Origin of the sequence: Sulfurimonas sp. HSL3-1, assembly GCF_039645995.1 — a bacterium.
Classification (GTDB): Bacteria; Campylobacterota; Campylobacteria; order Campylobacterales; family Sulfurimonadaceae; genus Thiomicrolovo; species Thiomicrolovo diazotrophicus.
In genome coordinates, this window is record NZ_CP147920.1 from 391,912 (window position 1) to 507,254 (window position 115,343).

Below are 115,343 nucleotides of genomic sequence, written 5' to 3' on the forward strand. Positions count from 1 at the left end.
GCATCCTGATGGAGGCCAACACGAGCGTCCTGGGCGACCCCCGGCAGATGCTCCCGCAGCAGATGCGGTATTACGGACTGGAGCTCCGCTCCCCGTCACAGATCGCGGCGCTGCGGCCGTCGCTGCTCTACCGCCTCTACCGGGTCCAGGGCGAAGAAGCCTTTACCCGGGCATTGATCCATGTCGTGTTGGGGCCGCAGGGGCGTGCGGTCGTATTGTACGGCTTTTTTACCCCTGAGGGGTACGAGGGGATGCGCCAGACGATGATCACGCTCGGCGACAGCATCGGCTTCACGCCCCTGCGGGCCCTGCCCGCACACGCGGAGGGGCTGTACCAGCGCGTTAACGGGGGCCATTTCGTCTTCTACCTGAACAGCGGCGCTTTTACCGAAAAAAGGGAAGTGTGGCTCTGCCGCAACGGCGACACGCTGCTGAGGGGGGTCCATACCGTGGCGAACGAAACGTCGCGTCAGCGGGTGCTGCGCCGGGGGGAGTGGCATCTTGAAGGAGACGATCTGCTGCTGAACTTCGGCGACGGGAGCAAGGAGCGCTACCGCGTGCGCCTGGAGAATAATACGCTCTATTTCGGCGGCGCCCAGACGTTCCGGCTCCCCAACCACACCTGCGATTAGCGGCGGGTGCTGCCGCACGGAGCGTACCGGGGGCGAAGCGTGCAGAGGTGCCCATAAGCCTTCGGCGGCTAAAATACATCCAAAAAAAGCCGGAGTGCGCATGCCCGATAGAACCCTGTTCGTCACCGCCTCGACGCTGATCGCGATCAGCATCGTGATGATCTACTCCCTCTCGGAGTACACGGTGGTTCTCTTTGACTACGCCCCGATGCACTTTGCCCTGCGCCAGATGGCGTTCGGGCTCTTCTCCATTTTGCTCATGTGGGGCATCGCCCAGCTTGACCCCGACGTCTGGCTCGGCCGGCTCGGCTTCCTGCTCTTTCTGGGGGCACTCGTGCTGATGATGGGGATGCCCTTTATGCCTTCGTCGCTGGTGACGGAAATCGGCGGGGCGAAACGGTGGATCCGTTTCGCCGGGGTCTCCCTGGCCCCCGTCGAGCTCTTCAAGATCGGGTTCGTCTATTTTCTCGCCTGGAGTTTTTCGCGCAAGATCCGCCACCACAGCGAACTCGGAATCAAGGGGGAGTTCCGGCAGTTTATCCCCTATGCTGCCTTCTTTATCCTGGTGATGGTCCTGATCGCGGTGATGCAGAAGGATCTGGGGCAGGTGATGGTCCTGGCGATGTCGCTGCTCTTCATGCTGATGCTCGCGGGCAGCAGTTTCCGCTTCTTCCTGGTGCTGATGGCCTTTGCCGTGGGCGCCTTTGTCGTCTTCATCTTTACGGCCCAGCACCGGGTCGCGCGCATCATCTCCTGGTGGTCGCTGGCACAGGACTCCATCCTCTCATTGATGCCCGAGTTTATCGCCGCGCATCTGCGGGTGCAGTCCCACGACGAGCCCTACCAGATCAGCCACTCCCTCAACGCGATCCATAACGGCGGGATCATCGGTACGGGCCTCGGGAACGGGACCTTCAAGCTGGGGTTTCTGAGCGAAGTGCATACGGACTTTATCCTGGCGGGGATCGCCGAAGAGTTCGGTTTTATAGGCATTGCCGTCGTGACGGGCCTCTTTCTCTGGATGCTCAAACGCATCTTTACGATCGCCAACCGCATCGGGAACGCCCGCTACTCGCTCTTCTGTGTCGGGATCGGGCTGCTGCTGGCTTTCGCGTTCCTGCTCAACGCCTTCGGCATCAGCGGCATTACCCCCATCAAGGGGATCTCGGTACCCTTCCTCAGCTACGGCGGCTCGGCGATGATGGCGTCGGCTGTCGGGGTGGGGATGGTCCTGATGATCTCGAAAAAGGCACAGTATTGAAATTCGTATTGACAGGCGGCGGGACCGGCGGACACCTGGCTATCGCCAAGGCCCTTCTGGACGCGATCACCGCGGCGGGGGACGAAGCGATCTTTATCGGTTCGACCACCGGGCAGGACCGGATGTGGTTCGGGGAGGGCTCCGCGTTTGAACAGACCCACTTTCTGGAGACGACGGGGGTCGTCAACCGCCGCGGGATCGCGAAACTGGCGGCACTGTGGCGGGTGGCCCGGTCGGCACTGGAGGCGCGACGGATCATGAAGCGCTACCGGCCCGACGCCGTCATCAGCGTCGGGGGCTTCTCGGCGGCGCCGGCCTCTTTCGCGGCCCTCTCCCTGAAGATTCCCTATTTTATCCATGAACAAAACGCCGTGACCGGGCGGCTCAACCGCCTGCTGCGGCGTTACGCCCGCTGTTTCTTCAGCTCCTACGACCCCGAGAGCCCCGTCAAGAGCTACCCCGTGAACCGCGCGCTCTTCGAGACGGCGCGGGTGCGCGAGCGCGTAGAAACGGTCATCTTCCTCGGCGGTTCGCAGGGGGCGAAGGCGATCAATGATTTTGCCCTTGCCGTCGCCCCGGCATTGGCACGGCGCGGGATCGCTATTATCCATCAGTGCGGCGAACGCGATTATGAACGGGTCCGGGAGGCGTACGCGGCCATGGGAATAGGGGCGGAACTGTACGGGTTTACGAAGGAACTCCCCTCCCTGCTCGCGCGCAGCGACCTCGCCGTCAGCCGGGCCGGGGCGAGCACGCTCTGGGAGCTGGCGGCGAACGGACTGCCGGCGCTCTACATTCCCTACCCCTACGCAGCGGGGGATCACCAGTACTACAACGCGATGCACCTGGCCGAGCAGGGGCTCTCCCGGGTCGTCCGGGAAGCGGAGCTCCGCCCCGAACTGCTTGAACAGATGCTTGACGATGGGGTCGAAGCGGCGAGCCGGGGACTGCGGGCGCTGGAAGGCGACGACGCGGCTGCAGCGATCATTTCTGCCGTCCGGGAGGCGTGCTGATGCTGGCGGAACTGACGCAGTGGCTCGTCGAGGCGGTCCTGGGACTGGGCTATGTCGGGATCTTCGCCCTGATGGCGGTGGAGAGCTCCTTTGTCCCCTTCCCCAGCGAAGTGGTGCTTGTGCCGGCGGGCTATCTGATCGCCCAGGGGGAGATGCATCCCGTGATTGTCATGCTCATGGCGCTGCTGGGATCGCTGAGCGGGGCGCTCATCAACTACTACCTGGCGCTCTCGCTCGGCCTTCCCCTGCTGCGCCGCTACGGGCGCTACGTCTTTATCTCCGAAAGGAGCCTGGAACGGCTCGATGCCTTTTTCCGGGCGCACGGCCCCATTTCAACCTTTTCGGGGCGCCTGCTGCCGGGAATAAGGCAACTGATCTCCATCCCCGCCGGCCTGGCACGGATGCCCCTGGCGCCCTTTGTGGCATATACGGCGCTCGGAGCGGGGCTGTGGAGCCTGATCCTGGTGCTGGTGGGCTACCTGATCGGCGAGAACGAGGCCCTGCTGAAGAGCTACCTGCGCGAGATAACCCTGGCGGTTTTCGTCGGGGTGGTCGTGCTGGTCGCCTTCTATATCTACCGCAGGAGAGGACCGCGCGAAACCTCCGATGAGGTTTGAGTGACTCTTTAGGAAAACTTATGTATCATGGGGCACCGAATGCGGTGCCAGGAGACCCCATGAAAGAGACGATCGAGTCGATCAACAGGCAGTTTGATGCCCTCATCGCCAAAATCGATCCGCTGTCGGCCGAGATGCTGCGCGATCGCGACTATGCCGTGCAGCTTGCCGATTGCGTCACCCGTTCGTATGTGATGCTCAACGACGGCATGAACAGCGAGCACGAGGTCTGCTGCGCCTGTGCCCTCGAACGGGACTATCTGCGCGAGGCGATGGAGCGCCTGGAGCTGATCGGGCAGACGGGGGAGGTTGACACGGAGACGGAACGTTTCTATTTCGAGTTCGTCGCGAGCCTCTGGACCATCCGCCGCCATATCGCCGCCGCGCTTTCCCGCCTTTAGAGCTACCCTTAATCCCCGCTTCGCTATAATCGCGCATATTTTACGCGGTGAAATGCCGCATTAAAGTGATGAGAGTATGGATGTACGCGAAGCCTATCTGAAATTTTTTGAATCCAAGGGCCACACCCCGGTAGCGAGTGCACCGCTGGTGCCCGACGACGCCACGCTGCTGTTCAACAACGCGGGGATGGTCCCGTTCAAGACGATCTTCACCGGCGAGGTGCCGGTGCCGGAGAACCCCCGTGCCACGTCGTGCCAGACCTGTGTCCGCGCCGGCGGTAAGCACAACGACCTGGAAAATGTCGGCCACACGGCCCGCCACCACACCTTCTTCGAGATGCTGGGCAACTTCAGCTTCGGCGACTACTTCAAAGAGGAGGCGATCGCCTACGCGTGGGAGTTCGTGACCGAGGTGCTTGCCCTGCCCAAAGAGAAGCTCTGGGTAACGGTCCACGAGAGCGACGACGAAGCCGAGGCGATCTGGCAGAAGCACATTGCCGCAGACCGTATCATGCGCCTTGGGGACAAAGACAACTTCTGGCAGATGGGCGATACCGGCCCTTGCGGTCCCTGTTCAGAGATCTTCATCGACCAGGGTGCGGAGCACTTCAACGGCCCCGAGGATTACATGGGCGGCGACGGCGACCGATTCTTAGAGATCTGGAACCTCGTCTTTATGCAGTACGAACGCAATGCGAAGGGCGAGCTCAATCCGCTGCCCAAGCCCTCCATCGATACGGGGATGGGGCTCGAGCGCGTCGTCGCCGTCAAGGAAGGGAAGCTCAGCAACTACGACTCCTCTCTTTTTATGCCGATCATCAACAAGGTCGTCGACCTGATCGGCAAGCCCTACGAATACGCTACCGGCGCGAGTTACCGCGTTATTGCCGACCATATCCGCACCGTCCTTTTCCTGCTCGCCCAGGGGACGAACTTCTCCAACGAGGGGCGCGGTTACGTCCTGCGCCGCATTCTTCGTCGCGCGGTACGCCACGGCTACCTGCTGGGCTTCACCAAGCCGTTCATGCACGAGATCGTCGATACGGTCGTTGAGCTGATGGGGCACCAATACCCCTACCTGTCGGAAAAAGCGCCCGTTGTCAAAGAGCAGATCATGCTTGAAGAGGAGCGCTTCTTCAAAACGATCGAGGATGGGATCGCCCTGTTCAGCGAAGAGCTCAAGAACACGAAGGATGTCTTCAGCGGTGAGACTGCTTTCAAACTCTACGATACCTTCGGCTTCCCCCTCGACCTCACCGAGGATATGCTACGCGAGAAGGGGCTCGGCCTCGATACGGCGACCTTCGAGCGCCTGATGACCGAGCAGCGCGAACGCGCCAAAGCGGCCTGGAAAGGCAGCGGCGACGCCCACGTCGAAGGGGACTTCAAAACGCTGTTGGAGCAGTTCGGGGAGAACAGCTTTGTCGGCTACGGCCGCATGACCGGCGAGTCGAAGATCCTGGCCCTGCTCAGCGAGGGCTTCGGCCGGGAAGAGAGCCTCCACGCCCGCCACGAAGGGTGGGTGCTGCTGGATGAGACACCCTTTTACGCCGAAAGCGGCGGACAGACGGGTGATACCGGTCTGCTCGACGGGGTCGCCGAGGTCCTCGATACGAAGAAGTTCTTCGGCCTCAACCTCTCCAAGATCCGCGCGACGGCAACGCTCAATGTCGGCGACACCGTCACGGCGGTCGTCGATGAAGCGCGCCAGGAGATCGAGCGCCACCACTCGGCGACGCACCTGCTGCACGCGGCACTGTACGAAGAGCTGGGCGAGCATATCTCCCAGGCGGGTTCCCTTGTTGAAGCCGACCGTCTCCGTTTCGACTTCTCCCATCCCAAGGCGATGACGGCGGCAGAGATCGCCGCCGTCGAAGAGCGCGTGAACCTCGTGGTGCAGCGCGGCCTCTCCAACATGACGGAGGAGATGGATATCGAAGCCGCCAAGCAGAGCGGGGCGAAGGCCCAGTTCGGCGAGAAGTACGGCGACCGTGTCCGCGTCGTCCGCTTCGGTGACGCCTCCATCGAATTCTGCGGCGGAACCCATGTCGGCAGCACGAGCGAGATCGGGATGTTTGTCATTACGAAAGAGAGCGGTGTCAGCGCTGGCGTCCGCCGGATCGAAGCGGTCTGTTCCAAGGCGGCCTACGACTACTTCAAGCAGCAGCGCCACCTGATCGGCGAAGCGGAAGCCGCGGTCAAGAACCGCGACGTGCTTGCCGGGGTCGAACGCCTCAAAGAGCAGATCAATACGCTGAAAATGGAGCTCCAAGACGCCCAGAACGCCGCAAAGGAGTCTCTGGACGCCGAAACGATCAACGGCGTCAGCGTCTTCGTCGAAGAGATCAAGAGCGGCGACGTCAAGGGGCGCATCGATGAACTCAAGAACATGAATGAGCGCGTCGCGGCGATGCTCTTCCAGGTCAAAGGCGACAAAGTGATGATCGCCGCCGGCGTCAAGAACGCCGATGCCAAAGCCGGGGACTGGATCAAAGCCATCGCGCCGATGCTCGGCGGCGGCGGGGGCGGGCGTCCGGACTTCGCCCAGGCCGGCGGTAAAGACGCTTCCAAACTGCCCGAAGCGCTTGAGGCGTCCAAAGCCTATATTACGGAGGCGCTGTCATGAAAGAGGCCATGGTTACCTTTTTCTGGGAGTACAGTACCCTGATCGTTTTCCTGCATGTGCTCAGCGCCGTCGTCTGGGTCGGCGGGATGATCGCCATGCGTTTTGCCGCGCACAACGCCTTCCTGGAGCTGGAACCCCCGGTGCGCCTGGCGCGCACCGCCCATGCGCTCAAGCGCCTTTTTGCGATCGTCAGCCCCTTTGTCGTCATTCTGATCATTACGGCGGTGTTGATGGCGGTCGGCTGGGGCTTCCGCGCCGCGTCGGTGGACGCGAACGGCAACGTCATCGACGAAGCGGCGTTCGCGACCTATCAGCTCGTGCATGTCAAAGAAGCGATCTGGCTCATCATGGCCCTCAACCTCGGGGCCATGATCCTGCGCCGCAACAAGGCGCAGAAAAAGATCGACGCTGGCGATTTTGCCGCGGCCAAGGGGCTGCTGGGGCTGATCGGGAAGTACATGGTCCCGCTCAACATCATCCTCGGCGTTATCGCCATCTACCTGGGAGTCACGCTGCGCTACTCGCACGCGTAAGGTCATGGCCGCTCCCCTCCGCCTCGCCTCCGCCTCGCAAAGCCGGGCCCTGCTGTTAGAGCAGGCCGGGATCGACTTTATCCAGACCCCGATGGACTATGACGAGGAACAGATCGTCGCCTCTTCGCCGAAAAATTTCGTCTACCAGGCGACGGTAGGGAAGTACGGGGCGGGTGTGAGCACATTCGGCATCGAGGAACATCCGCTCCTCGTCGCCGATTCCGTCGTGACGTCTCAGGGACAGATCCTGCGCAAGGCGCGCTGTCTCGATGATGCTCGCAACATCCTGATGACGCAGAGCGGCAGCGTCACCTCCATCATCACCTGCATGATCTACCACTCCCCCCGTCTGAAGCTCATCGACATCTCTGCGACGGATTACCTCTTCGCCCCTTTCGACCCCGAGGACCTGGAGCGCTATCTTGCCTCCGGTGAGTGGCGCGGCAAGGCGGGGGGCTGCATGGTCGAAGGCTTTTGCAAACCCTATATCCGCAGCGTCCGCGGCAATGAAAGCACCGCGATGGGGCTCAACGTCGAGGCACTGAAACCATTCCTGGAGGGCTTATGAAACGACTTGCTACCGCAGTGATGCTCATGCTGATGATCGCCGGCTGTGCGAAGACCCCGGTGACGGGGCGTACCCAGCTTATCCTGATCTCCAACGAGCAGGAGGTCGCCCTGGGGCTCAGCGAATCCGAGAAGCTCAAAAAGAGCGCGAAACTCTCAACGAACAGTGCGCAGGTGGCACGGGTCCGCCGCATCGGGGAACGGATTGCCGCGGTCAGCGGCAGGGACGACTTTCAATGGGAATTCAACGTTATCGAGTCCGACACCCTTAACGCCTTCTGCCTGCCCGGGGGGAAAGTCTACTTCTATACGGGGCTGCTCAAGCTGACGGAGAACGACGACCAGATCGCCACGGTGATGGGGCACGAGATCGCCCACGCCCTCGCGCGCCACGGGGCGGAACGGATGTCGATGCAGATGGTCAGTAATGCCGGGGCGCAGCTGCTCGGCGCCGCCCTGGAGATCCCCGCGCAGTACCAGGGGCTGTACAACCAGGCCTATGGCCTCTCCACCCAGCTGGGCGTTCTGCTGCCTTACAGCCGCAAGCATGAATCGGAGGCCGACCAGATCGGCATCTACCTGATGTGGAAAGCGGGGTTCGATCCGCACCAGGCTGTACGGTTCTGGGAACGGATGCAGGCGGCCTCGGGCGGGAAAAAGCCGCCGGAGTTCCTCTCGACGCACCCCTCGGACCAGTCGCGCATCGACGCGATCAACGCCTTCATCAAAAAACTCCCCGCGCAGCGATGAAGTATTACGACAACGAGCTCGCCGCCCTGAAACGTTCGGGGCGCTACCGCGAACGCCGGGTGTTCGATCCGGCGATCACGGATCTCGCCTCCAACGACTACCTGGGGCTGGCGGAGAAACCGGAACTCTTTAACGCGGCCGTCGCGCGGCTAAGCGGCGAGAGGGTGCACGCTCCCAAGGCGTCAATGCTCGTCAACGGCTACCATGCCGTTCACCGCGAATTCGAAGCGGCGCTCTGCGAAGCGAACGGGTTTGAATCCGGCATCGTCATGGGGAGCGGATTCAACGCGAACCTGGCGATGATCGAGGCCCTCGTGCGCCGGGGCGACGAGCTCTTTATGGATGAGAAATACCATGCCAGCGGGGTGCTCGCTTCGAAACTGGTCGAGGGGAAGGTGACCCTTTTCGGTCACAACGACGCAGCAGAACTGGAGAAGAAACTTTCCGCTTCCGATGCCCGCCGGCGCATTATCGCCGTCGAAGGGATCTACTCCATGGACGGGGATCTGATGGCGCGGGAGATCTTTGAGCTCGCGGAGCGTTACGACGCCCTGCTGATCGTGGACGAGGCGCACAGCAGCGGGGTGGTCGGTTCGCGGCTGCTGGGCGTCTTCGACCTCTACGGGATCACGCCGAAACCCAACCACATCAAGATGGGGACCCTGGGCAAGGCGTACGGCAGTTTCGGGGCCTACGTGCTTTCGTCAAGCCATATCGCGGATTACCTCGTCAACCGCGCGAAGCCCGTCATTTACGCCACGGCGCCGTCGCTCTTTGACACGGCACTGGCGCAGGCGTCGCTGCACTATATTTTGGAGAATGGCGAGGAACTGAAGGCACAGATCGAGGCGCGCCGCGCGATGATGAACGGGCTCCTCGGTACCGAGGCGGACGGTCTTATCGCGGCCGTTCCCGTCGGCGACAACCGGAAGGTGATGGCGATCCAGGCGGCACTGCTGGAGGAGGGGATGCTTGTCGGCGCCATCCGGCAGCCGACGGTGGAGCGGGCGATCATCCGGCTAATCGGGCGGCTCGGAGTCGAAGAGGGGAGCCTGCGGCGCGGTTGCGAGATTATCGCCCGTTGGGTAAAATAGGCGCAATGATTCAGATTAAACGTTTGCGGATCGATTATGCCGGCGGTACGCTGGTGGATATCGCCTTTGGCATCGAGAGCGCGCTGGCCCTGGTGGGACAGAGCGGCAGCGGGAAGAGCCTGACGCTCAAGGCGCTGCTGGGAATGCTCCCGCCCGCGATGTCGTCGACGATCGAGATGGATGCCCCCTTTGAGCTCCGCCGCGGCGACACCGTCGCCTTTGTACCCCAAAACCCCTTTACCGCCCTCTCGCCGCTGACCAGGGTCGGCGGCCATTTCGAGGGGGTTCCGCCGGCGGAAGCGGCGGCGCTGATGACACGGGTCGGGCTGGATGCGGCGCTGCTCGAGCGCTTCCCGCCGGAGCTTTCGGGCGGGCAGTTGCAGCGGGCCGTGATCGCCATCGCCCTGTCGCACACGCCCAAACTGCTCCTGCTCGATGAGCCAACGACGGCCCTCGACCCCGAGACACGCCGCGTCATTATCGCGCTGCTGCGGGAGCTGCAGACACAGATGGGCTTCCAGATGCTCTTTGTGACCCACGATATCGTCTCGGCGCGTGCGCTGTGCGACGAGGTGTGCGTCATCCGCGAGGGCAGCGTGGTCGAGCAGGGGGCAATGGCACAGGTGATGGCGTCGCCCGAACATGCGTATACACGCACACTGATTGAATCTAGTTTCGCCGGGAGGGAGTATAGAACGTGAAAAAAATTCTGCTGTGGGGAGGCCTGGCCGGTGTGGTCGCCCTTATCCTTTTTATCGGTTACTTTGTGGCGCAGTACGGTCACGAGACCCGGAAGCTTGTCCAGTACAACCCGCCGATGACCACGTACATTTATGACCGGAACGGCGAGAAGATCGCCAATATTTTCGATAAGCAGAACCGCGCCTACGTCACCTTTGACGAGATCCCGCCGCTGGTGATCGAAGCCCTGCTGGCCATTGAAGATACGACCTTTTTCGAACACCGCGGCGTCAATGTCGACGCGATCTTCCGTGCGATCATCAAGGATATCAAGGCGGGGAAACTCGTCGAGGGGGCGAGTACGATTACCCAGCAGCTGGTCAAGAACACCCTCTTGACGCGGGAGAAAAAGTTTTCGCGCAAGCTCAAAGAGCTTATCTTCTCGCTGAAACTCGAAACGGAACTGAGCAAAGAGGAGATCCTGGAGCGCTACCTCAACGCCATCTACCTCGGCCACGGTTACTACGGGATCAAAACGGCGGCACAGGGGTATTTCCACAAGCCGCTGAACCGCCTGACACTCAAAGAGACCGCCATACTCGTCGGCCTGCCCAAGGCCCCCTCTTTTTACGCACCGACACGCAACTACGAACTCTCCCTGGGACGGGCGAACCGGGTGATCTCGCGGATGCATGCGCTGGGGTGGGTGGATGACGAGAGCTACAATACGGCGCTGCAGGAGCGCCCGGGGGTCTTTGACGAGACCCTGACGCAGAACCGCGCACCCTACGTCACGGACGAGGTCCTGCGGCGGGCGGCGGTGCTCTACCCCGATATCCGGACGGGCGGCTATACGATCAATACGACCGTGGACCTGCGCCTGCAGGAGGCGGGACGGGAGGCCCTGTCGTACGCCTATGACGGCATTCTCGAACGGGCGATGAAAAGGGATGAAGACGCCAACGCGAGCCAGTTCGGTGAGCTCAACGGCGCGCTGGTGAGCATCGAGCCCGCGACGGGAGAGATCCTCGCGCTCGTCGGCGGTGTGGATTACACAAAAAGCGCATTTAACCGGGCGACGCAGGCGCGCCGTCAGCCGGGGTCCGCGTTCAAACCTTTCATCTATCAGGTCGCGCTGGATCTGGGCTATTCGCCGGCGACGGAGCTGGTCGATATCGCCCGGACCTATGATTATGAAACGGAAGGGAGCGAGAAGAAGTGGCAGCCCAAGAACTATGAGCGCGATTACAAAGGGCTGATTACCCTGCGCGAAGCGCTGGTGCATTCGCGCAACCTTGCGACGATCAACCTGGTGACGGATATCGGGCTCTCGCGCATCTACCGCGAACTCTCCCGCTACCAGTTCGCCGGGCTGCCTTTGGACCTCTCCCTGGCCCTGGGCAGTATCACGCTTTCACCGGTCGAACTGGCCGGTGCGTACAGCTCTTTTGCCGCGGGCGGGGTGCAGAGCGACCCCTACCTCATTACGAGCATCGACAAACGGGGGACGCATTACGATGCCGAGCCGAAGCAGCGTGAGGTGACGAGCCCGGCCCAGGCCTACTTGATGACGACAATCCTGCGCGACGTCGTGCTGCGGGGTACCGGCCGCGCCTCTGCGGTCGGGGGCATTGAGACAGCGGGCAAGACCGGGACGACGAACAACTCCATCGATGCCTGGTTCGCCGGCTATTCGCCGAGCGTGGAAACGGTCGTCTGGTTCGGGAACGACGACAATACCCCGCTGCCCAAACGGGAGACGGGGGGCCGGGCGGCGGCTCCGGCGTTTCGGAAATTCTATACCCAGCTCTTGCATCTCTTCCCGCAGGTCCCGCGTAAATTCGTGATGCCCGAAGGGGTGACGAAGGTTGAGCGCAACGGGGCCGAGGAGTTCTTTACCAAGGCGTCGCCGCCGCCGGTGGAGAAGATGCCTTCCGAAGCGGAGGACGGTCTGCTCTTCTAGCTTCCTGTGCTACAATGGCCCAAAGGAGAGCGCATGACAAAGATCACCCTTGGCATCACGGCGACGGCACTTCTGCTTCAGGCGGGGGTCTTTGACGCCGGAACAAAGAGCGTGGCGCTGACAGTGGGCACCGGCAGCGGTTTTGACAGCACCTACACGATCGTAGGCGTCAGCGCGAACTACTTCGCCTTTAACGGCCTCTCCGTCGGTGTCGGCTACCGGGGGTGGTTCGGCGGCACGCCGACGATGAACGAGGTTGACCTGCCGGTGACCTACTATCTCCCTCTCTCGCCTACCTTTCGTCCCTATGCCGGTGTTTTTTACCGGCACACTTTCATCAGCGGCCATTATGACGATTACGAGACCGTCGGCGCACGGGCGGGGATCGCCTACGCCGAAGGACGTGCCTGCCTGTCGGTGGGGTGGGCCGAGGAGTGGTACAGCCGCAGCAACGGCGATACGATCCGCCGCGGTTACCCGGAGATCACCGCCGCCATCAGTTTCTAGGCTTTACGGTAACAAGCAACGTAGCGGTTAGAGTGAAAAAAATAGATTGTCGAGTGGGAAGAGTGGTATAGCAAGACGGGGCGTTGCATTTGATGCATGATGATGACGCTGCCGGGAGCAGCGTTGTACTTTTGTCCTCGCATTGCTGCGGAATTCCGCTGTGCTACATGCGCCACAGCGGCCGAGCGTAGCTATACGGGGCTTTGCTCCCTATCGCGTGTATTAAGAATGATACGCTCGGTTCAGCGCGCTGAACATTGCCATGACTCCGGCGATGGTGATGTCGTTGTCGCGGCCGACGCCGAAGAACGCACCGAAATCTTCCGTTTCGATCTCGATGTAGGCCACGGCCTTGGCCGACGACTGCTCCCCGCAGGAGTGCTCGGAGTACGAACGCAGCACGAAGGCGTGCGGGAACTTTTCGCCGAGGGCTTTGCGGCAGGCGTCGATAGGCCCGTTGCCCTGACCCGTGCTCGTGATCTCCTCGCCCTCAAACCGGTAGGTCAGTTTGACCGTCACGATGCCGCTTTTTGATGTCTCCGAGTTGACGGCCATATCCACGAACTCAATGTACTGCGGCACCTCGAAATAGGTCTTTTCGAAAATGCCCAGGATCTCTTCTGCCGTCAGTTCGCGCCCCTCGACGTCCGTGATACCCTGAACGATGCGCCCGATCTCGGGGTGCATTTTTTTGGGGAGCTGGTAGCCGAACTTGTCCTCGAGGATGTAGGCGACGCCCCCTTTGCCCGACTGCGAATTGATGCGGATGATACTCTCATAAGTCCGGCCGACGTCGGCGGGGTCGATCGGCAGGTAGGGCACCTCCCAGAACGGTTCGCTCTTCGCGCGCTGGTAGGCCAGCCCTTTGTTGATGGCATCCTGGTGGGAGCCGGAAAAGGCCGTATAGACCAGTTCGCCCACGTAGGGGTGGCGTACATGCGTCTCGATGTCGGTACAGCGCTCGACGACGTCGACGACGGTGTTGACGTCGCCGAAATCGAGTCCGGGGTCCACTCCCTGGGTGTACATGTTCAGCGCCAGGGTGATGATATCGACGTTCCCGGTCCGTTCGCCGTTGCTGAGCAGGGTCCCCTCGACGCGGTCCGCCCCCGCCAGCAGTGCCAGCTCGGTCGCCGCGACGGAGGTGCCGCGATCGTTGTGCGTATGCGTCGAGATGAGAATGTGCTCGCGGTTGTCCAGGTGGCGGCTCATCCACTCGATCTGGTCGGCATAGATATTCGGTGTCGCCATCTCTACCGTCGCCGGGAGGTTGATGATGACCGGGCGTTCCGCGCTGATGCCCCAGCGTGCCGTGACGGCGTTACAGATCTGGGCGGCGAACTCCATCTCGGTCCCGGTAAAGCTCTCCGGCGAATACTCCAGCGTGATCTCGCCGTCAAAAGAAGCCGCACGGCTCTTGACCATGTCGACGCCTTCGAGCGCGAGGGCGGTGATGTCGTCCTGCTCTTTTTTGAAGACGATCTTGCGCTGGGCCGTCGACGTCGAGTTGTACAGGTGCACGATCGCCTTTTTAACGCCCTGGAGCGCCTCGAAAGTTTTGTCGATCAGGTGCTCTCTGGCCTGGACGAGCACCTGGATGGTGACGTCGTCCGGGATCAGCCCTCGCTCGACCAGGGTCCGCAAAAAGTCGAATTCGACCTTGGATGCGGAGGGGAAGCCCACCTCGATATGTTTAAATCCGAGTTTGAGCAGGAGGTCGAATAGTTCAAGTTTTTGATCCAGATTCATCGGAGTCACCAGCGCCTGGTTGCCGTCGCGCAGGTCGACGCTGCACCACAGAGGCGCTTTGTCGATGGTGTTGTCCGGCCACTGGCGTTGTGGCAAATCAATCTTGGGGTATGGGCGGTATTTACCGCTTTGAGCATTTTTCATATGCTCCTCCTTGAACTAAAATAGTCGATCTCCTGCTAGAAATCGTGCGCAATTATAGCAAAACTGTCGGCGGGTTCGGGTTCACGGCAGCACAGGGGTGCACTTGCTCAGGCAGTCGTAAAGTTTTCGGGGGTCAGGGGAGGGGGAGCTCCAGGCGGAAGATGGCGCCGCGCTTCGCGTTTTCGACGGTCAGCGAGCCCTGCATCTTCTGGGCGATCTGGGTGCTCATATAGAGCCCGATACCCGTGCCCTTGTCGTCGCGCTTGGTCGTGAAGTTCGGTTTGAAGATCTCTTCGAGCAGTTCCGGGTCGATCCCGCCGGCGCTGTCCTCGACCTCGATGTAGATATGTCCGCCTTTTTTGTAGAAGCGGATCAGAATCTCCCGCACGCTGCTTTCGCGCTCGATGAAGGCGTCTTTGGCGTTGGCGAGCAGGTTGAGCAGCAGGTGCTTGAACTCGTTCTCGATCCCGCTGACGATGATCTCGCGCCCCTCTTCGACGGTAACGGCGATATTGTTGCGGAGCATCTCGTCATGCACCAGCAGCAGGACCGACTGGGTACAGCGCTTCAGCCCGAAGGGGCCGCTCTCCTTGTCGGGGCGGAAGAAGGTGCGGAACTCGCTCAGCGTCGAGACCATGTGGGTAATCTGCTCCTGGATGTCCTCGACGAACTTTTCGACGTATTCCAGGGTAACGTCCCCGGCTTCAAAATCCATCTTGAGCAGGTCACCGTACATGCTGAGCGCATTCAGCGGCTGTTTCCACTGGTGGGCGACGGCATCCATCATTTCGCCCATGGCCGCCATCTTCGCCTGGTTCTGCAGCACTTTTTCGCGCTCCAGGCGTTTATCGATCTCTTCAAGGACCCGCGACTCCAGCATCTGCTCGCGTGTGGTACCTTCGGTCGTATAGCTTGCGATCAGGAGTTCGATCTTCTCGCGCAACCCGTTGTCACACTGTGTTGAGAGGGCAAGGATGTCTTCGATAAGTGTCTGGGTCTTTGGCGCTTTCACTCGTTCCTGTCTTTGCATTAAATAATGTTTAGAATATATGATTTATTTATAGCGAAACTAGGATAAAGGGGGGCTGATTTTAGCGGAAAAAAACAAGAGGGGTTTACCCCCGTAACAGGGGGTATGTGATTAGCACATGTAAGTTGTTTTGAATTCGTAGGCAGTCGGGCGACCTTCGTCCGGCCAGACGTCACGTTCAAATTTGTAGTGCTGGTATGTCGTGATGAATTCATCCGTAAAGACCGGCTTGAGGAACTCGTTGTCGGCGATAAGGGCTTCCAGCGCTTCGCGGAGGGTATGCGGCATCTGCGGGATACCTTTTTCGCGGATCTCGTCCAGCGTCAGTTCGAAGAGGTCTTCGTCCATCGGACCGACCGGAACTTCTTTGCTCTTGATACCGTCGAGGCCGGCCATCATCATGACGGCGAAGGCAAGGTACGGACATGCAGTAGAGTCCGGGAAGCGCATTTCGATACGCGTCGCTTTTTCGCCCGCACCGTACGGGATACGGCAGGAAGCGGAGCGGTTCTGGCTGGAGAACGTCAGGATGCTCGGTGCTTCGAAGCCCGGGATCAGACGCTTGTAAGAGTTCGTAGAAGCGTTGGTGAACGCCGCAACGGCTTTCGCGTGTTTGAAGATACCGCCAACGTAGTTGAGTGCCGTATCGGAGAGGTTACCGTAGTTACCCTCTTTGTAGAAGAGGTTCTTGCCGTCTTTCCACAGGGACTGGTGCGTGTGCATACCGTTACCGTTGTCGCCGAAGAGCGGCTTCGGCATGAACGTCGCCGTTTTGCCGTTGAGGTGTGCGACCATTTTGACGACGTACTTGTATTTCTGGACGTTGTCGGCTGCACCGATGATGTCGGAGAAGACGACACCGATTTCGCCCTGGCCCTGGGCAACTTCGTGGTGGCCGAGGGTGACTTCGAGACCGATCTGCTCGAGGACCATCATCATTTCCGCACGCAGGTCGACCATGGAGTCAGTCGGCGCTACCGGGAAGTAACCGCCTTTTGTCCCCGGGCGGTGACCGGTGTTGTACGTCTCTTCGAAACGGGTGTTGGAGTTCCACTCACCCTCTTCGGAGTCGACACGGTATCCCGCTTCGTTGATGGAGTCGACAAAGTGAACTTCGTCGAAGATGAAGAATTCGTTCTCAGGACCGAAGTATGCTGCATCGGCGATACCGAGCTCTTCAGCGTGCTTGAGGGCTTTTTTCGCGATGGAACGCGGGCATTTTTCGTACATTTCACCTTTGTAGATGTCATAGACGTCACAGAAAAGGATGATGGTCGGATCTGCAGTAAACGGGTCGAGGAAGGCTGTCGGCACGTCTGCTTTGAGGAGCATGTCGGAGCGGTTGATCGGCTGCCATGCTTCGATGGAAGAACCGTCGAAAGGGAATCCGTTTGTAAGATTATCGGCGTTGACGGCGCTCATGCGGTAAGTGAGGTGGTGCCATGCACCTTTGATGTCCGTGAAACGAAGGTCGACAAACTGGACGTCGTTCTCTTCACAGTATTTAAAGAACTCGTCAATGCTGTTAACGAATTTTCCCATTGATTTCTCCTGTTGTGAAAGTTTGCGGTAAGTATAGCCGAATGTCCTTTACGCTAGCGAAAGAGGTGTGATTAAAAATTAGTCAATTTGTCGCTTTTTGTAGGGGGAAGGGGAGTAAATGCGCTGTTACAGCGCGACGCTGTAGGGCTTTCTGTTACGGAAGTATACACATTCCGTATACCCCGTTTCGCGGGCGAGGGCCTCTGCCTCATCTCTGAACAGGCCGATCTGCCCCGGCGTGTGGGCGTCGGAACCGAAGGTGACGGGGATGCCGCGCTCGAAGGCGGCTCGCAGCAGGTCCGGGGAGGGGTAGGCTTCGGCAACGGGCTTGCGGTAGCCCGCCACGTTGATCTCCATCGTCATCCCCGCCGCGGCGACGGCATCGAGGGCAGGAGACGCGATGGAGACGATGTCGCGTTTGGGCATGAACTTGAACACTTTGATAAGGTCGAGGTGGCCGACGATATCAAAGAGGCCGCTTTTGGCCATCGCCTCGACCTGTTCGAAATAGCGCTCCCAGATGACATCGATATCCTCGTGCTCGTACTGCCCGATGAATTCGGGATTGTCGAACCCCCACTCGTCCAGGAAGTGCACGGAGCCGATCAGGTAGTCGACATCGGCACTCAGAACGCGCGTGTCCATATGGCCCTCGAGGTAATCGACCTCGTAGCCGAAGAGAATGTCGATCTTCCCCTCATACTTTTCCCTCGCGTCCATGACCATCCCGTGGTACTGCTCCATCTCTTCGAACTTCATACGGTATTTGGGGTCGAAATCCATCGGCGCGTGGTCGGAAAAACCGAAAACGTCGATACCCGCGGCGACGGCCGCGGCGACGTATTCGTCCACCGAGCCTTCGGCGTGGTTGCAGAGTGAGGTGTGGTTGTGCAGGTCGATTTTCATAGCTTGATTCCCATATTAATTGTGTATTATAGGCTGAGAACCAAGAAGGTCGGGTAAAATACGCAAAAAGATTCAAAGAAAAAAGAATGCATAAAGTTGAACTACTCTCCCCGGCGGGCAACCTGGAGAAATTGAAGATCGCGATCGACTTCGGGGCCGATGCCGTCTACGGCGGCGTCAGCCACTTTTCCCTGCGGATCCGTTCGGGCAAAGAATTTACGATGGAGAGCTTCAAAGAGGGGATCGACTATGCCCATGCGCGGGGCAGAAAGGTCTATGCGACCATCAACGGATTCCCCTTCAACTCCCAGCTGAATCTGCTGGAGAAACACATCCTCGCGATGGCGGCGCTGGAACCGGACGCCTTTATCGTCGCGACACCGGGCGTGCTGCAGCTGGCGCACAAACTCGCCCCGCAGATCCCGCTGCACCTCTCCACTCAGGCCAACGTCATGAATGTGCTCGATGCGAAAGTCTACTACGAGATGGGGGCGCGCCGCATCATCGCCGCCCGGGAGATTTCGCTCAAAGACCTCAAGCAGATCAAAGCGGAGCTGCCGGACCTCGAACTCGAGGTGTTCGTCCACGGCTCGATGTGTTTCGCCTACAGCGGCCGCTGCCTTATCTCGACCGTGCAGAGCGGCCGGGTCCCCAACCGCGGCAGCTGCGCCAACGACTGCCGCTTCCCCTATGAGCTCTACGCAGCCAACCCGGAGACGGGAACGCTGTTCCGGCTGGAAGAGGACCCGGGCATCGGCACCTACATTATGAACTCGAAAGACCTCAACCTCGCTTCGCACATCAAGGAGATCCTCGATGCCGGGGCGGTCGACTCGCTGAAGATCGAGGGGCGCACGAAGGCGAGCTACTACGCCGCCATCACGGCCAAGGCGTACCGCATGGCCATCGACGATTACTATGCGGGCCTGGAGCCGAGCGAACGCTACCAGGAGGAGCTGAACACGATGCAGAACCGCGGCTTTACCGACGCCTACCTCGTCAACCGCCCCTTCGAGAAGCACGATACCCAGAGCCTCGATTTCACGATGCAGATGGGGACCCACCAGGTGAGCGGCATGGTAACCGAAGACGGCGGGCACTTTCTTTGCAAGTATACGACCCGCCCCGGCGACGAGGCGGAGATCGTCGCGCCTTGGGATGCGGTGCTCTCACCCTATGAAAACGAGTACGGGTCGATTTTTGAGCGCGACGGACGCTGGTATGTCCGTTTCAATAAGCTCGTGGCGGAAAATGGACGGGAGTGGGACGCGGTGCACAGCGGCAACGTCAACCCCATCGTATTGCCGGGCGCACTGCCCCAGTACAGCTTCCTCCGCATCCCTGCCGACGGGATCGACCAGTCGCCGCCCGTCTAACGCTTGCCGTGAATTCGCTATAATTCCGCATCAAAATACAGGGGCATGAAATGAAATTCGTTTCAATCATTATCGGATCCAAAAGTGACTATGACGTCATGAAATCGTGTGCGGATACGCTGGAAACCTTCGGGGTACAGTATGAGCTGATCATCTCCTCGGCGCACCGTTCGCCGGAACGTACCAAAGAGTACATCCTTGAAGCGGAAGCCAAAGGGGCCCAGGTCTTCATCGCCGCGGCGGGCATGGCGGCGCACCTCGCGGGCGTCCTGGCCTCCAAGACGGTCAAGCCGATCATCGGCGTGCCGATGAGCGCCTCGGCGCTGAGCGGGATCGACGCGCTCCTCTCCACCGTCCAGATGCCGGCGGGCATGCCGGTTGCGACCGTCGCCATCGGCAAGGCGGGCGCGATCAACTCGGCCTACCTCGCGATGCAGATCATGGCGCTGGAGAGCGAAGACCTGCGCATCAAGCTCCAGGAAGACCGCGTCGCCAAGGCGAAAAAAGTCGAGATGGACTCCCTCGAGATCGAGACCAAGTTATAATTGAACGCGCTCAGGAGCAAAACAAGGGTACCGCTCGGCAAAGCCGATGTTTCCCTGAACGCTGCTGTGTCCTCGTTCCTGCGGAATTCCGCTAGGCTACATCGGCAGCGTCGTAAACCAAGGAAAGTGATTTAGATGAAAATCGAAAATGCTTGTGTTGAGTGTATTATCGGGCAGACGCAGCGTGTTGCCGACGCGATCGGGGCTGATGACGCGCTGCGCGAGAAGATTCGGGAAGACGTTTTGGCAATGTCGAAAGCTTTCGATTTTGCCAAGTCGCCGCCGGAAGTCGCCCGGGAAGTCTACGAACACCTGGCCGTGCTTGCCGGGAAAAAGGACCTCTATGATGAGGTCAAGCGCCACTCCTCCGACAAAGCGAAAACCTTCATTCCTTTCCTGCGCGAACAGATTTCCAAGGCTGACGACCCCTTCCTGACGGCGGTCAAAGTCGCCGTCGCCGGGAACGTCATCGACCTGGCCGCCGAGGTGAGCTTCGACCTCGACACGGAAATCGACAGGCTCTTCCACACCCATTTCGCCCACGACGACGTCGATGCGTTGCGGCAGCGCCTTTCCGGGGCGAAGACGCTGCTCTATATCGGCGACAACGCCGGCGAGCACCTCTTTGACGCTCTGGCGATCGAAGCCGTCGCGGCGCTCTACCCGCAGCTCGCGATTACCTACATGACCCGGGGCAAACCGATTATCAACGACGTCACCTTCGACGAGGCGATGGCGGACGGTCTGGCGGAGGTCGCCGCCCTCGTCGACAGCGGCGTCGACACCCCGGGCTTCGTCTATGAACGCGCGTCCGAGGAGGCGCAGCGCCTCTTCGATGAGAGCGACGTGGTGCTCACCAAGGGGATGGGCAACTACGAATGCCTCTCCCCCGCGCCGCGCGGCGACCTCGTCTACCTGCTTAAGGTCAAATGCAACGTCGTCTCCCGCTCCATCGGCGCGGAGATCGGCAGCATTATCTGCAAACTCGTCTGACATACCAACCCGCTTTTCATCCTGCCCCGTCCGTTTATGGTATGGTTTCACAAAGGCATATCCAAATCCCACGCATGGGTTTTAGCTATGCCCTGAAAAAGGAACTGGAATGACGGGTGAAATGATGATTAAGTATATTGTACTCTGCGACGGTGATCTGGAAATTAGTGTTACGTTGGCGGATCTGCTCCAGAACGAAGCGGTGGCACGGGCAATCAAAAATGCTTATGCCAAAGGCAAAAGGGATATCGAGGCCGTGGTGACGGACCCCGGCGCGCTGACGATCAAGAACAAAAAGGCGATCCAGACGGTGACCATCCCCAAAGAGAGTTTTATGGATGCGCTGACCCTCGCAGAAGAGGACGCGAAAGCAAAAAAGCTTCTGAAGAAAGGGTGCGACCGTATCGAGATCGTCGATATCGAGACGCTCTGACGTGCGAGGCAAAAAGTACATTCTCTTCGATAACGACGGCGTACTCGTCGAGACCGAGGCGTGGTACTTCCGGGCCAACGTCGAAATTCTTAACACCATGGGCATCACCCTTGAAGAGACGCGTTACCGGGAGATCATGATCAACGGCCAGAGCGCGTTCCTGCTCGCGGAGGAGGCGGGGTACGACACGGAGACGGTCGAAGCGGCCCGCAGCAGACGCAACGATCTCTATCAGCACTACCTGCAGACGGAGGAGATCGCCATTCCCGGTGTGCATGAGGTGCTTGGAGCCCTCAAGGAACGCTACCGGATGGGAATAGTCACCTCGGCGCGACGGGAGGATTTTGAACTGATCCATACCGGCAGAGGGATAGCGGATGCGATGGAGTTCGTGCTCTGCAGCGGCGAATATGCCCGCGCGAAACCCCACCCTGACCCCTATCTGAAAGGGCTGGAACTGCTCGGTGGCACAAAGCATGAAGCTGTTGTCGTCGAGGATTCGCAGCGGGGGCTGCGTTCGGCGGTGAGCGCAGGGATTGAGTGCGTCATCGTCGATAACGCCTTTACGGCACAGCACGACTTCTCGGCCGCGACCCATCGCATCGGCACTATCGAAGCGTTGCTGGGGCTGCTGGATTAACCTGCCGCCTGCGGCCGAGGTTCGAAGAGCGTTCCCAGCGTCTGTTCACCGTGGATCAGGAACTGGACCGCCGTGGAGAGTTCGAAGCCGTTGCAGAGGAACATCCTTTTGCCGCGCCGCAGCAGGAAGTCCGCAGCCATCAGCTTGGTAACGATCCCGCCGGTGGCAAAGGGGTCGTTGGGCGTGGAGTCCGCCTGCAGCGCCTCCGGCGGGACGGCGTGGAGCACCCGGTGGCGTTTCGCATCCTCATGTTCGCGGGGGTTTTTGTCGTAGTAGCCGTGGATGTCGCTGAGGATCACGAGCAGATCGGCATCCGTCGCATAGGTGACGTGGGCGGAAAGCTGGTCGTTGTCCCCGAAGAGCTGCTCGGGGGTGGAGGTGATGTCGTTCTCGTTGATGATGGGGAGGATGTCGTTGGCCAGGTGCGCGTTGATGATCTCTTGGAACATCGCCGTGCGTTTGCGCGAATCGAAGTCGTCCTCCGTCAGAAGAATCTGCGCCGTATCGATATGGTAGGTGTCGAACTCTTTTTTGTAGCTGCTCATCAAAATGGGCTGGCCGGCGGCCGCCAGGGCTTTTTTGCCGACCCGTTCGCGTTTGTCGAGTTTCAGCGCGCAGTAACCGGCCGCCACTGCTCCCGAGGTAACGAGGATGACGTCGTACTGCCCGCGGATGTCGGCGATCATCTGTACGAGGGCGAGGATACGCTCCCTGGCGATCCGGTTGCCCTCGGTGAGGACGGCACTGCCGACTTTGATGACGATACGCTTGCTCACGCTTCCCCTTTCTTGCGTCTGAAATCGCCGCTAGTCTCTTCAACGCGGTGCAAGATCGATTCGGGGACCGGGGGCGTTACCGGTGAAACGAGCCTGATGGCCACCCAGCCTGCCACAAACCCCGGCAGCAGTTCATAGAGTTCAAAAAGGCCCCCTTCGAGCTGTTTCCAGACGATGACCGTGAGCGCTCCCGTTACCATACCGGCAATCGCCCCGCCTTTGGTAATGTCGCGCCGGTAAAGCGAGAGGATGATCAGCGGCCCGAAGGCCGCCCCGAAGCCGGCCCAGGCATAGGCGACGAGGGAGAGGACGCTGGAGTTTTTGTCCGTGGAGAGGTACCAGGCGATCAGGGCGATCGCGATGACCGTTGCCCGTCCGACCCAGACCAGCTCGCTGTCCGAGGCTTTTTTGCGCAAGGTGGCATGGTAAATGTCCCGCGTCAGGACCGACGAGGAGACCAGCAGCTGCGAATCGATCGTGCTCATGATGGCCGCGAGGATGGCGGCGAGGAGGAAGCCGGCGATCCAGGGGTCGAAGAGCAGCTGCGAGAGGGTGATAAAGATCTTTTCGGGATCGGCGAGGTCTGTACCCGACGAGACGACGTAGGCGAGGCCGAAGAAGCCGACGGCCAGCGAGCCAATAATAGAGAGGCCCATCCACCCCATGCCGATCGCCTTGGCGTGGTGCATCTCGTCCTCGCTGCGGATCGACATGAAGCGTACGAGGATGTGGGGCTGCCCGAAGTAGCCCAGCCCCCAGGCCATCAGGGAGAGGATGCCGATGACGCCGGTGCCGTGGACGATGTCGAGGTGGGTGGGGTCGATCGACTCCATCAGCTCCAGAGCGGCGGAGAGGCCGCCGAGGTGGGTGATGACGACCGCGGGCGTGACGATAAGGGCGAGCATCATCAAGATCCCCTGGATGAAGTCCGTCCAGCTGACGGCGTTGTAGCCGCCCAGGAAGGTGTAGGAGACGATGATGATGCTGCCGACGGCCAGGGCGACGGCGTAGTCGAGGTGGAAGGTCGCTTCGAAGAGCTTGGCCCCGCCGACGAGGCCCGAGGAGGTGTAAAGGGTATAGAAAAGCAAAATCACGAGGGCGGTGATGACGCGCAGATGGCCCTTGGCATCGCCGAAACGGTTGGCGAAGTAGTCGGGAATCGTGATGGCGTCGTCCAGGCGGTGGGTCATGATGCGCAGCGGCCGGGCGACGTAGTGCCAGTTCAGGTAAGCGCCGATCAGCAGACCGACGGCGATCCAGCTGCCAGCGATCCCGTCGCTGTACATCATACCGGGCAGCCCGAGCAGCAGCCAGCCGCTCATATCCGAGGCCCCCGCGCTCAGCGCCGTGACGCCGGGACCGAGACCCCGCCCGCCGAGCACATAGTCGCCGAGGTCCTCGGTTTTAAAGTAGAAATAGAGGCCGATGGCCACCATAACAAGCATGTAAAGGCCGAACGAGATCAGTACGGGTGTCTGCATTTATACCTCCTCTTCCGGGTGCAGGCCGGCAATGCCGAGGTTGCCGTAGCGGTGATAGCTGTTGGAGATGCTCTGTTCGATGAAGTAGTGCATCAGTTCGATCCGCCCGTGGGCGACGAAGGGTTCCCTGGCGATGTAGACGGCCCGGTCGGCAATGGCGTCGAAGAGGGCCGGGGAGACGTTCTCGGGGCGGAGAGAGCGGACCCGTTCGTAATGGGGGATCCGGTCGATGAAGACCGCCTCGCTGTCGCGGGTGATGGCGTCGTGCTCCCCGAGCAGGCTCGCTTGCTTCGATTCGAGCCAGAGGAACTCCGCCTGCTTAGAGTGTTCGGGCAGGGAGATGTGCAGGCGCGCACCGACCATCCTGACAGCCATGATCGTGGCAAGCGCCTCCTCCAGGCGGTCCCCCTCCACGAGGCGCATCAGGACGCTTTCGACCGGCAGGTAGCGGATGACGTTGGACTCCCCGCGGATATGGGCATAGTCATGGGGTTTCATAAACTCGGTCTCGTGCCAGTGTGCGAAGTGGCAGAGGTGGCGCAGGGCCTTCTCGCACTCGTCGTGAAAGACGGTGTCGCGCTGGAGCATCACCCGCATACGGTCGGTGAAGGGCGTGGAACAGGACTCGTAGAGGTTAGTTTCACGGTAGGTGATATCCATAAACTGGCTGACGTAGTTGAAGCCGCCCGCTTTCCTGCCGCTGCCGATGGCCGATTTGCGCATCCCGCCGAAGGGCTGACGCAGCACGATCGCCCCGGTTGTGCCGCGGTTGATATAGAGGTTCCCCGCGAGCAGCGTCGCTTTCCACTGCTCCTGTTCGCGGTGGTCGAGGGACTCCAACCCGGAGGTGAGGCCGTAGCCGGTGGCGTTGACGATCCCGATGGCGTCTTCGAGGTCCTCGGCGCGCATCACGCTGAGGACGGGGCCGAAAAGCTCGTTCATGTGGCAGAAATCCCCCGACGCGGTTCCCCAGCGGATCGAGGGGGTGAGCATATAGGGATTGCCTCTGTCGGCATAGTCGGGTGCCAGCAGCCACTCCTCTCCCTCGTCCAGGAGCTCGAGGGCTTGCGCCAGTTTGCCCGCGGGGCGGTCGACGAGGGTACCGACGCGGTTGCTGAAATCCCAGACGGAACCGGTCTGCATGGACTCCGCCGCCTCTTTGAGCTGCCGTTTGTACTCCTCGTCGTCGTAGAGCTCTTTTTCCAGTACAAGCAACGATGTCGCCGAGCACTTCTGCCCGGAGTTGTGAAAGGCCGAGGCCATGACGTGGCCGATCGCCTGGTCCCTGTCCGCCATCGCCGTGACGATGGTAGCGTCCTTGCCTCCCGTTTCCGCACTCAGGTGAATGTCGGGACGGGCTTTGATGATGCGGTAGGCCGTCTCTTCGCCGCCGGTGAAGATCGTAAAATCAATCCCCTTGCTGGGGATCATATGCTCCCCGACCGCTGACCCGCGTCCCGGGATGAACTGCAGGGTGTTCATGCTGACCCCCGCTTCCCAGAAGCATTGGCAGAGGCGGTAGGCGGTGAGGATGGAGGCTTCGGCGGGTTTCAGGATCACCGTGTTGCCTGCCGCGAGGGCCGCGGCGATCCCCCCGGTGGGAATGGCGACGGGAAAGTTCCAGGGGCTGATGATGAGGCCGACCCCTTTGCCTTTGGCCTCTACTCCCGTCAGCCCCGCCAGCTTGGTGACGCTGTAGGGGTAGAAGTTGACGAAATCGATCGCCTCGCTCACTTCGACATCGGTCTCGGTGAAGACCTTGCCCACCTCCGCCGCGGCAATGCCGATGAGGTCGCCCCGGGCAACCCGGATTGCGTGGGCGACCTCCATCATGATCTTCTGGCGCGCGTGGGGCGTCAGCTTTCGCCAGCCGTCGGGGTCGGCTTGGGCCGTGTCGATGGCAGCGGCCATATCTTCCGGAGTCGCTTCGACATAGGAGCCCGCGCGTTTGTTCTCGTGGTATTGGGACTTGTCAATCACCGTGACCGTTTCGTCGCGCTGCACGATCCTGCCGCCGATGACAGGGTAGGCACTGAAGCCTCCCTCGCGCTCACCGATATGCTGCCATTTGTCGCGGATCGCTTCCGCCCAGGCGCGGTTGGCGGGGAGGATAAAGTCCGTATCGGGCTCGTTCTCAAAATGATAGACGGCGGGATCGACGGCGATCTTTTCGACCGGCCGGGTGCGGTCCTGGGTGCGGTTGGGCGCTTCGGACACGGAGGGGAGGAGGGCGACGGCATCGTCGAAGGTCTTGACGAGCTGCTCCCACTCCGGTGTGTCCACCTTCAGGCCGAAACTGTGGCGCAGGAAGTTCTGCTCGGCGGTGTTCTCATCAAAGCGGCGCACCAGGTAGGCGATGGCATTGGTAAAGGTCTCCTTCGTCGCCGTCGGGGCGTAGAGGATGACATTGCGTCCTTCAGCTTTGAGGAGCCGGTAGGCCGCTTCGCTCATCCCCTCCAGCATCTCGGCGGTGACATACTGCTCAACCCCGCGCGCCTTCGCCAGCAGCATGGCCATGGCATGGTCGAAGAGGTTGTGCGAGGCGACACCGGTATGCACGTAGGGGGCGACGGCGGGGTCGAGCAGGTAGTCCATCGCTTTTTTGTAGTTGGCGTCCGATTCCGCTTTGTGCGCGTAGGTGACGTTGGGCCAGCCGCGCAAGGAGGCCTCTGTCAGCTCCATCTCCTGGTTGGCCCCCTTGACGATGCGGATTTTGATCGGCGCGCCTCCGGCGTCGACGCGGGCTTTGGCCCAGTCGGCCAGTTCCCGGATGTAGGTGAGGGCATCGGGGAGGTAGGCCTGGACGACGATGCCCGCATGCAGCTGCGTGAACTCCTCCCTGGAGAGGACCTTTTTGAAGGCGTCGATGGTGATGCGGACGTCGCGGTACTCCTCCATATCGAGGTTGACGAATTTGGGCTGTGTCTTTTCCTCCCTGTCACGGCAGGGGTTGGCGATGGCCGCCCGGTAGACCCGCTCGAGCCGGGAAGAGACATGCGCGACGTTGTTGTCGTGAGCCAGGGGAAGGATCTGGGAGAACATGTTGGAGATCTTGAGCGAAAGGTAGTCGATATCCGGGTTCTCGAGCATCGCGATATATTTTTCGACCCGCCGTGCGGCTTCGGCCTCGCTGTGGACGACCTCCCCGATGACGTTGATATTGACCCGGGTCCCCTCGGCCCGGCGCGCTTTCATGTGCTTGGAGAGGACGGGGTCTTCGCCCTGAATGACGATGGCGCTGATGTCGTTGCGCAGGTAGTTGATAAACATCGGCACGGAGAGGGAGCTGACGTAGATGCCGACGTCGCGGAAGAGCCAGATAAGGATCTGTTCGAAGTGGCTGAAGAAATCCGTACGTTTGTATTTTTCGAAGATGTATTCGAGCTGGTCGGCGACCCGGTCGGGGTTTTTGGAACGGAAGCTTTGGTCGAGCAGTTCGATGAGGAAGATCTTGTTAATAGGGTTTTTCAGCATGCGCTGCATCATCGCGTGAAGTTTCTGCTCCTCCTTCCCGATATGGTGCGAGATCTCCTCCTGCCACCGGCGGGCGACGGCTTTTGTCTCTTCGAATAGTTCGGGGGGAATGGGCATAGGCAGGTCCTTCATACTGGTGTGGATTGGCCCCGTACAGGTGACAATACGGGGGGCGGAGTGATACCCGGCTTCTTGGCGGCACCCTCCGACAGCTGATAGGCCCTACAATAACATATTAGGTTTAGTGCAAGCTAAAATCATTCCGGGGAGCGCGTGTGAGCAGGTATGATAGTGAGGCGATATACGTGTATGGAAGCAAACAAAATGAACAGGCAGTGGCTGTTTTTGAATCGTGGATAAAATGATTGGAAAAATAGTGTTTCGTGGTGGCCTGTCTCGGAATCGAACCAAGGACACAGGGATTTTCAATCCCTTGCTCTACCGACTGAGCTAACAGGCCTTTTGTAAGGAGGCCGAAATTATAGCAACGGCATATTGAAGCCTAGCTTAAATTGGAGACGGCTTCTTTAAACGTGTTACCGCGCACGGCATAGGAGGGAAACTGGTCCAGGCTGGCGCAGGCCGGGGAGAGCAGCGCGACGCTCTGCAGGGTGTGTACGTCGGCGATGCGCTTGACCGCTTCGGTCAGGACGCCGCAGCTCTCAAAGGGGATGCCGAAGCGCGCGCTGAGAGCGTCGAGTTTCGCCTGGTTGCTGCCGATGGTATAGAGGGTGACGTCAACGTCGGTGAGGGCCTCGAAGAGCGGCGTCATATCGACCCCCTTGTCGTCGCCGCCGACGATGAGGTGGATGGGGCGGTCGGCGTAGCGCCGGACGGCGGCCAGGGCCGCATCGATATTGGTCGCCTTGGTGTCGTTGACCCAGAGGCGGTTCTGAGCGTCGCTGAACTCCTCCTGGCGGTGCGGGTCGAGCACAAAGGCGTTCATCTTGGCATAGTCGATCCGGTCAAAAAGAATGCGGTCGACGGCCATCGCCAGCAGGGCGTCGAGGAGGAAGGGACCTTTGAAATGGATATGGTCGGTCTCGAAACCGAAAAAGGCGGCGAGATCGTCGGCATCGTCGTAGGGGATGACAAAGGCGTCCGTCGGGGTGTCGGCATAGGCGCGCGGCAGCAGGACGGTCTCGCCCTCGCGCATCTGTGCCAACGGCTTCAGTTTGTCGTCGATGTAGGCCTGTTCGCTGCCGTGCCAGCTCAGGTGGTCCGGGGTGATCGGCAGCACGACGTAGAGGTCCGGTTTCGCCTCATGGGTATAGTGCAGGGTAAACGAGCTCGTCTCCAGGACCCAGAGCGGCGACGCGGCATCCAGCGCGGCCAGGGGAGTGCCGATGTTGCCGCCGGAGAGCGCCCCTTTGTCGGCAAGGAGGTGGGTGAGCATCTGCGTCGTGGTCGTCTTGCCGTTAGTGCCGGTGATCCAGACGGTAAAAGGCTTTTGTTCCGGCGTATAGGGGGGACGCGCCAGCGGCGAGAGGAAGAGGTCGTACTCGCTGACAAGGTGTTCCGACTGCCGGATCAGGGGGTGTTCCGGGGGGATGCCCGGCGAAGGGATCTCCAGGTCGGAGTAGCGCGGATCAAACTCCGCCGTCGGACGGACCCGGTTCCCCTCCTCGTCGGTGAAGGGCTTGTGGACGTGGTCGTCATAGAAGGTGCAGGGGCCGAAGGTCTTGGCGATCGCCCGGGTTGTGACGCCGTAGCCGAAAAGGGAGGTGCGGTTATGCTGCATCAAGGGGCCTTAGCGGATTTTGAGGGTAATGAGCGCGGCGAGGTTCGAGAGCATGGCGATGATCCAGAAGCGGACGATGATCTTGTTCTCCGCCCAGTTCTTCATCTCGAAGTGGTGGTGGATGGGGGCCATCAGGAAGACCCGCTTTTTGCGCAGTTTGAAGCTGCCGACCTGGATAATGACGGAGACGGTCTCGATGACGAAGATGAAACCGATGAGCAGCAGCAGGAACTCGCTCTTGGCGACGATGCCGAGGTAGCCGATAAAGGCGCCGATGGCGAGCGAACCGCTGTCGCCCATAAAGACCTCGGCCGGATGGGAGTTGAACCAGAGAAAGCCGATGAGCGCACCGATGAGCGCCGCGGCGACGACGGAGGCTTCCCCGACGGGGAAGTTCGGCATCAGCAGGTAGGCGGAGAGACCGGCGTGTCCGATGATGTAAACGAAAATGCCCAGGGTCATCAGGGCAAAGACGGAGGGCACCGTAGCGAGGCCGTCGAGCCCATCGGTGAGGTTCACGGCGTTGGAGGCCGCGACCATAACGAGGCTCCAGAAAAAGAGGGCGAAAAGCTGCATGTCAAAGAGCGGGTACTTGTAAAAGGGGACATACAGTTCCGTATCCAGTCCCGCCGCGAAACGCAGGAAAAGGGCGCCTGCGAGGGCGGCGACGATCTGGAACAGCAGTTTGGCCCTGGCAGTGAGGCCGGCAAGGTTGTGCTGCTTGTCGATCTTGGCGTAGTCGTCTTTGAAGCCGATCAGCATAAAGAGCGCGAGCACGAGCATCCCGCCCAGGGCGAAAAAATTGTCGTACCGGACGGTGATCGCCGATGCGATGAGGGTTGAAACGATGAAGACGACGCCCCCCATCGTCGGGGTCTTCGCTTTCTCGCGGTGGCGGTCGGGCGCGTAGTCGTTAATGGGTTGGACGCTGGAGGTCTTCTGCGCCCAGCGGATGAAGCGGGGCATCAGGAAAAGGGTCATGCAGAGCGCCAGGAAAAAGGCGACGCCGGCACGGACGGTAATGTATTGCAGCAGGTTGATATCCAGAAGTTCGTAAAACCAGTAAAGCATTATCAGTCCATAAAGAGTTTTCACTTATACCGGGGATAAAGTGAGTAAAAAGTGCTATTTTAATATAATTGCCGTCATTATATGTTTAAGGGGATTTCCGGAGTTCCGACAGCTCCCGGAAAACCCTTCGTGAAGGATTTTTATGGGACAAAAGACTGTACTCGTAATTACGGACGGGGTCGGCTACAGCCAACGGACGGAAGCGAACGCTTTTTACCATGCCCAAAAGCCGACCTATGAGAAACTCTTTGCCGAAGTACCCCACGCGCTGATCGACACCTTCGGTCTCAGCGTCGGCCTGCCCGAGGGGCAGATGGGGAACTCTGAAGTGGGGCACATGACCATCGGCAGCGGCCGCGTACTCTACCAGGACCTGGTCAAGATCTCCCTCGCCGTCGCCGAGGGCACCCTGGCGGGCAACCCGGCCTTGACGGCGCTGCTGGAGAGCTCCGACACGCTGCACCTCGTGGGTCTCTTCAGCGACGGTGGGGTCCATTCGCACCTCGACCATACGATCGCGCTGGCAAAGATCGCCGAAGCGGCGGGCAAGAGGGTATGGCTCCACCTCATTACCGACGGGCGCGACGTTTCACCGACATCCGCGCCCCACTACCTGGAGAAACTGCAGGAGGCGCTGAGCGCGAAGGTGCGCATTGCGACCATCGGCGGACGTTTCTATACGATGGACCGGGACAACCGCTGGGAGCGTGTCCAGAGCGGCTACGACGCCATCGTGTCGGCGCAGCCCGCCTCCGACCTCGCACCCGCGGCCTATATCGAAGCCTCCTACGCCAGGAAAGAGACGGACGAGTTCATCGTGCCGGCGGCCTTCGACGGCTATGAGGGGATGAAAGCGGGCGACGCCGTCCTCGTCACCAACTTCCGCAGCGACCGCGTGCGCGAGATCACGACGGCGCTGGCCTCGCCGGATTTTGCCGAGTTTGATCGCCCCTTCGCCGTGGCGAATCTGGCAACGATGACGGAGTATGACAAAAGCTTCACCTACCCGGTCCTCTTCCGCAAAGAGACGCCGAAAAACACCCTGGCGGAAGTGATCAGCAACCAGGGGCTTCGCCAGTTCCATACGGCGGAGACGGAGAAGTACGCCCACGTCACCTTCTTCCTCAACGGCGGGATCGACGAGCCCTATACGAACGAAGCGCGGGTGCTCGTGCCGAGCCCGAAGGTCAAGACCTATGACCTGCAGCCGGAGATGAGCGCCTCCGCAGTCGGCGATGCCGTCTTGACCGCGATGGATGAAGGGTACGATTTCATCGTCGTCAACTTCGCCAACGGTGACATGGTCGGGCACACGGGTGTTTATGACGCCGCCATCAAGGCCGTCGAAGCCGTCGACCATGAACTCGGCCGTATCGTGGAGAAAGCGAAAGCAGATGATTATGCGATGGTCCTCACCTCCGACCACGGTAACTGCGAGGAGATGTGGGACGAGAACGGCAACGTCCTCACGAACCACACCGTCGGCAAGGTTTGGGCTTTTGTCATGGCGAATGGTGTCGAAAAAGTACACCCCGGCGGCCTCAACAACATCGCCCCGACGGTCCTCGAACTGATGGGCGTGGCAAAACCGGCCGAGATGGACGACAGCCTGTTGTAATCCGGGCAAACTAAACAATCAAAGGAGTGAGATGAAATTCAGTGGTAAAAACGTATTGGTAACAGGGTCGAGCCGGGGAATCGGCGCGGAGATCGCGAAGGTGCTGGCCGGGTACGGTCTGAAAGTCTGGGTCAACTACCGCAGCGGCGCGGATGCCGCCGAAGCGGTCAAGGCGGCGATTATCGCCGCGGGCGGCGAAGCGGAAACGATCGGCTTTGATGTCGCGGACGAAGCGGCCTACGTAGCCGCGATCAAGACGATCGTCGACACCGACGGCGAACTGGGCTACCTGGTTAACAACGCGGGGATCACGAATGACAAACTGGCACTGCGCATGAAAACGGAGGAGTTTCTTTCCGTGATCAACGCCAACCTCACCTCCGCCTTTATCGGCTGCCGCGAAGCGATGAAAGTGATGCGCAAGAAGAAGCAGGGCGCCATCGTCAACATCGCTTCCATCGTCGGCGAGACGGGTAATGCCGGGCAGACGAACTACGCGGCTTCCAAGGGCGGCCTGATCGCGATGACGAAGAGTTTTGCCATCGAAGCGGCCTCGAGCGGGCTGCGTTACAACACGGTCACACCGGGCTTTATCGCCACCGATATGACCGACGAACTCAGCGACGATATCAAGTCGAACTTTACCTCCAAAATCCCCATGGGACGCTTCGGCGAAGCGCGGGAAGTCGCGGAAGCGACGGCCTTCCTGCTCTCCGACTCGGCCTCTTATATTACGGGTGAAACCCTCAAAGTCAACGGCGGGATGAACATGGCCTAAGGCCGGAGGGGGGACCCCCCTTCAGCGCTTTTTTTTATATTCCGTATGCTATACTTCCGGAATTTCAAATTGGAAAGAGGAGCTATAATGGCACTTTTGGATGACATCAAAGAAGTCGTAGTTGAACAACTGAGCGTAAACCCGGATGAAGTAAAACCGGATGCGAAATTCGTTGAAGATCTCGGAGCGGACAGCCTCGACGTCGTTGAACTGGTCATGGCACTTGAAGAAAAATTCGATATTGAAATCCCGGATGATGAAGCTGAAAAAATTCAGACTGTCCAGGATGTCGTAAACTACGTCGAAAACAAGGCGTAAGTTTCTTTGCGGGTAGCCCCGCAAATGGTTTTGTATTGCCGTCCTCGGACGGGTATATAAAGCTATACACATATTTTTCAGGAGTTGCTGTGAGAAGAGTTGTCGTAACGGGTATGGGCATGATCAATGCTGTCGGACACAATAAAGAAGAGTCGTTTAAAGCGATGTGTGACGGCGTGAGCGGCATTGACAGAATTACCCTTTTCGATGCCGAAGCCGAAGGGCAGGGTGTTCTGATTGCCGGCGAGGTTAAAGATTTCGACCCCACAACGGTCATGGCGGCCAAAGAGGTCAAAAAAGCGGACCGTTTCATCCAGCTCGGCCTTAAAGCGGCCCAGGAAGCGATGGAAGATGCGGCTTTCAACGAGATTGAGATCGAATATGAGCGTTTCGGCGTCGCCGCGGCATCCGGTATCGGCGGTCTGCCGGCGATTGAGAAAAACTCCATCGTCCTTGAGACCCGGGGTCCGCGCCGTATCTCTCCGTTCTTCATTCCGAGCGCCCTGGTCAACATGCTCGGCGGTTTTGTTTCCATCGAACACGGTCTGAAAGGCCCGAACGTCGCGGCGGTCACGGCCTGTGCGGCGGGGACCCACTCCATCAGCGAAGCGGCGAAGACGATCATCTGCAACGGTGCGGACCGTATGCTCGTCGTGGCGGCGGAATCCGCGGTCACCGGCGTCGGTATCGGCGGGTTTGCCTCCATGAAAGCGCTCTCTACGCGCAACGACGACCCGAAAACAGCTTCCCGTCCCTTCGATGCGGAGCGTGACGGCTTCGTCATGGGCGAAGGGGCGGCAGCCCTGGTCCTCGAAGAGTACGATGCGGCCGTTGCCCGCGGCGCGAAGATCTACGGCGAGCTGATCGGTTTCGGCGAGAGCGGCGACGCCAGCCACATCACAAGCCCGAGCATGGACGGCCCGCTGCGTGCGATGAAAGCGGCGATGACAATGGCCGGCACCCCGAAAATTGACTACGTCAATGCCCACGGTACGAGTACGCCGACGAACGACAAGAACGAGACGGCGGCCCTTAAAGAGCTCTTCGGCGGCAAAGAGAACTGTCCGCCGGTAACGTCTACCAAGGGCCAGACGGGTCACTGTCTCGGCGCGGCCGGCGGTATCGAAGCGGTCGTCTGTCTGATGGCGATGCAAGAAGGCATCATCCCGCCGACGATCAACTACATCAACCCGGATGAGAACTGCGATCTGGATATCGTTCCGAACGCGGCGCGCAAGGCGGAACTGAACATTGTCATGAGCAACTCCTTCGGGTTCGGCGGCACCAACGGCGTCGTTATCTTTAAGAAGCTCTAAGGTCCGGCATTGGCTACCTACCTCGATTTTGAGCAGAAGATCCAGCAGATCCAGGAAGAGATCGTCAGCGCCGAGGTGCGCCATGACGTCCACGCCGTCGAGATCCTGAAAAAGGATCTGGAGAAAGAGGTCAGTAAAACCTACAAGAACCTCTCTCCCTACCAGGAGCTGCAGCTGGCGCGTCACCCCGACCGTCCCTACGCCCTGGATTACATCAATCTGCTGCTCGAAGACAAATACGAGCTGCACGGCGACCGCCATTTCCGTGACGATGCGGCGATCCTCTGCTATATGGGTTACATCGACGGCCAGCGGGTGATGGTCATTGGCGAACAGAAGGGGCGCGGCACGAAGAACAAGCTCAAGCGCAACTTCGGTATGCCGCACCCCGAAGGGTACCGCAAGGCGCTGCGCTGCGCGCAACTGGCGGACAAGTTCAACATCCCCGTCGTCATGCTCATCGACACCCCGGGTGCCTATCCGGGACTGGGCGCCGAAGAGCGCAACCAGAGCGAGGCGATCTCCCGCAACCTGCTGGAGCTCTCCAAGCTGGAGACGATCACCATCTCCATCGTCATCGGCGAGGGGGGTAGCGGCGGCGCCCTGGCCATTGGCGTTGCCGACCGGCTGGCGATGATGCGCTACTCCGTTTTCAGCGTTATCTCCCCGGAAGGGTGTTCTGCGATTCTCTGGAACGATCCTGCCAAGGCGGAAGCGGCGACGAAGGCGCTCAAGATCACGAGCAGCGACCTCAAAGCGCTCGACTTGATTGACGATGTCATCGACGAGCCGCTCATCGGGGCGCACCGCGACAAGTCCGGTGCGGCCGACGCGATGAAAGGCTACATTCTCGAGCGCATCAACGAGCTCTCTAATTTCAGCGGCTCCGAACGCCGCCACAAGCGCTATGACCGTTTGACGGGTATGGGCGCTTACTCCGAAAACTAATACTCCAAAGCTTTTTTCTTGGGGTGGCTGAGCTGCTCCATGCTCTCTATTTTCTTTAACTGTTTTGTTCCCCTTCTTTTTTACGACGAGGCATTTAGTGCCTCGCATGTATTGCGCTTTAGCGCTTATGCTTATCCAAAAAAGAAGCCGAACCGGGAAGAAAAAAGGATAACAAGCTGCCGCTTTCGGGACATGCCAATCCCCGGTGATCCTACTGACACGCTAATGTCCGTTACGGCCCCTATAATTTAAATATATTGGAAAGTGCTTAGGCTTCGGGAGTTGTCTGCTCCGGGGGCTGGGGCGGGAATTTTGGGCGTTTGAGGCGTTTGGCCTTCTTGGAGAAGGTGATGAGCTCCTCGACGGTCTGGATCTCTGTTGGGATGCATTTGAGGGTGCGTTTGAAGAGCTTTGCCGTCGTCATCGCGTCGGAGAGGGCGCGGTGGTGGGTCGCCTCTTTGTAGAGCTCGAGCTGTTCGTTCAGGAAGGCGAGGCCGTAGCGGTAGGAGCTGATGGTGCGCTCGGCGAGGTCGATGGTGCAGAGGGTGCGGTTGAGCAGGGGCGCCATCCCGACACGCTCCATCATCTTCGAGGTGAACTGGAAGTCGAATTTGACGTCGTGACCGACGAAGATGTCGTTGCCCAGGAACTGTTTGAAATCCGACAGTACTTCTCGCAGACCAGGAGCATCCTGGGTGTCTTCCTCCGCGATGCCGGTGATCTCGGTGATGTGCCCCGAGATATGGTCGCATCGTACCAGGCTCTCGAAGCGGTCGATGATGTGGAGGTTCTGCACCTTAACGGCGCCGATTTCGATGATCTGGTGTTTGTCGGGTTTGGAGCCGTTGGTTTCGATGTCGACGATGCAGAAGGTCGCCGCCGAGAGGAGCTGGTCGCAGCTATGGGGATAGTAGCGTGTGCCGTCCCGGCTGACGAGTTCGAGCCCCTGGGCGCGCATCAGCTCGACGGCCAGTTCGGCGTTTTCGCCGGTCAGCTGCTCGATCTGGTAGGCGGTGAGCCCTTCGCAGAGCTTCTGGGGGAGTTGGGAGGCTTCGATCATGCTTTGGCCTTTGCAATAAACAGGCCAACCTTCTGCGGGTCTTTTTTCCCCTTGGACGCTTCGACACCGCTGCTGACATCGAGGGCGTAGAAGCCGTAGGGGAGGCACTCCTCGACGTTATCGGGGGAGAGTCCGCCGGCGAGGATGATTTTCGAACAGTCGACCCCCTCGAACCACTCGAGGTTGAGCCGCTTGCCCATCCCGCCGTAGGCGTCGCAGTAGGCGTCGACGAGTCGGTATTCGTCGGCGTGCGCGTTGACGTCTTCGGGGCTTTGTGCCCGGATCACACGGACATAGGGGCACTCCAGGGCGTCAAAGAGGGCATCGGGCGCATCGAAATGGATCTGGGCGAGGGTGATGCCGCTCGTTCGGGCCGCCGCGTTGATGGCCGGGGCCTCCTCGTTGACGAAGAGACCGACCTTTTCGACGAAGGGCGGAAGTCTGCGGATGATCGCCGCGGCCGCCTCGGGGGTGATATGGCGCGGCGAGGGGGGATAGAACACAAAACCGAGCGCGTCGGCCCCGGCATCGATCGCACTCATGGCGTCTTCGTAGGAGGTGATGCCGCAGATCTTGACGCGCACGGAAGGCTCAGACTTTCAGGCTGCCGATGGCCGCTTCGAGGCCGTCTGCATGTTTGAAGACGTAGCTGCCGGCGACACAGACGTCGACGCCCGCGTCTTTGAGCGCGCCGATATTCGCGTCGTTGACCCCGCCGTCGACTTCGATGAGGCAGTCGGGGTTGATGCGGTCGCGCAGGTCGCGCAGGCGGCGGAGCTTCTCATAGACATCGATGAACTTCTGCCCGCCGAACCCGGGGTTCACGCTCATGACGAGGACCATGTCGATGTAGGGCAGCAGGTACTCGAGGCTTTCGGCCGGCGTATGCGGGTTGAGGACGATGGCGGGCTTGATGCCGAGGCTGCGGATGTACTGGGCCAGGCGGTGGGGGTGCTTCTCCTCTTCGATGTGGAAGGAGATGTACTCCGGATTCAGCGGCGCGAAGAGGTCGACGAAGAAGGTGTTGTTTTCGACCATCAGATGGATGTCGAGGGGTTTCGTGGCGGCTTCGGCGACGGCGGAGACGACGACGGGTCCGATGGTGAGGTTCGGCACGAAGTGGCCGTCCATGACGTCGACGTGCACGAGGTCGCAACCGGCGTCGCAGATCGCTTTGACGTCGCGCGCAAGGCTGCCGAAATCGGCGGAGAGAATACTGGGGGCTACAAGCATTGAGCTACCCTTTCTTTTTTTTGCCATTTTATCCAATTAGTGCGTGCTTTGCGCTAAAATGTAGGTACGCACCGTGCTACCGTGGTTATTTAAGGAACTCTTTTGATTTTAGAGGATATAATGCGCCACTAAATTTACGCAAGGAGCCTACAAATGGCAAGAAAATGTGCTATTAGCGGTAAGGGCCCAATGAGCGGGAACAACGTTTCTCACGCGAAAAATCGCACGAAAAGACGTTTCATGCCTAATCTTCGCACCGTCCGCGTCCAGATGGAAGACGGTACGACTAAGAAGATTAAGATCTCTGCTTCTGAGCTTCGTACTATGAAGAAAAAACAGGCGTAACTCCCTTACGCCGACAACTGAGCGCCGTTTGAATCTGATCCAAAAGATTCGCGCCTTTCTTCATTGGGAGACTCCTCCCAAACCCCAATACGATCTACTTCCCGATATTTACAGCCACCTCAAACCGTTTCGTCTGCCGCTGATTTTTACGGCAATCATCATGTTCCTCGGCACCATCGGCTACATGGTGATAGACGATTTTTCGCTGATAGACGCCATCTACCAGACGGGGATCACCTTTACGACGGTCGGCTTCGGGGAGATCGCCCCCATTTCCGATGCGGGGAGGCTCTTTACGATCACGCTGATCATTACCGGTTTCGCCGTCTTCTCGATGGCGGTCGGTATTCTCGTCAACGAGATCAACCGCGGGAACATCTATAAAACCATAAAGGAGCGGGACATGCTCTACAAGATTGCGCGCTTGAAAAAGCATTTTGTCATCTGCTACCACAACGATTACACCATCGAAGTGACGAAGGAGCTGCGCCGTTCGCACATCCCCTTCGTCGTGATCGATCCCCGCGAGGAGATCGAAGCGTGGGCGAAACAGCACAAGTACCCCTATTTCCTCCGCGAAGAGCCCCATACGGAGGTGGCGATGCTCAAGGCGCATCTGAGCTCGGCGAGCGGGATGATCACCCTGTCGCCGCTGATCGCGGACAACATCGCGATCATTGCGTCGGTGCGTCTGTTTGAGAAGGAGCACCACCTGCCGCGGCCCTACAACCTGATCAGCTCGGCCGAGACGATGAGCGACGTCGAAAAGCTGAAAAAGCTGGGGGCCGACACCGTCGTCTCGCCGACGAAGCTGACGGCGCAGCGCATCACCTCCATGGCGGCGCGCCCGGATATGGAGAACCTTCTCGAGGAGTTCCTCTACCGCAGCGACACCCCGCTGGACATGGAGGAGATCTTCGTGCCAAAATACAGCTGGATGGTCCTCAACCGCCTCAAGGAGACCCACCTCAGAGAGATCGCGAACGTCTCCGTCGTCGGGGTGACGCGCAAAGACGGCAAATTCGTTGCCATGCCCAAGGGGGACGACCTCGTCACCAGCGAGTCGAAACTGCTGGTCGTCGGGACCGAGAAGGGGATCAAAATGACCAAAGAGCTGGTACGCCAGCGTAAAAAACCGCAGGAGTTGCGTTATGTTTGAGATGAAAAAAGTCGGCGGCGGCGTCTGCGCGCCGGAGGGGTTCTTTGCAGGGTCGGCCAGTGCCGGCCTTCGCCCGAACGGGGCGGACGACGTCGCCTTTATCTATGCCGACACCCCCTGTGAAATGGCGGCGGTCTTTACGACGAACAAGATGACGGCGGCACCGATCCGCCACTACCGGGCCAAGGGGAGCTTCAAGAGCAACTTCGTGCTGATGAACGCCAAGAACGCCAACGCGATGACGGGCCCGGCGGGGATCGCCGACATCGACGAGGTCCTCGGGGAGCTGCAGGCGCATTACGGCAACCTGCACAACCCGGTGATGAGTTCGACGGGGGTCATCGGAGTGCGTCTGCCCAAAGCGAAGATCACGGCGGCGGCAAAGAGCTTCGACCTCGGCAGCCGGGACAGCCTGGCGGCCGCGAAAGCGATCATGACGACGGACACCTTTTACAAGATGGTGTCGACGGAGATCGTTTTGGAAGAGGGCAAACGTTTCCGCCTCGGGGCGATCGCCAAGGGTGCGGGAATGATCAACCCCGCGATGGCGACGATGCTCTGCTTCGTGACGACCGACGCGGATGCTGAAGCGGCCGAGCTGCAAGCCTGCCTCGAAGCGGTCATCCCGACGACATTTAACGCGGCCAGCGTCGACGGGGATACCTCCACGAACGATACGGTGATGCTCTTTTCCAACCGCAAAAGCGGCGCGTTTGATGCCGAAGCGTTCAAAACGGCCCTGCACGAGATGCTGCTGGAGCTGGCGCAGATGATGGTCAGCGACGGGGAGGGGGCGACGAAGATGGTCACTTTCCATGTGACGGGCGCGGCCAGCGACGACGAGGCGGAGACGGCGGCGAAGGCGCTTTCGAACTCCCTGCTGATGAAAACGGCCATTTACGGCGAAGATCCCAACTGGGGACGTGTCGCATCGACCATCGGCGCCAGCGGCGTTGCGTGCGACGAGGCGACACTGACGGTCAGTTTCGACGACGTCTGCGTTTATGACAAGGGGACGATCCTCTTTGATGCGGAGACGGAAAAGCTGGCGGCGGCGGTGATGAAGCGCGAACGCTTTACGATCAGCTGTGCACTGGGGATGGGCGAGGGGGCGTTTGACGCCTACGGCTGCGACCTCGGGCACGAATACGTCAAGATCAACGCCGACTACAGAACGTAGCGGCGTCTCCAAAGCCGAAATCGGCGGCCCTGCGGGCCGTCTAAAAGCGGTAGCCTGCCTTGAGAAGGGTCCGCCAGTTGTCCAGGCTGTATTTCTTCGTAGTACCGAAATCGTTTTCGGTGGTCCATGTGCGGCGGATATCCACCCCCGCCAGGAAACTCCCCATATAGTATTTCAGACCCGCACCGGCCTGCAGCGTAAAGAGCCAGTCATTCGCGTTGTCGGTGGATGTCGTCGGAAACAATCCGCCTGTGGTCGTGGTCACTGGGTACTCGGTGTACATCGCGCCGATGCCGGGCCCGACGCCGAGAACGAGGTTCCGGGTGAAATGGATGAAATAGTAGGGGTTCATTTCGATCGCGGTAATGGTCACATCATCTTTATCGTAACGGCTCAGGCTCAGCTGCTGCCGCAGCAGGTTGTCGCCGGGCAGGGTGAATACGGGACAGTCGAAAGAGAATTCGAGACCGTAGTTGTAGTCATCTTTGACGGAACCGTTGTCAAAGTCCATCGTCCCGCCGACGGCGGCGAGTTCAATGTTGGCTTTCCAGTCCGGATCGGTAAAGATGGGCAGCAAGACGAATTTGTCCGCGGCGGAGAGCGCCGATGCGGACAGAATCGCGGCGCCGGCAAGGACGCTGAGCAGTTGGGTCGTTTTCTTCATTTTTACTCCTCTCTTGAAGAAAGATGGTATGCACGATAGGCAAACTTTTTTCATTTATCATACAAACAATCACATTTTAGTGACATTTTTCTGAAAAATTAGAAAAAGTTATCTGAGTATCAGAGCAGAAGCGGGAGTGTCAGCGCGGGGGAAGATCGAGGTGGGGAAGGTGCCAGCCGCGGTAGTGGGCGACGAGGCGGAGCACGGTGGCAAAGAGGGCGACGGCAAGGACGGCGGTGTCGTTCAGCCACCCCAGGGCGTCGAGCACGATCAGCATGACGGCGACGATGACGGCGATGGTGCCGTAGAAGTCGCTGGTCAGGATGGCGGGAACGGTATTGACGAGCACGTCGCGGGTGACCCCGCCGCCGATGGCGGTGAGAAAGCTGACGATGATGACGCCGAAGAAGTTAAACTCCGCCGCGATGCCCAGCAGGGCGCCGGTGATGCTGAAGGCGACAAGGCCGACGGTATCGCTGATGATGAAGAGCCATTTGCGCTCAAGCGCGTCCCGGCGGTAGAGGCGCAGGGCCAGGGCGATCATGACGCTGGTGATGACGGTCACTGCCGGGTAGTAGTGGTTAAAAGCGAAGGGGGTGCGGTCGAGCATAAGGTCGCGGATCACCCCGCCGCCGAGCGCCGTCAGGGAGGCGACGATGATGAGCCCCAGCAGGTCGAGCCGGTGGCGTACCCCGGCGAGGAAGCCGCTCAGGGCGAAGGCGACGATGCCGATGATGTCGGCGAGGATAAAAAAGTCCATGGTTCCGGTATTTTAGGCGCCCGCCATGCGGAAATCCTCTTTGAAGGCGACGTAGCGCTCCGCCGAGGCGTAAAGCTCTTTGACCTCTTCATCAGAGAGCTCTCTGACGACTTTGGCCGGCGAGCCCATGATGAGCGAACGTGGCGGGAAGACCTTGTTCTTCGTCACCAGGGCCCCGGCACCGACGATGGACTCCTTGCCGATGACGGCGCCGTCGAGGATGGTCGCGCTCATCCCGATCAGGCAGGCGTCCTCGACCGTACAGCCGTGGAGCATGACGCGGTGGCCGATGGTGACGTCGCTGCCGATGATGGTCGGATGGCCGTCGCTCATGTCGGGTTTTTTGTAGTGGGTGACATGGATCATGGAGAGATCCTGGATATTTGTGCGGTCGCCGATGACGATGCGGTGCACGTCTCCGCGTACGACGCAGCCGAACCAGACGGCGCACTCCTCGCCCATGGTGACATTCCCGATGACGTCGGCGCTTTTTGCGATCCAGGTATTGTCACCGAGCTTGGGTTCCCACTGTTTAAAGGGGTAGGTCATTGTCGTTTCCTTGCTGTCGCGGCCTCAGCTCTCTTTGAAGAGACGGGAGGCCAGCTTGTTGATATAGGTCGTATCGCGTTTTTTGGATGATTTGTAGAGCTTGGTCGTATGCTGCTCGAGCAGGAGCTGGGAGTTGACCGCTGTCTCGCCGGTCTCGACCCGGTGGTAGCTGCCATCGCTCTGCAGTTCATGGGCAAGGACGTTGTCCGTGAGCTGGAGGGTAAGCAGCTGCAGGAGCTTCTCTTTGGACTCTTCATCCTCAATGCCCGTCATCAGCTCGATACGGCGCACGAGGTTGCGCGGCATCCAGTCGGCGCTGGAGATGTACATCTGCGGATGGCCGTGTTTGAAGTAGAAGACACGGGCGTGTTCGAGATATTTTCCGATCAGCGAGGTGACCCGGATGTTTTCGCTCACCCCTTCAATGCCCGGGACGAGGCAGCAGATCCCGCGGACGATCAGGTCGACTTTGACCCCGGCCTGCGACGCTTTATAGAGCGCGCGAATGACATCCTCGTCGACGAGGGAGTTGACCTTGACGATAATGCGCCCCTCCGTCCCCATACGGGTTTCGTTCTGGATCAGGGAGAGGACCTTCGGCTTGGTCTGGGTCGGCGACATGTAAAGCTTGTTGAGTTTCCCTTTTTTGCTGAAGCCCGTCAAAAAGTGGAAGAAGCGGGTCATGTCGTTGGTGATTGCCTCGTTGGAGGTCATGTAGCTGACATCGGTATAGATCTTCGCCGTACTGGGGTTGTAGTTCCCCGTGCCGAGGTGGGCGTACTGTTTGAGCTTGTCGCCGACCTTACGGGTGACGAGGGCGGCCTTGGCGTGGACTTTGAAGCCGGGGATGCCGTAGATGACGTGCGCCCCCGCGCTCTCCAGCGCTTTGGCCCAGATCAGGTTGTTCTCTTCGTCGAAACGCGCTTTGAGTTCGACCATGGTCGTGACCTGCTTGCCCGATTCGGCCGCCTGCATCAGGGCGTTGACGATGGGGGAGTTCGTCCCGCTGCGGTAGAGCGTCATCCGGATGGAGACGACATCGGGGTCCTTGGCCGCTGCCTGGATGAACTTGACGATGGGCTCGAAACTCTCGTAGGGGTGGTAGAGCAGGATATCCTGTTTGTCGAGGACGGAGTAGATGCTGTCCTCGGAATCCAGCGGGGGGAGGTTGCGCGGTTTGTACGGCGCCGCGACGAGGTGCGCAAAATCCTTGTTGCCGACGATCTGCCAGAGGCTGGCGAGGTTGAGCACGATCTTGAAGCGGTAGAGGTCGTCTTTGTAGACGTTGGTATGGCGGTTGAAAAAGTCGATCAGTTCGTCGTCGGCGTCGATCCCGATCTCGAGACGGACCAGCTCCCCTTTTTTGCGAAGTTTCAGCCCCTCTTCGAGCATCTCCATGAAGTCGTCCGCTTCCTCCTCCTCGATGGTGATGTCGGCGTTGCGCGTGACGCGGAAGGGGGTGTACTGCAGCAGGGTGTAGCCCGGGAAAAGCTCGTCGATGTGCTGGGCGACGATGCTGCCGATGGGGACGTAGATCCCGGTGCCGATCTGCACGAAACGGGGCAGGACCCGGGGGATGCGCACGAGCCCGTAGCGCTGGACGCTGGGATCGTCATTGTCCTGGAGCTTGACGATCAGGCCGAAACTGAGGTTGTTCAGGTGCGGGAAGGGGTGGGTTCCGTCGACGGCGATCGGGACGATGACCGGGTAGATGTGTTCGTGGAAGTAGCGGTTGACCTCCCCCTTCTCCTGGTTGGTCAGCTCCTGGTAGCGTTTGAGAAAGATCCCCTCGTCTTTAAGACCGGCCATGATCTCGATGAAGGTGTGCTCGACGACCTGCAGCTCCTGGTGGAGGTACTTGCGGATCTCGCGCAGCTGCTGCAGGGGGGTGAGGCGGTCGGGGCCGGAGAGGATGATCCCGGAGGTAAAGAGTTTCTTGAGACCCGCGACACGGATCATATAGAATTCGTCGAGGTTGGTGCCGTAGATGGCAAGGAACTTCAGGCGTTCAAGCAGCGGCTGCTTCTTGTCCTGCGCCTGCTGCAGCACGCGCGTATTGAACTGCAGCCAGGAGAGTTCACGGTTGAAATAGAATTTTGGGTCTTTGAGGTTGGTCATTGGCGGGCTCGGGAAAAATATTGGAATGGGTTATATTATAGCGAAGAATTGTTATCGAACCGGTTACGGTTCGCGCCCTGGCGGGAGGGGGCGGGTGATGAGGTAGGCGCCGAGCAGGATCGGCAGGGTGCCGAGCAGCTGTCTCGCGGTCGGGACTTCTCCCAGGGCGGGATAGGCAAAGATCAGGGTAAAGAGCGGCATAAAGGCGATCATGGCGCTGAGCTTGGTGATGCCGATGCGGTGCAGCGCCTCGATCCAGAGGATCTTGGCCAGAACGTAGACCAGTACGGCAACGGCGGCGATGGCGGGGAGGACCTCCAGGAGCGCTGCGGCGGTGGGGAGGCCTTCGAAGAGCAGGGCGGCGCCGAAGAGCACGGGCAGGGCCGCCAGGTTGCGGAAGGTGAGGATGGTCAGGGCGCTGACCCTTTGGCGCGCCCGCTTCTGGTAGAGGTTCGCCAGGGGGGCGGTCGCGGCCGCAATCAGGATCAGCAGGTCGCCGGGGTTGAAGGTGAAGGTCGCGGGAAAGAGGATGATCACGGCCCCCGCCCCCATTAAAAAGGCGGCGAAGGTGTGCAGCGCATCGAGCTTCTCTCTGCCCGGCAGGTTAAAGTAGAGGTAGGAGAAAAAGAGCTGCAGCGTCAGGATGACGGCCATGTTCCCAGCCGTCGTATAGCGCAGCCCGATGAAAACGAGGGTGAAGAGCAGGGTAATATAAAAGGAGGTCCACAGCAGGTCGGGCAGGGCCTCTTTGTCGGCAAGACCTCCGAACCCTTCCCGGACATAGAGCAGGAGCAGCAGCACGGCGGTGGCGATAATGAGAACGAAGCCGTAGGTATTCAGCGGGCCGATGGCCTTGACGGCGACGAGAGCGAGAATGGGGAACCAGCTTTCCAGCAGCGACAAGATGACGGCATAGAGCTCCCCCTGGCGCTGCGGGGTCACGGCCGATGCCGATGCAGGGCGTCGCGGTGGGTCTGTACGAAGTGCGTGAACGAATCGATGATGTTGAAATGCTGCATGTTCTCATACCCCTGCTTCGCGTAATTTTGCCGTAGTGTAGCATTTTCAAGCAGGGCTTCCAAGGCCGCGATCCAGGCGTCGGTATCGTTGCCTTTGACGACCATGCCGCCGGCGTTGCCGCCCGGGTTGACGATGCCCTGCGGCCCGCCAACGTCCGAGACGAGGCAGCAGACCCGGCTGGCCTGTGCCTCCATGACGACCTGTCCCAGCGTATCGGTGACGGAGGGGAAGACGAAAAGGTCGCAGGAGGCGTAGAGACGGGAGAGGTCATCGCCGATCACAGGACCGGCGAAGATAACGTCCTCCAGGGCCAGGTTGGCGCGTTTGCGGCGGAGGGCTCCTTCACCGACGAGCAGCAGTTCGGCCTCGCAACCGGGGTTGCTGGCCTTGTAGCGCTGCCAGACGTCGAGCAGAAAGGGGACGTTCTTTTCTTTGGAGATACGGCCGACGTAGAGCACCTTCGGACCCTCTCCCGTCGCCCCGTACTTGGCAAAGACGCTGTCGCTTCTGTGCGACGGGTGGAAGCGCTTGCGGTTCGTTCCCGGCGAGAGCAGTTCGCTGCGCGCACGTTCGATCCCGATCTCGCGTTCCATAATCTCAAGGTATTCGGTCGAACGGGTTAAGACCCTGCGGAAAGGGCGGTAAAAGCGGGCCATTGTCCTGTCGGCGATCCGTTTGGCCCACTCCAGCCCCGTGTTGTCGCGGATATAGGCGGGGAAATCCGTATGGTAGGTCCCGAGCACGGGGAGGTTCTGTTTGGCGGCTAGCTTCTTGGCGATGACGCCGACGGGGCCGGGGGTGGAGATATGCACGATATCGGGTCGCAGCTCCCGCAGTATCCGCTCCAGGGCGCTGGCCGAGGGGTAGGCGAGGTCGAGTTCGCGGTAAAAAGGCATCGGCACCCTCCAGCGGGGCGGCAGGTTGTGGACATTGGGAAGGTCGGGGCAGTATTTGGCCGTCGAGGCGACGATGTGAAGGTCTACATCATGTAAGAGGGCCTGTTCTCCCATATCCTGAATGAAACGGGAGACGCCGTTGAGATCACCGATGGTGTCGGTAAAAATGCAGATGCGCATGGTGTTCGCTCCAAACGAAAAGTTGGCAATCGTATCGTGCAGGCGTTTCAGCGCGGTTACAGTCGAAGGCAGCGTTACAATTAGTAATAAAATAAAAATCATTTCACAAGAATATTAATAAAAAGTGTAAATAAATTATAAAAAGTTAATTTAAGTTTAAAGAATGGCCATCAAGTGAATCAAATTGTTAACATTCCGTTAAATTAAATTGAATTTAATAAAAAAGAAAATAATATTTTGCAGAGGACGGTTCGATGGTCTTCAAAATTTCTTAGGAGTGTATATATGAAAAAGATGATGATGGGTGTCGCAGCAGCGGCAGGTATCACTTCAGTTGCATCTGCAGCGGAACTGGCAGCTACTGATGCTCAGTTTATGTTTGGTGCAAGCAATGTAGATGCAGTTGCAATGACAGGTGCTGAAATGGTCGGAACACAAGGTCAACTGCTCGGTCTGACTATCCTTGATCCGGTTCTGAACATCGTTGGCAGCCTCCCGCTCGTTGGCCCGATCGTAACTGGTCTGCTCGATACTGTTGATGGTCTTCTCGGCGGTCTGCTCGGTGGTCTCCCGCTCGTTGGTAGCCTGCTGGGTGGCGGCCTCCTCGGCTAACACACCCCTCTTACCCTTACCCTCCCTTCCGGGAGGGGTTCTTCTCCCCTTTATTCCTTTTTTTTGAGACACCTCTACATCCAATCAGACAAAGCCGTTATCACAAATCATTTTGAAATGATTTAAAGAAAAAAGTTTTTGTTTTTCAATGTTTTAAAAGTGATTTTGATACAAAAAGCATATTTATTGATATTTTGTTAGTTTTTTAACAAAACTTTAATGTGATAAGGTATAAAGTTTAGACAAGAACGTTAATTTAAACGCTTCAGGTATCACATCTAAAGGAGAACAAGATGAAAAAAGTGTTGGCAAGTGTTGCTATTGCAGGAATGATTACGGGCGTGAGCGCTGCAGATTTCGGTACGACAGATGCACAGTTTATGTTCGGTCAGGAAAGTGTCAATGTTGTAACAATGAGTGGTGCAGAAATGGCACAGACAGAAGGTCAACTGCTTGAAGTACTTGGTGCGCTCGGCGCGATCCCGATTGCCGGTCCGATCCTCACAGACCTGATCGCAAGCCTCAACCTCGGCGGGCTGCTTGGTCTCGTTCCTGCGGCACTGGATGCGGCCCTCCCGATTTCGGCTGACCTGAGCCTCAACGTCGGTGGACTGCTGAGCATTGATACCGGTAGAGACCCGCTTACAATTGACTCCGGACTCCCGGCACTGGTCGGTGCAGTCGTCTCTTCACTGTAAGTTCCATACGTGTGCAGGTATTTCCCTGCGCACACCCCTTTTCTGCTTTTACTTTTTAAGTTGAATCCCCCTAAAATCATGATGAAATTACACAAAGGTTATTTATGTTCAACAAAAAAGCATTATTTGGCTTTTTAAGTGCGGCGACACTGTGCTCATCGCTGCTGTATGCGGACGGGCAGACCCCGTTGAAAGTAGAAGAGCTCCTTTCAAAGAAAAATGCGTTCAATGCCGACATCTCGCTCGCGTATTCCAATATCGATCAAAAGACGGCCATGAGTACGGTGGTGCCGGTATCGACGCTGCTCTCATTCATTTATATTCCGGCCTACGCGGGTGAACAGGTGCTCGACCAGGATGTCGTCGTGGCATCGCTGAACCTTAAATACGGTGTGACCGATTGGCTCGAACTGGTGATGTATGCCAACGGGCATAATACCTCCAGCCGCGTGCAGCTCGGCGCCGCCATTGCGAACCAGGCGGATACGGATTTTGACCACGCCGGTATCGGGGCGACATTTAGGGTCAAGGATGAAGGGGTTTATCCTTCGCTGCTGGTGGGCGTGTCGACCAACGTCATCGGCCGCCTGACCTTTACCGACCGCGATGTGGATGGCAACGTCATCGGGACGTCGAAGCAGGACAAGACCTTTGAATCGTTCAACGCTTACGCGCTCTCCTACTATACGGTCGATCCGGTGGTCTTCGTCTTCAAAGCGCAATACCAGTGGAGCCTGGAAGAGGACTACAAGGGTGACACGAACGACCGTCCGGACATTCTGGCGATCTCGCCGCAGGTCTATTTCGCGGTCAACCCCTACACCAACCTCAGCTGGGGGATCACCTACCGCTACCAGACGGAGCAGCGCTATAACGGCAAAGTGGAAACGATCGCGGAGTCGTCCATCGGGTACAACATCGGTGTGAGCTACGAGATCTCGAGGGGGAACATCATCTCCCTGGACGCCAGCAACAACGAAACGGCCACTTATAGCCAGAATACGATCAATCTCATCTTCTCAAAGCGGTTCTGATGAAACGGGCACTTCAGGCACTCTTACCGGCACTCGTGCTGTTCACGGCGGCGACATCGGCCGAGGCCGCGCTTAACCCTGCCGGAAAAGAGGAAGTAAAAACCGCCATGCCGATCATCGAGCGGGAGTATACGGTACGGGTTCCGATGAAGAGCTGGAGCGAGCTGAAAGAGAAGGGGGTGGTGCGCCAGCGCTACGACTTCTCATGCGGGGCGGCGTCGATGGCGACGATCATGAACTTCTTCTACGATCAGAACGTCACCGAAAACGGGATCGTACGATCGGTGCTGAACATGAAAGGGGTCGGAAGCGACGCCCATAAGCTGGAAAAGAGCGACTTCGCCCTCTCTTTCGCGGACCTCGCCGATTACGGACAGACCATCGGCTTCCGGGGCGTCGGTGTCGCGATGGATATCGACGCGCTGCGTAAACTGCGCATTCCGGTCATCGTCTATGTCAAGATCCGGCGCTTCGAACACTTTACCGTCTTCAAAGGGATCCAGGGCGACTTCGTCTACCTGGCCGACCCGTCGTTCGGCAACATGAAGGTGAAAATGGCGAAGTTTCTCGAGATGTTTTACCAGCGCGAGGACCTGAAGCACCCCGGCAGGGTGCTGGCCTTCATTCCGGTGGACAAAGAGAAGGTCCAGCCCGACAGGAGCTTTATGACGGTTCCCGAATCCACCGACTACCTCTACCAGTACATCGAGAACAGGATCGACCACTAGCGGCCTGCGGCATACGCGGGAGCGTATGCACGGTTAAAAGAGGAAGTTGAATCCGCCGTAGTAGCGGACGGAGGAGTCGTCCGTCGAGAGCTTGTTGTACACGGGGTAGTAATACTCGACGTCCTGCCAGGTACGCCACTGAAAATCGACGCCCCCCATCACCTCCAGCTGCGGGGCGATGCGAAAGATCAGCCCCATGCCGACTTTGAGACTGACCTCGCCGATGCTGTCGTCGTGGGGGTAGTAGTAGCTGTCAAGCTGCATCGAACCGCTGCCGATTCCCGCCTGGATAAAGGGGTAGAGGTTGGTATAGGTATCAAAGGTTTTGATGACATCCAGCCCGAGCTCGTAGAGTTCGTCATTGGTATCGTCAAAGAGCGGCTCGTCGAAATACTCCCCCAACAGATACCCCTGCAGGCGCCAGCCGTTGTAGAGCACGGCCCCGAACTTCAGCGCGAACCCCTTGCTCCCTATCGACGGTCTTTCATGATAGCCGCCGGCTTCAAAATCGAATTTGTTTTCGCTGCCGAATAGGTTCATACCGAAATAGAGATCGGCCCGCTGCGCCCAGGCGTTGGCGGAGAGGGCACCCAGCAGCAGCGGGGTCAACAGGAGAGACTTACGCATCATAATTCCTTTGTGAATGGTTTAATCGCATCTATTATTATTCATAGTTTACAGTAAACAAGCCATGGAAGGAAAGAAACGGTGGCGCCGCTGCTACGGTTTTGCTACGCAACAGCGTTACAATCTCTTCAAAAAAAGGAGGCGCAATGCAAGCCATCAAATTCCCTTTTCTCGAACACACCGGCGCGACACTGAAGCGTGCCGAAGCGGGCGAGGCGGAGGTGGAGCTACACGTCCAGCCGCACCACCTGCAGCACCTGGGCTTTGTGCACGGCGGGGTCATCTCGACATTGATGGACAACACCGGCTGGTACGCCGCCGTCTCCAACCTGGACGAAGGGTTTACGGCCGTCACGATGGAGATAAAGATCAACTATCTTAAACCCGCCTCGGGCAAGCACCTGCTGGCCTCGGCCGCCGTGAAAAGACAGGGGCGCAAAACGGCCTTCGTCACCATTGAGCTGCACGACGAAGGGAAGCTCGTCGCCTTCGCCACGGGCACCTACGCCATCATGGAAGAGCCGCAGCAGCCCTGAAACATTACATAATGAGGTCCGAGTTGTAGTGGCACGTGAAGCACTCGGGGCGTTCGTCCAGTACTTCCGCCAGGATCTCGGCAAAATCGGGGAGCACGATATTTGTCTGTCCCGCTTCCTGCGCTTCGACAATCTTGATCAGCTCTTCGGGCCAGTAGACGTAGGTGGTCGTGCGCGCCGCGTTTTTGTAAATGTGGATTTTGTCGTCGATGATGTCGTATTCCATGTGTCGCTTCAGTCCGGGGTGTTCTGCATCGCCTCGATCACGGCGTTTCTGTAGGTTTCGGCCTCCGCCATCGTCGTGTAATACCGCGTCCACACTATCCCCGCGATGATCTTGAAATAGTAGAGCTTCTCATCCATCTTGTTGCTGTTCGCGACGTAGTTCTCGTTTTCATAGATCCCGGTGACCCCCGAGATGTTTTTGACGGCGATGACGTTGCCGTAGCTGTCCTCAAGCAGTTGCATACTCGCTCCTTTGTGTTGGCATTGGAACAATTATATATGCAAGCCCCTCTCTTGCGGACGAATTTGTTGCACACTATTTGGCATCATGCAGAAGATAGGGATATTGGTTTTGACAGAGAATATTTTTGGTCTTGAACGGTTAAAAAGGGAAATGTTACTTGGGTGGTCTGGGCGGCAGGGTGTGAAAAAACAGACCCTGCATGACGGACCGAATGCCTAGGATTGGTCCGCCTGTTTTACTATCTACTGCACATTGGCGAGCAGTAGTCGCATCCATCTACGGCCGGGTAGAATACTTTCGCTGCTTCAAGCGCGTTCAGACAGTGTGAAAAGCCGCCAAGGAAAATTCTCTCACTCGGTAACTGAGTGCAACCCTCTTTATGAACTGCATGTTCACCTGAATTCCCTGCTTCTTTGCTTACATAGTATTTAGCTGCCATATCTTGGTCCTTATGCTGTCAGCATAAGTGGTGAGACGTGACATATTAGTCTGTTTATTAGGGTAATCTTAGATTTTCAGCCCTAATTTTAAGGGCACAGACTAAAATATGTTTTGCGTTATAGTCTAAAACCACTTATCCTGGTTTTTGATTCTGACCGGAGTGCCATTCGCAGTGGCACTCTAATCACACCTACAATGCTACTTCATTCCGAAACGGAAGCGTTGCCGTTCCAAAAATCATACCGGCTTTCAAAATTCAGTGCACATAGTATTTCTACTCACCATGTAGTCAAGTACATTCATATCAATGACCCAAAATACGGCGTGCATAAATTATTCAAGAACGTTATATTTCCCGCGCTTTGTTTTCATTCTGTGACCTAACTTTTTGGACATTCGGAGCAAGCTTTACAGATCTTTAATAATGGAGAATATTTATTATTTACAAGAGTCTGAGAGTCCCATCTTTGTGTGTTCATATCAAGAATGTTGGGCAAGGCTCGAGATTCAGGGGTTTGAACCACTTCTCATTATTGAGAAGATCTGAATAATTTGTTGCCTGCATCCTTAAAGATGATGCACTTTCCAGTAAAGAGTAGTTTTGGAAATAAACGATAATGATCTGTTTTGCTGAAAATGTAAATTTTTTGAAAAATTTCTAGTTTGGAAGCTTTGTGGGGAGTTTTTGTTTGGATGGTGCGAGCGGTGAGATCCAAAATTAAATTTAAAGCCCAAAAAAATCGTATTTTATGGTTTTTTTCTAACTGCACACGGTCAAATAGAGCTATCTATCTATATAGATAATCGTTTTATTTGAAGTGGATTAGAAATAAGAAAATTAAACTCATAATATTGTCTACATAGAGAATGTTGAAAGTTGGTAACCATAATCAATCATTTCATCTGGGTGAACAACAGGGAAATACGTTTCCAAAAAATTATTTAATTCATATGAGGCATTATCGCCAATTATACCAGTGTGCCCTATTATAAATCTTTGTGACAATGGATGGTAAAAACCTTGATAAAGATAGATACTGCCGTACTTTATATGTGGATGTGTTTGAAGGTATTTTGTAATTTCTTTTTTTAGATAGCGGTTGTCTAAATCCATACTATTAGCTGCCACTCTATGAGTCATATTGGTGGTTTCTATCCAAAGAGAAGTGCTATTGCTTGCATAAGGTTTTTCGTTTTTTTCATTTATTTTAAAAAGTATTTTTTTTAACACGTCTTCATTTGTTGATGTTTTTCTTTCAAATACTACGCTTGTGCATTCTATGTATACTTTATTTCCATTATGAGTAATTTCAAAATCAGGACTTTCTTGTTTATTGAATGAAATATTTTTTTGGATGAAATGAGCTATAGTATTTATTTCCATTCTCAATCCATAAAAATTGTTATCATATACTGATTTCTTCAAGGCTCTATTGTATTTTTTAAATAATACCTTGTCAAACTTTTTTATAGACTGCATATTAAGTGTTAACATATATAGCCGTCCATAATGTACATATGCATTTTCAATTGCTCCGAAAAAGAGATTCTTAGCAAACGAATCAAAAATTGTATTTATTATAGATTCCTCTCCACCATTAAATATATCTTTTCCAAATGTAGAAACCATCATTGATTTAAGGTGTAAAGCTGAACTCATTTTTGGATTTAGTAAGTCTTTATACATTGGTTGCTTTCCTAAATAACTCAGATTAATTATACCCGGCAAACAAATGAATATAGTAATCATATGCCGTATGCTTCTGTCGTTGGAAAACGAAGGTGGTTCGAGTTGTTTAGAAAAATTGGTGTTCTGCATAGATGGCTTTGCAATATGCGGTGTACATTTGTAACTAATATGTTAAAACGCAGTGAACTTTCACCTATAGTATTACGAAAATACTTGGTCATTCAATGCCCGCAATGTTCTATAACAGATATGCGAAATACATCAAAACTGAGCGGACAAAAATTGACAGGGATATGAGCTTCATTTGAAAAGGATTATAAGGCAATGAATCTGTGTTTTAGGAAGTTCGTAAAAAAGGGAGTTCGGATGGTGCGACCGGCGAGATTTGAACTCGCACACCAAGTTGGCACTACCCCCTCAAGATAGCGTGTCTACCAATTCCACCACGGTCGCGTTTAACAGTAAGTTTTAAAAGACCAGAATTATACTGGCGAAAATGTTATAAACAGCTTAAAATTTTTCAAGCTGTCAAAAAAAACGAAGGCCGAAGCCTTCGCAGGTTTTTCGGCTGATTAGCCGAGGTACGGGTTAGCGTACAGAGCGATCAGGGCAATAACGAGTGTATAGATGACCTGAGCTTCGATCATCGCGAGGGCGATGAACATTGTCGTCATGAGCTTACCACCCAGACCCGGGTTGCGAGCAGTACCTGCGATAGTCGCAGCAGCAGTGTGACCCATACCGATAGCGCCACCAAGAGCAGCGAGACCGAGGCCAACGCCTGCAGCGATCATAGAGTAAGCTTTGAGTGTCTGGTTTGCAACGTCAGCATCAGCTGCGAAAGCAGCGCCAGCGAAAGCAACCATCAGAAAAAGAATCTTTTTCATGGAGTTCTCCAATAAATTTTTTTGTGTCAAAGTCCGTTCGGCTTGCGTATCCCTACTTGTCACTTTGCGGGCGAATTATAGATATTGCACGCTTAAGAGGCGCTTTGTTGCCTATATATTGAGAGGGATGGTGTGGCCGAAGGGGACTTCCTTCTGCGTTTCCGGGGTGACCCAGACGGTGTCGATGAGGGGTTCGCGGTCCGGGAAACGGCCGTCGCAGTCGGTAAAGTAGAGCAGCAGCGGGGCCATCGGGGCGTAGCGCTCCGTCCATTCGAAAACGGGGCGGAAGTCCGTGCCGCCCCCGCCCTTGAGCTCGAAGCGCAGCGGCTCGCCGGGATAGAACTGGCGGTGCGACTGCACCTTGGCGTCGCTCACAAGCAGTTCGATGCGGTAGTCGGCGAAGGTCTCCAGGAGCGACTCGACCTCGGCGATGAAGCGCCCCAGCAGCTCCTCGTCGACGGAGCCGGAGCTGTCGATGGCAATAACGATATCGAGGGTCTCCGAGGTGGACGAGGGCAGGTAGATGTGGTTGTAGAGCAGCTTCTTGGAGGGCGGGAGCATGCGGTAGTCGCTTTTGAGGTGGCGGGAGAGGGCGTGAAAGAGCTCGCTGCGCCAGTCCACGACGTTTTTGGGCGCAGGGATGAAAAAACGCTCCAGCCCCAGCGGGGTGTCGCCCTGCTGCTCCAGCATCTCGCGGACGGCCTTTTCGAAATGTTCGAAGAGCGATTCGTCCACGCTGTTCTCCACCTCCATCTGCGGCCGCAGTTTGTCCGGGTCGTGGTCCCCCTCGGCGTTTTTCAGTTCGTCACGCTTGCGCTGGTTGTTCTCGTTGAAGCCGGTATCGTTGCGCTCGTCGTCGCTGTACTCTTCGTTCTTGATCTCGTCTTTGAGCTGGGCGTAAATCGCCTCGGCGTACATCCCCTCGAAGCGGGGGTCGTAATTGACCTGCGGGGGCAGGGCAAAGTTGTTCTGTACGAGCATGGCGTTGATGGCGTGGTCGGTGGCCAGCTGCCACAGCCAGCTCATCCGCCCGTTCTGGCGCCGTTCGTGCACAAGCGCCGCGTGCATCGCCCCGTTGGCGAGCATGAATTCGCACTCCCCGTCGTCGAGGCCCTCGACGTAGTCGGGGTTGTACTCCAGTCTCAGGCCGTTGCTGAGAAAGCCGGGGATGTCGTCGCTGGTGTCCAGCTCCAGGCGGCTGGCGAGGGTGCCGAAGTAGGGGGAGTTCAGCAGGAGGCGGGCTTTGGCTTTGCCCAGTTTGTCCAGGGCGACTTTTTCAGACATCGGCTGGGTCCTGGAGGTTTGTTCCCCTTCTTTTTTGCCTATCCAAAAAAGAAGCCGAACCGGGAAGAAAAAAGGATAATTCGGCTGCCGCGCATGAAGGATGCTGATCGAATGTCCGACTTCTTCTATTACGTGCGCGTTCCATACAGTTCCCTTTTTCTTGTTTATTCAAGAAGGAAGGCGAACTTGCCTACCCAGTTGCCGTAGGCGTCGAGGTGGTCCATCATGACGCCGTTTTTCTGGAGGTCCTGGACGATGAGGACGGCGAACTCCGGGGGGAGGAGGTGGGTGTAGTCGAGCAGGCGGGCCAGGGTGTCGTCATCGGGGGCTTTGAGCACCTTGGAGACGAGGGCGGAGGCGAGGGCGTAGAGGGCGCTGAGATCTTCCGGGACTTCGCGCGACTCCCCGCGCAAGACGGCGTCGGTGTCGGGCAGGAGGTGCATCACCTTGGCAAAGGCCGTGAAGGCGACGGCGCGCTCCTCGCCGACGGCCCCGGCGATGGCGCTCAGGGCCAGCTGGTCGCGCATGCCCGACGCGAGGACCCCGTGGACGAACTCCCAGCTGCGCGGGGTGGGGAAGCTCTTGGTGTCGCTCGCGGGGTCAAAACCGAAGAGGGCGTCGTTGTTGGCGGTGATGTAGCCGATGATGCGTTCGTCGATGCCGCGCCCGTAGGCCCAGCGGCGCCAGTCGTCGACGTTGACATCCATCTCCAGGTGGATGAAGCGGTTGGCCAGGGGCAGCGGCATCCGGTAGACGACGCCCCGGTCGTTCTCGCGGTTGCCCGCCGCGACGATGGCCCACCCCTCGGGCAGTTCGTACTCGCCGACCTTGCGGTCGAGGATGAGCTGGTAGGCCGAGGCCTGCACGGAGGGCGCGGCGGTGTTGAGCTCGTCGAGGAAGAGGATGCCGCTCCCCTCCCGGGGCAGAAAAGAGGGCGGCGCCCAGACGGCCTGGTGCGCCTGGTTCTCGTAGAAAGGGATCCCCTTGAGGTCGGTCGGGTCCATCAGGGAGAGGCGCAGGTCGATAAAGCCGATCCCCTTGGCGTCGGCGATCTGTTTGACGACGGAGGATTTGCCGATTCCCGGCGCCCCCCACAAAAAGGTCGGCAGCTTCTGATCAATCAGCGCTCCTAAGGTTTCCGTAATCTCTTGGCTTCTCAAGGGCACCTCCAATTCCCCTGCGTGAATTTCAGAAGGGATTTGAGGTATGAGATTTTTTTGGTGCGCTTTGCAGGCATAGCGGAAGCTACGTCAAAAAGTGTACCAAGGAAAGATCGTGCCTCAAATGCTTTCCCGCAGGGCGTTGCAGAGAAAACTCTCTTCAGGATTGTACTATGCTTCAGGCATTTAACAAGCCCCGAAGCGTGGACTCCGATGAGAACTTTCTCTGTAACGCTGAAAACGCGATGGGGAGTTGGATGTGCCCTCATAACCATCCTATGTTTTCGCGTTGAATGAACTGCCCGAAGGCGTCGTTGGTCCGGACGGCCCGCTCGAAACGGGCGTCGAGCTGCAGCTGCTGCAGAATGTCAATGGGGGTGGCGGGGTTGGCCGCCAGGGCACCCAAAACGTCCGCATCCCCCCGGGTGTAAAGCTGTTCGAGCAGGGCGGCGGGCGAAGCGGTGTTGCCCGCGAGGGCCGCGTCGCAGCCCGAACCGGCCAGCGCCGTCAGGGCCTCACCTGTCATGGCGGGGTTGGCTGCCAGCGCGGCGCGCACGGCGGGGATCTTTGTTTGCATGAGCGCCCCGGTGATCTGCAGCGCAGGGTTGGCGGCCAGTGCCGTCATGACCGCCTCGTCGCCCGTCTCGAAGAGGCGCTGCTGCATCGGCGGGGTCAACGCGGGGTTGGCGGCCAGTGCTTTGGCATGGCGCGCGAGCCCTTTGTCAAAACGCGCGTCGTCCAGCGCGATGTGGGCGTACCCGGTCTCGGCCAGCGCGTCGTCGGCAAAGAGACGCTCCGCCAGCGCGGCGTCGAGCGCCGGGTTCGAGACGAGGGCCGTGGTGACGGCGGGCACGTTGAGGGCGGCCAGCTCCTGCTGCAGCGCCGGGCTGAGGGCGGGGTGGGTCGCGACCAGGGCGCGCAGGGCGTCATCGCCCTGGCGGATGAAGTGCTTCAGGGTCGGCTCGTCGCTGTCGGGGTGCAGGGCCAGGGCTTCGAGGATTGCGCGCATCTGGCGCTCGTTGCTGCCCACGGCCTGGCGCAGCGGCGCAAGGCTGCCGATGACGCGGATAAGACGGGGGCGGCGGGTCTGCCGGAGCAGGTGCATGAGCCCCAGGGTGGAGTACTGGACGTTATGGTTGCGCTCGATGTGTTCGTAGTAGCGCCCGATCAGCGCCGCCGTGACGTCCCGGTTCTCGTCCGTGTCGAAGAACCCCTCCCCCTTCCAGTCGTAGAGCTGCAGCAGCTTCAGGAAGAAATCGTTCGAAATGTAGGGGTTTTGCAAAAAGGCGTGGAGCCGCTCGTTATCGCGGGTGAGCTTGAGGCTCATCATGATTCGTTCGGGCTCGATCTGGGTGCAGAGCGTTTTTTCAAAGGCATCGATGGAGAGGGGCACGACCTTGTCGCTGTCGTAGAGGCGGTCGAGCTCCTCCTGTTCGAGGGGATTGATCAGCCGCCCCTCGACCACGGCGTCGACGTCGGCGTCGTAGCGGTCGGCCAGGGTGATGTCCGCGGCGCGCAGGAGGCGGTCGAACTCCTCGCGGTTCAGCGCGCGCGGGGCGCCGAAAAGCAGGATGCGTTTATGGGTGAATGTTCGCGGTTGCATGGACGTATTATAACGCTTCACCCTTGACGCATTTGGAATAGTATCTGCAATTAAGCTTCACATCTGCCAAAATACACATAATAACATAGTAGAATACTATGGATTGCAGACAAATTCGCTTTGCTTCGTCTATAATAGCAGCGAAGCAACATTAAAGGATAAGGAATGATAGCGTCTAACATCACCGAACTGATCGGCAACACACCGCTGATTCGTCTCAATGCCCCCTCCGAGCAGACCGGAGCGACGATTCTCGGTAAATGCGAGTTTATGAACCCGACGAGCTCCGTCAAGGACCGGATCGGTTATAACATGATCAAGACGGCGATGGACGACGGCATCATCAATGCCCAGACGACGATCATCGAGCCGACCAGCGGCAACACGGGGATCGCCCTTGCCTCTATCTGCGCGGCACTGGGGCTGAAACTGACCCTGACGATGCCCGAATCCATGAGTATCGAACGCCGCAACATCCTTAAAGCCCTCGGCGCGGAGCTGGTCCTGACGCCGGCGATGGCCGGTATGAAAGGCGCCATTGAGAAGGCGGAGGAGCTCAAAGAGAGCCTGGGCAACGCCGTTATCCTGCAGCAGTTCCAGAACCCGGCCAACCCGGCGGTCCATATCAAAACGACGGCCGAAGAGATCCTGCGCGACACGGACGGCAATCTCGATATCTTCGTGGCCGCCGTCGGGACGGGGGGAACGCTGACGGGAACGGGCACGCGCCTCAAAGAGGTGATCCCCGCCATTGAGATCATCGCCGTCGAACCGACGGACTCGGCGGTGCTCTCCGGCGGCAAGCCGGGGCCGCACAAGATCCAGGGGATCGGCGCGGGCTTCGTGCCGGACGTCCTCAACACGCAGATCTACGGCGAGGTCATCACCGTCAGCAATGACGACGCGATGGCGACGTCGCGGATGCTGGCCAAAGAGGAGGGGCTGCTCGTGGGCATCTCCGCCGGGGCCAACGTCTACGCCGCGATGCAGGTCGCCGCGCGTCCGGAGAACAAAGGCAAGACGATTGTGACGATCCTCTGCGATACGGCCGAACGCTACCTCTCGACGGCACTGTTCAGCGAATAGGCATGCCGTTTCTGGAGACGATCCTGGCCGAAGAGGGACGTTTCCCCTACCTGCCGTGGCATCAGCAGCGTCTAGAGCGGACGCTGGGACGCCACGGCATCCCGAATCCCTACGACCTCGAAAAACGCCTTGAAGCCCCGGAAACAGGGCGCTGGCGCTGCCGGGTCCAGTATGATGAACATATGTTCACATATGAATTTCTCCCCTATACCCCCCGCATTATCACCTCGTTGCAGCCGGTGACGGACGAGACGATCACCTACCGTGACAAAACGACCGAACGTGAACGGCTCGACCGGCTTTTTGCCCAGCGGGGCAGTGCGGACGACGTCCTGATCGTGCAGGCGGGGCTCATCACCGATACGACCATCGCCAATGTCGCCTGTTTTATCGGGGGACGGTGGCTGACGCCGAAGCGGCCACTGCTCGAAGGCACGGCGCGGGCCCGGCTGATCGAAGCGGGGAAGCTGACCTGCGCCGACATCACCCTCGACGCGGCGCGGGGCGCGGAATGCGTGGCCGTGATGAATGCCCTGTCAGGCTTTGTCGAGGTGAGCGGTGGTATACTTCCCCCGATTAATTAACTTGGAGAGATGTGATGCTCATCAATATTCTCAATGATGAAAAATTTGTCGATTTAATGCAGCGGCATGTCGAGGAGCTGATGCTCTACCTGTTCGAACACGATCAGTCCTTCGGCATTCTTTGCAAGATCGAGCATCTGAGCTTCGAACCGGAGCTGCCCGAACACATCACCGAGTCGTTCCGCCCGATGACCCTCTTTTACCTGGCGGGCTACACCTTCGACAGCGCGCGCATCGACGGCAACCGGCTTATCTTCGAGGCGGGCTTCGGCCCGGAAAACATCGGCAGCTTCGTCACGGTGCCGCTGCCGAGCATTATGCAGATCATCATCGACGAAACCCCCATCTTTATCAACCACGCCGTCTATAAAGAGGGCGAGGAAGAGACGGAAGCGGCCGATGACGGCGGGATCGAGAATTCGATGGCGGCGTTTTTGTCAAATCCGGAAAATGAGAAGTTTCTGAAGAAGAAGTGATGAGGTTCGTTCCCCTTCTTTTTTGCTTATCCAAAAAAGAAGCCGAACCGGGAAGAAAAAAGGATAACAGGCTGCCGCTTTCGGGACATTCCATGCATCACTGGTCCGCTCGACACGCTAATGATCATTTCTGACTTGAACAACAAAGCGGAATGTCATATGGTGATGTGGCACTAAGTATTTAGTGCCTGCCCCGAGGGAAGCTCCCGGGAGATGGAAGAGTATGAAACGTACTTACATCCGCATGGTGAGCAGGAAGTCGACGACGTTGTTGACGAAGGCGTCGTGCTTGCGCTCTTTGGAGTAGGCGATGTAGAACTTGCGGTGGACGCGGAAGTTGCGCATGCGCGATTCGTACAGTTTTCCCTCGGCGATCTCGTCCTCGATAACGTGGCGGGAGATGACCGATACGATCGGGCGCTCGGCGTCTTTCGGGGAGCGCATGATCGTCTCTTTGACGGCCGTCGGCGACTGCACAACCCCGATGACGTTGAAGGTCGAGCAGTCGATCTCAAGCTCTTCGAAGGCTTCGGAGACGAGCTTGCGGGTGTGGGAGTTCTCGTCGCGGCAGACCCAGTCGAAGGTGAAGAAGTCCTCTTTTTTGAGGTACTTGGGCAGCGGCTGGTTGGAGAAGAGGACGAGTTCGTCCTCCATCCATTCGCGGTAGATGATCCCGTCGCGGAAGACCGGCGACTCGATCAGCGCGACATCGATCTTTTTGTCTTCGAGTTCGTCGATGATCTCGTTGGAGAGGCCGACGTGCATGTAGACTTCGTTGTTGATCTTCTCTTTGATGGCGCCGAGGTAGGTCGGGATGACGTAGTTTCCGATAGCATAGGAGGCGCCGAGGATAAAGGTGAAGTCTTTGTTGATGATCTTGAGCAGCTCTTTTTGGCTCGTGTTGATCGCCTTTTCGAGTTTGACAGCGATACGGTAGAGATCCTCGCCCTCTTTGGTCAGCTTGATGCCGTTCTTCTTACGCTCGACGATGCGTGTATCGAGGTACTCTTCGATAAATTTGATCTGTTGGGTGACGGCGGGTTGGGAAATGCCCAGTTTCGCGGAAGCCTTGGAAAAGCTCTTCTCTTTGACGACAGTCAAAAAAGTTTGCAGTTTGGCGAAGTCTTTCAGCATTCATATATCCTTGGCAAATGGGCCATATTTGTCTTTGTTATAAAGCATCCGCTTTTTGATAACAAGGCTCCATAAAAATAAAACATCAGAATTATAACGTACAATGATAGTCATTTCAATAAGACGGATTAGTTCTGATTACTTTTTTTATAATTTCCCGATAAAGCAATCTGAAAAGTGTCATCAAACAATGAGAGCTTAAAAAATTATTGATATAATAGATTAACCTAAAAACACGAAAAATAGAGATGGAACAAATTTTCAAAAACCTTAACGAGCAGCAGGCCGAAGCCGTCAAGAAGATCGATGGTCCCTTATTGATCCTTGCGGGCGCGGGCAGCGGCAAAACGACGACCATTACTTCGCGGCTTGCCTACCTGCTGGACGTTGTCGGGATCCCGGCGAGCAACACGCTGACGCTGACCTTTACCAACAAAGCGGCCAAGGAGATGCGTGAACGCGCCCTGGCGATGATCGACGCGAAAAGCTATCCGCCGCTGCTGTGTACTTTCCACAAGTTCGGCCTGCTCTTTTTGAAGTTCCATATCCACCGGCTGGGGCGGGAGAACAACTTCGTCGTTATCGATACGGACGACAAGAAGCGGATTTTGAAAAAGCTCGCCGGCGACCTCCCGATGCCCCTCGTGGCCAGCGAGATCTCCCGCTACAAAAACTCCCTGATCACGCCGGAAGAGGCGCATGCCCAGGCGGAGCAGAAAAACTACGAACAGATCGCCAAAGTGTACAAAGAGTACGAGGCGTACCTGGTCGAGAACAACTTGGTGGACTTCGACGACCTGATCGCCTTGACGTACAAACTGCTCGATGAACACCCGGAGCTGGCCGAAGAGACAAGCAAGCGCTACCAGTACATCATGATCGACGAATACCAGGATACGAACGAACTGCAGTTCAAGCTGCTCCAGAAGCTCTGCAGCGCCCACAACAACCTCTGTGTGGTCGGGGATGACGACCAGAGCATCTACGGCTGGCGCGGGGCGCACGTGCGCAACATCCTGGAGTTCGACCAGGACTTCCAGGACGCCATGGTGGTCAAACTCGAACACAACTACCGTTCGCGCACGCCGATTCTGACCGTGGCCAACGCGCTGATCGAGCATAACCGCTCCCGCCTGGGCAAGACGCTGCTGCCGACCAGAGGCGACGGGGATGCCGTCAAGATGCTCTCTTCGAACGACGAAAACGAGGAGGCGAGCAAGATCTCCCTGCAGATCAACAAACTGATCGGCGAGGGGGTACGCCCCAACGAGATCGCCGTGCTCTACCGCATCAATGCGCTCAGCCGCTCCCTCGAGGAGGGGCTCAACCGCGCCGGGATCCCCTACAAGCTCGTCGGCGGGCTGCGCTTTTACGACCGTGCCGAGATCAAGGACCTGATCAGCTACCTGCGCGTCATCACCAACCACCACGACAACTTCTCGATGAAACGCATCATCAACAAGCCCAAGCGGGGCATCGGCAAGGCGTCCATCGACAAGCTGGAGCTGGCGGCCATGCAGCAGGAGCGCTCCCTGTACGACCTGATCCGCCTCAGCAGTACGGCCGAGCTCGAGGCCCTGGTGCGCAAGAAAAACACGACGACCCTCAAACAGTTCATCGGCGAGCTGGAGCAGATGCGCGCGATCGCGGACGAGTCGCTCTACAGCTTCGCCGAGCGTCTTGACGAGATCTTCAAGATCAAGGCCTTCTACGAAGCGATGCCCGACGGAACCGAGCGGGTGCAGAACATCGACGAGTTCTTCGGGCTTTTCCGCGACTTTATCAAGCAGAACCCGGAGGCGAGCCTGGATGCGTTTTTGAACGAGGTTTCCCTGCAGAGCGAGCAGGACCAGGTCGAAGGGGAGAGCATCTACATCATGAGCATCCACGCCTCCAAGGGGCTGGAGTTCGAACACCTCTTCATCATCGGCCTCGAAGAGGGGTTCCTTCCCCTTGTCGGAGACGGCAGCGACCTGGAAGAGGAGCGCCGCCTGGGCTACGTCTCCTTTACGCGCGCCAAGGATACGCTGACCCTGTCGCACGTGCAGAGCCGCTACTACAAGGGACGCCGTACGGAACTGGAGAAGAGCCGCTTCTTCGGCGAGGCGGGGCTGTGCGAAAGCTCGCTGAAGATTGAGAAGAACACGGCATTCAAAAAAGGGGACCTTGTCCGCCACAAGATCTTCGGTGCCGGGCGGGTCATAGGCGTGAGCAAGGCCGGACGCGAATTCAAGCTCAACATCAACTTCGGCGGCAACAAGCGGGAGATCCTCGCCTCCTTCGTGGAGCGCCTCTGAGCCGATGAACAGACTTTTTGTCGCCTACAAGCCCTCCGGGCTCAGTTCCAACCAGTTCCTGCGGACCCTCAAGCGCAAATACGGGGTGAAAAAGGCGGGCTACTCGGGGACCCTCGACCCCTTTGCAAAGGGGGTGCTCATTGTCGCCTTCGGCAAATACACCTCGCTTTTCCGCTTTCTCGACAAAACCCCCAAGCGCTACCGGGCGACGCTCTGGCTCGGGGCGCACTCCGATACCCTAGATATCGAAGGGGTCGAGCGCATCGACGACGTCGCGCCGCTGCCGGAAGCAAAGGTCCGAGAGGCCGTCGAATCGCTGCAGGGGGAGCAGGCCTACCCGCCGCCGATTTTCAGCGCGAAGCGGATCAACGGGAAGCGTGCCTATGACCTGGCACGGGCGGGCATCCCCTTTGAGCTGGAGACGATCCGCTCAAAGGTCTACGACGTCAAGCTGCTGCACTACTGCCACCCCTTTGTGACTTTCGAGGCCACGGTCTCCGAGGGGACCTATATCCGTTCGCTCGGACGGCTCGTGTACGAGCGGCTCGGCCTCGAGGGGGGATCGCTCAGTATGCTTGAACGTCTTTGCGAGGGGCAGTTTGTCTACGAGGGGGAGAAGCCCCTCGATATCCGCGGTGCGCTGCGCGTTCCTCCGATCGAATACCGGGGGGAGTGGCGCAAGATCACCCTGGGGCAGCCGCTGACGCGTGACGAGTTCGCCCCCGGCGAGGATGGCTTCTACCGCGTTGATGACGGGCGGGAGCTCTCCATCTTCTCCTTTGACGCCGAGGGCGTGCATTACGTGTTGAACAAGGTGGCATTATGAAACATTACAAGGCACCGGCCAAGGTCAATATCTTTCTCAAGATTACGGGGCGCCGCGGGGAATACCACGAGATCCTCTCGCGCTTTATGGTGGTGGAGCAGCTGCACGACCTGCTTTACTTCTTTCCCAAGGAGGAGGAGGGGTTCGTCATCGACGGCGATTTTGCCTGTACGACGGAGCAGAATACGATCTATAAAGCCTACCGTGCCCTGTTAGAGGCGACAGGGTCGACGGAACTTGAGCGGCTGATGCAGACCCATGGCATTGCCGTCAACAAACACATTCCCGCCTTTGCAGGCCTCGGCGGGGGCAGTTCGGACGCGGCGACCTACCTGAAGATGTGCAACGAAGTGCTGCACCTGGGGCTCGATGTCGGAGAATTGGCCGCGATCGGCGCAAAAGTAGGGGCGGACGTTCCCTTTTTCGTTTACGGCTATCCCAGCGCGAACGTCTCGGGCATCGGCGAGATCGTCGAGCCCTTTGACGAGGTGCCGCTGCAGCTCGAGACGCGCACGCCGCCGATCGAGATCAGTACGCCCGCCGTCTACCGCCGTTTCCGGGAGAGCTTTTACAAAGAGCTCTCCGCCGAGGCCCATGACTACTATGCACAGACCGATTCGAAAACGCTGCTCTCCGAATTGAGCGCCGATGATGCGAACGACCTCTTTGAACCGGCGCTGTCGCTCTACCCTGAGCTCAAAGAGCATTTCCGCCACGGCTGGTTCTTCTCCGGCAGCGGCAGCAGTTTCTTCAGGCCTCTCCCTCCGGCGTAGGTACTTCCGCCGCGAGACGGCAGTGCTCGGAGTAGGGAATGAAGATACTGAAGGTCGTTCCCGTCTTGGAGGTGTCGACGGCGATGGCGCCGGCAAAGATCTTTTCGATGATCTGGCGGCTCATGTGCAGCCCGATGCCGCTCCCTTTCATCTGTTTCTTTGTCGTGAAGTAGGGATCGAAGATCTTCGGTTTGATCTCGGGGGCGATGCCGGGGCCATTGTCCGAAACCGTAATGGTCATGCCTTCGCCGTTTTTGTTGAACAGGAGCGTGATCTGTTTGGGTTCGATGTCGTACCCCTCCAAGGCGTCTTTGGCGTTGCTGATGAGGTTCAGCAGCACCTGCGAGATGGCGGTCGCGATCTCCAGGTGGTACGCTTCCTGGGCATCGGTACCCTCGATACGCAAGGTGATACGGGCGCTTTTGAGCAGCGGGGCGACGATTCCCTCCATCTCGGAAACGATCTGTTTCAGGGGCAGGATCTTCGTCGGGGCCCGGTTTTGGAAAAAGGAGCGGAAGTCTTCGATGGTATCGGAGAGATAGAGGGTGTTCTGTTCAATCGTTTCAAAGGCCTGGTCCAGGGTCTCATCGTCGAGTTTCCCCGTTGCCTGGGCGAGTTTGAGCGACAGGAGGGTGAGGTTGACGGCGTTGAGGGGCTGGCGCCACTGGTGGGAGATGTTTGAGAGCATCTCCCCCATCAGGACGAAGCGCTCCTGTTCGAAGAGCAGCAGATCTTTCTCGTGGTTTTTTTCGATGGCCTCTTCGAGGGCCGTTTTGTAGCGCTTCATACGCAGCATCAGGTTGAGGACGGCGGAGAGGATCGTCGGGGTCAGCAGCAGCGGCATCGCGATGGAGAGAAAGACGACAATGGGGGGCAATTGACCCATAAAAAGATAGAAGGTGCCGCCTGCCACCACGAAGGAGACGGCGGTAGAGACCAGTGTCGCCCAGATGATGATCGTTTTCGGGCGATAGCGGCTGATTCTGTCGAGGAGACGGGCAAAAAGATTCATAAGAAATTATAGGGGCAGATTGATTAAAACTAGATCGTGTCCGGCGCCTTTTTTGGCGCGATGATTGGCGGCAGAGGGGCGGTTTCTGCTATGATTGCATCACTGATTTAAAGGACTGCGAGTGGGCGAAACGATTGCCAAAAACAAAAAAGCCTATCATGACTACGAGATCCTCGAAAAATTCGAAGCGGGCCTCGTGCTCCAGGGCAGCGAAGTCAAAGGGATTCGGGCCGGACGGGTCAATCTCAAGGACAGCTTTGTCAAGATCGTCAGAGGCGAAGCTTTTTTGTTCAATGCCCATATCGGCCGCCTGGAGACGACGCACCACTACTACGGCCACGAGGAGCGCGGCAGCCGGAAGCTTCTCCTGCACAAGAAAGAGATCGCCAAGCTGATCGCCGCCGTCGAAAAAGAGGGGCACACTATCGTCCCGCTGCAGCTCTATTTCAACCGCAAAAACATCGTCAAGATCCAGATCGCCATTGCGCGGGGTAAAAAGCTGCACGATAAACGCGCCGACATGAAAGAGAAAGATATGAAGCGCGACATTGAACGGGCGTTAAAAGACTACTAGCAGCTTTTTTCGGCTCGTGCAGAGCCGCCTTTAGTTGCCATAGCGGCCAGCGAAAGTTCGCGGGGCTTTGCTCCGGGAACGGCAATGAAAATGGTCGCACGACAAACGCGCCGACATGAAAGAGAAGGATATGAAGCGCGACATTGAACGGGCGCTCAAAGATTACTAGCAGCTTTTTGCGGCTCGAACAAAGCCGTGTTTCCCAAGATTATCTGTGTTTTGTTCCCTTTCTTCTTTGTTCGCACAAAGAAGAAACCGAACCCGAAAGAAGAAAGTGCGAAAGGCTGCCGCTTTCGGGATATTCCATGCCCCGGTGATCCTGCTGACACGCTAATTATCATTTCGGACTTGACAGAAGAAGCGGATGCTGACAAGCTCTACCTACTACCTACTACCTACTACCTACTACCTACTGGTACTATCCTGCTGTCCGCATGACCTCAAGCAGGGTGATGAGTATGGCGATGACGGCGGACACGATGGCGACCCTGTCCGCTCTCTTTATCGCCTTATAGATGCGTTCGAGTTCCGGGTCGTCGAGGTCGGCGAATTTGTGGGCGCGGATGTATTTGACCGCTTCGCGGAAGCGGGGGTCGCCGAACTGGATGTTCCAGCGCGGGCGCCCCATGGCTTCATAGCGTGAGGGGTGGTTGTCGCGCAGGCGGTTCAGAAAGGCGTTTGTCTCCAGCAGTTGCTTCAGTACGGCGATGATGAAGAGGGCGGTGGCGGTGATGAAAAACAGGTTAAGCGTCATACGGATTCCTTTTGCAGGAAGCGGTTGGTGGTAAAAAGTGGGTGGGGAAGTGTGTTGGGTGTGAAGGGCGTCCGCAATTACTTGCGGAGCTCTTTGATACGTGCAGATTTACCGGCACGGTCGCGCAGGTAGAAGAGTTTCGCACGACGTACACGTCCGCGGCGAAGTACTTTGATCTCGTTGATGCTGTCGCTGTAGATCGGGAAAACACGCTCGATACCGATGCCGTTGGCACCGATTTTACGAACTGTGATGGTTTTACCCGTTCCCTGACCGCGCATTGCGATACATACACCCTCGTAGTTCTGAACACGAGTTTTGTCACCTTCTTTAATGGTAACAGCGAGGCGTACGGTATCACCGGCGCGGAATTCTGGGACGTTCTTTTCAGCGACTTGAGCATTTTCGAAATTTTCGATGTATTTATTTCTCATACAATGTCCTTTTTCTATGCCTTTTAAGCTGCTCAGGCCTGAAGAATTTAGTCTTGCATTCTGACAAGGCAATTTTGAGTGCCGCAATTTTACTGTGGTTTCCCTTTAAGAATTCTGATGGCACGCCCATATTCTCAAAAAGCGGGGGCTTTCCGTAGGATGGGGCTTCCAGCAGATGGGTTTCAAAGCTTTCCGTCTCCAGCGACTCGCTGTTTCCGAGTACGCCTTCAAGGTTGCGGGCAATGGCATCTGTCATGACCAGCGAGGGCAGCTCCCCGCCGGTCAGGATGTAATCACCGATACTGAAGAGTTCGTCCGCAAAGGTCTCGATGACCCTTTCGTCTATGCCTTCGTAGCGGCCGCTGACAAATGCGACATGGCTTTTCTTGGCAAGGCGTTTGGCGTCGTTCTGCACAAACGGTTTGCCGACAGGGGTTGCGAAAACGATATGGACGTCCGGATCGTTTTCACGGAGTTGTTTCAGGGTGTCGAAAAGCGGCTGCGGGGTCATCACCATCCCGGCCCCGCCGCCGACGGCGGTGTCGTCGACCTTGCCGTGCTTGTTCGTCGTAAAGTCGCGCGGGTTGAGGTAGGAAACGTTGAACAGTCCCTTCTCCTGTGCCCGCTTGAGGATGGAGTCCTGGAAATACCCTTCGATCAGGTTGGAGAAGAGGGTGACGTAGGTAAAAGTCACGACTCCTCCAGGATGGCCATCGCGCCGTGCGCGGTGATCAGGGCCGCATCGGTATCGACACTTTCGACGAAGGGCGGCTGTTTGGGCAGAAGGAACTGCTTGGGCAGTCTCTGCTTTGTCAGCGCATCGTCGGTTTTGATCTGCAGGTAATCGACCGCGCCGATGCGCTCGATCTCCAGCACCTTGCCCAGCGTCACACCGTCTTCCATGACCGTGCAGCCGATCAGGTCGAACCAGAAGTGCTCCCCCTCATCGAGGTGGCACATTTCGCGGGTACGGCCGTAGGTCGTGTAGAGCATGACGTTGGTGAAGCGTTTGGCGTCTTCGGGGGTTTCGATACCTTCGAGTTTGACCAGTTCGCGCTCCATGTTGACCGTTTCAAACCGCAGCGGGGTACGCTCTTTGGTATAGAAGGTCTCGCCGGGGACGAACTGTTCGGGAAAATCGGTGAAGAGGTGCAGCTTCATCTCGCCGTGCAGGCCGACGGTGCGGCCAAGCGTGGCGATATGGAGGAGCCGGTCGTTATTCTGCCGTTTCGACATTGATGCGGTAGCTTTTGCCGTCTTTGGCTTTGCAGCCGGAGATAACGGTTTTGATGGCGCCGATCATTTTGCCCTCTTTGCCGATCAGCTTGCCGATGTCGGCGCCGTTGGCATAGAGGACGATTTCGGCGATCTCGTCACCTTCGAACATCTCGACGCGGATGTCCTCGGGATAGGAGGCGATGAGACGTGCGTATTCGGCGACGAAATCGGTGACCATGATTATTTGCCGGTGATCTTTTTGACGCGGTCGCTCATCGTGGCGCCGACGCTGATCCAGTAGTTCAGACGCTCTTCGTCGATCTTCTGTTCTTTGGTCATCGGGTTGTACCAGCCGATCAGTTCGATCCAGCCGCCGTCACGGCGTTTGCGGGAATCAGTAACCGCAACGCGGTAGAAAGGCTGTTTTTTGCGTCCCATACGGGTAAGACGGATTGTTGTCATTGTTCGTTCCTTCGATAAATAATAAAGTGAATGGTTTTCGGGAAGGTCGGAAAAAGAGGGCAGTGCAGCGGAACGATGAAGGAGTCACTCAACAATGAATACCGCGGCCTCTAACCGTCTTATCGGAGACGTTCCGTGCAAACCGTTCGGGTATGCGATACGCCAATGTCACAGAGGTATTGTTCATAAGCGTAAAACGATGGCGGGATTATAGCGAATAATTCTAGATTGCACAAGGGCGGGGGTGGCCCCGCTTCATTTGGCGAAAGGTACGCACGACTGGATGGCGGTGCATTCTCAGGGTCTCGGCTCTATCCTGATCTCTATTTCGTCGGCATTGTTGTTTTCATTGCGTTCGGCGATGGCATGCCCCGCATCGGCAATGACTTTGACGTACAGCACGTCAGGCGTACCTTTGACCCTGCCGTAGATGATGTGCTGCGTAAGAAACTCCCCGGGTTCAAGGTTTTTCGTTACCCAGATGGTCTTCTCTTTGTGCACCGGGCCGGAGTAGCCGTACCTGAATTGGACGGTGATCTTAAATTTTTTGCGGCTGTGCCCGTCATAGGCAAAGACGTTTTCGATGGTGGTGTCCAGTTCAAGCGGCTCATTGACATAGAGCTTTCGGACATGACTCAGTATGGTACCGCCCCTTTGGGTATAAGCCGTGATACCGGTCACCGTCAGGTCCGGCTTTTCGACAGGCTGCTGGGCAGAGGAGGACGGGGGCACGATTTTCTGGGGCACCTTGGTGGAGACGGCGGGGCGCTGTATCTGCACCTGGGGCTCTAAGGCAAATGCGGCGAGCGGCAAGAGAAACAGGGGGAGGTAAAGAGGGCGTATACGCATGATCTCTCCTTGTGGGATAATGCACGAAGATGTGACCATTATAACAGTTTCGCTGCGACGGAAGCAATCGATAAAAAGGGTGAAGGCGGGAAGCCGCATGCAAATGAAGCGGCGGGGGGATCAGCGCGGGAACTTGCCGCCCTGCATCTGGCTCATCATGTTCTGCAGATCCTGCATCCCTTTTTTGCCGGAGAATTTCTTGGCCATCTTCGCGGCGTTTTTGAACTGCTTGAGGATGCGGTTGACGTCCATCTGGTCCATCCCGGCCCCTTTGGCCAGGCGCTGCTTGCGGCTGTTGTTGAGCAGGTCGGGGTTTTCGCGCTCTTTGGGGGTCATGGAGCTGACCAGCGCCTTGATCTGTTTGAGCTCCTGGGAGTTCTCCAGGTCGAAGTCTTTGAGCGCCTTGGACATGTCCCCCATCCCCGGGATCATGCCCATCAGGGATTTCATGGAGCCGAGCTTTTTCATGCTCTCCATCTGCTCGAGGAAGTCGTTGAAGTTGAACTGTCCCTTCTTGATCTTCTGGGTCAGCTTTTTCGCCTGCTTCTCATCGATAACGCTTGAGGCCTTCTCCGCCAGCCCTTCGATGTCCCCCAGGCCCATCAGGCGGTTGACGATGCGGTCGGGGAGGAAGACTTCGAGGTCCGCCATCTTCTCACCGGCACCGATAAAGCGCAGCGGCACCTGAACCTGAGAGGCGATGCCCAGCGCGACCCCGCCTTTGGCGTCACCGTCGTACTTGCTCAGGATGACCCCGTCGATCCCGATCTGCTCTTTGAAGCTCTGGGCGGTGCGGACGGCATCCTGCCCCGTCATGGAGTCGGCGACGTAGAAGATCTCGCTCGGCTTCGCGGCGTCACGGACCTGCTTCAGTTCGCTCATCAGCTCTTCGTCGATGGCCAGGCGTCCGGCGGTATCGACGAGCACGACGTCGTAGAGGTTGCTTTTGGCTTTGGCCATGGCCGCCGTGACGACCTCGACCGGGTTCTTGGTCGCCTCGTCTTCATAAAGGTCGACGCCGATCTGCTCCGTGATCTGGCGGAGCTGTTCGACGGCGGCCATACGCTGCAGGTCCGCCGCGACGATCAGGACCTTCTTCTTTTTCTGCTCTTTGAGGTAGGTGGCGAGTTTCCCTGTTGTCGTCGTTTTCCCCGAACCCTGAAGGCCGGTCATCAGGATGACGGTGGGGGGATTTGCCGCAAAAACAAACCCCTGGTGCCCTTCGCTCTTCAGCAGGTCGTGCAGGGTAAAGCGCATCGCGTCAAGGAACTGATCCTTGCCGATGCCGGCTTTCTTCGTATCCAGTTCGACGCGGTCGATAAGCTCTTTGACAACCTTGTGATGGACATCGGCTTTGAGCAGCGCTTTTTTCAGTTCGGCAAGCGCTTTCTTCAGCGCCTTTTCATCGTCATGGAAGCGGATCTTTTTAATGGCGGACGTAAACGAATCCGTCAGGGTATCAAACACGGGTGCTCCTTATGCTCTGCGTCGCAAAGCTGTTCAATCAATAATATATGGGTGCGATATGAGTGAAGGCGCATTATAGCGAAACACCCTTTGCAGGATGTTTGATACGCTGTGTGCTTACCATATATAGCAGTCTGTGGCCGTCCTCTATGGCAGCTCTTAAAATGGCCTCGGACTCTCCTGCCGGCATTGCAAAAGGATAAATACAAATTTCTAATATCCATATTTTTATGAATAAGTACAAACAGTAAAAGTTAATAAAAAAAAATTATTAGAAATAAATTGAAGTGAGCGCATATTATACACCGTAAAAAACCAAAATACAACATTTATAAGAAAAAGTTTTATTAAGTATTCTTTTTTTTTCTTTAAATGTGAAAAAAAGTAACAGCTGTGACGGGTTGAATAACGGATTTTTGAATATATGTAGGGCAACATCGCCTAGAGAATGGCATAATTTTCTTACCGCAACTCGAAAGAACAATTTGGCGTCAGGATTTTAAGTCAATTGCACTCATTTGGGAAAGGGTAAGAGGTGGCATCGGTAAGGGCTGAATGTCGCTGAGTGTTACATTATTTGTTGACCGAGGCGAGCCGTATGGGATGGCATTCCATCGCCATACGGTTTTGGGCGGGTCGAACTGATCCGTAATCTGGGATCTGCATGGACTGCTATTGTGCATTACAGATTTCTATCACAATATATAAGGAAAAAACAATGAAACAATCACTAAGTGGCGTTCGGGGTATCATGATGTCAAGTGCCGTGGGGGCGGCACTTCTGCTCTCTGGATGTGGTTCATCATCCTCTACAACGACGGCGACATCGGGTACCGTGGTCGGTGCTGAGCAGGCAACGGCGCTTGTCGGCACGCTCGAGTGTGTGCTTGGTACGGCGACCGGCACGCTGACCAATGTGCTGAGCGCGGCTGATCTCAGCATCCTTACTTCCATTCCGCTCGACCTTGCCTCTGTTGCCAATGCCATGGTGGAACTCGGGCTGACAACAACGGGTGTCACTGTCGGCGCGATGCTGGAGACAAGCGTCTCTCTTAGCAATGTCCTCGATATCATTGGACTCGTCGGCGGTACGCCGGACGTTCTGGCAATCGTCGCATCTCTTAAAGATGCACTGGACCCTGCTACACTGCTGCAGACACTGCCGCTGGGTGACCTGCTGAGCGTTGCACCGAGCCTGCTGACGCAAGTCATTGGCACGCTTGTTGATACGACTGCCGGTGTCGCCGAGACAGGGATCGATGCGCTTACATTCCTGGACGACACGGTTATGGGTGTCGGTTACGATGTCGCTGCCTGTATCCCGCAGCTTGAGCCTGTTGTTGCAACGCTCGACTGTGCGACAAACAGCGTACTGGGCGGTGCAACACTGACAGCAGAAAACCTGAAAACACTTGCGGTTGCCCTTCCGCTCGGTGACCTGCTCGGTGCCGTTCAGAGTTTGACAGGCCTGGCGGATACCGCGACACTCTCTGACCTCCTTGCCGCTCCGCTCAGCGCGGGAGACCTCCTTGGTATCCTCGGAACACTGTCTGGTGACCCGCAATCAGTCCTTTCAGACCTGACAGGCGCACTTGATCCGTCCCAGCTGACGAACCTGCTGAGCCTCGGCGACCTTATCGTGGCACCGCAGGAGCTCCTCGGTACGACACTCGGCACCCTGCCGGCAACCCTGCTGACAACGACAACGGGTCTGCTCGGTACGGTCGAAGGCCTGCTTGCACAGGTGACAGGCGACCTGACATCCTGTCTGGATCCGAACCTGCTGGTCGGTTCACTGACAAGTCTGCTCGGTGCGCTCCCGCTGGATGGCGGCGCGCTTCCGCTGGATCCTGCAGGGCTCCTGAGCCTGGTCAGTGCTGACACGACGATCAATGACATTATCGCTGCGGCGAAAACACTGCCGGTCCTCAACGCGCTTCCGCTCGATGAGCTGATGGCGACGAAGCTGAGCGTTGCCCAGCTGATGGATATCATTAATGCGCTGCCGATCCCTGCACCGGTATCTACTGTGCTGACGACAGTACTGGGTGCCGTGCCGGATCTGAACCTGCCGGCACTTTCGCTGAACGACATCCTTGCCCTGCCGGGTGAAGTCCTGCCGTTCGGTATCGATCCGATGGATACAAGCATCAACGGCCTCCTGACGACATCTGTCAACATGCTGGCACTGCTGGAATCCGTGGCACACGGTCTGAATGCCGAAGGAACAGCCTTCCTGCTCAACGCCGGCGTTGTTATGCCTGTTGTCACAACGATCGACAAGCTCGGCGGGTATGCGATCCTCGGCGGTCTGATGACCAACGTGCCGTACCTGACACAGACACTGCCGCTGGGTGACCTGACAGGTCTGCTTCTGAACGGTGCGACTCCGACCGACCTCGGTGCACTCAGCAGCCTGGTCGGTACGATCCTGGGCAGCGGTGATCCGACCGGTGCGCTTACAAGCATCCTGAGTACGCTGACAGGTGCATCTTCAGGTGATCTGCTCGGCCTGCTCGGCGGGGACCTGCTGGGTTCACTGACCGGTACACTCTCGGATCTGCTCAACAGCCTCGGCGGCAACCTCCTCGGCGACCTGCTGACAACACTGACAAGCCTGCTCGGCGGAGCTGATGCCTCTGCGATTACTGACCTGCTCGGCGGCCTGACAACCGATCCGACTGCACTGCTGCAGACGCTGCTTGGCCTGCTGAACGCTCAGGGCCTTGCCCTCCCGCTCTAAGCACCTCTTACCATCCGTTCGCAGCTCCGGCTGCGGACAGGATAGACTGAAAACCTCTAACCTTTTATCACCCAAAATATAGTATTCCAACAGTGTATTTTCAAGTAATTTTCCAACAATTCCATTTGTTTTCATATAATTTATTTTGAATTATTTTTTACTGTTATTTGTATCATAAATACTATGTTTTGATTCAGCTTTCTGTGATATTATTGATTGAACTCTTCCGCGATATTCTGTCGCGGGGATTGTGGCGGGAAGCGGCCTTAACCGAGATAAAAAGCTTCAAAAACGAAGGAGTGTAAAATGCAATTGTTTTTGCAAACGAAGAAGGGGTTGGCACTCTTCCTCGGCATGGCGATGATGTTCATGCTGGCAGGATGCGGTGCGGACAGTGCCTTTGACAACAATGTCAAAGGTAGTGGTCTTGAGGTAACGGTTTCGCCTGCCGATGGGGCAACGGACGTTTTCCTCAATACGGACATTACGGGAACGTTTAATAAGGATCTCCAGCAGGCAACGTTGATCGAGGGGACGACGTTTTACCTGCTAGACCCGAATAACAGCATGGTGCCGGGATCGTGGTCATATCTGAACAAGGTATTGCGCTTCAAGCCCGATGCCAATCTGACGGCGAACACCACCTACCGGTTCGTCATTACGAACGGTATCAGAGCGACGGACTACTCCCGCCTGGGCGGCGATGTCGTCACGCAGTTCACGACCGGAACGGGTCTGGGACTCAACGTCACGCTCAATCCGCACCAAGGGGACAGCAACGTCTCACTCAATCCCAATATCACCGCAACGTTTAACGAGCCGGTGGATCTCGCAACGGTTACGAACAACAGTTTCTATCTGCTTGATGGAAACAGCGTGAAAGTACCGGTGACGAAGATCGACCATACCGACGATAACACGACGTTGATTTTGAAACTCGCTTCCAACCTGGCGCCGTTCAGTACTTACACCACCGTTGTGACGACGGCCGTGTCGGCACCGAACGGGCATACGCTCGCTGCCGACGAGACGGCCATGTTCGTGACGGGCAACTGGCTGCGCCTTGCCGTGACGATCATGCCGTCCGACGGTACGACAGGTGTGCCGATCAACACGATGGTGACCGCGACCTTCAACAAACCGATGGATCTGTCGACGCTCAATTCGGGCAATATCTACCTGATGGATGAAAACGGCACCCACGTTCCGGGTACGCTGCATACGGGTACGGATGCGAGCGGCAATACGGTCGTAACCTTTATCCTCGATCCGGGTACGACGCTGGTTCCGAACAGCGATTACACCTTCGTGGTCGAAAACGACGTGACGTCTCTCGACGGCGAACAACTGGGCACGGATGAGACATCGACTTTCACGACGGGTACCCAGACGGAGCTTCAGGTCTACATCGTCCCGACGGACGGCGCGACCGGCGTGCCGGTCAGTGACGACATTGTTGCCTACTTCAACGAGGACGTCAACGAGACGACCCTTGACGCTGCGACCTTCTATCTTGAAAACAGCGGGGGAGGCCTGCTACCGGGCACGATCGGTTATGACAGCGGCAACTATGTCGCCGTCTTCAACCCGGATGCGAACCTGACGGCATACAACACCTACACCTTTACGGTGACAACGGGGGTTGTAGCAGTCAACGGCGATACACTTGCCAGCGACGTGAACTCAACATTCACAACCGGCAATCTGATCCGCGTCATTGATGCGGCCGTCTTCAGTATGGGCACTACCGCCGTGGCTGCCGATACGAACGAATCGGCCCTCAACGGTGTTACAGGCAATCTGCTCGGGACAAATATTTCCCTGGGCGTCGATGGCGTGCTGGGACTGGCTACGGCGACTGTCAACTACGAAGGGCTGGTGGCCGCACTCAGCGGGGAAACCAATGCGACAACGGTGCAGGAGCTCGTGGACAGCAACGTCAGTCTGACGACACTGCTGCAGATTATTTCCGACCAGCTGCCGGCGGGGCCGGGCAAAGATGCTGTGGATCAAATTGCGCAGGCTGTGGCTGACCAGGGCCTTGATCAGCCGGTAGCTATCGGAGATCTACTGCAGTTCCCAGATAGCGTTCTCCCCGGGAGTGTACAAGATCTCCTGGCCATGGAGGGTATTTCGGGGGCAGAGGCGAATACGATCACGCTGTTGAGTTCGGTGAACGCTGCACTGGCGCCGATTACACAAAGTGTGATCGAGATTCCGCTCTCCATTCCGGGACTGACAGACGGCAATAGCACGCTTCGTGCGCAACTGGTGAGTCCGCCGGCGATTGCACTGATGGTTCCGGGGGATACGATCCGCGCTTCCCAGGCAAGAATCCAGCTGAAGCTTGCATTGACCGGTTCGGCGCTTACCGACCTGTTATCGCTGCTTGGTCTCGGCACAAGCGAGATCATCAATATTCCGCTGTACATCGTGCTGGGTGCCGCTGAAGGCAACTTGACGACGCTCTCGGTTGACGATGTCGCGATGGCGGTACAGAACGGGCTTGCCTCAATCTATCTCGGGTCGATTCCGGATGACCAGTTCTTCTCCGATCAGCCGTTGACGGCAGACAGCTTCGCTCCGGTAGACCTTATCAATCTGCTTGGGCTTGCAACCGTGACTGCCAAGGCATATGCTGTCGGTGATACGAACAATACGACGATGCACTTCTTGCCGATCAATATACCGCAGATGGATAGTGCCTTCGCACCGCTGGGCGATACGACAGGCTCATTGCTGGGAACATTGACAAGTAATCTTGAGCTGCAGGTGACACTGCTTGGCATTCCGTTGCTTGATGTCAGCGCGCTCGCAGGGGCGCTGAGCGATCTGTTGGTGAACACGCTTGCACCGGCGCTGTCGCCGATCCTTAATATGCTGAGTGACGCGCTTGGAGCGTATAGCGGTCAGGCCGATGTCACGATGCTCAGCCTGATCGAGCATTACATCGAGCAACCGTAACAGATAGAATAGAGAATGAACACGGGGCATCGCCCCGTGATATGAAGGATGATAATAATGAGAAGATATTCATTGGCAGCGGCGGCACTTTTGCTCACCACTGCGGCGTATGCTGATTTCCCGGCGAAACGCATTGCCTTCCCGGGTTTCTATATCGGAGGTAATGTCGGTTACGCGATCGGGCGGGTGAATGAGACCGATACGGCCGAGGAAGCGTGTAACGGCGATCCGGCCTGTACCGTAATAAACTCCACCATTGACGAGAACGCATTTGGGCTTAAGCTGTTCGGAGGTTACCTCTTCAACGACTACTTTGCCATTGAGGGCGGTTATTTCAACCTCGGCGAGCTTTCGTTCAAACACAACACGAGCACGGGGGAGACCTACAAGGGTACTGCGAAGACACAGGGGTTGAATGCCGATGTGGTCGGGCACCTTCCGATCCTGGAGCAGCTCACCGTTTTCGGACGGCTCGGTGTGATGTATGCCGAAGTCAGCAAAGACTACTCTTACAGCGGCGGCACGCTCTACGTCAACGGCGTCGCGAAAGATATGAGCCCAAGCCAGTGGGGTGCGGGTCTGAAGGTCGGCCTGGGCGTACAGTATGACTTTACGCCCCGCCTCGGCGTTCGCGGTGAATGGGAAGGGTACCACATGGAGGAGGACGCCTCGAACTCCGGTCTCGATATGAGTCTCTGGTCCGTCGGTGTCGTCTACCGCTTCGGTGAAGATCCGAACGCACCTGTCCCGCCGCCGGAGCCGGAAAAAGTCGTCGTGGTCAAAGAGGTCCCGGTACCGGCCGAACCTGTTGTCGTCGAAAAAGTCGTCGAGAAAGAGGTCGTCAAAGAGGTCCCGTCCGAACCGGTCATTATCCGGAAGCCGGTCGAACGCGTCGTCCTGGCGACGGATGCGCTCTTCGACTTCAACAAGGCGACAGTCAAACCGGAAGGTAAAGCCGCGATCAGAGACCTCGTGCTGAAACTGCAAAAAGATGACAAGCTGATCGTGACGGGCCATACGGACAGCATCGGTTCCGAGCTGTACAACCTCAAACTGTCACAGCGCCGTGCCGACGCGGTCAAGAATGAACTCGTCATCAACGGCATCGGCGCCGACCGTATCGAAACGAAGGCCAAAGGGGAGAGCGATCCCGTCGCGACCAATGCGACCGATGAGGGGCGCGCGCAGAACCGCCGCGTTGAAATCGACATCATCGCTGCACCGAAAGAGCCGGGGGAAGAGATCACACCGCCGGCAGATGAAGTTACCCTCCCCGCAGGGGAAACGAAGTAACGACACTTCTACACTCAGTGAAGGAGCTCCCCGGAGCCTCCTTCATCCCTAGAACTCTCCGACCCTTCTAACGACAATACATCATCGCTCTCTATCCAGTTTCTTACAATCAGCATGCTGCGTGATTAGGTATGCCCGCTTCAGACACTGCTGCAAAGCATATTTTCTATATTTGACGATAAAACATGACTTTTTTGCATAAAGTTTTATAAATACAGAATATGTTCTTGATAATTTTTTGATAAACACACATAAAAAAATGAAAAATCGTATTTTTTGATTTATATTAAGTATCATGAAGATATGATTCATTTCGTTAGAAATGAGATGTCAGTGGGATGGAGGGGAAAAGTGTCACCTTCTCTCGCGAGAAGAGGTGAACGCTGTCGGTCAGGCGGTACGGCGTTTTCGATGAATCAAAAGGAGTAATAGGTGAAGACGTCTAAGTATAAGTGGGGGCTGACCGGCATCCTTGGCATGGCAATGGTGTTGATTCTGGCCGGGTGCGGACGCGACAGCGCGTTTGACGACAATGTCAACGGCGGTGAACTGCAGGTGGCGGTTGATCCGTCCGAAGGAGCGGTCAATGTGCCGATCAACAAGCTGATCACGGCGAAATTCAACAAAGAGATGAATGTATCGACCGTGAACGATTCGACTTTCTACCTGCTGGATGAGAACGGTACCAAAGTCTCCTCAACGATCAAATTCTACGGCACGGATACCAAGCTCTTTACCTTGACGTCCAATGCGGATCTGGTGATGGATTCGAATTACACCGTGTATGTCACAAGGGGGGTTAAAGCGAGTGACGGCTACCTCCTTGCGGCGGACAATATTATCCACTTTCGCACGGGCACGCTGAAATATCTGCAGGTCACGGTCCTGCCCAATGACGGCGACACCAACGTCTCCATCGGCGTGCATATCCTGGGGAATTTCAACGAAGCGGTCAATACGGCGACACTGAACAGTACCAACGTCTATCTGCGAGAGAGCAACGGTAGCTTTGTCAACGGGACGATCAATTACAGCGACGTCGGCGATGATCACCTCATGACCTTCACCCCGTCGGTCCCGCTCGATTACAACGCGACGTATACCTTTACGATCAAGCAGCCGGTGACGTCTCTCACCGGACTGCAGCTTGAATATGACAGCGTGAACAGCTTTACGACAGGGCCGATGAAGGTGGTCCAGGCGGCCGTCTTCTCCATGGCGGCGAGCCCGGTAGCGGTTGACACGAATAATTCCGAGGTACTCGGCAGCGTGCTCGGCGGTTTGCTGGGGACGCAGGCGTCGGTAGACCTCCTGGGTTCCGGGGGACTGGCCGGCGTCAGCCTCGGCTTCCCCAAACTGGTCTCGGACCTTGTCGATGTCGTGTCCGCATCAACGGTCGAAGACCTGGTCGACAGCAACGTGACGCTCGACGCGATGCTGAGGGTCATTGCCGATGAGCTGGAAGGGCTTGATGCCGCCGAGGCACATCAGCTCGTGATTGATCTGAGGGAAGAGGTCAACGCCTCCGGTCTCAGCGATACGCCGATCAGCGTGGGCAGTCTGCTCCAGTTCCCGGTCGATACGCTGCCGATGCAGGTGAACGATGTGCTGTCGATGACGGGCCTCTCCGCGGCGCAGCTGAGCGTTCAGTCGCTGTTGGGCGGCATCAACCAGGCGCTTGCGCCGGTACTGAACGCCCCGATAGAGGTACCGCTCTCCCTGCCGCTTCTGACGGATGAAAGCAGCGGCCTGAAACTCCAGGTCATTACACCGCCGGCGATCGCCGTGATGAAAGAAGGGGATACGATCCACTCCGCATCGACCCGTCTGCAGCTTAACCTCAAAGTCGGGGGTATCCTGGGGGATCTTCTCGGTGCATTGAATACGCAGCTGGACGGAGAAGGGGCGGTGAGTGCCGACCTTATCAACCTGCCGCTTTACCTTGAGCTTGGCTCGTCGGAGGCCAACCTGACGGTCCTGAACAACGATGAGATCGCTATGAATGTTCGCAACGGATTGGCCACACTTGTGATCGGTACGATCCCCGAAGACCAGTTCTTCTCGCAGCAGCCGCTTTCGCCTGAGGATGTCGGCAGCGCCGATCTCGTCAATCTCCTGGGGCTGGTGAAGATCACCGTTAAGGCCTATGCATCGGGCGTGGCTGACAGCGGCGGAATCAACTTCCTGCCGGTCGATATGCAGCAGATGCAGAGTGTCTATGCGCCGACAGGTTCGACAACGGGCGCACTGCTCAATACGCTGGTAAGCAATCTGGAACTGACGATTAATCTGCTGGGCATCCCGATCGATGTGAGTGGGCTGCTTGGAAGTCTGCTCGACCCGCTGCTGTCGATTCTGCTGCCGCTGCTGTCACCGCTGCTTGACTCGGTCACAGGACTGCTGGGAGCGAGTATCGGCAAGGCGGACGTGACCATGATGAGTCTGATATACGGGAACTAGAGCGTTCTGAAAAATAGCGGGGTACGCGCCCCGGAACGGAAGGAAAGAAATGAATATGAAACGGATAGCCGCGACGGCGGTGCTTGTCGCGGCGGCGGTGCAGGGGCAGGCGGTCGAACGTATCGCGATGCCCGGGCCCTACCTTGGGGTGAATCTCGGATATGCGACCGGTTCGGTCTCCATCTCCACGACCGAAAAAGAGGTGTGCCAGGGGGACCCGACCTGTTATGTGGCAAATTCGACGGCAGACGAGGAGGTGTTCGGCGTCAAAGCGTTCGGCGGCTACCTCTTCAATCAGTACTTTGCCGTTGAAGGGGGGTATTTCAACCTGGGCGAACTCTCGTTCAAGGATGTCACCAATACCGGAGAGGTCTATAAAGGCAAGCTCTCGGGCCAGGGGATCAACATGGACGGGCTCGCCCACCTCCCGCTCCTCGACGCCCTCACTGTCTTCGCCCGTATCGGGGTGCTGTACGCGGGGATGAGCAAGAACTATACCTATAGCGGCGGTATCCTGCTGGTCAACGGCGCGCCCAAAGACATGCACGTGACCGAATGGGATGTCGGCTACAAGCTCGGCGCCGGCGTGCAGTACGATTTCACACCCGCCCTCGGCGTGCGCGCCGAATGGGAAGGGTATCACCTCGCCGAAGCCGGGTCCAGGTCCGATTACGATGTGAACCTCTACTCCCTGGGCGTCGTCTACCGGTTCGGCATCCCCGAGCCGGAACCCGAAAAGATCGTCGTGGTCAAAGAGGTCCCGGTTCCCGGCGAGGGCACGGTCCTGGAAAAAGAGGTCGTCAAAGAGGTGGAAGTCGTCAAGAAGGTCGAGGTCATCAAAGAGGTACCCAAGCCTGTTATCATCAAAAAGCCGACCGAACGTGTGGTCCTGGCGTCGGATACCCTGTTCGATTTCGACAAGTCTAACGTGAAGGCGGAGGGCGATGCCGCGCTGAAGCAGCTCTCCGGAAGGCTGCAGAAAAATGACCGCCTGGTCGTTGTCGGCCATACGGACAGCGTCGGGACGGAAGTGTACAATATGAAACTCTCGCAGCGGCGGGCCAATGCCGTCAGAAGCCGGCTCATCACCCTCGGCATTTCGCCGAGAATGATCGAAACCCGTGCGATGGGCGAAAGCCAGCCGGTGGCGACGAACGCGACGGACGAGGGGCGTACCGCGAACCGCCGTGTCGAGATCGAGGTCTACGCCGCTCCCAAAAAAGAGCTGTAGGCTTCCCGCCGCTTTTGCGTGCGGCCTTGGCGTGCGAAGGAGGGGTTAGGCGGAGAAGTGGATGAAAAGCTTCGGTTCCGGAGCTTCGAAGGTCATGCCGAGCAGCTCGACTTTTTTCGCATGCAGCATCACCCGCTGGCTGCGGCGTCCGCCGTACTGCTCATCCCCGACAATCGGGTGGCCGAAGGCGCGCAGGTGGACGCGGATCTGGTGGGTCCGGCCGTGGTGGATGATGAGCTTGAGCTTGCTTTTTTTGCCCGATACTTCCATCGGGTAGATCTCCGTGACGGCCGGTTTGCCCTTTTTGGAGATTTTGGAGTGGGCCTTGCCGTGGCGTTTCTCCGTCAGAATCGGCTCATCCATAACGGCCTCTTCGGTCACGACCCCTTCGACCCATGCCACGTACTCTTTATAGACCTCGTCTTTTCTGAAGGCCTCGATCGCCCTCTCGCGGAACGCGTCGTTCTTGACCAGCATCAGCACCCCGCTCGTTTCTCGGTCGAGGCGGTGGAGCAGGCGGGTCCCTTTGAACTGGCGCTCCACTTCATCGGCGTTGAGGAAGGCGGGTTTGTCAACGACGATGAGGTCGTCGTTTTCGAAAATAGGGCGGATACGCTCGACTTTCTGGACTCTGAACTCGGTCTTCAGCGGCAGTTCGCCCCGGGCGATCATAACCTTCTGGTTGCCCACGTAGACAAGCCCGCGGTCGATCAGCTCCTTGGCTTTGGCGTTGGAGATTCCCTCCTGGGCTGCCAGCAGTTTGTAGGCCTTGTCTGAGGGGCCGCTGGAGCGGGTCTGCACGTAGCGGCTCTCTTCGGCCTCCGCGGTTTTGGCTCTTTGCGCTCCCGGCTTTTTGCGGCCGGCGTCTTTTTTGGCGAAGGCCTTGGACTTGATCTTGTTCTTGGCTTCGAGTTTTTTGCTCTGTCCGCGGTAGTCGTTCGGTGATTTTTTCATGAGGCGCTCTCCTTGGTGAGGTAGTCAAAAAAAGGTTGGAGATCGACGCTGCCGTTGATCGATGCGGGACGGAGCCCTTCGGCGTGCAGGAGCGCTTCGGTGAGCGCATCGTTCTCGACGACGGCGATGTTGTCGACATAGCGCATCAGTTCGCGCTGGTTGAAAAAGTGCGTCCCTGTGAGGGTCCGGCAGCCGAAATGGGCCGGTTCCAGGGGGTTGTGGCCTCCGACGTCCGCCTTGAAGGCACCGCCGAGCACGGCGATGTCGCTGATGGCGTAGAGGTTGTTGAGCTCGCCCATGGCGTCGACGAGGACGACGGGATGCTCCCCCAGCGCGTCGATGCCGCCGTCCGTGCTCCACCGGGCGATGCGTTCGCCGTCGCACTGGCCGTGCAGCAGCTCCCAGACGGCGTCAAAACGCTCGGGGTGGCGGGGGACAACCAGCAGGCGGCTGTCGGGGTGTTCGGCGTGGCGGGCGCGAAAAGCCTCGAGGATCATGGCCTCTTCCCCCTCATGGGTACTGGCGGCGACGATCGTTTCGCCTTCGGGCTTGGGGTAGCGCTTCGTGGCGGTGACGCTCTGCGCCAGCTTGATATTGCCGATCACCTCGATATTGGAAGCGCCGAGCTGCTCAAAACGGGCCTTGTCGGCGTCACTCTGGCAGAAGATCTTGTCGACCCGCGCAAAAAGCCGCCGGTAGAACCAGCGCAGCTTCAGATATCTGGGGAAGCTGCGTTCGGAGAGGCGGGCATTGAGCAGCACGACCTCCGCCCCCCTGGCGCGGGCAACGGCAAAGAGAAGGTACCAAAATTCCGCCTCGAGCACGACAAGCGCGCGCTGGGGTTTGACCCAGAAGGGCATGAAGAGCTCATAGGGCAGATAGCGGTGCTCACTGCCGTACCCCTTGGCAACGTCCTGGCCTGTTTGCGTGATGGTACTGATGCGTACCTCCTCCGGCGAAAGGGGAGCCAGCAGCGGCTTCAGGGCGCGGGTCTCGCCGACGGAGCAGGCATGAAACCAGATCCCGCCCGGCGTAAACGGCGGGTTGCCTTTGAGAAAAAAGCGGGCCGGCAGGGATTCGCGGTATTTTGAGCGGAGGCTGAAAAGCAGCAGCAGCGGAATCGCGGCGACGTAGAGCAGAGCGCTGAGCAGGAAATAGATGAGTGAAAACGGCTTCATGACAGTGCCGTGCAAAGGGGGGTGCGAAGCTTACGCTTCGGCAGTTGCTTCCTCTTCGAGGTAGAGGATACGTCCGCAGTGCGGACAGGTTGTGATCTCTTCACCCTTGATGACGTCGGCGTAGACCTTGTCGCTGATGACCATGAAACAGCCCATGCACGCCTGGTTGCGTACCGGTACGGCTGTGGTGTTTTTCGCCCAGCGGCGGATCTTCTGGTAGAAGGAGAGACCCTTCTGGTTCATCTGGGAGACAAGCTCCTGTTTGCGGGCAAAGACCTGCTGGCGCTCGCCGTCGATCTCCGCCAGTTTCGCATCGACCTCCTCTTTGACGCTGCCGAGGTTGGCGTCGAGCTCGTCCATCTGGGCTTTCAGCTCGTTCACGCGCTCGGTCTTGCTCTCGATGATGCGGTCGAGGCGCTCGATCTCTTCGTTGGCGAAGCTGATCTGCTCCTTGGCGATCTCCTCTTCGAGTTGAAGGGACTTCATCTCCTTCTCGGTCTTGATCTCCGCGCTTTTTTTGCGGTTCTCTTCGAGTTTCTGGGAGAGTTCGGCGAGGTGGAGCTCGTTCTTCTTGTGCTTGAGCTGCTCGTCCTTGATCTCGTTTTCGAGGCCTTCGATGTTGCTCTCGAGACCCTCTTTTTTGACAAGGGCCGATTCGTATTTATGGTTGGCTGCCTCGATCTGCGGGTCGAAAGCGTCGATCTCTTTGTCGATCTTGGAAAGGTCGATCAGTTGTTTGAGGTGCTTGTTCACAGAAGATTCCTTTATCCGTGGGAAAGTTTGAAACAGCATTGTTTGCAATGCCGCTACCCGTTGCCGTCGGGGGCTACTACGATCAATAATATGTGAACGGGTTTTTCGATGACGAAATTATAACCGTTAATCCGAAATTTTTCAAATGCGGGGCCAGGACCTCGGGGAAAAAGCGTTCGCTTTCAAAGTGGCCGATGTCGATCATGGAGAGCCCGAGGGCTTTGGCCTCCATGGCGTCGTGGTACTTGATGTCGCCGGTGAGCAGGCAGTCGGCGTTGAGGCCTCGCATCAGGGAAGCGCCGGAACCTGTCACCAGGGCGACGCGCTTCAGGCGCTCGTGGCACCGGACGGTTTTGAGCTGCGCCAGTCCGAAGCGTTCGGCGACGTCGCGGGCGAAGGTCTCGAAATCGCTATCGACGTCGAAGCAGGCGACGAACCCCTCCTGGTCGATCGCACTCTCTCCCAGGACCTCCTGCGCGACCCAGCGGTTGAGATGGGTCTGGTCGAAGTTGGTGTGCATGGCGATATTGGCGATGTTCTTTTTGACCATCGTCTGCAGCAGCTTTGCCGGGTACTGCGTGAAATCGAGGGCGTCGAGCCCGCCGAAGATCAGTGGATGGTGGGTGATGAGGAGGGCCCCCTCTTCAAGCTCCTCCAGTAGCGCCTCGTCGACGTCGATGCTCAGCACGATCGTCGTGATCTCCTGCGCCGGGTCGCCGACGATGAGGCCGGAGTTGTCCCACTTCTCCTGCAGCTCGAAGGGGGAGAGGGCGTCGAGGGCGTCGTAAATGGCTCCCAGCTTCATGCGCGGTATCTCCTTTTTTTATGTTTGTTGCGGATAAAGAGGCCGCGCGTATTGGTGAGGGGGTCTTCGTCTTTGAAGTCGAATGCCTCCGTGGCGCGGATCAGTTCGCCGAGCTTTTTGAAACCGTAGCTTCGGGGGTCGAAGTCGGGGAGCTTGTTGGCGACGAGCTGCCCAACCATCCCGAGGTTGGCCCACCCGGAGTCGTCGGCGGCATCGTCGACGGCGTCGCGCAGGAGCTCCAGGAGCTTTTTCTCCTTCGTCACGTCGACGCTCTCTTTTGCGATAACGTCCCTGCGCAGGTTCTCGGTATAGATGAACTTGTCGCAGGCGCTGAGGAAGGGCTTGGGCGTTTTGCGTTCGCCGAAGCCGTAGACGCTGACGCCGCTCTCGCGGATGCGGCTGGCCAGGCGGGTGAAGTCGCTGTCGCTGGAGACGATGCAGAAGCCTTCGAAATTCCCCGTATAGAGCAGGTCCATCGCGTCGATGATCATGGCGCTGTCGGTCGCGTTCTTGCCCGTTGTGTAGCCGAACTGCTGGATGGGCTGGATGCCGTGCTCGAGCAGGTGGGGTTTCCACCCCTTGAGCTGCGTTGAAGTCCAGTCCCCGTAGATGCGTTTGACGCTGGCGATGCCGTATTGGGCGATCTCGTCGAGGAGCCCTTCGATAATGGAGGGCTGGGAGTTGTCCGCGTCGATGAGGACGGCGAGGCGCTGCTGGTTCACTTCAAGCGCTCCAGGGCTTCGGCCGCCTCGGGGTAGCCCGGACGCAGTTCCAGCGCTTTTTCAAACATCATGCGCGCCCCTTCCATGTCCCCTTTTTCAATGAGAAGCCGTCCGTAGTTGTAGTAGGTCTCTTCGAAAGCGTCATCGATGTCGACGGCGCTTTTGTAGTGCTCCTGCGCCTCATCCAGCCGCCCCAATTTCCGCAGCACGCCCGCGACGGCATTGTGGGTCAGGTCGTCGCCCGGGTCCAGCGTGAGGGAGCGGTTGTATTTCTGCAGGGCCTCCTCGTGGGCCCCCTCTTTAAAGAGGATAAAGCCGAGCTTGTTGAGGACCTCCGGACTGTCCGGATCCTGTTTTTCGGCCCGCTCCAGGTAGACCCGCGCTTCGGCGAGATTGCCGTCGCCGTAGGCGCTGTCGGCCTTGTCGATGAGGGTATCGATCTCCTGGGTGCCCGGATAGGCGGGGCGCTCCGGTTCGGACGGGGGCGGTGCGTCGCTGTGGGAGGGGAGTTTCGTCTCCCCGTCACCGAGAGATTGGACAAATTTGAAGATCTGCCAGGCGAAAAAGGCGGAAGCGGCGAAGAGGATAATCTGGAAGAGGGTCAAGCAGTAGCCTTTTTGAATACTATTTTAACATAATGATACCCGCCTGTCGCCCCGTCGTGCCGCCTTCGGCCCGGTAGGAGAAAAAGCGGTCGGTGCGGCAGGCGGTACAGCTGCCGGGAAGGTCGATATGCCCGGCCGTAAGGCCCGCGGCTTCGAGCTGCTTTACGACAATGGCGTTGACGTCCAGGTAGGTGCGGCCGTCCCGGAGGGAGAGGGCCCCTTCGCAGCCGGCCGCCTGGACCTCTTGAGCGACCTCCGGCCCGATTTCGTAGCAGCAGCTCCCGATCGAGGGCCCCAGCACCGCCAGCAGGTCGGCGGGGTCGCTGCCGTAGGCATCGTGCATCGCGGCCACGGTTTTGCCGACGATGTTTTTGAGCGCCCCGGCACGGCCGGCATGCACGGCGGCGACGGCGCGGCGGCGCGGATCGTAAAGGAGCACGGGGGTACAGTCGGCGACCATGACCATCAGCGGCTGGCCCAAGAGGTCGGTCATCAGCGCGTCGCACTCCGGCCGGCTATGAAAGCCCATCTCCGGGGTGCAGCGGACAATGCGGTCCGAGTGGATCTGGCGCATATGGACGAGACGTTCAGGGGCATACCCGAGCCGTTGGGCCAGCAGGGCGTGGTTGGCATCGACGACGGCGGCGTCGTCCCCGACGTGGTAGGCGAGGTTGAACGACGCATAAGGCGCGGCGCTCTCTCCCCCGGCGCGGTCGCTAAAACCGTGGGAGAGGCCTTCAGCTTCGGCGAGGAGTTTTGATGTGATCACTCTATGACCCCCGTCCCCGCGGCATTGGCACAGTGGAAAATCCGGGTGTGGTGGCGTCTTGCGTAGTAAGTCATCAGCAGCCGCTGCAGCGTCGGTTCGATCGAGGGGGTGAACCAGGCGTTGTTGCTGATGGCGATCATATAGTTCGGGTCCCCCGTAAAGAGCGCTTCCGTGGTCGCTTCGTAGCAGACGGCGTTGCGGAAGAGGGTCCCGCCGATCAGGAAATCGGTGGGGTGGTCGGCGGCGAGGTAGTCGGAGGCGCCGTCGAAGACGACTTCGTTGACCCATCCGCCCATCCATTTGGGCAGGGGGATGTATTCGCCGAAAGGAACGAGGACCATCTTCTTGGCGACCTGCATCTGCCCCTTATGGAAGAAGTACGTGACGTTGTAGTTGTTGCCGTCCTCAAAGAGCAGGGCCCCTGTCACAATCGCGATTTTTTCCGAACGCGCTTTGAGTTCGTCGATCAGCTCCGGGGCCTTGTTGAGAAAAAGGGGGAAGACCGATTCGGGGAGGATAATGAGGTCATACCCCTCGGCAGCGGCGTCGTCGATGCGCGCAAAGTTGCCGAGGATGGTCGGCACCTGGTGCGCTTTCTCCCATTTGAGCTCCTGGGGAACGGCGGTGGCGGCGAGCTTGATTTTCAGCGGCGGGGGAGGAGGCGGCGTATAGGCCGGCGCGTAGGCGAAGGCGACAAACAGCAGCGCACCGAACCGCAGCGGCGACCGGAAGGCGGCCACGGCGGCGAGGGCAAAGAGGATGAGGGCGAACTGCCATTTTTCGACGCCGAGATAGCTGTGCAGGAGCGGCAGCTCCGGGACCATCCAGTTGAAGCCCATCGGGGCGACGAAGGTGAGCCCGAAGAGCAGAAGGGCACGTATTAACGGTTGTTCACTTAGGGCGAGGACGCCGAAATAGAGGAGGTAGACGAGCCCGAAAAGCAGGGTCATCAGCGGCATCGCCCAGGGCATGCCGTAGTAGCGGAAGCTGAAGCCGATCCAGTAGAACCAGAAGAGGCCGATCAGGAAGCCCGCCTGCAGCACGGTGCGGCGGGGGGCGGCGAGCAGCCCGTAATAAGAAAAGAGGGCCAGGAGGGTCTCAACAGCGGTGATGTGGGGCAGGGCAAAATAGTCGACGTAGATAAAGGCCGAGAACGCAAAGGCGATCGCAAAGGCGACGGTCAGCGATGTCAAAAAAGGCATCTGCCTCCGGGTCGTTCTGAAAAGAGTGCTTTGTCCGGCGTCAAATAACATGCGTCAGGCCCTTCCGTAAAGTGCTAGCATGCTTTTCAGCCCATCCCAGGGGGCTTCTTCGAACTGCTGCGGCGTCACGCGCCAGTGCCAGTTCCCCTCACTCGTACCCGGGGTGTTCATGCGCGCATCCGAGCCCAGCCCCAGCAGATCCTGCAGCGGCAGCACTGCGAGGTTGGCCGTACTGGCGAGCGCGGTACGGTTGAGGCTTTCGTGAAACGCCTCCCAGGGGCAGTGGAGGTAGCGCATGGTATGGGCGCGCTCGGCCTCTTCCGGCGGCGCGGCATAGAACCAGCCGTTGGTTGTGTCGTTGTCGTGGGTGCCGGTGTAGACGACGCAGTTTTGGATGTGGTTGTGGGGCAGGTAAGGGTTGCCGGCGTCGCTGCCGAAGGCGAACTGCAGGATCTTCATCCCCGGCAGTCCGTAGTCGTCGCGCAGCGCTTCCACTTCGGGGGTGATGATGCCGAGGTCCTCGGCGATGATGGGCAGGTTGCGGCCGAGGGCGCTGCGGAACGCGTCGAAGAGCCTGCCCCCCGGTCCGGCGATCCATTCGCCGTTGATCGCCGTCTCCTCGTCGGCAGGGATGGACCAGTAGGATTCGAACCCGCGGAAATGGTCGATGCGGACCCAGTCGAAAAGCTCCAGCGACCCCTTCAGTCGGGCGATCCACCACTCATACCCCTCCTGCTCCAGCCGCTCCCACTCAAAGAGCGGGTTGCCCCAGCGCTGGCCGGTGGCGCTGAAGTAGTCCGGCGGGACCCCGGCTACCGCCGTGGGCTGCAGGGCGTCGTCGAGCTGAAAGTACTCGGGGTGGGCCCAGACGTCCGCGCTGTTCATGGCGACGTAGATGGGCAGGTCGCCGATGATCCTGACCCCTTTCGCGTTTGCGTAGGAGCGCAGCGCTTCCCACTGTTCATAAAAGCAGAACTGCACAAAACGGTGGAAGCCTGTTTCGTCCTTGAGAACGCTGGCGTAGTAGGCCAGGGTCTCCGGCTCGCGCAGGCGGATGTTCTCCGGCCAGTCGTTCCAGACCCGTTCGTTGAAATAGGTTTTCAGCGCCATGAAAAGCGCGTAGTCGTCCAGCCAGGCGGCATGATCGGCACAGAAGGCGTCGAATGCCTTCGTCGGGCGGAAGCGGGCGTGGGCTTTTTCCAGCATCGCCGTATGGCGCGCAATGACCGTATCGAAATCGACGGCAGAACCCTCTGGCGAGCGGGGAGGGCGTTCGTCCGGGCCCAGGAAGCCCGCGTCGACAAGGAGGTCGGGGTCGATCAGCAGGGCGTTGCCGGCGAAGGCGGAGTAGCATTGGTAGGGAGAATGCCCGAAGCCCGTCGGGCCCAGCGGCAGGATCTGCCAGTAGCCCACTCCCACAGTGCCGAGCCGGTCGACCCAGCGGCGGGCGATACTGCCGAGGGTGCCGATGCCGTAGGGGCCGGGCAGGGAGGTGGGGTGGAGCAGGAGTCCGGCGGCGCGCGGCATCATCGGGCGGGTCCTTGTCATTGGGATAAGCGGATTATAGCCAATTGCACGATGTTGTTGTTGATCTGTTTCCGGGCACGATGATGAAACGGCGAGCGATACCGCCGGCGGCGGTACCGTTACCGCTCTTTGAGTTCTTTGACGACGAGCGTGCCGTCGGGCAGAATGCGGTAGGAGACAGAAAAAATTTCTTTTCCCCGTTTACGCGCATCCTCTTCAAGTTGGGCATAGAGAAGTTTTTCATAGATGTACGCATCGCGTTTTTTATCGAGGAGGTCTATCAACCCTATGCCCTTATTGTCCCTGACATGGATATCGGCGCCTTTGCGCAAAAGCGTATTCACATAGTCGATGTTTTTGTTCAGAACGGCATAGTAGAGCGGTGTGCGTCCCAGTTCATCTTTGGCGTTGAGGTCCAGGCGGGTATCCACCAGTCGGGAGAACGGCACGAAATACTCTGTCGGGTTTTTAACGAGCTCGAAAAGTTCGGCGGTGTATTGCGGCTCAAGCTGCTGCCGTTCCGCCCATGTCACCGTGAGGAGGTTGATTTTTTTGTCCTCTTTGGCCGGCGGGGACGCAAAATACATGATCAAAGGTGTCGAAAAACCAATAGCGAGGATGGTCAGAGCAGCATAGAGTTTGATCCGTCTGTAGAGATGGAGCAGGCGCATCATGTATTCGAACGGTTTGCCGAGAGAGAGATGGGACAACGGCGAGGGGGCCGGGATGTCGGAGCGCGCATCCCACAGGGGCACCTCCAGAAAGTCGCTGATTCGCTGCCCCTGCTTCGTCACCGTTTTGGCGTCGTTGTGGTCAATCACGGCGGCGCGGTTCCCGTCGGCGAAGACCAGATTCAGTTCGTGCTTATAGAAGGATTTGCTGTCATGGTCTCCCGGTATGAACCGCTTGAGCAGCTGGACCGCATGGACGTTTTTCAAAGAGTGGTACCCGTTGATGGCATGCGGATTGATCACCTTCGTAGGCTCCTCTTTCCCCCGCCAGAATGCACTGATGGCTTTGTCGATGACGATCCGCTTCCTGCCGCTGAAATAGAAAAAAACGGCCAGTCCGGAGAAGGAGAATGAAAAGAGCAGGAAAAGCAGCGGGTCCGTTTTGGTACCCAAAACACCGGAGAAGCCCAGAAAAAGAGAACCGGCGGCTCCAACGGAAAACAGGAGTGTGAGCAGAAGCGACTGAAAACTTCTCCGAAACTCCATCCGGTCTTCACTGACACGGACGAGGCGGTGGGTCTTGAAACCGTATCCGCTGTTGCCCAGAGGCTGCCAGGTGGTTTTCAAGACGATGGGATCGTCCGTTCCGAGGTATTCCGGCAGCGCGCTCGGGCGAATGGGAACGGTTCTTTGCCCGTCGTCGGCAGCGTCAATCCGTATATCCTCATTAAAATGTAGCAAAGCGGCTCCTGCTGTGATAACTACTAGTCAATAACGGCATCATTCTAACAGCAAGTCAATAAAAATGTTAATCATAAATAGGAAGGAAGTGTCGGAAAGAGGTGCATTTACCAGGGAGGGGATGTTTTGCGAGAGAGAGGTGTGGGAATATGCAGGGAGAGGGATTGCTCCCGCAAAGCATACTAACTTCGTTTTTACGGATGCTTAAGTATAATGGCACGAATTTTGGGGCACGACCCCGCACATGTAAGGATACACCCAATGGAAATCATCGGACAGTTACTGCCCTTTATCTTTTTGATCGCGATCATGTACTTCATCATCATCCGCCCGCAGCAGCAGCAGGCGAAGAAGCACAAAGAGATGGTCGAGAACCTGAAAAAAGGGGACAAGATCGTCACTTCCGGCGGCCTGATCGCCGAAGTCAAGAAGGTGGAAGAGACATTCTTTACCGTGACACTGGCCGATAACGTGACCGTCAAACTGACCAAAGACGCCGTCGCGCGCAAATACGAAGACGAAGCGTAACCCGTCTATGCGTATGGGTCCCCGGCGTTTTGCCCGGGAACCGCGTTACCGGTGTGTGCCAGAACGGGACTGACCCTGGTGTACTCACGCGTCCGGTAGCTTTTTGAGAGGATGTAAATGAAACTGAACTTTAGAGTAATCGTCTTCGCCGCAGCGATCCTTTTCGGGGTGGTCTTCTCCATCCCGTCCCTGCTGCAGACGGACAAAGGTACAAAGATCACCCTCGGGCTCGACCTGCAGGGCGGTCTGCATATGCTGCTCGGCGTCAAGACCGAAGAGGCGGTGAGCTCCCGTCTCAAGGCGATCGCCTCCGGGATCAACCACTTCAGCGAGCGCGAAGAGGTACTGATCGACGGCCTCACCGCCGACGATGAATCGGTCCGTTTCACGCTGCTTGACAGCGACGACGCGCCGGCGATGGATAAGATGCTCGCCGGAATCGAGGGGGGCAAAGTCGTCCACGACGGGGAGAGCTATCATGTCTCCCTGACGCCCGAAGCGGTGCTGAAGACACAGAAGCAGGCGGTCGACCAGGCGATCGAGACGATCCGTAACCGTCTCGACCAGTTCGGCCTTGCCGAGCCGACGGTCGCGCGCCAGGGCGTCGACAACATCCTCGTCGAACTGCCGGGAATCAAGAGCGCCGAAGAGGAGCAGCGCGCACGCGAGCTGATCTCCCGCGCCGCGAAGCTCGAGCTGATGGCCGTGGACGAAGAGCGCAAGATGCGCGCCTATACGATGACGCCTGCGGAGGCGGCACGCTTCGGCGACGTCGTCCTGCCCGACGCGGAACGGGCCGGCGGCAAGTACCTCGTCCGCGAGATCCCCATTCTCGACGGTTCCATGCTCACAGACGCCCAGGTGGCGTTCAACCAGAACAATCAGCCCGTTATCAACTTCTCGCTCAACTCCGAAGGCGCGCAGATCTTCGGTGACTTCACCGGCAAGAACGTCGGCAACCACCTGGCTATCGTTCTTGACGGCCAGGTCTACTCGGCGCCGGTCATCAACGAGCGCATCGGGGGCGGCCACGGCCAGATCAGCGGGAACTACACGGTCGAGCAGGCCCAGGACCTCGCGATCGCACTGCGCTCCGGTGCCCTTCTCGCTCCGATCTTCATGCTGGAGAAACGCTCCGTCGGCCCGAGCCTCGGTGCCGACAGCATCCAGGCGAGCCTGATCGCGCTGATCGGCGGTTTCGCCCTCGTCTTCGTCTTTATGATCGTCTATTACAAGATGGCCGGGATTATCGCGAATATCGCGCTGGTGGCGAACCTCTTCCTCATCATCGCGGTGATGGCGATGTTCGGCGCGACGCTGACCCTGCCGGGGATGGCGGGTATCGTCCTGACCGTCGGTATGGCGGTCGACGCCAACGTCATCATCTCCGAACGGATCCGCGAGCTGCTCTACCAGGGCGTCTCCATCCACAAGGCGATCGAAGAGGGGTACGCCAACGCGATGCGCGCCATCCTCGACGCGAACATCACGACCCTGATCGCGGCCATCGTCCTCTATGTCTACGGCACGGGGGCCATCAAGGGCTTTGCGATCACGATCAGCATCGGTATCCTTGCTTCCATGCTGACGGCGATCCTCGGCACCCACGGCATCTACGAGATGCTTGAAACGCGCATTGCCAAGAGCAAGAACGTCAGCCTCTGGTTCGGCGTCAGTAAAAAGAAGGCGGCTGCATAATGGAATTTTTCAGACAGACGAAAACCATCAACTTTATGGGCAAGTCGAAGATCGCCATCGCGATCTCTATCGTACTGGTCCTTATCTCCTGGGGGATTTTGGCCGCCAAGGGACTCAACTACGGCATTGACTTCGCCGGCGGTACGATCGTCCAGGTCAAGTACGAAGGTGCCGCGCCGATTGACACGATTCGCGATACGCTGGGTACCAACCCGCTTTACGAAGGGGCGCAGATCACCGAGTTCGGTTCGCCCGAAGAGATCATCATTCGCCTCAAGACCTCCAGCAAAGACGTCCAGTCCGATATGGGTGACGTTACCCGTGAAGCCCTCAAGGGCACGGGCAGCTTCGAAGTCCGCCGGGTCGACATCGTCGGGCCGAAGGTAGGGGGCGAACTGCGCGAAAAGGGCGTCATGGCGATGCTGCTGGCGATCCTGGGGATCCTGGTTTATGTCGCTGTCAGGTTTGAATGGCGCTTCGCCGTCGCCTCCATCGCGGCCCTGATCCACGACGTCTCCATCGCGCTGGGGGCGATCTCGCTCTTTGCGATCGACGTCAACCTCGACGTCCTGGCGGCGCTGCTGACCCTGTTGGGCTACTCGCTCAACGACACGATCATCGTCTTCGACCGTATCCGTGAAGGGGTGACGGCATCGAAGAGCATCGAACTCGCCGACGTCATCAACGAGTCGGTCACGAAGACCCTGTCGCGTACGACGCTGACGTCATTGACGACCTTCTTCGTCGTCCTGACGCTCTTCATGTTCGGCGGGGAGATCATCCACGCCTTCGCCTTTACACTGCTGGTGGGCATCATCGTGGGGACCTACTCCTCCATCTTTGTCGCCTCGCCGATTCTGATGTGGTTCGGCTTCAATGTCGCCAACTACCGTACGAAACTGGCCGATGCGGCCAAGCGCCGCGCTGAAAAAGAGAAGATGCGCGCCATGTACGAACAGGGGACCGTTTAATTAGGAACGGCATCTGGAACAAAACAAGGGAACCGCTCGCGAAGCGATGTTTCCTCGAAAAATGCTTTCGGCATTTTCGTAGACCAGGGTTAATGGTAAAATTAGCCCAAAAAGGAGCTATCTATGGATTGGGGTAAAGTAATCTACGTCTTTTTTACGTTGATGAGTCTGACATCGACGGCGGGTTTCCTCTATGAGCACGGTCCCGTCTCCCTCTTCGTCGCGGCGAGCCTGAACCTCGTATCGACGATCCTCAAGATCGGGGTGCGCAACCTCCTCTCGGCCGAACTGCTCGCCAGTTCGCTCGTGGCGGACCTGCACCTGATCCCGGCGTTCATCTACCTCGTCGTCGTCGGCAACATGGACATCGCGGTCGCCCTGACCATCGGCGCTCTGATTGCCAACGTCTTCTCCATGGGCCTCGTTTATATCGAAAGCTCCAAAACGAGAGAAGAGTACTAACAGTAGGCGCCACGGCGCCGATTTCCGAAATACAGTGAGGCGGATCGCAGCCCGTCTCAAGGAGTTATCTTGCAATACAACCCGTCCGATATCGAAACCAAGTGGCAGGCGTTCTGGGACGCAGAGCGCAGTTTTGAGCCCGCAGATGATCTTACGAAACCGAAAAAGTATGTCCTCAGCATGTTCCCCTACCCGTCGGGGCGCATCCACATGGGGCACGTGCGTAACTACACCATCGGTGACGCTTTCGCGCGCTACTACCGCCAGCAGGGCCTGAACGTCCTGCATCCCATCGGATGGGACAGTTTCGGGATGCCGGCGGAGAACGCCGCGATCAAGCACGGGGTACACCCGAAGAAGTGGACCTACGAGAACATCGACTACATGCGCAAAGAGCTCGCCACCCTGGGGCTCTCCTTCTCCAAAGAGCGCGAGTTCGCCACCTCCGACCCGCTCTATACGAAATTCGAGCAGGGCTTCATCATCGACCTTTTCGAGAAGGGGCTGCTCTACCGCAAGAAGGCCTTTCTGAACTGGTGTCCGCACGACCTCACCGTTCTGGCCAACGAGCAGGTCGTCGACGGCTGCTGCTGGCGCTGTGACACCCCCATCGTCAAAAAAGAGATGCACCAGTACTACCTGCGCATTACGGACTACGCCGACGAGCTGATCGACGACCTCGAACAGCTGGAGAAGGGGTGGCCGAAGCAGGTCCTCTCCATGCAGGAGAACTGGATCGGCCGCAGCAGCGGGCTCGAGTTTACCCTGCACCTCGAGGAACACTCCAAGAAGCGCCTGCGCGACGCGTTCGACGGCTTCGAGGTCTATACGACGCGCCCCGATACGATCTACGGCGTCAGCTATACGGCCCTGGCGCCGGAGCACGAACTGGTCACCTACATGATCGACAATGGCCTGCTCTCCACGGAGACGGCCGCCGAGATCAACGCGATGAAGAACAGCAGCTCCATCGACCGCCAGAAAGAGAAGCACGGCGTCGCCCTCGGTATCAATGTCGTGCACCCGCTCACCGGCAAGCCGGTACCGGTCTGGGTCGCGAACTTCGTCCTGATGGATTACGGCTCCGGCGCGGTCATGGCCGTCCCGGCCCACGACGAGCGCGACTACGACTTTGCGACGAAGTACGATCTGCCGATCACCCCGGTCATCGCCCACCCCGAAGCGGGTGTCGTTGAAGGCAAGGCGATGACGGAACCGGGCATGCTCTTCAACTCCGGCGAATTCAGCGAGATGATGAGCGACGCGGCGAAAGAGGCGATTATCGCCCACTTCGAAAGCGAGGGGATCGGCAAGCGCGTGACGAACTACCGTCTCAAGGACTGGGGCATCAGCCGCCAGCGCTACTGGGGCGCCCCGATCCCGCTTATCCACTGCCCGACCTGCGGGATCGTCCCGGAGAAAAAAGAGAACCTGCCGGTTGAACTCCCCGACGACGTCGAGATCACCGGCGAGGGGAACCCGCTGGAGCACCACCCCACATGGAAGCACTGCAGCTGTCCCAAGTGCGGCGGCGCGGCCGAGCGCGAAACCGATACGATGGACACCTTCATCCAGTCGTCGTGGTACTTCCTGCGCTACACGGCGGGACGCGACACCTGGGAGAAGGCGGCCTTCGACAAGGAGGAGCTCGCCTACTGGATGAACGTCGACCACTACATCGGCGGGATCGAGCATGCCATCCTGCACCTGCTCTACAGCCGCTTCTTTACCAAGGCGCTGCGCGACCTCGGCTACGTCGATGTCAAGGAGCCCTTCGAGCGGCTGCTCACCCAGGGGATGGTCCTCAAAGACGGCGCGAAGATGAGCAAGTCCAAAGGCAACACCGTCGACCCGGATGCCCTTATCGAGAAGTACGGCGCCGACACGGCCCGGCTCTTTATCCTCTTCGCCGCGCCGCCGACCCAGGAGCTGGAGTGGAACGACAGCGCCGTCGAGGGGGCCTACCGCTTCCTGCGCCGTTTCTATGACCGCAGCGAAAAAGCTGCTGTGACGGAGACCCTGCCAGAGATCGACCACGCTTCCCTCTCCAAAGAGGAGAAAGCCGCGCGCAAGAAGGTGTACGAGGCACTGGCCCGCGCCAACGACGTCTTCGGCGAGCGCTACACTTTCAACACGATGATCGCCGGGGTCATGGAGGCGATGAACGCCCTCAATGAACAGGAGAACGAAGCGGTCTGGACGGAAGCGTACTGGGTCCTCACCTCCCTGATGGAACCCATCGTCCCGCACGTCTGCTGGGAGATAAGCGACCGCCTCTTCGGCCGCAAGAACCTCGGCGAGCAGACGGTGAAAGAGGAGGTCTTCGCCCTCGATACGATCACCCTGGGCGTCTCCGTCAACGGCAAGAACCGCGGCCAGATCGACGTCGCGCCGTCCGCTTCCAAAGAAGAGATGATCGAAGCCGCCAAGGCGGTCATCCCGCAGTGGCTTGAGGGCAAAACGGTCGTCAAAGAGATCGTCGTGCCGAACAAGCTCGTCAATATCGTCGTCAAGTAAGGAAAAGAACATGGGTGGATTGCAGCGCTTTGGGTTGGTACTGATCGCCGCGGCGCTGCTCTCTGGCTGCGGCTACAAGCCGACGAGCCGGGCCGTCAAGCCGGTGCTGCAGGAGAGCGTGAGCACGAAGATCGTCATCTCCATGCAGGACCCGGACAACACCGTCTACATCAAAGACGCCCTCGACGAAGCCGTCGTCAACCGCTTCCGCACCCGCCTAACCGATGAGGCGCACGCCAGCACCCACCTGACCATTTCCCTGCGCAAGGTCGTTTTCAATCCGGTGCAGTACGACACCAACGGCTACATCGTCGCCTACCGTGCCATCGTCACCCTCGACATCGACCGGGAACGCGGAGAAGAGACGCGCCGCTACAATGCGCGGGGAAGCTACCTCTTCACCATCGAACCCAACGCCATTATCTCCGACCTCGTCCGCTTCGAGGCGATCAAGTACGGCTCGGAGAAGGCGCTCGACAGCTTTGTCGCCCAGGTCGCGGGCGAGGGGGCCTCTGCTGAAGTTCGCTGACTTTCTCGACGCGAAACCGCTCTACTACGACAAGATCGACCTGGAGCGGATGCCGCGGGCCTGGGACCGGGTCAAAGCGCGTGTGTCGCTGCCGAAGATCATCCACCTCGTCGGCACCAACGGCAAGGGAACGACGGGGCGCTTCCTCGCCGGGGCCCTCCTGCATGCCGGCTACAGCGTCGGCCACTACACCTCCCCCCACATCCTGCGCTTCAACGAACGCCTCTGGCTGAACGGCAGCGACGCCGACGACGCGCAGCTGCAGGGCGCTTTTGAGAAGGTGATGGGGTGGCTGGACGCAGAGACGGCCGAGGCGCTGAGCTACTTCGAATTCACGACCCTGATGGCCGCGGCGCTCTATGAGTCCTGCGACTACGTCGTCATGGAAGCGGGCCTCGGCGGCGAGTTCGACGCGACCGCCGTCTTCGAGAAAACCCTCACCCTCGTCACTCCCATCGACATTGACCACCAGGCCTTCCTGGGCGACACCATTGAAGCGATCGCCGTGACGAAACTGCGGGCGATGGGCCCCACTGTGATCCTGGGCCTGCAGCCCCACGAGGAGGTTTACGCCATCGCCTCGGAGATCGCCGCCGAGCGGGGGGCGACACTGCTGCGCTGTGAACGGCTGTTAGACGAAGATGCTATAATGGCGCTTCAAAAGAGGGCGGAAGCGCTGGCACTGCCGGCGTACCTCCGCGACAACCTCATGCTTGCCGCCGCCGCCCTGAAGCTGCTCGGCGTCTCCTTTGACGCACAGAGCTTCAGCGCGCCGCTCTTCGGCCGCCTCTCGCGGATCGCCCCGAACGTTTGGCTCGACGTGGGCCACAACGTCCTCGCCGCCCGGGCCATCGCACGAGAGCTGGGGCCGCAGAAGGTCGTTCTTGTCTACAACAGCTACGGCGACAAGGACTATGCATCCATCCTTGCCGCGCTCCGCGACAACATCGAGCGCGTCGAGCTGATCGAGGTGCAGAGCGAGCGTGCCGCCGCCCGCGATGCACTTGTCGGGGCGCTCGAAGCGCTGGATATCCCCTACGGCACATTCGAAGGGGTGCAGGCACAGAAAATGTACCTGGTCTTCGGCTCGTTCAGCGTGGCGGAGGCCTTTATAAAAAAGACGGGATTGAAATGAACCAAGTTGACAAGGCGCCCCTGCTTTCCGCGCCGAAAACTCTCCGCAACGACACGGCACGCTGAGTATGCAGGCCAAGCTCTACGCCTACCTGAAAAAGGGTAGCCTCCCCGACGTACTCATCTGTGAAGACGCTGCCGAAGCGCAGCAGCTCCGCGACCTTTGCCGCTTCAAGGAGATCGACGCGGTCGTTCTCCCCGACTTCCGCGCGACTTGGCTTGATGACCTGCGCCCCTTCAGCGAAGAGCTGAGCCAGATGGCAGAGGCGCTGCGCAGTTACTACGAGGCAGATAAAAAGCCCCTCGTCATCGCCCCCTTCAAAAGCCTCCTCTTCCCGCTGCCCAAAACGAACCTGCTGCGCACAAAGCAGATCGCCTTCGGCGACCGCCTCGACCTCTCCGGCCTCAAAACGGAGCTGCTCCACTGGGGCTATAGCTTCGTCGACCTCGTGGAGATGGAGGGGGAGGTCTCCTTCCGCGGTGACATCATCGACGTCTTCGCCCCCGGCACGGAGAGCCCCTACCGCATTTCCCTCTTCGACGACGAGATCGAGCAGATCAAGGCCTTCGAGGTGGAGACCCAGCGCACCGTCGGCGAGGAGCTCGAGGGGTTCGAGCTGCACAGCGCCCCCTACGCCTTCGACGAGGCCGGCTACGAGCGCATCGTTGCGGCGGTAGAAGCCTCAACGAGCGACAGCTTCGTCAAGGACATCGACTCACTGGGCTTCTGGTACCTGGACGGCGATGCCGAGAACTTCCTGGAAGGCAAAAAGGTCGCCGCCGTCAAACGCCTCGACGCGATGATCGGCGAGGCCTACACCCTCAACACCCCGCAGGTAGAGGCAACGGATTTTGAATCCGTCGCGGTGCTCCCCGAGGACGACCGGGTCAAGGCCCTCGCGGTCACCGACGTCAAAACCCTGCTGGAGGTCCACCCGAACAAGAAGGTGACGATTATTGCCAGCAGCGACGCGCAGCTGAAGCAGGCGGGCATCTTCGACACGAAGGGCATCACGGTCAAGCGCTCCGGCGAGATCGTCAACCTCATTACCGACACCGAGCTCATCATCTCCCTGAACAAACCGGTGCGCAAAAAGCGCCGCCGCAAGAGCAGCCTGCTCCTCGACGACCTCAAGCCCGGCGACTACGTCGTCCACGAGGAGCACGGGGTCGGGATCTTCGAGGCCATCGAACAGGCGGAGATTTTGGGAAGCGTGCGCGACTTCATCGCCATCAAGTACCAGGGCGACGAGCGGGTCCTGCTGCCGGTGGAGAACCTCGACGCCATCGACCGCTACATCGCGGGCGCCGGGGCGCCGCCGGTGCTCGACCGCCTGGGCAAGGGGAGCTTCGGCCGTCTCAAGGAGAAGGTCAAGAAGCGCCTCTTCGAGATCGCCTCGGAGATCGTCAACACCGCCGCCCAGCGCGCGCTTATCAGCGCCCCCGTCATCGAGACGGACGCCAAGGAGGTGCAGGCGTTCCAGTCCCGCGCGGGCTTCGAGTACACCGAGGACCAGGCGCGCTCCATCGCCGAGATCATCGCCGAAGTAGGCAGCGGCCACGTTATGGACCGGCTGCTCAGCGGGGACGTCGGCTTCGGCAAGACCGAGGTGGCGATGAACGCAATGTTCGCCGCGGCCTCCGCGGGGTACCAGTCGGCCGTCATCGTACCGACGACCCTGCTCAGCTCCCAGCACTTCGCCTCGCTCAAGGAGCGCTTCGCCGAGTATGACTTCCACATCGCCAAAATAGACCGCTTCGTCACCCCCAAGGTGAAGAAGGCCGTCGAGGCGGGATTGGCGGATGGGAGCATCGACATGGTCGTCGGCACCCATGCGCTCTTCGGGACGAAGTTCGCCAAACTGGGCCTCGTCGTCATCGACGAAGAGCACAAGTTCGGCGTCAAACAAAAAGAGAAGCTCAAAACGCTTTATGAGAAGACGCACCTGCTCACCATGAGCGCCACGCCGATTCCGCGCAGCCTCAACCAGGCGCTCAGCTCCATCAAGACCCTCAGCACCCTCATGACCCCTCCGGGCGAACGGCAGGGGGTGCGCACCTTCGTCAAGGCCTACGACGAGAAACTCGTCAAAGAGGTCATTTTGCGCGAGCTGCGCCGGGGCGGGCAGGTCTTTTACGTCTACAACTCCATCGACCATATGCCCATAAAGCTGGGCGAACTCAAGGCGATCCTCCCGGACCTTCGCATCCTGATGCTCCACTCGCAGGTGGGCGCCGTCGAGACGGAAAAGGAGCTGCTGAAGTTCCAGGCCGGCGAGTACGACCTCATGCTGGCGACCTCCATCATCGAGTCGGGCATCCACATGCCGCGGGTCAACACGATGATCATCGACGGGGCCGACCGCTTCGGCATCGCCGACCTGCACCAGCTCCGCGGCCGCGTCGGCCGGGGCCATACGGAGGGGTTCGCCTACTTCATCGTCGAGGACAAGGAGCTCATTACCGAGGAAGCGAAGAAGCGCCTCGTCGCTCTGGAGTCCAACTCCTTCCTCGGCAGCGGTTCCGTGCTGGCCTACCATGACCTCGAGATCCGGGGCGGGGGGAACCTCGTGGGCGACGCGCAGAGCGGGCACATCAAGAACATCGGCTACTCTCTCTACCTGCGGATGCTCGAGGACGCCATCAAGGAGCTGAGCAACAAGAAAGAGACGCCCAAGGCGAAGGTGGACCTCAAGCTCGCCGTCAGCGCCTACATCAGCGATGAGCTCGTCGCCGAGGACCGCCTGCGCCTGGAGCTCTACCGCCGCCTCAGCCTCTGCGAGACCCCGACGGAGGTCTACGAGATCGAGGAGGAGGTCACGGAGCGTTTCGGACGCCCGGACGGCCCGACCAAGCAGTTCTTCGAGTTGATGGTCATCAAGCTGATGGGGCTGGAGAAGCACATCAAGATGCTCAGCTCCTACGGCCAGAACATCACCATCGAATACCTCAACGGCTCGAAAGAGTTCGTCAACGCCGACAGCAAAGACGACGACGATATCATCAAGGCCGTGCTGCACTACCTGCGTACGGCGAAGCCGAAGGTGCTGTAAGAGCGCTGCGGCTTCCCGTACGCTTATTCGTATACCCCCGCCCCGACGATGAGGGGTTCTCCTTCCACAACGACCTTTTTGACATAGGTGATCTTCTGGACAGGGATCTGCGGGGCCTGCGGGCGGGGCCAGTAGTAGGAGACCCACCCCTCTCCTTTGAGCATAGCCAGGTCGATGTACTCCCGCGCGATGGCCTTCTCCTTGATGTCCGTGATCGTCAGGACGTTGCGCCCTTCGATGCCGGGAAAGGCCGGGTTGACCAGTTCGACGCCGGAGGCGGAGGTGACGAAGACGTAGGTGTCGTGGAAATAGAAGCGGCTCTTCTTGTCGCGCAGGGTTTTAAAGGCGGCCTTTCCCTCCTTTTGAAGCAGGGCGACGGCGGCGTTGACTTCATCGACGAGGAACGCCTTTTCCATCACGCTTTTATAGTTGCCGCTGCCGACGAGGTAGACCTTGCCCGAGGGGGCGGTGCTTCGCATGATGTAGGTGGATTTCCAGATGGGCGCCGTCTCTCCCGGGCGGTTCCACTGGTAGTGGACCCACCCTCTGCCCGCTTTGCTCGCGGCCGCATCGACGATCATCCGCCCGATCGGTTTGCCCCCGACGTCTGTGAGCCCGATGAGGTTCCGCTTCTCATGCGCAAGATCGGGCGGATAGACGTAGCGGTTGCCTTTGAGGTCCCAGACAAAGATGTACCTGTCGCCCCGGAACCACTTCCCGCCTTTTTGTCTGAAAGCGGGGAAGACGGCTTCGCCCTCCTTGGCGACCGCGTCGGCCGCCGCCTGGACGAAGGCGACGAGGTCGCGGGTCTCCTTGTGCTCATACGCCACCGGCTCCGCGGCGGCAAGGTTCACCGCCGTCCAGATGAAAAGCAGCAGTGCCGCGCTTCTTATCCCCCGTAGAACTTTCATGGTATCTGCCTCCGTGTTGAGGTGTGCAGCTTTTATCGTATGGCAATCCCGCTAAAAGGTATCTAAAGGCAGTGGAGCGAAGAAGGGCATGAAGATGCCCTTCGCCCTATTTAAGAGGAACAGGTGACGTGGGAGATGCCCGCGATCTCGAAGTACTCGGTGGGCTTTTTCCGGTAGTACTTCGCCGCGGTCGCTTCGGACTGCTCGGCGTAGGGGTCCGTCATGACGGCCTGCAGCTCTTTGATGAGCGTATAGTCCCCGTCGGCGGCCTGCTGGTAGGCCGGGACGAGGAACCACTCCCTCAAGGTGTATTTGGGGTTGACGGCCTTCATCTGGCGTGAGAGCGCTTCGCGGGATTCCGGCGACGTGGCGTTGATGTCGTCGGGGTTCGTCGTCTGTACGACACCCTTCCACTTCTCCAGCCATTCGCTCCAGCGGTTCAGCAGCGCGGCATCTTTGACCCCGTCGCCGTAAAAGCTCTTCGTCAGCGGGGCGATATCTTCGGGCACGGATGAGAGTTCGCGGAAGAAGATGGTGTAATCCACCCCCGTCTCGATCATCAACGTCACCAGTTCGTTGAACAGCGGTGCATCCAGCTTATGCAGCCCCAGCTTGGATGCCCACATGGGGATCATTTTCCCCTGCATCGCTCTTGCAAATCGAAGGGTCAGCATGTCCAGCTCGTTCACTGCCTTTTCATCCGACGTCAGCAGCGGCTTCAGCGCGGTGCAGAACATTGCAAAGTTCGTTTCCGCGGCCTGGGGCTGGTTCAGGAAGGAGAAGTGGTCTCCTCCGCCCGTCCACGGCTGGTAGCGCGGGTCGAACATCTCGATGAACCCGAAGGGACCGTAATCGAGGGTGAAGCCGCCGGCGGCGGTGTTGTCGCTGTTGAAGTTGCCCTGGCAGTAGCCCACGCGTATCCACTCCGCCACCAGCGTGGTGAGACGGTCGCGGAATGCCGTTGCCAGCAGGAGCACTTTGTCCCGGAGGGGAAGTGAGGTGTCGATAGTGTCGCTGTACTCACGGTCGATGAGGTGCAGGACGATCTGTTCGAGCTCTTCCAGCGCTTTGGGGTGTTCGTTCTTGCGCGCCCGCCGGCCGAAAAGTTCGACCTGCCCCACCCGGATGAAAGAGGGGGCGACCCGCGTGGTGATGGCCACGGCCTCCTCGAGCATGACTTCGGGGTTTCGCGAGTAGGAGCCGTTGTTGAACCACGGCCGCGCGACCGTCTCCGTCTTCGAGGTGTAGAGGCTCAGGGAGCGCGATGTTTTTACGCCCAGGGCGTGCATGTGCTCCTGCGCCAGAAACTCGCGGATGCTGGAACGCAGCACGGCGCGGCCGTCGGCACCGCGGCAGTAGGGTGTCCTGCCGCCGCCTTTGAGCTGCATCTCCCAGCGCTGCCCGTTGATGACCGCTTCAAGGATGGAAACCGCGCGCCCGTCGCCGTAGCCGTTGCCCGTACGGAAGGGGCACTGCTCGTAGTATTCAGTCCCGTAGATGGAAAGCGCGTACCCCGTCGCCCAGCCCCGGCGGCGCAGCGGCTCGGGGAGCTGCGAACTGTCGCCGGAGAACATCCGCATAAAATCCTCCGAGGTTGCCAACGCGTCGCTAAAGCCCAGTTCACGGAAAAAGGTCTCGCTGTGCGCGATGTACACGGGGGTTTCTATGGGCGTGGGGTTCACAGGCACATAATGCCCGCTGAAGACCTGCCGCGGCGCGTGGTCAACGCCGTCCGCCGTCGCCTCGGGGTCGGGGGTCAACGTGTCCACAAGCGAGTAGTTCGCCAGCGCCGCGAGATCGTCAAGGCTCTTTACCGCTGTAGGGGTTTCAATTGCTGCTTTCATACTTGTTTCCTTTAGCATTCGCGACGGGCATGCAAAAATGGTTCGGCTATCTAAAAAGTGAATTCTTGCAGGCTATTCTAAAAAAGGCTATTAATGAGGTTTGGTATAAAAGTTTCGGTGTTTTTTCTTTAAGGAGTGGGATCGTTGAATTTGGCAGAGCAGTTCTTCGAGCTAATGGTCATGGTAGGGCTGGAAATGAGGTGTCACGGTGGAGCGCCTCAACAGCTCAAAAGAGTACTTCACCGCTAACAGCAAAGATGACGATATCATGCGGGCTGCTTTGCACTACCCTTGCACCGAAACAGAAGGTGTTGTGACGTTCGAAGTGCGCTTATTAGCTCTTCTGTCTTGTTGTATGCTAATTAATCATAGGCTTTTCGGATTTTAATTGCTTCTTCTATCCAATAGTCAATGTTTTCTGCAATGTGATTGTAGACATTACTACTTAACTTATATGGAGGGTCATAGGACTTGGCAATGGATGATAGTCTTTTTTTTGTCGGAATATGAGTAATATAAAAGAGAGGGTTTGCACCCTTTGAAGACTGTTTGCCATTAACATCTTTTAAATTGTGAATGTGAATGACCAACACACCCAAACCCCTGTTCCAAGACTCAACAATCTCATGATTAATCCATTTCCTGTTAGCAGTTTTTGAGCCCGCTAGGATAACCGTACATGTTCTTCCTTTCATTTGACTGGATATCCACTCTTTAATTTTTTTGTCACCTCCACCAACGACAGTTTCCCAATCATTGTCCTTGGCAGGCTTATTTCCTTCGATTGTCCCAATATTTCTAACTTGTGAAACACGCCAATTGTCTGGTTTGTAATGAAAACTAAAAAAACACTTTCTAGCCATAAATGTCTCCTTTGCTAATATTCTGTTATGCGCCAATCAGGAACATGAGTTCCATCAAAGAATCGTGATCGGACTGCAACAAATGAGTCTTTGCCTATATCGTTTCCCCGCGAAGTCAATTCTGCGATTGCTTCTGCATCATCCAATTTGATTTCACTTGATGCTTGTTGATTAATGCGAAGATGGTGAGCTGGACCGAGAAAGCCGTCAGCCATAATAGAAGCAGCATGCTCTTGCGCGGAAAAAAAGAGATCCGTACTGTCTTCTGCCCATCCAAACTTACCTTTTCCTAGTGATTCAGTAAAATCAATTTCGTGGCTCATCGTTCCTATACTTAGAACATCTATTCTATCCATGGGGATATTAAGATATCGGACAGCCTCTGCCAATGCTGGAAGTATCGGATTATTGGCCCAAATTCCACCATCAATGAACTTTTCTATTGTGATTGGCCCTTCATATGTGGCCTCATCAAAATATGTTGGTGCTGCAGAGGATGCAAGTGCTGCCTCAACAGCAGTGATATCACGGAATGCAGTGCGGTCTTCGCTATGAGCTGTAGTAATTACCTCGGCTTTCCCATGGAGAGCGCGTACTGTTGGAATGACAAGTCTGCAACACGAGTCATGAGAGAGTGTTTTATCGCCAAAAACATCTTTTAGCATATCACGGAGAGTTGCTGATTCATGTTTGGACTTAAGCCAATGGCGCAATTTTCTATTTTTGGGGAAAATACTTGATCCTTTTTCTTTATAAAAATCTAGTATTTCAGCTGGTGTTAGTCCAAGACTAAGTCCGATGGCAAGTATCGCTCCTGTTGATGTCCCTGCTACAAGATCAAAGTGCTTAATTAGATCATTACCACCACCACTCTTAATCATGTCATCCCATTTTGCAAGGACAGCGGCAGTGAACGTGCCCCGTAAACCACCACCATCAAGAACTAATATGCGGAAATTACGTCCTTGTGAAACACTTTCTCGAACTAGTGGTAAAAGTTTTAATTGAGTGACAATTGTTTCTGTAAGTTCTTCAACAGTTTCATTTTCTGCAATCTTTTGGTTTTGTATATCTGAAAGGCCATTTTTGAGACGAGAAATTAATGTTGAATCTTCTTTAACATAGCCAGCTGTTGCACCTCCAAAACTAGTAATAATAAATCCGGGCTTTCCTAGTGATAACATAGCATCCAATTCGAGAGGAACCCCCGCTCGTTTCTTGTTTGTATCCCACCATTTGCCACCAATACATACAATGACATCTGAACGTTCAGCCATCCATTCTCGCATCGGGATCAAATTCTCATTTGGGTCTCCAGGAGCAGAAGGCATTATTTGGACAGAAGCGAATTTTCTTTGACGCTCAATTTCTTCCAAGTGTTCAGTTGAGATAGCAAACTTTTGGGCACGGACAAGAACAAGAGAGTCTTTTTCTCCATCTGCTTCGATGAATTGTCTTGCAGCAGTCTCAAGTGGCTCCAAAAATGTGGGATGGCTTCCGTGAATTAATACCCCTCCTTCACTGAATATCTTACGTGCAAATTTTTCAACAAATTTTCGTATTCCTGCTTCTTGTTCAGGGGTTGAATCTTCAGGGATTGCACCGGACAGATGAATTCTTACTCCAAGTAAAGGCAAGCTAAGTGGCATGGACTTTATCCTTAGTCGTATTTGTTTCGAATCTCGATGGCTTTTTCAATCCAAGTGGCAAGATTCTCTTTTATATGGTCATAAACGTATGTGCTAGTAGAATATGGAGGATCATATGCTTTGACAATATTTGCTAGTGATGTGCCATTTAAAGTATATGCATCGAATGGATTAGACCCCTTGCGCGATTGACTTCCATTACTATCCTTCAAATTATGAATATATATTCCTAGTACTCCCTTTTTGTCATTCCACGCTTTTTTGATTTCATAGTTAATCCACTTTCTTCCAGCAGTATTTTCACCAATAAGAATAATAGCAACAGATTTTCCATCTAATTGACCATCTATCCATCTTTGAATGGCTGGATCACCACCTTTTTTGACAGTCTCCCAATCATTGTCAGAAACAGGTTTGTTTCCATCAATAACACCCATATTTCGTACTTGGGAAACTCGCCAGTTATCTGGTTTGTAGTGAAAACTGTAAAATGCTCTACGAGCCATAAACATCTCCTTTGCTTGATTTTTTATATGAGTTAATCATGTGTATTTTTTCGGATTTTCACCTTTCATCCAATCCTTTAAGGTTACCCATGTTCCAATGCCTCTTTGAACGTAGAAATTGTCACTAGTTAGATCTAAATAGGGGTACAATCCAAGGTATTCTCGCCCTTCAAACTCTTCATCATCTTCCATGATTGGTGCGACAGCAACCCTTCTAGTACGTGCATCCATATAACCTAATTCCCATGGCATCCAGACTGAGCGACTAGCTGATACTGATGTTAAATATATTAAAGAAGAGCAGTGATCCATTCTATTTCGAAGTACAGTGGCTGTATATTCTGATACATGATCTCTATTTAATTGATTGTCTTCTATCCAGTCTACATAAACAGAATATCCTTGCTTAAGTAACATGTCACGAATTTGCTTTACAATCCTTGCATCTGAATATGCATGAGATAAAAAAATATCATATGTTTCGGTAAAAGAAAACGATTCAAATACTTCATTTAAAGAATTCGAGGCCCACTGTTTTTCTCGATATTCTTCAAAAAGAGTGGACTGAGCTGCATTGTAACGAGCTAGCAAGTCTGATTTTCTCAATACTGCCATGCAACTCCAATCGTGTCACAACAATCTGAATTAAGCACACGAATCCCTTATAAGCATCGGCTGCTCTATTTGACTTAACCAAGCCTCTCTATAAGTTTGAAAGCAATTTCATCCGTAACACGTGCGCTCTCTGACTCTGGATTTTCGTCTCGTTTGAAGTGAATCCCTATAATATCCTTTGGAATTCCCACAAATGTTGTGTCGTCCAAGAAAATAGGAATAACATCGCCGTCTGGTACGCGGGGAAGAAAACATTCTCGTTCAAAGGTTGGCCAGATTTTCTCACGATAATAGTTGTCTAAAAGACAAACTACAAGACGAGAGTCGCTCCCAAAGATTCGCTCAAATTGAGTTGACCAGGCGCCACCAAGAAAGTTAGCTTCGAAGTGTTCATCGTAAAATACATGAGCATCGAGAAGAGAAAGCTGCTGGGCTATCTCACGAGCAAGTTCCCTGTTCTCACCTGCAAATGAGACTGCAAAGTCATATTCAACGTCTCGTCCCGCAGCTCTGAATCCGCAATCATGTCTTAACTTCGCCCAATCTAAGTGTTTGAGGAAATAAAAAAGTGCAGGATCTTCGATTGCGAAGTTTGTCGTTTCGGCATTGTAGTAAAAGTGGCGTGCACAAGTCGGTTTATCTCTCAGGAGGATTGCTAGGCGACTCCCCTTGATATTATTAATGCTACCGCGGATATCTTCATTTGAATTTGCGAGTTCATTCAGATCGACTATTGAGCTTTCCTGTTGACTGATTTTCTGCAGAAGTTTTAAATAGGGGTCGTTGTTGGGCCTAAAACGTACCCCTCTACAGAACTCCTTAACTGCGGGATAAAATGCAGCAGAAAGCCTCTCCACAACTCTTTTTCTCAAGAGTGCAATATCGAATGAAAGTTCGCGTTTATTGTCTAACGTTTCCAGCACATCATTCATTATACAGATCGTTTGACATAGTTGCTGTGTAAGCCAATAGTCGCCACGTGATTCTTTGAATACTGATTCTACATCTGGGATATCCACGTTTAGCGCAGCAGATCCCTCTTTAATGAGTCGTTCTATATCTACTTTGGATCCCGCTTGTATCCGGTGGATTCCAGTTCGCTTGGCAATATCTGGTACTAATTGTATTAACTCCGATCCAACCTGGTTTATCCCAATAAGAACTAATTTAGTTTGCGATGTACTGGTCTGGCCGGATTCAGCAGCGAACTTTGCGATATTGGCAAGTTGCTCCTGTGTTTCGGTGGCGAGACGATGGAAATCGTCAATGACAAAACGTCCGGGTGCTCTGGATCGTATAATTTCCTCGATACGATGTATATTGGTCGCATCTCTGGCCGTTAAGTATTCTGCAGCTTCGCCACCAAGTTGTTCAAGAATTTTTCGCACACACGTTGTCTTCCCAGTACCGGACTGCCCCTCAATTATCACTGGTTTCCCTGGATGACGAATGTCTAATAAAATTTCGTTGAAATTTGGAGGTTTCACAAATGTGAACTTTGGAATACCCTCAGTTACAAAGACTTCTTCGACTAGCTGTTGCATGTGTTACTTTTCCTGCCTTATTGTATAGATTATATGAGTAGAGGACATTTTATGTTAATTAACCTTTAATCGTCAAAAACTGTTAAACAAAGATAATGTGATACTATGCAAGAAGCGGCTTTAACCCGCAAAGCGATACAATGCCGATTATGAAAAAACTCACAGTAGCAATGATCGGTGACGTTGTCGGGCGGCCGGGACGGTCGATGATCAAGCAGCACCTGCCGCGGCTCAAAAAGGAGCACGGCATCGACTTCGTCGTGGCCAACTACGAGAACGCCAGCCACGGCTTCGGGCTGACGGCCAAGAACGCCGACGAGCTTCTTGCAGCCGGTGTGGACGTTATGACCGGGGGCAACCACAGCTTCGACAAGAAAGAGATCATCCCCCTTTTTGAAAAGCTGCCGCTGTTGCGTCCGCACAACTACCCCGAGGCGATGCCGGGCAAAGGCACAGGCATGTACGAGGTGAACGGCGTCAAAGTCGGGGTACTCAATGTCATGGGCTACTACGCCATGCCGATGGTCGACAACCCCTTCATCTGCGCGCAGAAGAGCGTCGAGGCGCTGCGGCGCGAGGGGGCCGAGGTCATCCTCGTCGACATGCACGCCGAGGCGACGAGCGAGAAAAGGGCGCTGCTGATGATGCTGCGGGGCCACGTCAGCGCCATCATCGGTACCCATACCCACGTGGCGACGGACGACCTGCAGATTGACGGCGGCACGGGCTACGTCACGGACCTTGGCCTCAGCGGCTGCCGCGACAACGTTATCGGGATGGACCCCAAGATCCCGCTGCAGCGTTTCCTCACAGGCCTTCCCGGCCACTTTAACGTCCCGGAGAAGTGTAAAAAGATTTTGCAGACCGCCGTGTTCGAGCTGGACGAGAAGGGGCGCTGCGTAAGCGCCAAGAAGATCAAGACCTTCGACGACGGGCGCGAGATCATCACCGATGCCTGGGAAGTCTAGCGTAGCGCAGGCACGCGCTTTTTGATTAATGGCGGACGCTCTCCGCAACGATGAGGTCACCCAAAGACGGTGACCGTCTTTCTTTCCACAACTATTACCTCTAAACCCCCACCGTAACGGCCCGACTGTTCTCGTCTTCTCCCTGCTGCTGTCAAGCGATCGACGCTGCACTTTTCCCTTTCTAAGGCCAAAACAGTTATAGTAAATTTCATATTTTTCAATTGGGGATCACATTAATGAAAATATTTGTTTCGGCGCTTCTTCTACTTATGACGTCCTCGCTTTTGGGCAGCGGGATCGAAACGATGATGAAAACGTTCAAACCGACGGCACAGGAGATCGAGTCGGGGGCCGCCATTATCAAGAGAGAGTGGCATGTCGTGCTCGATGAAAAGAACCGTGCCCATGAGACAATTCACTATGTGATCGCCGTTTTGAATGACGAAGCCGCCGTTGACTACAGCCAGTTCACTTTCGCGCACAACGCTTTTTACGAGCAGCAGCAGCTCGATTTTGCCGTGGCCTATACGCCTGATGGCAAAAAGAAGAGCGTGCACAAAGATGCCATCCAGATCAAGAGTTCGAACAGAGCCAGTTCGTATGACGATACGAAACTGCTGCAGTTCTCGATGCCTTCTGTCACTGCCGGATCGTTTATCGAGCTGCAGCTGAGTTCGGAACAGCTCCATTCGCCACTGCCCGGGGAGTGGACCGGCAAAAGTTATTTCTACCGCTGGCATGCGAACGGCGATATGCGCAAAGTGCGTTTTGACCCGATACGGGAAAACACCGTCACGGTCGATACCCCGGAGGGGGCAAGCCTCTACTACAAGCTGCACAATGCCACAACCGCGCCGGAGATCCGGATAGAGGGCGGCCGGACCGTCTACACGTGGACAAAAAAAGATCTGCCCCGGATCAAGGCGGAAAACGGGACGGCCGTCTCCTATAATGAGATCATGCCCTGGCTGAGCCTGTCTACCCTTGCAAAATGGCACCGGGTTTCGGACGTGATGTACGGCGAGTATGCCAAGGCCTCGGAACCCTCCGACGCGATCCGAGAACGCGCGCTGCAAGTGACGGAAAAGGCCGCCTCGGACGAAGCGAAGATCAAAGCGCTCTACTACTACATGGACAAAAACATCAAATACATTTTTGCCCACCTGGGACGCGGGGGGTTGGTCCCGCACCGTTCCGGGGAGATCATGAACCAGATGTACGGGGACTGCAAAGACCAGGCGACCCTGCTGGTCTCGATGCTGAAGGCCGTGGGTATCGAAGCCTACCCGGCACTGGTCAATGCGGCGGAAGAGATCGTCACCCCCGATCGTCTGCCGAACCTTCAACTGTTCAACCATGTCATCGTCTACGTCCCGAAGTATGAGATGTGGATCGATACGACCGGCACGCATTTCACCTTTCCCGGCATCGCCTGGAGCCTCGGCAATAAAGTGGCCTTTGTCCTCAACGGCAGCGGCGGCCGGTTCAGAACGATTCCCGAACGTTTCAATACCTCCGATGCCAGGATCGCCGTCGATTTCAGTGACGACGGCAGCTATTACGGCGGGAAAATCCGTATGGATCTGTCCGGGGCGGCCAGTCAGTTCTATAAATCCGTGATCGCCTTCTCGCAAGATCCGGAAGAGACCCTGCTGCAGCAGTTCAAGAGTCTGTTCGGCGCGGCTGCCGTGGTCAGCAACCTGAAGTACGAGGGTGCGGAAGACCCGAAAAAAGAGGTGTCGTTCTCCTTTGAGGTCAAAGGGGTGGAGCAGATCCCGGACGACAAAAGAGAGTATGCTGCGCTTTTTTACGGGTTTATCCGCCTGTTGGCGCTGCGCGATGTCCCGCAAGAGCAGCAGCGCACCTACGGGCTGGATTTGGGCGCGCGTTCGACTCTGCAGATGCGTATGCACTGCAAGCCCGGCAGCAAGGCGTTCAACGAGTGGCGCTTTGTCAAGCTGCCGTCGTCGTACAAAGGCAAATTCTTCGAGTATGGGTTTGCGCACAAAGCCTCGGATGACGGGATGGTCATCGAGGAGCGTTTTGCCGTCAATCAGCGAAAGATCTACCCCGAGGCGTATGCCGACTTCTATCAGCAGTCGCTGACACTGCACCAGGGGATGCTGTGGTATCTGCGCTATACCAAGGACGAGCGCAAAGCGGCCGAAGCGCAGATGAAGGCGAAACTGGATGAGAACAGCACTCTCGATAGCATGCATGCCCTTGCCGAGCACTACCTTGACAGTGCCGAGTACGACAAAGCCAAAGCGCTGCTTGAAAGCGCGGTCGCGAAGGGCACCGCGCAGGGGAGGACCTACTACCTTTACGGGCTGGTACTGGGCTACAGTTCCGAATTCGAAAGCTCGTCCGAAGCGTTCAAGAAAGCCAAAGCGCTCGGGTATCAACCGGAATAGGAGGGAGTGATGAAGTTGAAGATTTTCGCAGGGGTTTTGACGGCCCTCATCGTCGCGGGGTGCGCACCGATGGAGACGCCCGTTTCCAAAGAGCTGAAACAGCAGATCGAACATGA

Annotated in this window: 107 protein-coding genes and 2 tRNA genes (2 of these 109 only partly in view); 54 read left to right on the forward strand and 55 right to left on the reverse strand. The window is 57.4% G+C overall.

The features are described from left to right. The 13 genes from WCY31_RS02050 to WCY31_RS02110 all read left to right on the forward strand — a co-directional run. Positions 1 to 632, forward strand: the 3' portion of a protein-coding gene (locus WCY31_RS02050) for a hypothetical protein (RefSeq protein ID WP_345972941.1). It extends 208 nt beyond the left edge of the window; 632 of the gene's 840 nt are visible here — the last part of the coding sequence; the start codon falls outside the window, past its left edge; it ends in the stop codon at positions 630 to 632. 100 nt (positions 633 to 732) lie between these two features. After that, positions 733 to 1,893, forward strand: coding sequence for an FtsW/RodA/SpoVE family cell cycle protein (locus WCY31_RS02055; protein ID WP_345970600.1), 1,161 nt, complete (start codon positions 733 to 735; stop codon positions 1,891 to 1,893). Beyond that, the gene (gene murG / locus WCY31_RS02060; RefSeq protein WP_345972942.1) at positions 1,890 to 2,906 is read left to right on the forward strand and encodes an undecaprenyldiphospho-muramoylpentapeptide beta-N-acetylglucosaminyltransferase; all 1,017 of its coding nucleotides are present in this window, start codon (positions 1,890 to 1,892) and stop codon (positions 2,904 to 2,906) included. The genes WCY31_RS02055 and murG overlap by 4 nt, the downstream gene beginning before the upstream one ends. Further along, complete coding sequence (locus WCY31_RS02065; RefSeq protein WP_345972943.1) at positions 2,906 to 3,523, forward strand: DedA family protein; 618 nt, start codon at positions 2,906 to 2,908, stop codon at positions 3,521 to 3,523. The genes murG and WCY31_RS02065 overlap by 1 nt, the downstream gene beginning before the upstream one ends. Positions 3,524 to 3,582: 59 nt before the next feature. Beyond that, positions 3,583 to 3,924 carry a hypothetical protein gene (locus tag WCY31_RS02070; protein ID WP_231020147.1) on the forward strand — a complete coding sequence of 114 codons (342 nt, stop codon included), beginning with the start codon at positions 3,583 to 3,585 and terminating at the stop codon, positions 3,922 to 3,924. A 76-nt stretch (positions 3,925 to 4,000) separates the two neighbouring features. Next, positions 4,001 to 6,550 (forward strand): alanine--tRNA ligase, encoded by a 2,550-nt coding sequence (gene alaS / locus WCY31_RS02075; protein ID WP_345972944.1) that lies wholly within the window; start codon positions 4,001 to 4,003, stop codon positions 6,548 to 6,550. Continuing rightward, positions 6,547 to 7,083: a hypothetical protein gene (locus tag WCY31_RS02080; protein ID WP_345972945.1), complete on the forward strand. Its 537-nt coding sequence runs from the start codon at positions 6,547 to 6,549 to the stop codon at positions 7,081 to 7,083. Before alaS ends, WCY31_RS02080 begins: the two co-directional genes overlap by 4 nt. A 4-nt stretch (positions 7,084 to 7,087) precedes the next feature. Next, entirely contained in the window at positions 7,088 to 7,651 is a 564-nt protein-coding gene (gene maf, locus WCY31_RS02085) for a septum formation inhibitor Maf (protein ID WP_345972946.1), read from the forward strand. Continuing rightward, the gene (locus tag WCY31_RS02090) at positions 7,648 to 8,400 is read left to right on the forward strand and encodes a M48 family metallopeptidase (protein WP_345972947.1); all 753 of its coding nucleotides are present in this window, start codon (positions 7,648 to 7,650) and stop codon (positions 8,398 to 8,400) included. Before maf ends, WCY31_RS02090 begins: the two co-directional genes overlap by 4 nt. Further along, complete coding sequence (locus tag WCY31_RS02095; protein WP_345972948.1) at positions 8,397 to 9,494, forward strand: pyridoxal phosphate-dependent aminotransferase family protein; 1,098 nt, start codon at positions 8,397 to 8,399, stop codon at positions 9,492 to 9,494. Before WCY31_RS02090 ends, WCY31_RS02095 begins: the two co-directional genes overlap by 4 nt. A gap of 5 nt (positions 9,495 to 9,499) precedes the next feature. Then, positions 9,500 to 10,195 (forward strand): ATP-binding cassette domain-containing protein, encoded by a 696-nt coding sequence (locus WCY31_RS02100; protein WP_345970619.1) that lies wholly within the window; start codon positions 9,500 to 9,502, stop codon positions 10,193 to 10,195. Next, a complete protein-coding gene (locus tag WCY31_RS02105; RefSeq protein ID WP_345970621.1) occupies positions 10,192 to 12,138 on the forward strand; it encodes a PBP1A family penicillin-binding protein in 1,947 nt (648 codons plus the stop codon). Before WCY31_RS02100 ends, WCY31_RS02105 begins: the two co-directional genes overlap by 4 nt. Before the next feature lie 33 nt (positions 12,139 to 12,171). Then, positions 12,172 to 12,645 carry a hypothetical protein gene (locus WCY31_RS02110; RefSeq protein WP_345972949.1) on the forward strand — a complete coding sequence of 158 codons (474 nt, stop codon included), beginning with the start codon at positions 12,172 to 12,174 and terminating at the stop codon, positions 12,643 to 12,645. A gap of 222 nt (positions 12,646 to 12,867) precedes the next feature. Here the strand turns inward: WCY31_RS02110 and leuA are convergent, their stop codons facing one another. The 4 genes from leuA to WCY31_RS02130 form a co-directional block, all read right to left on the reverse strand. Next, on the reverse strand, positions 12,868 to 14,538 hold the full coding sequence (gene leuA / locus WCY31_RS02115; protein WP_345970623.1) for a 2-isopropylmalate synthase: 1,671 nt from the start codon (positions 14,536 to 14,538) through the stop codon (positions 12,868 to 12,870). Positions 14,539 to 14,671: 133 nt separating this feature from the next. Next, entirely contained in the window at positions 14,672 to 15,568 is an 897-nt protein-coding gene (locus WCY31_RS02120) for a sensor histidine kinase (protein ID WP_345970625.1), read from the reverse strand. Positions 15,569 to 15,679: 111 nt separating this feature from the next. After that, the gene (gene glnA / locus WCY31_RS02125; protein ID WP_345970627.1) at positions 15,680 to 17,110 is read right to left on the reverse strand and encodes a type I glutamate--ammonia ligase; all 1,431 of its coding nucleotides are present in this window, start codon (positions 17,108 to 17,110) and stop codon (positions 15,680 to 15,682) included. A gap of 126 nt (positions 17,111 to 17,236) precedes the next feature. Next, positions 17,237 to 18,016, reverse strand: a complete 780-nt coding sequence (locus tag WCY31_RS02130) for a histidinol-phosphatase HisJ family protein (RefSeq protein WP_345972950.1) — start codon at positions 18,014 to 18,016, stop codon at positions 17,237 to 17,239. An 86-nt stretch (positions 18,017 to 18,102) separates the two neighbouring features. Here WCY31_RS02130 and WCY31_RS02135 point away from each other — a divergent pair, with 86 nt between their 5' ends. The 5 genes from WCY31_RS02135 (at position 18,103) to WCY31_RS02155 (ending at position 22,003) form a co-directional block, all read left to right on the forward strand. Then, a complete protein-coding gene (locus WCY31_RS02135) occupies positions 18,103 to 19,392 on the forward strand; it encodes a peptidase U32 family protein (protein WP_345972951.1) in 1,290 nt (429 codons plus the stop codon). Between the two features lie 50 nt (positions 19,393 to 19,442). Continuing rightward, positions 19,443 to 19,937, forward strand: a complete 495-nt coding sequence (purE, locus tag WCY31_RS02140; RefSeq protein ID WP_231020171.1) for a 5-(carboxyamino)imidazole ribonucleotide mutase — start codon at positions 19,443 to 19,445, stop codon at positions 19,935 to 19,937. Positions 19,938 to 20,072: 135 nt separating this feature from the next. After that, positions 20,073 to 20,930, forward strand: coding sequence for a damage-control phosphatase ARMT1 family protein (locus tag WCY31_RS02145; protein ID WP_345972952.1), 858 nt, complete (start codon positions 20,073 to 20,075; stop codon positions 20,928 to 20,930). Positions 20,931 to 21,039: 109 nt separating this feature from the next. Further along, positions 21,040 to 21,363, forward strand: coding sequence for a hypothetical protein (locus WCY31_RS02150; RefSeq protein ID WP_345970631.1), 324 nt, complete (start codon positions 21,040 to 21,042; stop codon positions 21,361 to 21,363). Position 21,364: 1 nt separating this feature from the next. Next, a complete protein-coding gene (locus WCY31_RS02155) occupies positions 21,365 to 22,003 on the forward strand; it encodes an HAD family phosphatase (protein WP_345972953.1) in 639 nt (212 codons plus the stop codon). On the opposite strand, the gene proB is transcribed toward WCY31_RS02155, so the two are convergent. From proB to mraY, 6 genes are all read right to left on the reverse strand, one after another. After that, positions 22,000 to 22,779, reverse strand: coding sequence for a glutamate 5-kinase (gene proB / locus WCY31_RS02160; RefSeq protein ID WP_345970633.1), 780 nt, complete (start codon positions 22,777 to 22,779; stop codon positions 22,000 to 22,002). The two genes, WCY31_RS02155 and proB, sit on opposite strands and share 4 nt — an antisense overlap. Next, positions 22,776 to 24,260, reverse strand: coding sequence for a sodium/proline symporter PutP (putP, locus tag WCY31_RS02165; RefSeq protein WP_345972954.1), 1,485 nt, complete (start codon positions 24,258 to 24,260; stop codon positions 22,776 to 22,778). The genes proB and putP overlap by 4 nt, the downstream gene beginning before the upstream one ends. Next, positions 24,261 to 27,851, reverse strand: coding sequence for a bifunctional proline dehydrogenase/L-glutamate gamma-semialdehyde dehydrogenase (locus WCY31_RS02170; RefSeq protein WP_345972955.1), 3,591 nt, complete (start codon positions 27,849 to 27,851; stop codon positions 24,261 to 24,263). A gap of 267 nt (positions 27,852 to 28,118) precedes the next feature. Further along, positions 28,119 to 28,194: transfer RNA gene (locus tag WCY31_RS02175), tRNA-Phe, on the reverse strand. A 42-nt stretch (positions 28,195 to 28,236) separates the two neighbouring features. After that, positions 28,237 to 29,475, reverse strand: coding sequence for a UDP-N-acetylmuramoyl-L-alanine--D-glutamate ligase (murD, locus tag WCY31_RS02180; protein ID WP_345972956.1), 1,239 nt, complete (start codon positions 29,473 to 29,475; stop codon positions 28,237 to 28,239). Positions 29,476 to 29,484: 9 nt separating this feature from the next. Continuing rightward, positions 29,485 to 30,546, reverse strand: a complete 1,062-nt coding sequence (mraY, locus tag WCY31_RS02185) for a phospho-N-acetylmuramoyl-pentapeptide-transferase (protein WP_345970637.1) — start codon at positions 30,544 to 30,546, stop codon at positions 29,485 to 29,487. A 142-nt stretch (positions 30,547 to 30,688) separates the two neighbouring features. Between mraY and gpmI the strand changes: the two genes are divergently transcribed. The 5 genes from gpmI (at position 30,689) to accA (ending at position 35,524) form a co-directional block, all read left to right on the forward strand. Next, positions 30,689 to 32,164 (forward strand): 2,3-bisphosphoglycerate-independent phosphoglycerate mutase, encoded by a 1,476-nt coding sequence (gene gpmI, locus WCY31_RS02190; protein ID WP_345972957.1) that lies wholly within the window; start codon positions 30,689 to 30,691, stop codon positions 32,162 to 32,164. Between the two features lie 31 nt (positions 32,165 to 32,195). Then, a complete protein-coding gene (gene fabG, locus WCY31_RS02195; RefSeq protein WP_345970639.1) occupies positions 32,196 to 32,942 on the forward strand; it encodes a 3-oxoacyl-ACP reductase FabG in 747 nt (248 codons plus the stop codon). An 87-nt stretch (positions 32,943 to 33,029) separates the two neighbouring features. Beyond that, positions 33,030 to 33,260, forward strand: a complete 231-nt coding sequence (acpP, locus tag WCY31_RS02200) for an acyl carrier protein (RefSeq protein ID WP_231020181.1) — start codon at positions 33,030 to 33,032, stop codon at positions 33,258 to 33,260. 89 nt (positions 33,261 to 33,349) lie between these two features. Next, entirely contained in the window at positions 33,350 to 34,576 is a 1,227-nt protein-coding gene (locus tag WCY31_RS02205) for a beta-ketoacyl-ACP synthase II (RefSeq protein WP_345970640.1), read from the forward strand. Between the two features lie 9 nt (positions 34,577 to 34,585). After that, positions 34,586 to 35,524 (forward strand): acetyl-CoA carboxylase carboxyl transferase subunit alpha, encoded by a 939-nt coding sequence (gene accA, locus WCY31_RS02210; RefSeq protein ID WP_345972958.1) that lies wholly within the window; start codon positions 34,586 to 34,588, stop codon positions 35,522 to 35,524. 268 nt (positions 35,525 to 35,792) lie between these two features. On the opposite strand, the gene WCY31_RS02215 is transcribed toward accA, so the two are convergent. The 3 genes from WCY31_RS02215 to rpe are packed head-to-tail and all read right to left on the reverse strand — an operon-like array spanning position 35,793 to position 37,817. Next, positions 35,793 to 36,584, reverse strand: coding sequence for a 3'-5' exonuclease (locus tag WCY31_RS02215; protein ID WP_345970642.1), 792 nt, complete (start codon positions 36,582 to 36,584; stop codon positions 35,793 to 35,795). After that, a complete protein-coding gene (locus WCY31_RS02220) occupies positions 36,581 to 37,168 on the reverse strand; it encodes a phosphoribosylanthranilate isomerase (RefSeq protein ID WP_345972959.1) in 588 nt (195 codons plus the stop codon). Before WCY31_RS02220 ends, WCY31_RS02215 begins: the two co-directional genes overlap by 4 nt. Before the next feature lie 7 nt (positions 37,169 to 37,175). After that, complete coding sequence (gene rpe / locus WCY31_RS02225; RefSeq protein WP_345972960.1) at positions 37,176 to 37,817, reverse strand: ribulose-phosphate 3-epimerase; 642 nt, start codon at positions 37,815 to 37,817, stop codon at positions 37,176 to 37,178. A 153-nt stretch (positions 37,818 to 37,970) separates the two neighbouring features. On the opposite strand from rpe, the gene rpmB reads away from it, so the two are divergent. From rpmB to argJ, 3 genes are read left to right on the forward strand one after another with little or no spacing between them, the layout of a single operon-like run. Next, positions 37,971 to 38,162, forward strand: a complete 192-nt coding sequence (gene rpmB, locus WCY31_RS02230; RefSeq protein WP_231020187.1) for a 50S ribosomal protein L28 — start codon at positions 37,971 to 37,973, stop codon at positions 38,160 to 38,162. Between the two features lie 28 nt (positions 38,163 to 38,190). After that, a complete protein-coding gene (locus WCY31_RS02235; protein ID WP_231020188.1) occupies positions 38,191 to 39,321 on the forward strand; it encodes a potassium channel family protein in 1,131 nt (376 codons plus the stop codon). Next, positions 39,314 to 40,501 (forward strand): bifunctional glutamate N-acetyltransferase/amino-acid acetyltransferase ArgJ, encoded by a 1,188-nt coding sequence (argJ, locus tag WCY31_RS02240; protein ID WP_345972961.1) that lies wholly within the window; start codon positions 39,314 to 39,316, stop codon positions 40,499 to 40,501. Before WCY31_RS02235 ends, argJ begins: the two co-directional genes overlap by 8 nt. A 40-nt stretch (positions 40,502 to 40,541) precedes the next feature. On the opposite strand, the gene WCY31_RS02245 is transcribed toward argJ, so the two are convergent. From WCY31_RS02245 to WCY31_RS02270, 6 genes are all read right to left on the reverse strand, one after another. Next, positions 40,542 to 41,165, reverse strand: a complete 624-nt coding sequence (locus WCY31_RS02245) for a hypothetical protein (protein WP_345972962.1) — start codon at positions 41,163 to 41,165, stop codon at positions 40,542 to 40,544. Positions 41,166 to 41,304: 139 nt separating this feature from the next. After that, positions 41,305 to 41,925, reverse strand: coding sequence for a trimeric intracellular cation channel family protein (locus WCY31_RS02250; protein WP_345972963.1), 621 nt, complete (start codon positions 41,923 to 41,925; stop codon positions 41,305 to 41,307). 12 nt (positions 41,926 to 41,937) lie between these two features. Further along, positions 41,938 to 42,474, reverse strand: a complete 537-nt coding sequence (locus tag WCY31_RS02255) for a gamma carbonic anhydrase family protein (RefSeq protein WP_345970648.1) — start codon at positions 42,472 to 42,474, stop codon at positions 41,938 to 41,940. A gap of 24 nt (positions 42,475 to 42,498) precedes the next feature. Continuing rightward, on the reverse strand, positions 42,499 to 44,592 hold the full coding sequence (locus WCY31_RS02260) for an RNA degradosome polyphosphate kinase (RefSeq protein ID WP_345972964.1): 2,094 nt from the start codon (positions 44,590 to 44,592) through the stop codon (positions 42,499 to 42,501). Between the two features lie 63 nt (positions 44,593 to 44,655). Continuing rightward, positions 44,656 to 45,534, reverse strand: a complete 879-nt coding sequence (locus tag WCY31_RS02265) for a DMT family transporter (RefSeq protein ID WP_345972965.1) — start codon at positions 45,532 to 45,534, stop codon at positions 44,656 to 44,658. Beyond that, on the reverse strand, positions 45,531 to 46,688 hold the full coding sequence (locus WCY31_RS02270; protein ID WP_345972966.1) for a glycosyltransferase family 1 protein: 1,158 nt from the start codon (positions 46,686 to 46,688) through the stop codon (positions 45,531 to 45,533). The genes WCY31_RS02265 and WCY31_RS02270 overlap by 4 nt, the downstream gene beginning before the upstream one ends. Before the next feature lie 285 nt (positions 46,689 to 46,973). Here WCY31_RS02270 and WCY31_RS02275 point away from each other — a divergent pair, with 285 nt between their 5' ends. From WCY31_RS02275 to WCY31_RS02290, 4 genes are all read left to right on the forward strand, one after another. Then, a complete protein-coding gene (locus WCY31_RS02275) occupies positions 46,974 to 47,300 on the forward strand; it encodes a hypothetical protein (protein ID WP_231020196.1) in 327 nt (108 codons plus the stop codon). Between the two features lie 428 nt (positions 47,301 to 47,728). Further along, entirely contained in the window at positions 47,729 to 47,998 is a 270-nt protein-coding gene (locus WCY31_RS02280) for a hypothetical protein (protein ID WP_345972967.1), read from the forward strand. A gap of 104 nt (positions 47,999 to 48,102) precedes the next feature. After that, a complete protein-coding gene (locus tag WCY31_RS02285; protein ID WP_345972968.1) occupies positions 48,103 to 49,032 on the forward strand; it encodes a hypothetical protein in 930 nt (309 codons plus the stop codon). After that, positions 49,032 to 49,760 (forward strand): C39 family peptidase, encoded by a 729-nt coding sequence (locus WCY31_RS02290; RefSeq protein WP_345972969.1) that lies wholly within the window; start codon positions 49,032 to 49,034, stop codon positions 49,758 to 49,760. Before WCY31_RS02285 ends, WCY31_RS02290 begins: the two co-directional genes overlap by 1 nt. Before the next feature lie 33 nt (positions 49,761 to 49,793). Here the strand turns inward: WCY31_RS02290 and WCY31_RS02295 are convergent, their stop codons facing one another. Continuing rightward, entirely contained in the window at positions 49,794 to 50,390 is a 597-nt protein-coding gene (locus tag WCY31_RS02295) for an outer membrane beta-barrel protein (RefSeq protein ID WP_345972970.1), read from the reverse strand. A gap of 143 nt (positions 50,391 to 50,533) precedes the next feature. Here WCY31_RS02295 and WCY31_RS02300 point away from each other — a divergent pair, with 143 nt between their 5' ends. After that, complete coding sequence (locus WCY31_RS02300) at positions 50,534 to 50,923, forward strand: PaaI family thioesterase (protein WP_231020201.1); 390 nt, start codon at positions 50,534 to 50,536, stop codon at positions 50,921 to 50,923. Between the two features lie 4 nt (positions 50,924 to 50,927). On the opposite strand, the gene WCY31_RS02305 is transcribed toward WCY31_RS02300, so the two are convergent. The 8 genes from WCY31_RS02305 to WCY31_RS02340 form a co-directional block, all read right to left on the reverse strand. Further along, positions 50,928 to 51,149 (reverse strand): hypothetical protein, encoded by a 222-nt coding sequence (locus WCY31_RS02305; RefSeq protein WP_345972971.1) that lies wholly within the window; start codon positions 51,147 to 51,149, stop codon positions 50,928 to 50,930. 8 nt (positions 51,150 to 51,157) lie between these two features. Next, positions 51,158 to 51,391, reverse strand: coding sequence for a hypothetical protein (locus tag WCY31_RS02310; RefSeq protein WP_231020203.1), 234 nt, complete (start codon positions 51,389 to 51,391; stop codon positions 51,158 to 51,160). Positions 51,392 to 52,689: 1,298 nt separating this feature from the next. After that, on the reverse strand, positions 52,690 to 53,520 hold the full coding sequence (locus WCY31_RS02315; RefSeq protein WP_345972972.1) for a hypothetical protein: 831 nt from the start codon (positions 53,518 to 53,520) through the stop codon (positions 52,690 to 52,692). A 370-nt stretch (positions 53,521 to 53,890) separates the two neighbouring features. Beyond that, positions 53,891 to 53,976: transfer RNA gene (locus WCY31_RS02320), tRNA-Leu, on the reverse strand. A 119-nt stretch (positions 53,977 to 54,095) separates the two neighbouring features. Beyond that, entirely contained in the window at positions 54,096 to 54,410 is a 315-nt protein-coding gene (locus WCY31_RS02325; protein ID WP_231020210.1) for a F0F1 ATP synthase subunit C, read from the reverse strand. A 111-nt stretch (positions 54,411 to 54,521) separates the two neighbouring features. Continuing rightward, positions 54,522 to 55,694, reverse strand: coding sequence for a vWA domain-containing protein (locus tag WCY31_RS02330; RefSeq protein ID WP_345972973.1), 1,173 nt, complete (start codon positions 55,692 to 55,694; stop codon positions 54,522 to 54,524). 164 nt (positions 55,695 to 55,858) lie between these two features. Further along, complete coding sequence (locus WCY31_RS02335) at positions 55,859 to 56,854, reverse strand: MoxR family ATPase (RefSeq protein ID WP_345972974.1); 996 nt, start codon at positions 56,852 to 56,854, stop codon at positions 55,859 to 55,861. 265 nt (positions 56,855 to 57,119) lie between these two features. Continuing rightward, positions 57,120 to 58,457, reverse strand: coding sequence for a hypothetical protein (locus WCY31_RS02340; protein WP_345972975.1), 1,338 nt, complete (start codon positions 58,455 to 58,457; stop codon positions 57,120 to 57,122). Between the two features lie 165 nt (positions 58,458 to 58,622). On the opposite strand from WCY31_RS02340, the gene cysK reads away from it, so the two are divergent. The 3 genes from cysK to WCY31_RS02355 are packed head-to-tail and all read left to right on the forward strand — an operon-like array spanning position 58,623 to position 60,603. After that, complete coding sequence (gene cysK, locus WCY31_RS02345) at positions 58,623 to 59,543, forward strand: cysteine synthase A (protein ID WP_231020214.1); 921 nt, start codon at positions 58,623 to 58,625, stop codon at positions 59,541 to 59,543. A 2-nt stretch (positions 59,544 to 59,545) separates the two neighbouring features. Further along, positions 59,546 to 60,127 carry an aminotransferase class IV gene (locus WCY31_RS02350; protein ID WP_345972976.1) on the forward strand — a complete coding sequence of 194 codons (582 nt, stop codon included), beginning with the start codon at positions 59,546 to 59,548 and terminating at the stop codon, positions 60,125 to 60,127. A 14-nt stretch (positions 60,128 to 60,141) separates the two neighbouring features. Continuing rightward, entirely contained in the window at positions 60,142 to 60,603 is a 462-nt protein-coding gene (locus tag WCY31_RS02355; RefSeq protein WP_345970666.1) for a hypothetical protein, read from the forward strand. Positions 60,604 to 60,837: 234 nt separating this feature from the next. Here WCY31_RS02355 and WCY31_RS02360 read toward each other — a convergent pair whose 3' ends face one another. After that, complete coding sequence (locus WCY31_RS02360; protein WP_345970667.1) at positions 60,838 to 61,737, reverse strand: LysR family transcriptional regulator; 900 nt, start codon at positions 61,735 to 61,737, stop codon at positions 60,838 to 60,840. A 248-nt stretch (positions 61,738 to 61,985) separates the two neighbouring features. Here WCY31_RS02360 and WCY31_RS02365 point away from each other — a divergent pair, with 248 nt between their 5' ends. Genes WCY31_RS02365 through WCY31_RS02375 form a run of 3 tightly spaced genes read left to right on the forward strand, consistent with a single transcriptional unit; the run spans position 61,986 to position 65,633 of the window. After that, positions 61,986 to 64,034 carry an ATP-dependent helicase gene (locus WCY31_RS02365; RefSeq protein WP_345972977.1) on the forward strand — a complete coding sequence of 683 codons (2,049 nt, stop codon included), beginning with the start codon at positions 61,986 to 61,988 and terminating at the stop codon, positions 64,032 to 64,034. 4 nt (positions 64,035 to 64,038) lie between these two features. After that, positions 64,039 to 64,860 (forward strand): tRNA pseudouridine(55) synthase TruB, encoded by an 822-nt coding sequence (truB, locus tag WCY31_RS02370; protein WP_345972978.1) that lies wholly within the window; start codon positions 64,039 to 64,041, stop codon positions 64,858 to 64,860. Then, on the forward strand, positions 64,857 to 65,633 hold the full coding sequence (locus WCY31_RS02375) for a 4-(cytidine 5'-diphospho)-2-C-methyl-D-erythritol kinase (RefSeq protein WP_345970670.1): 777 nt from the start codon (positions 64,857 to 64,859) through the stop codon (positions 65,631 to 65,633). The genes truB and WCY31_RS02375 overlap by 4 nt, the downstream gene beginning before the upstream one ends. Here the strand turns inward: WCY31_RS02375 and WCY31_RS02380 are convergent. Beyond that, complete coding sequence (locus WCY31_RS02380) at positions 65,611 to 66,645, reverse strand: HAMP domain-containing sensor histidine kinase (protein ID WP_345972979.1); 1,035 nt, start codon at positions 66,643 to 66,645, stop codon at positions 65,611 to 65,613. The genes WCY31_RS02375 and WCY31_RS02380 overlap by 23 nt on opposite strands. A gap of 121 nt (positions 66,646 to 66,766) precedes the next feature. Between WCY31_RS02380 and smpB the strand changes: the two genes are divergently transcribed. Further along, positions 66,767 to 67,219 (forward strand): SsrA-binding protein SmpB, encoded by a 453-nt coding sequence (gene smpB / locus WCY31_RS02385; protein ID WP_345970672.1) that lies wholly within the window; start codon positions 66,767 to 66,769, stop codon positions 67,217 to 67,219. Positions 67,220 to 67,637: 418 nt separating this feature from the next. Here smpB and WCY31_RS02390 read toward each other — a convergent pair whose 3' ends face one another. The 8 genes from WCY31_RS02390 to ffh form a co-directional block, all read right to left on the reverse strand. Beyond that, positions 67,638 to 67,973, reverse strand: a complete 336-nt coding sequence (locus WCY31_RS02390; RefSeq protein ID WP_345972980.1) for a hypothetical protein — start codon at positions 67,971 to 67,973, stop codon at positions 67,638 to 67,640. Between the two features lie 77 nt (positions 67,974 to 68,050). Further along, positions 68,051 to 68,407, reverse strand: a complete 357-nt coding sequence (gene rplS / locus WCY31_RS02395) for a 50S ribosomal protein L19 (RefSeq protein WP_231020224.1) — start codon at positions 68,405 to 68,407, stop codon at positions 68,051 to 68,053. Beyond that, complete coding sequence (gene trmD, locus WCY31_RS02400; RefSeq protein ID WP_231020225.1) at positions 68,397 to 69,101, reverse strand: tRNA (guanosine(37)-N1)-methyltransferase TrmD; 705 nt, start codon at positions 69,099 to 69,101, stop codon at positions 68,397 to 68,399. Before trmD ends, rplS begins: the two co-directional genes overlap by 11 nt. After that, positions 69,098 to 69,643 (reverse strand): ribosome maturation factor RimM, encoded by a 546-nt coding sequence (gene rimM, locus WCY31_RS02405; RefSeq protein ID WP_345972981.1) that lies wholly within the window; start codon positions 69,641 to 69,643, stop codon positions 69,098 to 69,100. Before rimM ends, trmD begins: the two co-directional genes overlap by 4 nt. Beyond that, on the reverse strand, positions 69,624 to 69,863 hold the full coding sequence (locus WCY31_RS02410; RefSeq protein ID WP_345972982.1) for a KH domain-containing protein: 240 nt from the start codon (positions 69,861 to 69,863) through the stop codon (positions 69,624 to 69,626). The genes rimM and WCY31_RS02410 overlap by 20 nt, the downstream gene beginning before the upstream one ends. A gap of 2 nt (positions 69,864 to 69,865) precedes the next feature. After that, the gene (rpsP, locus tag WCY31_RS02415) at positions 69,866 to 70,087 is read right to left on the reverse strand and encodes a 30S ribosomal protein S16 (RefSeq protein WP_345970678.1); all 222 of its coding nucleotides are present in this window, start codon (positions 70,085 to 70,087) and stop codon (positions 69,866 to 69,868) included. A 297-nt stretch (positions 70,088 to 70,384) separates the two neighbouring features. Further along, positions 70,385 to 70,936 (reverse strand): hypothetical protein, encoded by a 552-nt coding sequence (locus tag WCY31_RS02420; protein WP_345972983.1) that lies wholly within the window; start codon positions 70,934 to 70,936, stop codon positions 70,385 to 70,387. Between the two features lie 120 nt (positions 70,937 to 71,056). After that, positions 71,057 to 72,403, reverse strand: coding sequence for a signal recognition particle protein (ffh, locus tag WCY31_RS02425; RefSeq protein ID WP_345972984.1), 1,347 nt, complete (start codon positions 72,401 to 72,403; stop codon positions 71,057 to 71,059). Positions 72,404 to 73,121: 718 nt separating this feature from the next. Between ffh and WCY31_RS02430 the strand changes: the two genes are divergently transcribed. The 5 genes from WCY31_RS02430 (at position 73,122) to WCY31_RS02450 (ending at position 83,094) form a co-directional block, all read left to right on the forward strand. Continuing rightward, entirely contained in the window at positions 73,122 to 75,146 is a 2,025-nt protein-coding gene (locus WCY31_RS02430; protein ID WP_345972985.1) for a hypothetical protein, read from the forward strand. Positions 75,147 to 75,452: 306 nt separating this feature from the next. Then, positions 75,453 to 78,110, forward strand: coding sequence for an Ig-like domain-containing protein (locus tag WCY31_RS02435; RefSeq protein ID WP_345972986.1), 2,658 nt, complete (start codon positions 75,453 to 75,455; stop codon positions 78,108 to 78,110). Positions 78,111 to 78,167: 57 nt separating this feature from the next. Beyond that, entirely contained in the window at positions 78,168 to 79,403 is a 1,236-nt protein-coding gene (locus WCY31_RS02440) for an OmpA family protein (protein WP_345972987.1), read from the forward strand. A gap of 432 nt (positions 79,404 to 79,835) precedes the next feature. After that, positions 79,836 to 81,863, forward strand: a complete 2,028-nt coding sequence (locus WCY31_RS02445) for an Ig-like domain-containing protein (protein WP_345972988.1) — start codon at positions 79,836 to 79,838, stop codon at positions 81,861 to 81,863. A gap of 55 nt (positions 81,864 to 81,918) precedes the next feature. Next, the gene (locus tag WCY31_RS02450; protein ID WP_345972989.1) at positions 81,919 to 83,094 is read left to right on the forward strand and encodes an OmpA family protein; all 1,176 of its coding nucleotides are present in this window, start codon (positions 81,919 to 81,921) and stop codon (positions 83,092 to 83,094) included. A 45-nt stretch (positions 83,095 to 83,139) separates the two neighbouring features. On the opposite strand, the gene WCY31_RS02455 is transcribed toward WCY31_RS02450, so the two are convergent. The 10 genes from WCY31_RS02455 to WCY31_RS02500 all read right to left on the reverse strand — a co-directional run bounded on the left by WCY31_RS02455 (position 83,140) and on the right by WCY31_RS02500 (position 93,021). Next, the gene (locus WCY31_RS02455; protein WP_345972990.1) at positions 83,140 to 84,048 is read right to left on the reverse strand and encodes an RNA pseudouridine synthase; all 909 of its coding nucleotides are present in this window, start codon (positions 84,046 to 84,048) and stop codon (positions 83,140 to 83,142) included. Further along, positions 84,045 to 85,226 (reverse strand): lipid IV(A) 3-deoxy-D-manno-octulosonic acid transferase, encoded by a 1,182-nt coding sequence (gene waaA, locus WCY31_RS02460; RefSeq protein WP_345972991.1) that lies wholly within the window; start codon positions 85,224 to 85,226, stop codon positions 84,045 to 84,047. The genes WCY31_RS02455 and waaA overlap by 4 nt, the downstream gene beginning before the upstream one ends. Positions 85,227 to 85,256: 30 nt before the next feature. After that, complete coding sequence (locus WCY31_RS02465) at positions 85,257 to 85,979, reverse strand: zinc ribbon domain-containing protein (protein ID WP_231020238.1); 723 nt, start codon at positions 85,977 to 85,979, stop codon at positions 85,257 to 85,259. 82 nt (positions 85,980 to 86,061) lie between these two features. After that, positions 86,062 to 86,784, reverse strand: coding sequence for a Nif3-like dinuclear metal center hexameric protein (locus WCY31_RS02470; RefSeq protein WP_345972992.1), 723 nt, complete (start codon positions 86,782 to 86,784; stop codon positions 86,062 to 86,064). Beyond that, positions 86,781 to 87,506, reverse strand: coding sequence for an NYN domain-containing protein (locus WCY31_RS02475; RefSeq protein WP_345970690.1), 726 nt, complete (start codon positions 87,504 to 87,506; stop codon positions 86,781 to 86,783). Before WCY31_RS02475 ends, WCY31_RS02470 begins: the two co-directional genes overlap by 4 nt. Next, positions 87,503 to 88,111, reverse strand: a complete 609-nt coding sequence (locus WCY31_RS02480) for a tetratricopeptide repeat protein (RefSeq protein ID WP_345972993.1) — start codon at positions 88,109 to 88,111, stop codon at positions 87,503 to 87,505. The genes WCY31_RS02475 and WCY31_RS02480 overlap by 4 nt, the downstream gene beginning before the upstream one ends. 19 nt (positions 88,112 to 88,130) lie before the next feature. Next, positions 88,131 to 88,880: a peptidoglycan editing factor PgeF gene (gene pgeF / locus WCY31_RS02485; RefSeq protein ID WP_345972994.1), complete on the reverse strand. Its 750-nt coding sequence runs from the start codon at positions 88,878 to 88,880 to the stop codon at positions 88,131 to 88,133. Next, positions 88,877 to 90,082, reverse strand: a complete 1,206-nt coding sequence (locus tag WCY31_RS02490; protein WP_345972995.1) for an apolipoprotein N-acyltransferase — start codon at positions 90,080 to 90,082, stop codon at positions 88,877 to 88,879. Before WCY31_RS02490 ends, pgeF begins: the two co-directional genes overlap by 4 nt. A gap of 54 nt (positions 90,083 to 90,136) precedes the next feature. Continuing rightward, positions 90,137 to 91,630 carry a 4-alpha-glucanotransferase gene (gene malQ, locus WCY31_RS02495; protein WP_345972996.1) on the reverse strand — a complete coding sequence of 498 codons (1,494 nt, stop codon included), beginning with the start codon at positions 91,628 to 91,630 and terminating at the stop codon, positions 90,137 to 90,139. 98 nt (positions 91,631 to 91,728) lie between these two features. Next, entirely contained in the window at positions 91,729 to 93,021 is a 1,293-nt protein-coding gene (locus WCY31_RS02500; RefSeq protein WP_345972997.1) for an ankyrin repeat domain-containing protein, read from the reverse strand. Between the two features lie 261 nt (positions 93,022 to 93,282). Here WCY31_RS02500 and yajC point away from each other — a divergent pair, with 261 nt between their 5' ends. From yajC to WCY31_RS02540, 8 genes are all read left to right on the forward strand, one after another. Next, the gene (yajC, locus tag WCY31_RS02505) at positions 93,283 to 93,549 is read left to right on the forward strand and encodes a preprotein translocase subunit YajC (RefSeq protein WP_231020245.1); all 267 of its coding nucleotides are present in this window, start codon (positions 93,283 to 93,285) and stop codon (positions 93,547 to 93,549) included. A gap of 117 nt (positions 93,550 to 93,666) precedes the next feature. Further along, on the forward strand, positions 93,667 to 95,247 hold the full coding sequence (secD, locus tag WCY31_RS02510) for a protein translocase subunit SecD (RefSeq protein ID WP_345972998.1): 1,581 nt from the start codon (positions 93,667 to 93,669) through the stop codon (positions 95,245 to 95,247). After that, entirely contained in the window at positions 95,247 to 96,218 is a 972-nt protein-coding gene (gene secF / locus WCY31_RS02515; protein ID WP_345972999.1) for a protein translocase subunit SecF, read from the forward strand. Before secD ends, secF begins: the two co-directional genes overlap by 1 nt. A gap of 123 nt (positions 96,219 to 96,341) precedes the next feature. Then, positions 96,342 to 96,680: a DUF6394 family protein gene (locus WCY31_RS02520; protein WP_231020248.1), complete on the forward strand. Its 339-nt coding sequence runs from the start codon at positions 96,342 to 96,344 to the stop codon at positions 96,678 to 96,680. 69 nt (positions 96,681 to 96,749) lie between these two features. Then, positions 96,750 to 99,197 (forward strand): leucine--tRNA ligase, encoded by a 2,448-nt coding sequence (leuS, locus tag WCY31_RS02525; RefSeq protein ID WP_345973000.1) that lies wholly within the window; start codon positions 96,750 to 96,752, stop codon positions 99,195 to 99,197. A 10-nt stretch (positions 99,198 to 99,207) separates the two neighbouring features. After that, on the forward strand, positions 99,208 to 99,726 hold the full coding sequence (locus WCY31_RS02530; RefSeq protein ID WP_345973001.1) for a hypothetical protein: 519 nt from the start codon (positions 99,208 to 99,210) through the stop codon (positions 99,724 to 99,726). Continuing rightward, complete coding sequence (locus tag WCY31_RS02535; RefSeq protein ID WP_345973002.1) at positions 99,680 to 100,861, forward strand: bifunctional folylpolyglutamate synthase/dihydrofolate synthase; 1,182 nt, start codon at positions 99,680 to 99,682, stop codon at positions 100,859 to 100,861. Before WCY31_RS02530 ends, WCY31_RS02535 begins: the two co-directional genes overlap by 47 nt. 67 nt (positions 100,862 to 100,928) lie before the next feature. Continuing rightward, positions 100,929 to 103,913, forward strand: coding sequence for a DEAD/DEAH box helicase (locus WCY31_RS02540; protein WP_345973003.1), 2,985 nt, complete (start codon positions 100,929 to 100,931; stop codon positions 103,911 to 103,913). A gap of 23 nt (positions 103,914 to 103,936) precedes the next feature. On the opposite strand, the gene WCY31_RS02545 is transcribed toward WCY31_RS02540, so the two are convergent. The 7 genes from WCY31_RS02545 to WCY31_RS02575 all read right to left on the reverse strand — a co-directional run bounded on the left by WCY31_RS02545 (position 103,937) and on the right by WCY31_RS02575 (position 111,845). After that, entirely contained in the window at positions 103,937 to 104,824 is an 888-nt protein-coding gene (locus WCY31_RS02545) for a cache domain-containing protein (protein ID WP_345973004.1), read from the reverse strand. Positions 104,825 to 104,934: 110 nt separating this feature from the next. After that, a complete protein-coding gene (locus WCY31_RS02550; RefSeq protein ID WP_345973005.1) occupies positions 104,935 to 106,668 on the reverse strand; it encodes a protein adenylyltransferase SelO in 1,734 nt (577 codons plus the stop codon). Positions 106,669 to 107,030: 362 nt separating this feature from the next. Next, on the reverse strand, positions 107,031 to 107,531 hold the full coding sequence (locus tag WCY31_RS02555; RefSeq protein ID WP_345973006.1) for a TIR domain-containing protein: 501 nt from the start codon (positions 107,529 to 107,531) through the stop codon (positions 107,031 to 107,033). Positions 107,532 to 107,545: 14 nt separating this feature from the next. After that, on the reverse strand, positions 107,546 to 109,180 hold the full coding sequence (locus WCY31_RS02560) for a CBASS cGAMP-activated phospholipase (RefSeq protein ID WP_345973007.1): 1,635 nt from the start codon (positions 109,178 to 109,180) through the stop codon (positions 107,546 to 107,548). 11 nt (positions 109,181 to 109,191) lie between these two features. Beyond that, positions 109,192 to 109,686: a TIR domain-containing protein gene (locus tag WCY31_RS02565; RefSeq protein ID WP_345973008.1), complete on the reverse strand. Its 495-nt coding sequence runs from the start codon at positions 109,684 to 109,686 to the stop codon at positions 109,192 to 109,194. A 36-nt stretch (positions 109,687 to 109,722) separates the two neighbouring features. Continuing rightward, entirely contained in the window at positions 109,723 to 110,301 is a 579-nt protein-coding gene (locus tag WCY31_RS02570; protein ID WP_345973009.1) for a TIR domain-containing protein, read from the reverse strand. A 74-nt stretch (positions 110,302 to 110,375) separates the two neighbouring features. After that, entirely contained in the window at positions 110,376 to 111,845 is a 1,470-nt protein-coding gene (locus tag WCY31_RS02575) for a TIR domain-containing protein (protein WP_345973010.1), read from the reverse strand. A 149-nt stretch (positions 111,846 to 111,994) separates the two neighbouring features. Here WCY31_RS02575 and WCY31_RS02580 point away from each other — a divergent pair, with 149 nt between their 5' ends. From WCY31_RS02580 to WCY31_RS02590, 3 genes are all read left to right on the forward strand, one after another. Then, positions 111,995 to 112,813 (forward strand): TIGR00282 family metallophosphoesterase, encoded by an 819-nt coding sequence (locus tag WCY31_RS02580; RefSeq protein ID WP_345973011.1) that lies wholly within the window; start codon positions 111,995 to 111,997, stop codon positions 112,811 to 112,813. 236 nt (positions 112,814 to 113,049) lie between these two features. After that, positions 113,050 to 115,227 carry a DUF3857 and transglutaminase domain-containing protein gene (locus tag WCY31_RS02585; RefSeq protein ID WP_345973012.1) on the forward strand — a complete coding sequence of 726 codons (2,178 nt, stop codon included), beginning with the start codon at positions 113,050 to 113,052 and terminating at the stop codon, positions 115,225 to 115,227. A gap of 9 nt (positions 115,228 to 115,236) precedes the next feature. Continuing rightward, positions 115,237 to 115,343: the 5' portion of a hypothetical protein gene (locus WCY31_RS02590; RefSeq protein ID WP_345973013.1), read on the forward strand. It continues 1,252 nt past the right edge of the window; only the first 107 of its 1,359 coding nucleotides appear in the window; it begins with the start codon at positions 115,237 to 115,239; its stop codon lies off the right edge, out of view.

Excerpts from the sequence above, each read along its gene's own strand:
- WCY31_RS02055 (WP_345970600.1), top strand. The coding sequence starts at position 733 with ATGCCCGATAGAACCCTGTTCGTCACCGCCTCGACGCTGATCGCGATC.
- WCY31_RS02065 (WP_345972943.1), top strand. The coding sequence starts at position 2,906 with ATGCTGGCGGAACTGACGCAGTGGCTCGTCGAGGCGGTCCTGGGACTG.
- WCY31_RS02070 (WP_231020147.1), top strand. The coding sequence starts at position 3,583 with ATGAAAGAGACGATCGAGTCGATCAACAGGCAGTTTGATGCCCTCATC.
- alaS (WP_345972944.1), top strand. The coding sequence starts at position 4,001 with ATGGATGTACGCGAAGCCTATCTGAAATTTTTTGAATCCAAGGGCCAC.
- WCY31_RS02080 (WP_345972945.1), top strand. The coding sequence starts at position 6,547 with ATGAAAGAGGCCATGGTTACCTTTTTCTGGGAGTACAGTACCCTGATC.
- maf (WP_345972946.1), top strand. The coding sequence starts at position 7,088 with ATGGCCGCTCCCCTCCGCCTCGCCTCCGCCTCGCAAAGCCGGGCCCTG.
- WCY31_RS02090 (WP_345972947.1), top strand. The coding sequence starts at position 7,648 with ATGAAACGACTTGCTACCGCAGTGATGCTCATGCTGATGATCGCCGGC.
- WCY31_RS02095 (WP_345972948.1), top strand. The coding sequence starts at position 8,397 with ATGAAGTATTACGACAACGAGCTCGCCGCCCTGAAACGTTCGGGGCGC.
- WCY31_RS02100 (WP_345970619.1), top strand. The coding sequence starts at position 9,500 with ATGATTCAGATTAAACGTTTGCGGATCGATTATGCCGGCGGTACGCTG.
- WCY31_RS02110 (WP_345972949.1), top strand. The coding sequence starts at position 12,172 with ATGACAAAGATCACCCTTGGCATCACGGCGACGGCACTTCTGCTTCAG.
- leuA (WP_345970623.1), bottom strand. The coding sequence starts at position 14,538 with ATGAAAAATGCTCAAAGCGGTAAATACCGCCCATACCCCAAGATTGAT.
- WCY31_RS02120 (WP_345970625.1), bottom strand. The coding sequence starts at position 15,568 with ATGCAAAGACAGGAACGAGTGAAAGCGCCAAAGACCCAGACACTTATC.
- glnA (WP_345970627.1), bottom strand. The coding sequence starts at position 17,110 with ATGGGAAAATTCGTTAACAGCATTGACGAGTTCTTTAAATACTGTGAA.
- WCY31_RS02130 (WP_345972950.1), bottom strand. The coding sequence starts at position 18,016 with ATGAAAATCGACCTGCACAACCACACCTCACTCTGCAACCACGCCGAA.
- WCY31_RS02135 (WP_345972951.1), top strand. The coding sequence starts at position 18,103 with ATGCATAAAGTTGAACTACTCTCCCCGGCGGGCAACCTGGAGAAATTG.
- purE (WP_231020171.1), top strand. The coding sequence starts at position 19,443 with ATGAAATTCGTTTCAATCATTATCGGATCCAAAAGTGACTATGACGTC.
- WCY31_RS02145 (WP_345972952.1), top strand. The coding sequence starts at position 20,073 with ATGAAAATCGAAAATGCTTGTGTTGAGTGTATTATCGGGCAGACGCAG.
- WCY31_RS02150 (WP_345970631.1), top strand. The coding sequence starts at position 21,040 with ATGACGGGTGAAATGATGATTAAGTATATTGTACTCTGCGACGGTGAT.
- putP (WP_345972954.1), bottom strand. The coding sequence starts at position 24,260 with ATGCAGACACCCGTACTGATCTCGTTCGGCCTTTACATGCTTGTTATG.
- WCY31_RS02170 (WP_345972955.1), bottom strand. The coding sequence starts at position 27,851 with ATGCCCATTCCCCCCGAACTATTCGAAGAGACAAAAGCCGTCGCCCGC.
- murD (WP_345972956.1), bottom strand. The coding sequence starts at position 29,475 with ATGCAGCATAACCGCACCTCCCTTTTCGGCTACGGCGTCACAACCCGG.
- mraY (WP_345970637.1), bottom strand. The coding sequence starts at position 30,546 with ATGCTTTACTGGTTTTACGAACTTCTGGATATCAACCTGCTGCAATAC.
- gpmI (WP_345972957.1), top strand. The coding sequence starts at position 30,689 with ATGGGACAAAAGACTGTACTCGTAATTACGGACGGGGTCGGCTACAGC.
- fabG (WP_345970639.1), top strand. The coding sequence starts at position 32,196 with ATGAAATTCAGTGGTAAAAACGTATTGGTAACAGGGTCGAGCCGGGGA.
- acpP (WP_231020181.1), top strand. The coding sequence starts at position 33,030 with ATGGCACTTTTGGATGACATCAAAGAAGTCGTAGTTGAACAACTGAGC.
- WCY31_RS02215 (WP_345970642.1), bottom strand. The coding sequence starts at position 36,584 with ATGATCGAAGCCTCCCAACTCCCCCAGAAGCTCTGCGAAGGGCTCACC.
- rpe (WP_345972960.1), bottom strand. The coding sequence starts at position 37,817 with ATGCTTGTAGCCCCCAGTATTCTCTCCGCCGATTTCGGCAGCCTTGCG.
- rpmB (WP_231020187.1), top strand. The coding sequence starts at position 37,971 with ATGGCAAGAAAATGTGCTATTAGCGGTAAGGGCCCAATGAGCGGGAAC.
- argJ (WP_345972961.1), top strand. The coding sequence starts at position 39,314 with ATGTTTGAGATGAAAAAAGTCGGCGGCGGCGTCTGCGCGCCGGAGGGG.
- WCY31_RS02245 (WP_345972962.1), bottom strand. The coding sequence starts at position 41,165 with ATGAAGAAAACGACCCAACTGCTCAGCGTCCTTGCCGGCGCCGCGATT.
- WCY31_RS02250 (WP_345972963.1), bottom strand. The coding sequence starts at position 41,925 with ATGGACTTTTTTATCCTCGCCGACATCATCGGCATCGTCGCCTTCGCC.
- WCY31_RS02255 (WP_345970648.1), bottom strand. The coding sequence starts at position 42,474 with ATGACCTACCCCTTTAAACAGTGGGAACCCAAGCTCGGTGACAATACC.
- WCY31_RS02260 (WP_345972964.1), bottom strand. The coding sequence starts at position 44,592 with ATGACCAACCTCAAAGACCCAAAATTCTATTTCAACCGTGAACTCTCC.
- WCY31_RS02270 (WP_345972966.1), bottom strand. The coding sequence starts at position 46,688 with ATGCGCATCTGCATTTTTACCGACACCATCGGTGATCTCAACGGCGTC.
- WCY31_RS02275 (WP_231020196.1), top strand. The coding sequence starts at position 46,974 with ATGAAAAAGATGATGATGGGTGTCGCAGCAGCGGCAGGTATCACTTCA.
- WCY31_RS02280 (WP_345972967.1), top strand. The coding sequence starts at position 47,729 with ATGGCACAGACAGAAGGTCAACTGCTTGAAGTACTTGGTGCGCTCGGC.
- WCY31_RS02285 (WP_345972968.1), top strand. The coding sequence starts at position 48,103 with ATGTTCAACAAAAAAGCATTATTTGGCTTTTTAAGTGCGGCGACACTG.
- WCY31_RS02290 (WP_345972969.1), top strand. The coding sequence starts at position 49,032 with ATGAAACGGGCACTTCAGGCACTCTTACCGGCACTCGTGCTGTTCACG.
- WCY31_RS02295 (WP_345972970.1), bottom strand. The coding sequence starts at position 50,390 with ATGATGCGTAAGTCTCTCCTGTTGACCCCGCTGCTGCTGGGTGCCCTC.
- WCY31_RS02300 (WP_231020201.1), top strand. The coding sequence starts at position 50,534 with ATGCAAGCCATCAAATTCCCTTTTCTCGAACACACCGGCGCGACACTG.
- WCY31_RS02305 (WP_345972971.1), bottom strand. The coding sequence starts at position 51,149 with ATGGAATACGACATCATCGACGACAAAATCCACATTTACAAAAACGCG.
- WCY31_RS02310 (WP_231020203.1), bottom strand. The coding sequence starts at position 51,391 with ATGCAACTGCTTGAGGACAGCTACGGCAACGTCATCGCCGTCAAAAAC.
- WCY31_RS02315 (WP_345972972.1), bottom strand. The coding sequence starts at position 53,520 with ATGTATAAAGACTTACTAAATCCAAAAATGAGTTCAGCTTTACACCTT.
- WCY31_RS02325 (WP_231020210.1), bottom strand. The coding sequence starts at position 54,410 with ATGAAAAAGATTCTTTTTCTGATGGTTGCTTTCGCTGGCGCTGCTTTC.
- WCY31_RS02330 (WP_345972973.1), bottom strand. The coding sequence starts at position 55,694 with ATGTCTGAAAAAGTCGCCCTGGACAAACTGGGCAAAGCCAAAGCCCGC.
- WCY31_RS02340 (WP_345972975.1), bottom strand. The coding sequence starts at position 58,457 with ATGCAACCGCGAACATTCACCCATAAACGCATCCTGCTTTTCGGCGCC.
- cysK (WP_231020214.1), top strand. The coding sequence starts at position 58,623 with ATGATAGCGTCTAACATCACCGAACTGATCGGCAACACACCGCTGATT.
- WCY31_RS02350 (WP_345972976.1), top strand. The coding sequence starts at position 59,546 with ATGCCGTTTCTGGAGACGATCCTGGCCGAAGAGGGACGTTTCCCCTAC.
- WCY31_RS02355 (WP_345970666.1), top strand. The coding sequence starts at position 60,142 with ATGCTCATCAATATTCTCAATGATGAAAAATTTGTCGATTTAATGCAG.
- WCY31_RS02360 (WP_345970667.1), bottom strand. The coding sequence starts at position 61,737 with ATGCTGAAAGACTTCGCCAAACTGCAAACTTTTTTGACTGTCGTCAAA.
- WCY31_RS02365 (WP_345972977.1), top strand. The coding sequence starts at position 61,986 with ATGGAACAAATTTTCAAAAACCTTAACGAGCAGCAGGCCGAAGCCGTC.
- truB (WP_345972978.1), top strand. The coding sequence starts at position 64,039 with ATGAACAGACTTTTTGTCGCCTACAAGCCCTCCGGGCTCAGTTCCAAC.
- WCY31_RS02375 (WP_345970670.1), top strand. The coding sequence starts at position 64,857 with ATGAAACATTACAAGGCACCGGCCAAGGTCAATATCTTTCTCAAGATT.
- WCY31_RS02380 (WP_345972979.1), bottom strand. The coding sequence starts at position 66,645 with ATGAATCTTTTTGCCCGTCTCCTCGACAGAATCAGCCGCTATCGCCCG.
- WCY31_RS02390 (WP_345972980.1), bottom strand. The coding sequence starts at position 67,973 with ATGACGCTTAACCTGTTTTTCATCACCGCCACCGCCCTCTTCATCATC.
- rplS (WP_231020224.1), bottom strand. The coding sequence starts at position 68,407 with ATGAGAAATAAATACATCGAAAATTTCGAAAATGCTCAAGTCGCTGAA.
- rimM (WP_345972981.1), bottom strand. The coding sequence starts at position 69,643 with ATGTCGAAACGGCAGAATAACGACCGGCTCCTCCATATCGCCACGCTT.
- WCY31_RS02410 (WP_345972982.1), bottom strand. The coding sequence starts at position 69,863 with ATGGTCACCGATTTCGTCGCCGAATACGCACGTCTCATCGCCTCCTAT.
- rpsP (WP_345970678.1), bottom strand. The coding sequence starts at position 70,087 with ATGACAACAATCCGTCTTACCCGTATGGGACGCAAAAAACAGCCTTTC.
- WCY31_RS02420 (WP_345972983.1), bottom strand. The coding sequence starts at position 70,936 with ATGCGTATACGCCCTCTTTACCTCCCCCTGTTTCTCTTGCCGCTCGCC.
- WCY31_RS02430 (WP_345972985.1), top strand. The coding sequence starts at position 73,122 with ATGAAACAATCACTAAGTGGCGTTCGGGGTATCATGATGTCAAGTGCC.
- WCY31_RS02435 (WP_345972986.1), top strand. The coding sequence starts at position 75,453 with ATGCAATTGTTTTTGCAAACGAAGAAGGGGTTGGCACTCTTCCTCGGC.
- WCY31_RS02440 (WP_345972987.1), top strand. The coding sequence starts at position 78,168 with ATGAGAAGATATTCATTGGCAGCGGCGGCACTTTTGCTCACCACTGCG.
- WCY31_RS02450 (WP_345972989.1), top strand. The coding sequence starts at position 81,919 with ATGAAACGGATAGCCGCGACGGCGGTGCTTGTCGCGGCGGCGGTGCAG.
- WCY31_RS02455 (WP_345972990.1), bottom strand. The coding sequence starts at position 84,048 with ATGAAAAAATCACCGAACGACTACCGCGGACAGAGCAAAAAACTCGAA.
- waaA (WP_345972991.1), bottom strand. The coding sequence starts at position 85,226 with ATGAAGCCGTTTTCACTCATCTATTTCCTGCTCAGCGCTCTGCTCTAC.
- WCY31_RS02470 (WP_345972992.1), bottom strand. The coding sequence starts at position 86,784 with ATGAAGCTGGGAGCCATTTACGACGCCCTCGACGCCCTCTCCCCCTTC.
- WCY31_RS02490 (WP_345972995.1), bottom strand. The coding sequence starts at position 90,082 with ATGCCTTTTTTGACATCGCTGACCGTCGCCTTTGCGATCGCCTTTGCG.
- malQ (WP_345972996.1), bottom strand. The coding sequence starts at position 91,630 with ATGACAAGGACCCGCCCGATGATGCCGCGCGCCGCCGGACTCCTGCTC.
- yajC (WP_231020245.1), top strand. The coding sequence starts at position 93,283 with ATGGAAATCATCGGACAGTTACTGCCCTTTATCTTTTTGATCGCGATC.
- secD (WP_345972998.1), top strand. The coding sequence starts at position 93,667 with ATGAAACTGAACTTTAGAGTAATCGTCTTCGCCGCAGCGATCCTTTTC.
- secF (WP_345972999.1), top strand. The coding sequence starts at position 95,247 with ATGGAATTTTTCAGACAGACGAAAACCATCAACTTTATGGGCAAGTCG.
- WCY31_RS02520 (WP_231020248.1), top strand. The coding sequence starts at position 96,342 with ATGGATTGGGGTAAAGTAATCTACGTCTTTTTTACGTTGATGAGTCTG.
- WCY31_RS02530 (WP_345973001.1), top strand. The coding sequence starts at position 99,208 with ATGGGTGGATTGCAGCGCTTTGGGTTGGTACTGATCGCCGCGGCGCTG.
- WCY31_RS02540 (WP_345973003.1), top strand. The coding sequence starts at position 100,929 with ATGCAGGCCAAGCTCTACGCCTACCTGAAAAAGGGTAGCCTCCCCGAC.
- WCY31_RS02545 (WP_345973004.1), bottom strand. The coding sequence starts at position 104,824 with ATGAAAGTTCTACGGGGGATAAGAAGCGCGGCACTGCTGCTTTTCATC.
- WCY31_RS02550 (WP_345973005.1), bottom strand. The coding sequence starts at position 106,668 with ATGAAAGCAGCAATTGAAACCCCTACAGCGGTAAAGAGCCTTGACGAT.
- WCY31_RS02555 (WP_345973006.1), bottom strand. The coding sequence starts at position 107,531 with ATGGCTAGAAAGTGTTTTTTTAGTTTTCATTACAAACCAGACAATTGG.
- WCY31_RS02560 (WP_345973007.1), bottom strand. The coding sequence starts at position 109,180 with ATGCCACTTAGCTTGCCTTTACTTGGAGTAAGAATTCATCTGTCCGGT.
- WCY31_RS02565 (WP_345973008.1), bottom strand. The coding sequence starts at position 109,686 with ATGGCTCGTAGAGCATTTTACAGTTTTCACTACAAACCAGATAACTGG.
- WCY31_RS02570 (WP_345973009.1), bottom strand. The coding sequence starts at position 110,301 with ATGGCAGTATTGAGAAAATCAGACTTGCTAGCTCGTTACAATGCAGCT.
- WCY31_RS02575 (WP_345973010.1), bottom strand. The coding sequence starts at position 111,845 with ATGCAACAGCTAGTCGAAGAAGTCTTTGTAACTGAGGGTATTCCAAAG.
- WCY31_RS02580 (WP_345973011.1), top strand. The coding sequence starts at position 111,995 with ATGAAAAAACTCACAGTAGCAATGATCGGTGACGTTGTCGGGCGGCCG.
- WCY31_RS02585 (WP_345973012.1), top strand. The coding sequence starts at position 113,050 with ATGAAAATATTTGTTTCGGCGCTTCTTCTACTTATGACGTCCTCGCTT.